The sequence below is a fragment of the Pseudomonas sp. TKO26 genome (genome assembly GCF_003225665.1).
GTDB classification, from domain to species: domain Bacteria; phylum Pseudomonadota; class Gammaproteobacteria; order Pseudomonadales; family Pseudomonadaceae; genus Aquipseudomonas; species Aquipseudomonas saponiphila.
In genome coordinates this window covers 1-112,254 of the sequence record NZ_QKLN01000017.1, presented here as the reverse complement: position 1 = coordinate 112,254, position 112,254 = coordinate 1, and the positions used below count along the sequence as shown (strand labels likewise).

Genomic DNA, 112,254 nt, shown 5'->3' with positions numbered 1-112,254 from the left:
GACCCCGCGGGCCCTGGAAACCGCTGAGATCGCCGACATCGTCGAGGCTTACCGGGTCGGCGCGGAAAACGCCAAGGCCGCCGGTTTCGATGGCGTGGAAATCCACGGCGCCAACGGTTACCTGCTGGATCAGTTCCTGCAAAGCAGCACCAACCAGCGCACCGACCAGTACGGCGGCTCCCTGGAGAACCGTGCCCGCCTGCTGCTGGAAGTCACCGACGCGGCCATCGAGATCTGGGGCGCCGGGCGGGTGGGTGTGCACCTGGCACCTCGCGCCGACTCCCATGACATGGGCGACGCCAACCTGGCGGAAACCTTCACCTACGTCGCCCGCGAACTGGGCAAGCGCGGCATCGCCTTTATCTGCTCGCGCGAGAAAGAAGGCGCCGACAGCCTGGGCCCGCAACTGAAAGAAGCCTTCGGCGGCCCGTACATCGCCAACGAACGCTTCACCAAGGACAGCGCCAACGCCTGGCTGGCCGCCGGCAAGGCTGACGCCGTGGCCTTCGGCGTGCCCTTTATCGCCAACCCGGATCTGCCCGCGCGCTTGAAGGCCGACGCGCCGTTGAACGAGGCGCATCCGGAAACCTTCTATGGCAAAGGTCCGGTGGGCTACATCGACTACCCGACGCTGTAAGCCGTCCCCGGTAAACCAAAAAGCCCCGGCTCTCGCGAGCCGGGGCTTTTTGCCGAACATGCCGCAGTTGCCCGGGCCGATCAGGGCCATCCCCTTGATCGGCTGTTCTGCGCCTTTGGACGGTGAAGGGTTCACACTCATTCACACACCCGCAACAAAATCCCTACAAAATACGTAGCTCGCTATCTATCAAGATGCGGCCAGCCCGTATATAAAAGCACCCCATCGCGATGGCGAGCGCGGGAGTGGGTATCCGTCGCGGTAAGTCTTGACACAATTGGATTCAATTACGCATGTTGTCTTAATGACGCAAGTTCGGGCTCAAGCGCAACATATCCAGCCCGATGTCGATCCAGCGCTCTGCCTCGGTGTGCAGGGCGAAGCTCTCAGGGGCCAGCAGCCATTGGTAAAGGATGCCATCGATAAAGGCACGCATGCTGATAGCCGCCCGTTGCGTATCAAGATCTTCGGGCAATTGCCCGCGATTCACTGCATTGGTCAGCGCCAGCTCAATACGCACGTTGCACTCCAGGCTGGCGGTGCGACGCTGGCGCCGCAGGTCGCACATTTCATCGGTGAATTCGCACTTATGAAACAGAATTTCATTAATGCGTCGGGTTTTCGGGTCCAGGGCCACTTGATGGAACAAATGAATCAGCAACTTGCGCATCCAACCCAACGGATCCAATTCATCTACATTCTCACTGGCGGCAGCCATCTCATCCAAAGGTTCACGCAGGCTGTCGAGCATGGCCTGGACCAGATCGGCCTTATTGTTGAAATGCCAATAGATGGCACCCCGCGTCACCCCCGCCAACGCGGCGATATCGGCCAGGGTAGTACGCGCCACGCCGCGCTCGTAAAAGGCCTTTTCAGCGGCCTCGAGTATCTGGCTGCGAGTTTCTTGAGCTTCCTCTTTGGTACGACGGACCATGGCAGTAAAACCTCGATCAGGATCTTTCAGCGATGCGTGAAGACCTTCTGAATAAATATGGAACGGCCTCTCGGGGGCCGTTTGCCCAGCCTACAATTCAACACCTACAGGGGCTTGTGTAACCGGATGGGTACGCCGCCAGGGTATTTACAAACAGCCGCGAACGTAAGTATATTCCTTAGCAAGCTACTAATCCACTCAGCCAACTCTTTCTTACTTTCCACTTTTCTTGTGCGCATCTTGCGTGCCTGACCCGAGGATCTTCATGCAACTCAAGCCAGCTGTTACCGCTCTGGTCACTGCCGTCGCCCTGGCATCGCTGCTCAGCGGATGTAAAAAGGAAGAGGCGGCGCCAGCCCCTCAAGCTCCTCAGGTCGGCGTCGTCACCCTGCAACCACAAGCCTTTACCCTGACTTCCGAACTACCGGGGCGGACCACAGCGTTCCGTATCGCCGAAGTTCGTCCGCAGGTAAATGGGATCATTCTTAAGCGCCTGTTCAAAGAAGGCGGGGACGTCAAGGAAGGTCAGCAGCTTTATCAGATCGATCCATCGGTCTATGAGGCAACGCTGAAGAGTGCCGAGGCCAATCTGCAATCGACCAAGTCGATTTCCGATCGCTACAAGCAACTGGTCAACGAGCAGGCCGTGAGCCGCCAGGAATACGACACCGCCGTGGCCAACCGCCTGCAGTCGGAAGCCGCCCTGCAAAGCGCTCAGATCAACCTGCGCTTCACCAAAGTGCTGGCGCCGCTGACCGGTCGCATCGGCCGTTCCTCGGTGACCGAAGGCGCCCTGGTCAGCAACGGCCAAGCCAATGCCATGGCGGTGATCCAGCAACTGGACCCGATCTACGTCGACGTCACCCAGTCCTCGGTGGAACTCCTGGAACTGCGCCGCGAGCTGGAAAGCGGGCGCCTGCAGAAAGTCGGCGACAACGCCGCCAAGGTCAAACTGACCCTGGAAGACGGCAGCCAGTACAAGCTCGACGGCAAACTGGAGTTCTCCGAAGTCTCGGTGGACGAAACCACCGGCTCGGTGACCCTGCGCGCCGTGTTCCCCAACCCTCAGCACACCCTGCTGCCGGGCATGTTCGTCCACGCCCAGCTGCAAGCCGGGGTCAACAGTGCGGCGATCCTGGCCCCACAACAAGGCGTGACCCGCGACTTGAAAGGCACCCCGACCGCCCTGGTGGTTGGCCCGGACAACAAGGTCGAGCTGCGCCAGCTCAAGGCCAGCCGCACCGTCGGCAGCCAGTGGCTGGTGGAAGACGGCCTGAAAGCCGGCGACCGGCTGATCACCGAAGGCCTGCAATTCGTCAAGCCGGGCATTGAAGTCAAGGCCAGCGAAGCCACCAACGTAGCCGCGAAAAACCCGGCCCCTGCACAGGCAACCGACAAAGCTGCAGGCGGCAAAGGGGAGTAAACCATGTCGAAATTTTTTATCGACCGTCCGATCTTCGCCTGGGTTATTGCCCTGGTGATCATGTTGGTCGGGGCTCTATCGATCCTCAAATTGCCGATCAACCAGTACCCGAGCATCGCCCCGCCAGCGATCGCCATCTCCGTGACCTACCCGGGCGCTTCCGCACAGACCGTGCAGGACACCGTGGTCCAGGTGATCGAGCAGCAGCTCAACGGTATCGACAACCTGCGCTACGTGTCCTCGGAAAGTAACTCCGACGGCAGCATGACCATCACCGCGACCTTCGAGCAGGGCACCAACTCCGACACCGCGCAGGTCCAGGTGCAGAACAAGCTCAACCTGGCCACCCCGCTGCTGCCGCAAGAAGTGCAGCAACAGGGTATCCGCGTGACCAAGGCGGTGAAGAACTTCCTGCTGGTGATCGGCGTGGTGTCCGAGGACGGCAGCATGTCCAAGGACGACCTGTCGAACTACATCGTGTCGAACATGCAGGACCCGATCTCGCGGACCGCGGGCGTCGGTGACTTCCAGGTGTTCGGTGCCCAGTACGCCATGCGCATCTGGCTCGACCCGGCCAAGCTGAACAACTTCAACCTGACCCCGGTGGACGTGAAGACCGCGGTGGCCGCGCAGAACGTCCAGGTATCGTCCGGCCAGCTCGGCGGCCTGCCCGCCCTGCCCGGCCAGCAACTCAATGCCACGATCATCGGCAAGACCCGCCTGCAGACTGCCGAGCAGTTCAAGGCGATCCTGCTGAAGGTCAACAAGGACGGCTCGCAAGTGCGCCTGGGCGATGTCGCGGACGTGGCCCTGGGTGGCGAGAACTACGCCATCAGCGCCCAGTTCAACGGCAAGCCGGCCTCCGGCCTGGCGGTGAAACTGGCCAACGGCGCCAACGCCCTGGACACCGCCAAGGCGCTGCGCAAGACCATCAGCGACCTGGAACCCTTCTTCCCGCAAGGCATGAAGGTGGTATTCCCCTACGACACCACGCCCGTGGTCACCGAATCCATCAAGGGCGTGGTCGAGACCCTGGTGGAAGCGATCGTCCTGGTGTTCCTGGTGATGTTCCTGTTCCTGCAGAACTTCCGCGCCACGGTGATCACCACCATGACGGTGCCGGTGGTACTGCTGGGAACCTTCGGCATCCTCGCGGCGGCCGGTTTCAGCATCAACACCCTGACCATGTTCGGCATGGTGCTGGCCATCGGCTTGCTGGTGGACGACGCCATCGTCGTGGTGGAAAACGTCGAACGGGTGATGCACGAGGAAGGCCTGTCGCCCAAAGAGGCCACGAAGAAATCCATGGGCCAGATCCAGGGCGCCCTGGTGGGTATTGCCCTGGTGCTGTCCGCGGTACTGCTGCCCATGGCGTTCTTCAGCGGCTCCACCGGGGTGATCTACAAGCAGTTCTCGATCACCGTGGTTTCGGCCATGGCCCTGTCGGTCCTGGTGGCCCTGATCTTCACCCCGGCGCTGTGCGCCACCATGCTCAAGCCTGTCATCCCGGGGCATCACGCGGAGAAACGCGGCTTCTTCGGCTGGTTCAACCGCACCTTCGATCGCAGCGTGAAAAGCTACGAGCGCGGCGTGGGCAACATGCTGCGCCACAAGGCCCCGTACCTGCTGGCCTATGTCTTGATCGTCCTGGGCATGATCTGGCTGTTCACCCGCATTCCGACCGCGTTCCTGCCGGAAGAAGACCAGGGCGTACTGTTCGCCCAGGTACAGACCCCTGCCGGCTCCAGTGCCGAGCGGACCCAGGTGGTGGTCGATGAAATGCGCGCCTACCTGCTGGACAAGGAAAAGGACACCGTGGCTTCGGTGTTCACCGTCAACGGCTTCAACTTCGCCGGTCGCGGCCAGAGCTCGGGCATGGCCTTCATCATGCTCAAACCGTGGGGCGAGCGTTCTGCGGAAAACAGCGTGTTCAACCTGGCGGCCCGCGCCCAGCAGCACTTCTTCAGCTTCCGTGACGCGATGGTGTTCGCCTTCGCCCCTCCGGCGGTACTGGAGTTGGGTAACGCCACCGGTTTCGACGTGTTCCTCCAGGACCGCGCCGGTATCGGCCACGAGAAGCTGATGGCGGCCCGCAACCAGTTCCTCGGCATGGCGGCCCAGAGCAAGGTGCTGTCCCAGGTGCGTCCGAACGGCCTGAACGATGAACCGCAATACCAGTTGAGCATCGATGACGAGCGCGCCAGTGCCCTGGGCGTGACCCTCACCGACATCAACAACACCTTGTCGATTGCCCTGGGCAGTAGCTACGTCAACGACTTCATCGACCGCGGTCGGGTGAAGAAGGTCTACATCCAGGGTCAGGCCGGTGCACGCATGAGCCCCGAAGACCTGAAGAAGTGGTACGTGCGCAACAGTGCCGGGACCATGGTGCCGTTCTCCTCCTTCGCCAAGGGCGAGTGGATCTACGGTTCGCCGAAACTGGCCCGTTACAACGGCGTGGAAGCCATGGAAGTCCTGGGTGCCCCGGCCCCTGGCTACAGTACCGGTGAAGCCATGGCCGAAGTCGAAGCCATTGCCGCCAAGCTGCCGCCGGGCGTGGGCATCTCCTGGACCGGCCTGTCCTACGAGGAGCGCCTGTCGGGCTCCCAGGCACCTGCGCTGTACGCCTTGTCCCTGCTGATGGTGTTCCTGTGTCTGGCGGCGCTGTATGAAAGCTGGTCGATTCCGATCGCGGTCATGCTGGTGGTGCCGTTGGGGATCATCGGTGCGCTGATGGCCACCAGCCTGCGCGGTCTGTCCAACGACGTGTACTTCCAGGTGGGGCTGTTGGTGACCATCGGCCTGGCGGCGAAAAACGCCATTCTGATCGTCGAGTTCGCCAAGGAACTGCACGAGCAGGGCCGCTCCCTGGTGGATGCTGCGGTGGAAGCCTGCCGCATGCGTCTGCGGCCGATCATCATGACCTCCCTGGCCTTCGTCCTCGGGGTGGTGCCGCTGGCCGTTTCCACCGGCGCAGGTTCGGGCAGCCAGCATGCCATCGGCACCGGGGTCATCGGCGGTATGCTCACCGCGACGATCCTGGCGATCTTCTGGGTGCCATTGTTCTTCGTCACCGTATCGTCCATGGGCCGCCGACAAGCGGACCTGTCAGAAACTACTGCAACTCCTAAAGAGGCTGGCCAATGAGCAAGTCGCTCCTCTCCCTGGCAATCACCGCCATCGCGCTAAGTGGTTGCTCGCTGATACCGGATTATCAGCGTCCGGAAGCGCCGGTGGCGGCGCAATTTCCCCAAGGCCCCGCCTACTCGCCCAAGGAGGCCGCCAACGTGGCGGCCGCCGAACAGGGCTGGCGGCAGTTCTTCCACGACCCGGCGCTGCAGCAGCTGATCCAGACCGCTCTGGAAAACAACCGCGACCTCAAGGTCGCGGCGCTGAACATCGACGCCTATGCCGCGCAGTACCAGATCCAGCGCGCCGACCTGTTCCCCGCGGTTTCAGCCAATGCCAGCGGCAGCCGCCAGCGCACGCCGGCACGCATGTCGCAGACCGGTGAAGCCGGCATCTCCAGCCAGTACTCGGCCACCGTGGGCGTCAGCGCCTACGAGCTGGACCTGTTCGGCCGGGTTCGCAGCCTGAGCGAACAAGCCCTGCAAACCTACTTCTCCAGCGAAGAGGCCCGGCGCAGCACGCAGATCAGCCTGGTGGCCAGCGTGGCCAATGCCTACATGACCTGGCAGGCCGACAAGGAGCTGCTCAAGCTGACCCAGGAAACCCTGGCTGCCTACGAGGAAAGCTACCGCCTGACCTCGCGCAGCAATGAAGTGGGCGTGGCCTCGGCCCTGGACCTGAGTCAGGCGCGGACCTCGGTGGAAAACGCCCGGGTGCAACTGGCGCGCTACACCCGCCAGGTGGCCCAGGATGAAAACAGCCTGACCCTGCTGCTGGGCACGGCGATCCCGAGCAACCTGCCCGCGGCCCAACCGCTGTCGGCCAATCTGTTGAGCGAGCTGCCGGCCGGCCTGCCGTCGGAGCTGCTGCAACGGCGTCCGGACATCCTCGAAGCCGAATACAAGCTGAAAGCGGCGAATGCCAATATCGGCGCGGCGCGGGCGGCGTTCTTCCCGAGCATCAGCCTGACAGCCAACGCCGGCACCCTGAGCCCGGACCTCTCGGGCCTGTTCAAGGGCGGCTCGGGCACCTGGCTGTTCCAGCCGCAGATCAACCTGCCGATCTTCAACGCCGGCAGCCTGCGCGCCAGCCTGGATTACTCGAAGATCCAGAAAGACATCACCGTTGCCCAGTACGAGAAATCCATCCAGACCGCCTTCCAGGAAGTCTCCGATGGCCTGGCGGCGCGCCAGACCTACAACCAGCAGTTGCAGGCCCAGCGTGATTTCGTCAACGCCAACCAGGACTACTACCGTCTGGCCGAGCGCCGCTATCGCATCGGGGTCGACAGCAACCTGACCTTCCTCGACGCCCAGCGTTCGCTGTTCAGTGCCCAGCAGGCCCTGATCACCGATCGCCTGGCGCAGCTCACCAGCGAGGTCAACCTGTACAAGGCCCTCGGCGGCGGCTGGAGCGAGCAGACGGCGAAGAACCAGCCACTGGCTGAAAAAGCCCCGGCGCTGCACCTGTTCTGACACAGGATCCGGCTGCAGGAAAAACCCACCTCATGGTGGGTTTTTTTATGCCTGCGCCCCTCAGCCGCCCACCCCGTTGAGCAAGAACACCGGCTCACGCATATAGTCCAGGCCCAGGCGGGTTTCGAAAGTCTCGTCGCGCAGGGCGGCCGTGGTGCAACTCCTGAGCCCCAGGGCCGTCGCCACCAGGGCGAAGCTCTGGCTCAGATGACCGCAGTCCATCAAGGCCACCCGCAAGGCCCGGCTGCCCGGGTACTTCCAGGCCAGGCGCTGCAGGCAGGCGGTGGAGAGGAACAGCACCGACGCCTGCTCGATCCAGCTCTGGTCGCCGCAGGCCGCACCGACCCAGGACCTGGGATCCTCGCGCGACAGCAGTTCAAGCCCGTGTCGCCGCACCGAGTAGTGATACAGGCCGGCCTCCAGGCCCTGCACATTGAGCAGGAGCGGATAGACCTCGATGGCATGCAGGGAGCCCCCGGACGCCGAGGTTTTCTTCAGGAAGAAATCCCCCATGGGGTTGCGCCGCATCTGACTCGCTCCCCAGGTGTAATACAGCAGCGCCGACAGCTGCTGGGCGCTAATGGGGGCCCCGTCGAAAGTCCGGCAGGTCTGGCGACGGGCCAGCACCTCCAGCAGCTGCAGCTGCTCGAACAGCGCGGGCGGTGCCAGCAAGGGATTGTCCAGGGCCTGGAACGGATGGGAAAAGTAGTCCTTGAACGCCGACGGCTGGCGCTGCTGCAGCGCCTTGCCGGCCAGTTGCTCCTCCATCTGCGCCACGCTGAGGTAGGGCGTGGCGGTTTGCGTGCGTGTCCCCAGGTAGAAATCCAGCGCGACCTGCCAGTGACTCCAGATATCGCCGGCCGCCTCGGGCTCGGAGGGCCCCGGGGCCTGCCCGTCCACGGGCTGCAACAGCCCCCGGGCGATCAGGTCCTGAAGCAGCGCCAGGCTGGGGTCTTCCAGCGCGCCGGGGAGCAGCAGCGCGCTGTCCAGGGTTCGCGGACAGAGAAAATGCCGGACCAGCGGCAGCAGCTGTATCGCCAGCTCCAGGTCCAGGGCCCGCCGTCGATCCCACAGGGTAAAGCGGTCCCGGTCGATGCCCAGCCAGGTGCCCGCGCGCAATTGCAGCAGGGTCTGGCCATCCAGCGGGCTGGCCGCCGGTGCCGGAGCTTCGGCCAGGGTGCCGGCCTGCCAGAACAGCGGCTCGGGCCGCAGCGCCTTGATCTCGCGGATCAGCGCCGCCAGCTCTGGATCGCCGGCGCGATCGGCGATGTCCCACTCGATGGTGACCGCCTTGAGCGGCCCATGGCCGAACAACTGCCGCAGGATGTCCCAGTCCCGTCGCGGATCGCCGACATGCACCTCGATCAGGCGCTTGAGCGGCAGTGACCGCAAGTACTCGCGCAGGTCGTAGCCCAGGGCCCGGGCAGTGCAGATGGCGCTGTCCAGGTCCAGAAGAAAGCCGCTGTGGCTGCGCTCCACCACGCTGCAAATGAATCCGCCCTCGGACAATTCCTGGCCAATGTCCATGGCAAACAGCCGTGGCGCGTTCTCCAGCACCAGCGGGGTGCCGGTGAAGGCCTGCAGTTCGATGGCGTTGGCCACCACCGTATCGGCCACTTCCCGAGCCAGGCTTGGCAGGATGAAATGCTGGGTATCACCGCCCTGAAAGCGTGACCAGGAAATGTGCTCCGCCAGCCACGGCGAGGCGGTCCGCTGGCACAGGCGACGGGTCATGTGCAGGAACTCCCGGTCCATCTCGATGCCGACGCTGCCCAGGGACAGGCTCGACGAGTGCAGCAGCACCGGCACCTGCCCGCCCAGCTCGGTCAGCTGTGGCTGCAGGATGCAGTGGGTAGGCTGAAACTCCAGGTAATCGAAGTACGGCAGCCCTTCAGCCTGAATCCGCTCAAGGCTGGGATCGAGCCCGACCGCACCGCTCCCGGCGCCCGGCGGCAAATGGTATTCCAGGCCCACCCCGGCGTCGGGGAAACGCGAAGAGTCGAAGTCTTGCATGTCCGCCTCCCCGGCTCAGGCCGTCATGTGCAAGGTCGCGGCGCCAGCGCTGGCGTCCGCGTCCCGATTCAGCAAACCGGCATGGCGGCGCTCCAGGCGGTGCACCTCCTGCAGCAGATTGCCCAACAGTTCCCGCCCCTGCGCGGTAAAACCCGGGGCGCTGGCAAAATCCGCCTGCGCCTTGCTCAAGCCCCGTAGGATGAACAGCAGGCGTTGCTCGGCCCGGCGCATCTCCTGCGCTGGACGGTCGCGCACCCGTTCCAGGTACTTGACCAGGGCGATATAGACGTAAAAAGCATGGAAATAGCCGTACAAGTCCCGCTGCTGCCCCGACCAGGGCAGGGTGTACTGGGCCTCCCGCGAAGCCTGGGGCTCAACCACCGCGGCGACTTCGACCACGTTGTACAGCAGCTGGTGGGTCGCCTCGTGCACCAGCGATTCCTCCAGATCGAGTATCGAGTGATCCCGGCTCGACAGCAGGATCACCCCGGTATAGCGGGACGCGGAGCAGCTGCGAAACCCGCCGTCGGGCAAGTAGCACACGGCCTTGACCAGCACCTGCCACTGTTCATGACAGGCCGGCCAGGTGTGCTTGATCCGCTGCAAGGCCAGCTGCATGACATCCCGGAAAAACTCTTTGGAATAACCCGTGCGCTCCAACTGACGCCGAGTCCCGTCGTCTGGCGGGTAGTCATAACTGGGGGACGTGACCTGAGTGATCAGCGGATCGACATCGAAGCGATACACCGGCGGGTATTGTTCATCGGGCCGTACCTGCTGCGCAGCTTCAATCCGTTGCAGCACTTGGGGAAATTCCAGCAGCCTGGCTTTGACTTCACCGTCGCCTTGGGTCTTGCCAGTCAACAGATAGTTGACATCACGAAATGTCAGCACGCTCCAGATCTGAAATACCGGATGCGCGATCAATGGATCACGGACACTTTCCGGCGATAGAATAATATCCAACGCCATTTTGAAAAACAGCCGCAACGCAGAATCCGCAACAAACAACTTCGACAGTTCCGCATATAACGCGACAAACATCGTATAGCGATTCTTCGCGACTTTTTCCTGTAACTGGAGAAAGCGTTGCGTTTCGCTGTCCGCAAGAAAAGTAGTGCCCTTAAACAACTCGTCGATGGAAAGTTCCGCTTGTTTGCTGTTAACACTGTCCATGGTTCAACCATCCCTAAAGTTCACGGCAAGGGCTTGCTCATCGTCAGGCTGGCGACTTCATAGCCCAGCAGTTCATAAAGACGACGCGCTTCAAGGTTGCGACCGAAGACATGCAAACGCATTTCATCACAGCCCCACTGGCGCGCCAGCGACTCACCGGCCAGCAGCGTCTGCCTGGCGTAACCCCGGCGACGTTCGATCGGCTCGATATAGAGATCGAGGATGAAGGCAATCCGTCGGGAACCGGCCTGACGTTCGGCGATCCACAACTCGCCCACCGCCCGCCCTGCATACAGCGCCCGCCACAGATGGTTGCGCGGGCTCAGGCGACCCTGCGGAAGCAACTGGCGGAACACCTCCGCCGCCTGGAACGACGCCTGCTCCGGCGGCCATTCACCGGCGGCCACCATGCCGGCGGCATACTCCTCGAGGGCTCGCCGGGCGAAACGCTCGAAGTCGGCTTCCTGCATCGACACCAGGCTGATGGACACGGACCGGCACTCCACTGTGAACTTGAATCCCGATTCCGCTGTGTCGCACTCATGCAGACTTGAATGCGGCACAGCGGACTGCACAGGTCCCACTCAGTCCATTCGCGCCTGTTGCTGTTGAGTGTCAAAGATCGCCGCGACACCAATCTTGTCGCGAATGGCCGACCCGGCACTGGTCAGTTTTGCCGTGTCGATACTTTTCACAGCGCCCACTTCGGTAGCACTCAGGTGCACGCCGATGCCTTTGGCGGCCGCTTCAGGATCCTGATGCAACTGCGCCGCGAAGTCCTTATCCAGAAGTGCACGGCCGACTACTGATGCAAGGCGCTCCTGATTGACTTTCGTACTCATGGTATTTCTCCTTATATATTGAAAGCACGATAACAACCTTTCTCCTGACGAAACTTACAACTTATCCCTATTCGCCCTGAGGAATTTCAATATAGCAAGGAGAGTCTGCATTTCCAGCACAGGCAAAGTTTTCGCTTAAACCTTTTTACGATAATAGATAACACCGAATTTAAAGTTTAACTGGCGATTACCCCTATATCTTTTATACAAGTACGCCACTTGCGGACAATGGCTTACAACCAAAGCAATAAACACTTTTAGTGGATCTGTAACGCGCCAGATATACAGCACAAGGACCACGCCCGATTGAGCAACGCGGACAACCCCTGGATTCAACAGCAATCCCGGGGCTGTCCGAGCCCCTGCAACGGACTCGATAAGTGTTCGTTAATCGCCCAAAACCGCGATTCGCCAATTGATCGCCCCTGGGGCGCGACGCACCATTCCCGGCACCCGAACACACCAATAACAACAGGTTCGATGTCATGCCCCCACGCCCTGCCCGCTCCGGCTGATCCCACCCGCTGCACCTTCCAGGTATTGCACATTGTCCGCAGATTCTTGCCGGCAGTGCGTTGCTGCGCCCCTAACAATTAGAGAGACCGACACATGAAGCCAATCACCCCGCCACAACACCTCGTGCCCTGCCTTCTGGCGGTGGCGTTGACCAGCCTCGCCCTGCCGGCAGTGGCCGAAGAATCAGGCTTTTTCGAAGACGCCCAGGCCAACCTGAACCTGCGCAACTTCTACATCAACCGCAACTTCACCAACCCGACCAAGGCCCAGGGCAAGGCCGAAGAGTGGACCCAGAGCTTCATCCTCGACGCCAAGTCGGGGTTCACCCAGGGCACCGTGGGGTTCGGCATGGATGTGCTGGGCCTGTACTCGCTGAAACTCGACGGTGGCAAGGGCACCGGTGGCACCCAGTTGCTGCCCCTGGACCACGACGGCCGCCCGGCGGACAACTTCGGGCGCCTGGGGGTCGCGTTCAAGGCCCGGTTGTCGCAGACCGAAGTCAAGGTCGGCGAGTGGATGCCGGTGCTGCCGATCCTGCGTTCCGATGACGGTCGCTCGCTGCCGCAGACCTTCCGCGGCGGCCAGATCACCTCCAGGGAAATCGCCGGCCTGACGCTCTATGGCGGCCAGTTCCGCGGCAACAGCCCGCGCGACGACAGCAGCATGAGCGACATGACGATGTTCGGCAAAGCGGCCTTCACTTCCGACCGCTTCAACTTCCAGGGCGCCGAATACGCCTTCAACGACAAGCGCACCCAGGTCGCCCTGTGGAACGCCCAGCTCAAGGACATCTACCGCCAGCAGTTCGTCAACCTGATCCACACCCAGCCGCTGGGCGACTGGACCCTGGGCGCCAACCTGGGCTTCTTCTACGGCAAGGAAGACGGCAGCGCCCGTGCCGGCGATCTGGAAAACCGCACCTGGTCCGGCCTGTTCTCCGCCAAGTACGGCGGCAACACCTTCTACGTCGGCCTGCAGAAACTCACCGGCCCCAGCGCCTGGATGCGGGTCAACGGCACCAGCGGCGGCACCCTGGCCAACGACAGCTTCAACGCCAGCTACGACAACGCCCAGGAAAAATCCTGGCAACTGCGCCATGACTACAACTTCGCCGCCCTCGGCGTGCCAGGCCTGACCCTGATGAACCGCTATATCAGCGGCAGCAACGTGCACACCGCCACGGTCAGCGACGGCAAGGAGTGGGGCCGGGAAAGCGAGCTGGGCTACACGGTGCAGAGCGGCACGCTGAAGAACCTCAATCTGAAATGGCGCAACTCCACCATGCGCCGGGATTTCAGCAACAACGAGTTCGACGAAAACCGCCTGATCGTCAGCTATCCGTTGAGCCTGCTGTAACGACGCAACGACCAACAAAAAAGGCCAGCCCGGTGATCGGGCTGGCCTTTTTGTTGGGCCGTAAAGGGTTACAGGCGCGACTCGGTGCCCAGTTCGTCCCACACCGATTCGGCCAGGTGGAAGGTGGCATTGGCTGCCGGGATGCCGCAGTAGATCGCGCTCTGCATGATCACTTCCTTGATCTCGCCACGGCTCACGCCGTTGTTGGCGGCAGCCCGCAAGTGCAGCTTGAGCTCTTCGTTGCGGTTCATGCCGATCAGCATGGCGATGGTGATCAGGCTGCGGGTGTGCCGCGGCAGGCCCGGACGGGTCCAGATATCACCCCAGGCGTGGCGGGTGATCATTTCCTGGAATTCCGAGTTGAACTCGTTCAAGGCATTCAGGCTGCGGTCGACATGGGCATCGCCCAATACCGCGCGGCGCACCTGCATGCCGGCGTCATAACGTTGTTTCTCGTCCACAAGGGGCTCCTCGAATCAGTGCTCAGGCCAGCAGGAATTCCACGACACGGGCGCTGAACGCGTCGCCGGCCTGGACGTTGGACAGGTGCGCGGCATAGAACTCGGCGTACTCGGCGCCAGCCACATGCTGCTCAATGAAGCGGCCGCCGGAGGGCGGGGTCACCGCGTCGTCGCTGCCGGCAATCACCAGGGTCGGCACCTTGATCGCGCCCAGTTGCTCGCGAAAATCCGCATCGCGCACCGCCGCGCAGTTGGCGGCATAGCCCTGGGGCGAAGTGGCGGCGAGCATGTCGGTGATCAGCTTGGCCTGGTCAGGGTGGGCCTCGGCAAAGTCGGCGGTAAACCAGCGGGCGATGGAGGCATCACGCAGTGCCACCATGGCCGCCGGGCCGTCACGCAGCACCGTCTCGATCCGCGGGTTCCATACCGAGGGATCACCGATCTTGGCGGCGGTGTTGCACACCACCAGTTTGTGCAAACGCTCGCCGGCATTGATCCCCAGCCACTGGCCGATCAGGCCGCCCATGGACAGGCCGCAGAAATGCGCACGCGGGATATCCAGGGCATCGAGCAATGCCAGCACATCCCGGCCCAGTTGCTCGATGCTGTAGGGCCCCTCGCTGACCAGCGAACGGCCATGGCCGCGGGTGTCCATGCGCAACACCCGGAAGTGCCGGGTAAAGGCCGCCATCTGCTTGTCCCACATGTGCAGGTCGGTGCCCAGGGAGTTGGACAGCACCAGTACCGGCGCGCCCTCTGGTCCTTCGAGTTGATAGTGCAGATCGCCCTCGGCGAGTTTCACGAATCCCACAGCAGTCTCCTTCAGGCCTTCAAGGCAAAATGTTCAGCCACGGCGCGCTCGACCCAGGCCTGGGCCTGACCGAGGTAATGCGCCGGGTCCATCAGACGATCCAGCTCTGGCGCCGACAGCTCGGCGCTAACCCGGGCATCGTCCGCCAATACTTCGCGCAGATGGCGTTGTTCGGCCACCGCGCGCTTGCAGCATTGTTCCAACAGGTGATGGGCGGTTTCCCGGCCCAGGCGCTGGGCCAGTTCAATGCTCACCGCTTCCGCCAGGACCAGGCCCTGGGTCAGGTCGAGGTTGCGCGCCATGCGGGCGCTGTCGACCTGCAGCCCTTCGGCCACCAGCAAGGCTTGTTGCAGGGCCCCGGACACCAGGCAGCAGATGTCCGGCAGGGTTTCCCATTCGGCGTGCCACAGGCCGAGGCTGCGCTCGTGCTCCTGGGGCATGGCGGCGAACATCGTCGCCAGGAGGCCCGGAACCCGGGTCGCGGCGCTGATCAATACCGCTGCGCCCACCGGGTTGCGCTTGTGCGGCATGGTGGACGAACCGCCCTTGCCCGGCGCCGAAGGCTCGAAGACTTCCGCCGCCTCGGTCTGCATCAGCAGGCTGATATCGCGCCCCAGCTTGCCCAGGCTGCCGGCCAGCAGGCCCAGCACCGAGGCGAATTCCACCAGACGGTCGCGCTGGGTATGCCAGGGCTGTTCCGGCAAGCCCAACTGCAGCTCCTCGGCCAGGGCCCGGGCAATCGGCAGGGCCTGCTCGCCGAGAGCCGCGAGGGTTCCGGAAGCACCGCCGAACTGCAGCACCAGCAGCCGCGGCTTGAGTTGTTGCAGGCGCTCGCGGCTGCGGGTCACGGCCCCCAGCCAACCGGCGATCTTCATCCCCAGGGTCACCGGCGTCGCGTGCTGCAGCCAGGTGCGGCCGGCCAGGGGCGTGTCGGCATGGCGCTTGGCCTGGGCCGCCAGAAGGTCCCCCAGGCGCAACAGATCCTGCTCCAGCAACTGCACGGCAGCGCGCAATTGCAGCACCAGCCCGCTGTCCATCACGTCCTGGCTGGTGGCGCCCAGGTGCACATAACGTTCGGCCTCGCCATCGCTGCGGGCGATCTGCTTGCCCAGGGCCTTGACCAGGGGAATCGCCGAATTGCCGGCCGTGGCAATCGCCTCACCCAGAGCCTGAAAATCATAGAGTTGAGCCCGGCAGGCCGCCTCGATAGGGGCCACGGCGCGCTGCGGGATCAGCCCGATCCGCGCCTCGGCCCGAGCCAGGGCCGCCTCGAAGTCGAGCATGGCTTGGACCCGCCCCTGGTCGCAGAACACGCCGCGCATTTCCCGGGCAGTGAAGTAGGCATCGAACAACTGGTTGCTCGCAGTCAGGGTCATAAACAGTCCTTAGCAGGCCTGCGCCCGAGTCGGGCGCAGGCACACAGGTCAAAGATCGTGGTGCAGGTAGGCCGCCTGTTTCGGCAGGCGCAGGCTGAACAGGAAGGCGATCGCCATCATCGCCGTGACGTACCAGTAGAAGGTGTTTTCCATGCCCATGTTCTTGAAGTTCAGGGCCACCCATTCCGCCGAGCCACCGAAGATCGCATTGGCCACCGCATACGCCAAGCCCACCCCCAGCGCACGCACTTGTGGCGGGAACATCTCGGCCTTCACCAGGCCGCTGATGGAGGTGTAGAAACTGACGATGGCCAGGGCCAGGGTGATCAGCACAAAGGCCAGGAACGGACTGGTGACGGTCTTCAGGGTCAGCAGGATCGGCACGGTGAACAGCGTACCCAGGGCGCCGAACCAGAGCATGGAATTACGCCGGCCGATCTTGTCCGCCAGCATGCCGAACAGCGGCTGCATGCACATATAGAAGAACAGCGCGCCAGTCATGATGTAGCTGGCGGTCTTGGCGTGCATGCCCGCGGTGTTCACCAGGTACTTCTGCATGTAGGTGGTGAAGGTGTAGAAAATCAGCGAGCCGCCGGCGGTGTAGCCAAGCACCGTGATAAAGGCCGCCGAGTGATGCTTGAACAGCGCGGCAACGCTGCCGGCGTCCTTGTTCTCGCGTATCTCCTTGCTGGTGGTTTCCTTCAGCGAACGGCGCAGCAACAGCGAGATCAGCGCGGCGATGGCACCAATCACGAACGGAATGCGCCAGCCCCAGGCCTTGAGCGCGGCCTCATCGAGAAACTGCTGGAGCACCACCAGCACCGACACCGCCAGCAATTGCCCGCCGATCAGGGTCACGTACTGGAATGAGGCGAAGAACCCGCGCTGGCCCTTGAGCGCCACTTCACTCATGTAGGTAGCGGTGGTGCCATATTCACCGCCCACCGACAGGCCCTGGAACAGGCGCGCCACCAGCAGCAGGAACGGCGCCCAGGCACCGATGCTGGCGTAGGTCGGCAAAAAGGCGATGACCAGGGAACCGGCGCACATCATCAGCACCGAGATCATCATCGAGTTCTTGCGTCCGTGGCGGTCGGCAACCCGGCCGAACAGCCAGCCGCCGATGGGCCGCATCAAAAAGCCGGCGGCGAACACCCCGGCGGTGTTGAGCAACTGCACCGTGGGATCGTCGGAGGGGAAAAACGCCGGGGCGAAGTAGATGGCGCAAAAGGCATAGACGTAGAAGTCGAACCATTCCACCAGGTTGCCGGAAGAGGCACCGACAATGGCAAAGATCCTTTTGCTGCGCTCCTCTGCGGTGTAGTGACTTGTGCTTGTTGTCATGATTTTTCACTCGTGGGGGACAGTGTGAGTCTAGACACACCTGGCAACACTCCCGTTCCCCGTGGAGAGTGCCCTGCTGCGGTGGCGGTCACCGCAGGCCGGGTCAGTAATCGAAGAACACGGTTTCGGCGTCGGTCCCCTGGAGAATCACGTTCCACTGGTAGTGACCGGCGGCATCGGCCTTGGCCAGCAAGGTGTCGCGGCGCCCCTCGGGCACGCAGGCCAGCAACGGATCGGCGGCGTTGGCCGGCTCGCCGTCGAAGTAGATACGGGTCAGCAGGTGCTTGACCAGGCCACGGGCAAACACCAGCACCACCAGGTGCGGAGCCTGGGTCGAGCCCTTGAGGCCCGGCACCGTGCCCGGCTTGATGGTGGTGAAGCGAAAGCGCCCTTCGGCGTCCACCGGCACTCGGCCAAACCCCTGGAAGTGCGGATCCAGGGGCTTGTCCTGCTGATCTTCCGGGTGGCGGTACTTGCCGGCGGCATTGGCCTGCCAGACTTCCAGCATGGCGTCGTTGACGAAGTGGCCGTTGCCATCCACCACCTGGCCGGTGATTGCCACCCGCTCGCCCTGGGTGCCTTCCTCGGTCAGGTCTTCGCGGTTCAGCCAGGTCAGGCCAATGTGGTAGTAGGGGCCGACGGTGTGGGAGGTAGTCGCGGTCAGGCTCATGTCATTTCTCCATCGGCGTGGCATCGCGGCCGCGCAGGACGATGTCCCAACGGTAACCGAGGGCGTAGGAAGGGATGGTTTTCTCCAGGTCGAAACTGGCGATCAGCCGTTCCTTGGCGCGGGTGTCCGGCACGCAGTTGTAGATCGGGTCATATTCCAGCAGCGGGTCGCCGGGGAAATACATCTGGGTCACCAGGCGGGTGAGGATGCTCGGGCCGAACAGCGAGAAATGGATATGCGCCGGACGCCAGGCATTGTGATGGTTACCCCAGGGGTAGGCGCCGGGCTTGATGGTCTGGAACTGATACCAGCCGTCGGCATCGGTCACGGTGCGCCCGGTGCCGGTGAAGTTCGGATCCAGCGGTGCGTCGTGCAGGTCGCGGTCGTGGTTGTAGCGACCGGCGGCGTTGGCCTGCCAGATCTCCACCAGGATGCCCGGCAGCGGCAGGCCGTTTTCGTCCAGCACGCGGCCGTGGATGATGATCCGCTCGCCCTGTGGCTGGCCTGCGTGCTGCGCGGTCAGGTCGTTGTCCCGTTCCCGGATCGATTCGGCACCGATGCTCGGGCCGGTGATTTCCGACAGCGAATGGGGCAGGAACACCAGCGGCTTGGACGGCGAGCGGGTGTTGGTCGACTGGTAGGCCGGGTGCAGATAATCAGGCTGAGTACCCGCTTGCGGGCGCCGGTAACCGGGCTTGTCACTCATGGTGGTTCCTCGTTCTCTTCTTATGTAAGCAGGCGCTCAGACCCGCTCGATGGCCAACGCCAGCCCTTGGCCGACACCCACGCACATGGTGGCCAGGCCTTTTTTACCGCCGCTCTTTTCCAGATGATGCAGGGCTGTCAGCACCAGGCGCGCTCCGCTCATGCCCAAGGGGTGACCCAGGGCAATCGCCCCGCCATTGGGGTTGACCTGCGGCGCATCGTCGGCCAGGCCGAGCTCGCGCAGCACCGCCAGGCCCTGGCTGGCGAAGGCTTCGTTGAGCTCGATCACGTCGAAATCGCTGACCGCCACGCCCAGGCGTTCGATCAACTTGCGCACCGCCGGCACCGGGCCAATGCCCATCACCCGCGGCGCTACACCAGCGCTGGCCATGCCCAGCACCCGCGCACGCGGGGTCAGGCCGTGTTGCTTGACCGCCTCGGCCGACGCCAGGATCAGCGCCGCGGCGCCGTCGTTGACCCCGGAGGCGTTGCCGGCGGTAACGGTCTTGTCCGGGCCGTTGACCGGCTTGAGCTTGCCCAGGGTTTCCAGGGTGGTGTCGGCACGCGGATGTTCGTCCTGCTCAACCACTGTCTCGCCCTTCTTGTGGGCGATGCGCACCGGAACGATTTCCTCGGCGAAGAACCCGGCGGCCTGGGCCGCGGCGGTGCGCTGCTGGCTGCGCAGGGCGAAGGCGTCCTGGTCGGCGCGGGACACCTGATAGTCGTCGGCCACGTTGTCCGCGGTCTGCGGCATGGCGTCCACACCGTACTGGGCCTTCATCAGCGGGTTGATGAAACGCCAGCCGATGGTGGTGTCTTCCAGCTTCATGTTGCGCGAGAAGGCGGCATCGGCCTTGCCCATGACAAAGGGCGCGCGGGACATGGACTCGACACCGCCGGCAATCGCCAGCTCCATCTCGCCGCTGGCGATGGCGCGGAACGCGGTGCCGATGGCGTCCAGGCCCGAGGCGCAGAGACGATTGAGGGTGACACCGGGCACGCTGTCCGGCAGGCCCGCCAGCAGCAGCGCCATGCGCGCAACGTTGCGGTTGTCCTCGCCGGCCTGGTTGGCGCAGCCGAGGAACACCTCGTCCAGCGCGTTCCAGTCCACGCCCGGATTGCGCTCCATCAGCGCCTTGATCGGCACTGCCGCCAGGTCGTCGGCACGGACGGCAGAAAGGCCACCGCCAAAACGGCCGATGGGGGTACGAATGGCATCGCAGATGAATACGTCACGCATCAGGCTTCTCCAGGCGCTTGGCCATGGGCCGCGGCAGTGCGCGCTTCCAGGTCACGCAGGGCGGTCAGTTCGACTTCGGTGGGGGCGGTCGTTTCGGCCACTTGCTCGGCAAAGCGGATCGCCCAGCCGGTGGCAGCCACCACCTGCTCGCGGGTCACGCCCGGATGCAGCGAGGTGACGATGAATTCGTGGGTGCCGGCTTCCGGCTCCATGATGCACAGGTCGGTGATGATCCCCACCGGACCGGCGCCGGGCAGGCCCAGGCGCTTGCGCGAGTCGCCGCCCTCGCCGTGCCCGACGGAGGTGATGAAGTCCAGCTTGTCGACAAAGGAACGGGACGACTGCTTGAGGATGATCAGCACGCTTTTCGCCGAGCCGGCGATTTCCGGAGCACCGCCGGCACCTGGCAGGCGCACCTTGGGTCGGTGGTAATCACCAACCACGGTGGTGTTGATGTTGCCAAAACGGTCGACCTGGGCCGCACCGAGGAAACCCACGTCAATGCGTCCGCCCTGCAGCCAGTAGCGGAAGATCTCGCCGGTAGGCACCACGGTATCGGCGGTTTCCGCCAGCTCGCCGTCGCCAATGGACAGCGGCAGCACGCTGGGCTTGGCGCCGATCGGGCCGGATTCGTAGATCAGTACCACGTCTGGCGACGAGGTCAGGCGCGCCAGGTTGGCGGCCTTGGACGGCAGGCCGATGCCGACGAAGCACACCGAGCCGTTCTGCAGGCGACGGGCCGCGGCCACGGTCATCATTTCATTGGTGGAGTAGTTCATTACTGGGCCTCCGAAGCTGCGGCCAGCTTGGCCTGGAATTCGCTGAAGTCGGCACTGCCGCGGATGTATTCGTTGATCCAGGCGGTGAAGGTTTCACGGTCACGGGCGATCGGATCCCAGGCCTGGTAGAAACGGTTGTCACGCTCGGAGTAGCCGTGGGCGTAGGACGGATGGGCACCACCGGGTACATGGCAGACCGCGCTCAGGGCCCAGGTCGGCAGCACGCAAGCGTTCATCGGGGCGTTCAGGTCGTCGACGATTTCCTCGACGGTGACGATGCAGCGCTTGGCGGCCAGGGCGGCCTCTTTCTGCACCCCGAGGATCCCCCACAGCAGGACGTTGCCCTTGCGGTCGGCTTTCTGCGCGTGGATCACCGTGACATCGGGGCGTACCGAAGGCACCGCGGCCAGCACTTCGCCGGTGAAGGGACAGGTCACGGTCTTGATCAGCGGGTTGACCTTGGGCAGGTCGGAGCCGGCGTAGGCTCGCAACACGGCGAACGGCAGGCCCGAGGCGCCGGCGACATAGGCGTTGGCCAGGTCGGCGTGGCTGTGCTCTTCGATTTCCAGCGGCTGTGGCCACTGTTTTTCCACGGCATCACGCAGGCGATGCAGGGAGCCCACGCCCGGGTTGCCGCCCCAGGAGAAAATCAGCTTGCGAGCGCAACCGGCACCGATCAACTGGTCGTAGATCAGGTCAGGAGTCATGCGCACCAGGGTCAGGTCTTTCTTGCCCTGGCGGATGATTTCATGACCTGCGGCCGTAGGAATCAGGTGGGTGAAGCCTTCGAGCGCGACGGTGTCGCCGTCGTTGACGAATTGCTTCACCGCGTCGTGCAGCGAAAGGATTTCAGCCATGGATGGGGTCCCCCGATTGTTATTCAGCGACTGGAGAAAAAGGCGCTCTGGGCGCGCCGCAGTGACTGAAGATTAAGCGGGAGCCAGACCCCAAACAATCCGATAATCGACTGAGTGTTCGATTATCGAACGGATTGTTGCAGGGCTATCGATTCCCCCTCTGCAACCCAAAAACAGCCTTGGCGGCTCGGTTGCGGCCGTTGCCGCAGGCGGCGATGGGGCTTGAAGAACCTTGCGCAGGGCCTTGGAGCAGCGGGCCCTCAAGGCCCGCGACAGCGACTACGGGCCGAGATGGCGTCAGGTCGCGTCCGCATGGCTGACCATGCCCTTGATCACCACGGCGGTGGTGGCCAAGGCCGCCGGAATCACCAGGGCAGTCAGCACCTGCTCGAAGTTCCAGCCCAGGCCCAGCAGGGTCGCCCCCATCCAGGCGCCGAGGATGGCACCGAAACGACCGATGCCGAGCATCCAGGACACTCCGGTGGCCCGCCCTTGGGTCGGATAGAAACGCGCTGCCAGGGACGGCATCGCCGATTGCGCGCCGTTGACGCACATGCCGGCGATCAGTACCAGGGTGGCAAGCAAGGTGATGTTGCCCAGGCTTTGCCCTACGGCGTAGGCAAAGACCCCGGCCAGCAGGTAGAAACAGCCGATCACCTTGTGCGGATTGAAGCGGTCCATGGCCCAGCCCACGGCTACGGCGCTGAGCACCCCGCCGAACTGGAACAGGGCGCCGATAAAGGCTGCCTGCTCCATGCTCGCCCCGCTGTCGCGCATCAGGGTCGGCAGCCAGCTGGTCAGCAGGTAGACAATCACCAGGCCCATGAAATAGGTCAGCCACAGCAGCAAGGTGCCAACGCTGTAAGTGCCGGAGAAGATCACCGCGAAGACGTTGCGCGCCCTCACCGTCTTCTGCTCGGGCACGCTGAAACTGCCGGCCTCGCCGACGATGGCCGGGGCGATCGGCGCCAGGGTCTTGCGCACCCTGTCGGTGCCGCGATTGCGTACCACCAGGTAACGCGCCGACTCCGGCAGCCAGACCACCAGCACCAGGGCCAGGAGCAACGGCAGGATGCCGCCGATCAGCAGCAGGCTGTGCCAGCCAAAGGCCGGGATCAGCTTGGCGGAAATGAAGCCACCACCGGCCATGCCCAGGTTGAAACCGCAGAACATGCTGGTGACCAGCAACGACTTGTGGCGCTCGGGGGTGTATTCCGACAGCAGCGTGGTGGCGTTGGGCATGCCCGCCCCCAGCCCCAGGCCGGTGAGAAAGCGCAGGACCAGCAACTGATCGACATTGCTGCTATAGGCCGACGCCAGGCTGAAGGCGCCGAACAGCAGCACCGCTCCCACCAGCACCACCTTGCGCCCGAAACGGTCGGCCAGGGGCCCCGAGCCCAGGGCGCCGAAGACCATGCCGATCAGCGCGGCGCTCATCACCGGGCCGAGGCTGGCGCGGTCGATGCCCCAGTCCTGGGACAGCGCCGGGGCAATGAAGCCCATGGCGGCGGTGTCCAGGCCATCGAGGAAGACAATCAGAAAACACAGGATCACCACTCGCCACTGGTAACGGGACAAGGGCTGGGCATTGATGAAGGACTGCACATCAAGGCAGTTCCCTACAGCGGATTGAGGTTGGTTCATTGTTGTTATTTCCACACTAAAACGCAGGCGAGCAACGGCCGCCAGGGGCTGATCAGGTCACGTAGAAAGGGTGGAGTCAGTCAGGCGACTCGGGCGGGACGGCAGGAACGGTCACGGCAACGACGCAGGGAGAGCATGCACATGAGTTGGCCTCTTCATTATTATTGGACGGGTCATCGGCCGCAGACCGGCAATGCCGGCTGGCCGCCGATGACGCTGCCGCGACATTAATGAGCCAGGGGAAACAGCGTCAATTCGCCAGAGGCGGATCTGTGCGTTTATCGAACAGCTTAAGCAAACAGCTGGGCGCTCAGATCGCGGCTGGCGCTCAGCAGGCCGGGCAAGAAGCGCTGTTCCAACTCGGCGCGGCTGACCCGGCCGGCGTGGGTGCTGACGTTCAATGCCGCCAGCACCTGGCCCGAGGCGTCGTACACCGGCACCGCGATGGAGCGCAGCCCCTGCTCCAGCTCCTGGTCGACGATGCACCAGCCTTGCTGACGCACTTGCTGCAGGCATTCCAGCAGGGCTTCCGGTGTATGCAGGGTGCGGCTGGTCTTGGCCTGCAGGTCAGCGTGCTCCAGGTATTCGTGCAGCGAAGAGTCGTCCAGGGCCGCCAGCAGGATGCGCCCCATGGACGTGCAATAGGCCGGCAAGCGCCCGCCGACCGACAGGTCCACGGAAATCAGGCGCTGGGTGGTGGCGGAACGGGCGATGTAGAGAATGTCGTCGCCTTCCAGAGTGGCCATGTTGCAGGCTTCGTGGAGCTGCTCGCTCATGCGGTCCAGATAGGGTTGCGCGGAAACCGCCAGGGGCGTCGACGACAGGTAGGCATGGCCCAGGGTCAGCACCTTGGGCAGCAGCGAATAGGTACGCCCGTCAGTTGTGGCGTAGCCCAGCTTGATCAGGGTGTGCAGGCAACGACGCACCGCGGCCCGGGGAATTTCCGTGCGGTGGCTGATCTGGGCGATGGTCAGGTGGCGCTTGCGCTCCTGGAAGGCCTGCACCACGGCCAGACCGCGGGCCAGAGAAGTCATGAAATCCGGGTCGCCGGTCAACGCCTGAATCCTCTTCGCCGCCGAAGCCACGATCGGTGGCGCCACCGAGGTAAAGGAGTTACGCATCTGATCGTTCATTTCAGGTTCCCCGCGACAAAATTCGGCCGTATTACAAGCCGTATTGGAGAGACAGCACAAGCTACCAGCGGCAACATTGGGCGATTATCGAACCGACGACCGATAATCGCAATCTGCGGCGCCTGAGGACACCTCCCTCCCTCGCACTCTTTTATTGCAAAAACTCATAGTAATAATCGCCAGCCGAAGCTTGCTCTAGGCGATGTTTTTCCATTCGCCACTTGTATAAAGAGCAGCGACGCCCCATCTAGAATTCCATTGGTGGAGTACGAAAACAGGAAGCATCGGGTAGGAAGTGTTTCGAACTTTCGTGTCACCAAATGCTCACAATGAAGTTGGCTATTTTAAACTTGTCGCCCATAGAGTTATTCTTCGTCGCGGCTATACTGCACCAGCGAGGAACACGGAGTGAGTCCCGCTCCCCCTCGCCCAGGTGACACCGGGCTGTAATCGATCACCTGCCGCAAGCGCTTGACCTCAAACCAGTTTCGGCCAATCCGCTTGCAACCAGCACTACTGTTGCTACGACAGTTGTCTTCATCCGGTGACGTGGCCGCATGCAACAAAAGGCACGCTAGAACGGATCAGGAATCAGCAGCCCCAGAGGCTCGATTCGGATTCTTATAGTCGCCCACAGGCAATGCGTTGCACCGGAATGGACCTTTACTCAATTAGGTAACACTGTGACGAAAGACGAACTGCGCGCGGAACTTGAGCGCCAGGAACAACGTTACAAGGAAGTTTACGGCGGCGAGATCACCCGCTATGCCGCCCAGCCTGAACCGGAACGCAAACCCTGGCGCAAACGTGCAACTATTCGCGACCAGGCTTTCATGCAAGAACTGCAAAAGATGGAAAAAGAGCTCAAGGCCGAACAGCCATAATGTTGGCGGCCTGACTTTCATAGGGCTTGCTCGCTGGTCCGCACGATGATCTCGGCGGCCTGGCAGACTATTGATGCTCGCTACCCCGGGCCCTTCGCCATCTTTGTCCCATCCGGACGAGAATTGGCACCCGGCAGGCCCTTTCGCTGAAATTTAATACGATCGTTTTAACCTTTGCTTCACGCCGGTCGAACCCGCGCTCATCGCGCCCAAACCCAATAAACTCAATGGGTTGCCGGGCTCGACGAGAATCGACAAAAACTCTGCTCTGGGTCAGTTTTTTCGTTGAAGAATGTTACCGGTGAGCACCTTGTGCATTGATTACCAGGGTTTTCTGGCATAATCGCGCCCCCTTATGACCGGGTCAGAAAACCTTCATGATCGATTTATTCAGCGGACTGGATGCTTGGGTGCTTGTGAGCCTCTTGCTCGCCCTGGCTTTTGTCCTCGCCTACGAGTTCATCAACGGCTTTCATGACACCGCTAATGCGGTTGCCACTGTTATCTACACCAAAGCCATGCCGCCGCACCTGGCCGTATTCTTTTCCGGTGTATTCAATTTTCTCGGTGTGCTGCTAGGCGGGGTCGGCGTGGCCTATGCCATCGTCCACCTGCTGCCGGTGGAACTGCTGATCAATGTCAACACTGGCCACGGTCTGGCCATGGTCTTCTCGCTGCTGGCGGCGGCCATCGCCTGGAACCTGGGCACCTGGTATTTCGGCATCCCGGCCTCCAGCTCCCACACCCTGATCGGCTCGATCCTCGGTGTCGGCCTGGCCAATGCCCTGCTCAACGACATCCCTCTGGGGGACGGCGTGAACTGGCAGAAAGCGATCGATATCGGCGCTTCCCTGGTGTTCTCGCCGATGGCCGGCTTCCTGATTGCCGCGCTGGTGCTGATCGGCCTGAAATGGTGGCGGCCGATCTCCAAGATGCACAAGACCCCGGAACAGCGGCGCAAGATCGATGACAAGAAGCACCCACCGTTCTGGAACCGTCTGGTCCTGGTGATCTCGGCCATGGCCGTGAGCTTCGTCCACGGTTCCAACGACGGTCAGAAGGGTATTGGCCTGATCATGCTGGTGCTGATCGGTATCGTCCCCGCGCAATTCGTGCTGGACCTCAACAGCACCACCTACCAGATCGAGCGGACCCGCGACGCGACCCTGCACCTGAGCCAGTTCTATGAGCGCAACCACGACTCCCTGGGCGAATTCCTGGCCCTGGGCAAGAGCGTGAAAGACGACCTGCCGGGCAAGTTCCGCTGCAATCCGCAACAAACCGAGCCGACCATCAGCGCCCTGCTGAGCAGCCTCAATGGTGTCGCCGATTACCACTCGCTGTCGCCGGAGAGCCGCATCGAAGTGCGTCGCTACCTGCTGTGCCTGGACGATACGGCGAAGAAGGTGGGCAAACTGCCGGACCTGGCAGCCCGTGAAAAGGCCGACCTGGACAAGCTGCGCAAGGACCTGACCGCCACCACCGAGTACGCGCCGTTCTGGGTGATCCTGGCGGTGGCCCTGGCACTGGGCCTGGGCACCATGATTGGCTGGAAGCGCGTGGTGCTGACCATTGGCGAGAAGATCGGCAAACAGGGCATGACCTACGCTCAGGGCATGTCGGCACAGATCACCGCCGCGGGCCTGATCGGCCTGGCGAATATCTTCAGCCTGCCGGTGTCCACCACCCACGTGCTCTCCTCCGGCGTTGCCGGGACCATGGTCGCCAACAAGAGCGGCCTGCAAGGCGGCACGGTGAAGACCATCCTGCTGGCCTGGGTGCTGACTCTGCCGGCCACGGTGGCCCTGTCGGCCGGCCTGTTCTGGGCGGCGTCGAAGGTCCTGGGCAGCTGATCCACCGGTCCGAGAATAAAAAAGGTGCGTCCCCGGGGACGCACCTTTTTTTATGCCTCACGCTTTTCTGCAGGCAAAAAAAAGGGCAACCGAAGTTGCCCAAAATGCCTTGCGTGCTCGTTGCTCTGGAGAGACTTAAGGTTTTTTACGCTTATTCGCGTCTTTCCAGATGAAGAATCCAAACCCTGCGAAAAACAGAACCATGAGGCCGACAGTCAGCACTCCGGCGATCACCACATTGTCGAAAAACATGACTGGCCTCCTGCTCTTGCCCTGTTGCGATGGGGCTAAGTTAACCAAAGAGGCGGCGGGGAAAATTGACCGGGGTCAATGTCGCCCATGAGTGGGCGCGAGGAAGGGGGAATAACTGACTTGTATCAACAAAAAAGCGCCCTGTTCAGCGCTTTTTCGGTTTGTTTTTCGGTTTTTTCTTGGCTTTGCCCAACGGCATGGCCTGTTCGAATGCCTGGCGCACTTCGTTCAGGCGCTTTTCATTGAGGTCATGCACGCGCTTGGCGCGCTCGGCAGTCAGGTCGATCAGTTTGTCGTCTTGATTCATGGCTTGGCTTGCATCACTCGAAGTCAATATCGTCCGCGCGGTCTGGAACCCGCGGCGGCCCTGGCGAATGTGCCAATAATGCGACGCGGCGCCGCACCTGACCAGTGATCAGACCCACGCGAATGCAAGAAAGTCGCTGCCGGAAGGTTTTTTTATCCGCACAATGGCCGCCCCCACCCACAGGAAAGCGGATGTGCAAACGCCCCAGCACCTGCCCCCCCTACTGGCCCTGCGCGCCTTCGAGGCCGTGGCCCGCCACCTGAGTTTCAGCAACGCGGCCCGAGAGCTGTGTGTCAGCCAGAGCGCGATCAGCCATCAAGTGCACAAGCTCGAACAGCACCTGGGCCAGCCACTGTTTGTGCGGCGTACCCGCGCCATCGACCTGACCGCCGCAGGCGCCAGCTATTACCGGCAGATCCAGCCAGCCCTGGAGCAGATCGCCGCCGCCACCCGGGCACTGCTGCCCGCAGAACCGCCGCGGGTGCTGCGCGTTGGCCTGCTGGCGTCCTTCGCCACCTTGTGGCTTGCCCCGCGCCTGGTGGATTTCAGCCGCCGTTACCCACAGATCCAGCTGGAACTGCAGCCGGCAATCGACCTGGCGGATGTGGCCGGGGCCGAGGTCGACCTGGCCATTCGCTACGGCAAGGGCAACTGGCCCAAGGTCGAGGCCAGGCGCTTTCTCGCCGAACAGCTGTCGCCAGTGTGCAGCCCTGAGTTCAAGGCCCGCGCCCTGGCCAATGGCACCTTGCTGATGGCCCGTTCCCACCGGCCCTTTGAATGGGACGACTGGAGCAGGCAGAACAGGATCGACCTCGGCTCCCACCCCAGCGTCATGCTCCATGACTACAACATCGTGGTGGAAGCGGCAGTGGCCGGCCAAGGCATCGCCATGGGCCGCCGCCAGTTGATCCGGCGCCACCTCGCCCAAGGCAGCCTGGTGGATGCCTTCGACCTGCCCTCCCTGCACAGCCCTCACATCGGCTACTGGCTGGTGACCGCCGAAGGCGCAGCCAATCCGTCGGCCGAGTGTTTTGCGCACTGGTTGTTAGAGCAGGGGTTGTTAGAGCAGGAGTTGATGGAGCAAGGGTTGAGGGAGCAGGGTCACGACACATGAGAAATACAGATACGTCGGATTAGATCTATCCGTTTGTCGCCCCGGGAGCGAACACCGATGCTGCAAGCCTTTCATTCGAGGACTTGCCATGAGCGACTCTCTGCAACAACGAGTGCAACAACTGGGTCTTGAACTGCCGCTTCCTGGCCAGCCGATCGCCAACTACGTCAACCATGTCCGCAGCCAGAACCTGCTGTTCATCTCCGGGCAGACGCCGTCGGCCGAGGAGCATCCGCAGTTGCTTGGCCGGCTCGGTGACCACCTCAGCGTCGAGCAAGGCGCCCAGGCCGCCGAGCTGGCAGCCCTGGCCCTGCTGGCGCAGCTGGCGGCCGCCCTGGGTGACGACCTGTCACGGCTGCAGCGCATCAGTCGGCTGGGGGTGTTCATCGCCGCCAGCGCCGACTTCAAACAGCATGGCCAGGTCGCCAACGGGGCCTCCAACCTGCTGGTCAATGCCTTGGGCGAGAAGGGCCGGCATGCCCGCACCTCAGTCGGCGTCGCCAGCCTGCCCGCCGGTGTCGCGGTGGAGGTCGACGGGATTTTCGAGCTCAAGCCGTGAAGCCCCTGGGCCTGGAGCAGATCTCCCGGTTGCGGGCCGCCACGCCAGGGTGTGCCCGGGTCTGCCATTTCAATCATGCCGGGGCTTCATTGCCCAGCCAGGGCACCCTGGACGCCATGCTGGACCAACTGCAGCGTGAAGCGCACAGCGGACCGATGGAAGCCGCCCGCCATGGCGCGCAGTGGCAGGAACAAGCGCGACAAGCCGCGGCCCGTCTGCTCAATACCAACCCGCAAGCGATTGCCTTTGCCAGCAGTGGCTCGGCGGCCTGGGGCATGGCTTTCCACGCCCTGCCCGCCTGGCAACCGGGAGACCGGATCCTCGTAGGGCGCCAGGAATGGGCCGGCAACCTGGCCTGCATGGCCCCGGCCATAGCGGCTGGCGCGCAGCTGGAGGTGATTCCCTGCGACAGCCAGGGCGCGGTTTCAGTCCAGGCGCTGCAATCCATGCTCGACACCCGGGTGCGGTTGATCGCCCTGACCTGGCTGCCGGCCAACGGCGGGCTGATCAACCCGGCAGCCGCCATCGGCCAGTTGGCGCGCCAATGGCGCATCCCCTATTTCATCGACGCCGCCCAGGCTGTGGGCCAGTTGCCGTGTGACGTGCAGGCGCTGGGCTGCGATGTGCTCAAGGCCGCCGGGCGCAAATATCTGCGCGGCCCTCGGGGCACAGCCTTGCTCTATGTACGGCCGGGCTTCCTTGAACAGCTCAACCCGCTGCCACGGGACGTCTTGTCGGCCCCCTGGGACGGCCAGGACTTCGCCCTGCGCAACGATGCCCGACGCTTTGAAACCAGTGAAGTGTCGATGGTGCTGCTGGCCGGTCTGGCCAATGCCCTGCAGGAGCTGGAGCACATCGGCATTGATGCCATCGCCCAGAGGATCCAGATGCTGAGCGACAGCGTACGCAGTGGGCTGGAGCGTTTGCCCGGCGTGCAACTCCGGGATCTGGGCCGCCCGGGGCAGCAATCGGCCTTGATCGCCTTCACCCTCGAAGGCTGGGACGGACTGTCGCTGAAGGAGGAACTGGCGCGCCGCGACATCAACATTGGCGCCAATGGCATTCACTACACACCGCTGGACATGCAGGCCCGGGGCCTAAGTGACATAGCCCGGATCGCAGTGAGTTATTTCAATACAGAAGAGGAAATCGAGTGCCTGTTGCAGGCCCTCGCGGAACTGGCGCAAGCCCATCGGCCCTAGACTTCGACATCCACCCACAGGCCCTGGCGCGGGGCGTCTTCAATCAGCGGCACCACCGGCACGGTGTTGTCGGCGTTCAACTCGTCCCCGGGCACGGCCAGGTGCTGCTCGGGATCATCATCGGCCTCACGCTTGCGCCGCTGTTTTTCCTGCTGGCGCTGCTGCTCTTCACGCAATAGCAGGGCCGACTGCTCGGCATCGCGCTTTTGCAGGTCGATGGTGCTTTCGTTGGAGCTTTCCTGCACCGGCACCACAGGTGGAATGTCCGGTCGCTGGCGGACCGGATCCTGCTGGGCGGTGATGGGCACGGCACTCAAGGGGAGCATCGGTGGCAACATATTATGGTTCTCCTGTCGGCAGGCTGTCGGCTGCGGCATGGGCGACTTGAGCCATCGGTCGCAAAAGTGTGACCCAGTCGTCAGCCGATAGTGCCCCGCCACCCGACGAATGCACGCCTTACGCTACCTTTTAATCCAGGGGTTTTTGTCAGAGTTCTTTGGACTGGAAGCGTCGTTCCGTTAAGATAGTCGGCTTTTTCAAAGCGGGAGTCAGGCAGCATGGCGCAGCAGTATCAACCGGGGCAACGCTGGATTAGTGACAGCGAAGCCGAGCTGGGTTTAGGCACCGTTCTGGCACAGGACGGTCGCTTGCTGACCGTGCTCTATCCGGCCACTGGCGACACCCGCCAGTATGCGCTACGGAATGCGCCCCTCACCCGTGTGAGGTTCTCTCCGGGTGACAGCATCACCCACTTCGAAGGCTGGAAAATGACCGTTCAGGAAGTCGACGATGTCGATGGCCTGCTGGTCTACCACGGCCTCAACGGGCAGAACGAAGCCGTCACCCTGCCGGAAACCCAGCTCTCGAACTTCATCCAGTTCCGTCTGGCCAGCGACCGTCTGTTCGCCGGGCAGATCGACCCGCTGGCCTGGTTCTCCCTGCGCTACCACACCCTGGAACACACCAGCCGCCAGCTGCAATCCTCGCTCTGGGGCCTGGGTGGCGTGCGCGCCCAACCCATCGCCCACCAGTTGCACATTGCCCGTGAAGTGGCCGACCGCATCGCGCCGCGGGTCCTGCTGGCGGACGAAGTGGGCCTGGGCAAGACCATCGAAGCCGGCCTGGTGATCCATCGCCAGTTGCTCTCGGGCCGTGCCAGCCGGGTGTTGATCCTGGTTCCGGAAAACCTCCAGCACCAGTGGCTGGTGGAAATGCGCCGACGCTTCAACCTGCAAGTGGCGCTGTTCGATGAAGAGCGCTTTATCGAAAGCGATGCCAGCAACCCGTTCGAAGACACCCAGCTGGCCCTGGTGGCCCTGGAGTGGCTGGTGGACGACGAGAAGGCCCAGGACGCGCTGTTCGCCGCTGGCTGGGACCTGATGGTGGTGGACGAGGCCCACCACCTGGTGTGGCACGAAGACCAGGTCAGCCCGGAATACGCCCTGGTGGAACAGTTGGCCGAAACCATCCCCGGCGTGCTGCTGCTGACCGCAACCCCGGAACAACTGGGCCAGGACAGCCACTTCGCCCGTTTACGCCTGCTGGACCCGAACCGCTTCCACGACCTCGCGGCCTTCCGTGCCGAGAGCGAAAACTACCGTCCAGTGGCCGAAGCCGTGCAGGAACTGCTGGACAAGGGCCGCCTGTCCGCCGAAGCGCACCAGACCATCCATGGTTTCCTCGGCAACGAAGGCGAAGCCCTGCTGGCCGCGGTCAACGACGGCGACAGCGAAGCCAGCGCGCGCCTGGTGCGCGAACTGCTGGACCGCCACGGCACCGGCCGCGTGCTATTCCGCAATACCCGCGCCGCGGTGCAGGGGTTCCCGGAGCGCAAGCTGCATGCCTACCCGCTGCCGTGCCCGGACGAATACCTGGAACTGCCCCTGGGCGAACACGCCGAGCTGTACCCGGAAGTCAGCTTCCAGGCGCAGCCCGAGGCCGGCGACGAAGAACAGCGCTGGTGGAAATTCGACCCACGGGTCGAGTGGCTGATCGACCAGCTGAAAATGCTCAAGCGCACCAAGGTCCTGGTGATCTGCGCCCACGCCGAAACCGCCATGGACCTGGAAGACGCCCTGCGCGTGCGTTCCGGCATCCCGGCCACGGTGTTCCATGAGGGCATGAACATCCTCGAACGCGACCGCGCCGCCGCCTACTTCGCTGACGAAGAGTTCGGCGCCCAGGTACTGATCTGCTCGGAAATCGGCAGTGAAGGCCGCAACTTCCAGTTCGCCCACCACCTGGTGCTGTTCGATCTGCCGTCGCACCCGGACCTGCTGGAGCAGCGCATCGGCCGTCTGGACCGGATCGGCCAGAAACACGTGATCGAACTGCACGTGCCGTACCTGGAAACCAGCCCGCAAGAGCGTCTGTTCCAGTGGTACAACGAAGCCCTGAACGCCTTCCTCAATACCTGCCCGACCGGCAACGCCCTGCAGCATCAGTTCGGCCCGCGCCTGCTGCCGCTGCTGGAGAATGCCGATGATGGCGAGTGGCAAGCCCTGATCGACGAAGCCCGCGGCGAACGCGAGCGCCTGGAAGCCGAACTGCACACCGGCCGCGACCGCCTGCTGGAACTCAACTCCGGCGGCGCCGGTGAAGGCGAGGCGCTGGTGGAGGCGATCCTCGAACAAGACGACCAGTTCGCCCTGCCGATCTACATGGAAACCCTGTTCGACGCCTTCGGCATCGACAGCGAAGACCACTCGGAAAACGCCCTGATCCTCAAGCCCAGCGAGAAGATGCTCGACGCCAGCTTCCCCCTGGGCGACGACGAAGGCGTGACCATCACCTACGACCGCAACCAGGCGCTGTCCCGCGAGGACATGCAGTTCATCACCTGGGAACACCCGATGGTGCAAGGCGGCATGGACCTGGTGCTATCCGGCTCCATGGGCAACACCGCCGTGGCGCTGATCAAGAACAAGGCGCTGAAACCCGGCACCGTGCTGCTTGAGCTGCTGTACGTCAGTGAAGTGGTGGCTCCACGCTCGTTGCAACTGGGCCGCTACCTGCCGCCGGCCGCCCTGCGCTGCCTGCTGGATGCCAACGGCAACGACCTGTCGCCACGGGTGGCTTTCGAAACCCTCAACGACCAGCTGGAAAGCGTGCCCAAGGCCAGCGCCAACAAGTTCATCCAGGCCCAGCGCGACCAACTGGCGCCGAAGATCAACGCAGGTGAAGCCAAGGTCGCGCCACGCCACGCCGAGCGTGTGGCTGAAGCGAAACGTCGCCTGGCCGCCGATACCGACGAGGAGCTGGCGCGCCTGACGGCCTTGCAAGCGGTCAACCCGACGGTACGTGACAGCGAGCTGGTCGCCCTGCGCAAGCAACGGGAACAGGGCCTGGCGATGCTGGATAAAGCCGCCCTGCGCCTGGAAGCGATCCGGGTGCTGGTGGCGGGCTGATTGCCTGGCTCCATCCGCTCAACAAAAAGCCCGCATCATGCGGGCTTTTTGTTGCCTACCACCTGTAGGAGCGGGCTTGCCCGCGAAAGCGCCCTCGCAGCAACGCCCCCAACCTCGAACTCTTTCGTCCCCTTCGCCGGCAAGCCGGCTCCTACGGAGGGCGCGGCGCGCAGGCTCAGACCACCAGCGCACGCGCAGCAGGCGCGGCCAGCGCCAAATCGTCCTTCATGCGCTGGGAGTCGCCGACAAAGCAACGGGCGGCCTGAAACAGAAACACCAGGGTCAGGAACAGCGCCACCGGAATCAGGTACATGGCGTCGTGCAGGCCGATGGCCTTGAACTCCTCGGTCATCAGTTGCGCGCCTGCGTCATACATCGCCGAGTGGGCGAAATGGTCCGATAGCGCACCGACCACCACCGGTCCCAGGCCGCCGCCCAGCAAGTACAGGCCGGCGAAGAACAGGGCCATGGCGGTGGCCCGCAAGCGCGGCTCGACCACATCCTGCAGGGCGGTGTAGACGCAGGTGTAGAAGTTGTAGGCAAACAGCCAGCCGACACTGAAGACCGCGACAAACACCCCGATCTCGACGCGCCCGGCATGCAGCGCCCAGGCGGTGGCCAGGGTCGAGATGATCAGGCTGCAGGCGGCGAACAGCAGGCGCCCGTTGGCAACCCGCTGATGGATCTTGTCGGCGCACCAGCCGCCCAGGGTCAGCCCCACCAGCCCGGTGACACCGACGATCAGCCCGGTGGCCATCGCCGCCTCCTGCAGGGGCATGAGGAAGTAACGCTGGAGCATCGGCACCAGGAACGAGTTGCAGGCGTAGGTGGCGAAGTTGAAGGTCAGCCCGGCCAGGGTCAGCCAGAGAAAGGTCGGGATCGCCAGCACCCGGCGGATCGGTCGGTCGATAGGTACTTGCGCCACCTTCACCGTTTCCGCGGCGCCGCGCTTGGGCTCCTTGATGAAGAACATGAACACCGCCAGCACCAGCCCCGGCACCGCGGCAATGAAGAATGGCGCCCGCCAGCTGTCGAAGGCCTTGACCATGGCCCCGATGGTGAAGAACGCCAGCACCAGCCCCAGGGGCAGGCCGAGCATGAAGATCCCCATGGCCCGGGCCCGACGATGGGCCGGAAACAGGTCGCCAATCAGCGAGTTGGCCGCCGGCGCATAGCTGGCTTCGCCGATGCCGACCCCCATGCGCACCAGCAGGAAGCTCCAGAAACTGCCGACCATGCCGTTAACTGCGGTGAGTCCGCTCCACACCGCCAGCCCCCAGCCCATCAGTTTGCTGCGCGAGCCGGTGTCGGCCAGGCGCCCCAGGGGCAGGCCGGCGATGGCGTAGACGAGGGTGAAGGCGGTGCCGATGATCCCCAGCTGAAAGTCGCTCAGGTGCCATTCCATGCGGATCGGCTCGATGATGATGGCGGGGATGGTGCGATCGAAGAAGTTGAACAGGTTTGCCAAAAACAACAGGAACAAAATGCGCCAGGCATTTGCCGCTTGAGTCGAGTTATCCATGGGTCGATCTCTTTATTGTTATTCGGCCAGACGCAAGCGAGCCTGGAAGCTGCAATCTAGTCAGGCCCGCTGCAGCTGTCTGTGATTATTCGCCAGCCTGATATCGACTCATCGCAGCCAGGCGCCCGGGGCGGGCCTCAAGGCACCGATCCGGGCATCGGCCAATCCGCCACAGCCCCCGCCACCCGGGCGCTTGCCAGTCTTTTCAAGGACTTGGCCGAGGTTGAAAAAATACCTCGCGCCCCCCCTTCCCATGGCCGATGGGAAGCCTAGAATAGCCGCCTGCCTACCCCCTTTACCCTCCCCCTTTCCCTTTGAATACGCCTATGTCCGAAGCCAGTCCGTGTCTGAATTGCGGTGCCTGCTGTTCATACTTTCGTGTGTCTTTTTTCTGGGGCGAATGCGCCTCATCCGGTGGTACGGTCCCCGACGATCTGGTGCAGAGCATCAATCCCACTCGGGTGGCCATGCTCGGCACCGACTGCAAGTCGCCGCGCTGCATCGCCCTTGAAGGCGAAGTCGGCGAGCGCGTGAGCTGCACAATTTATCAACAGCGTTCCAGCCCGTGCCGGGAGTTCGAGGCTTCCTGGGCCGACGGCCAGCACAACAGCGATTGCGACGCCGCCCGCGCGGCCTTCGGCCTCGCGCCCCTGGACCCCATCGATCACGAGCCCTGGTTCGAGAAAAGCGCTTAGCGCCATTGGCGATAGCGCTCATAAGCAAATCATTGGCAGCAAAATGCCACCCCCGATTGCAGCCACCGGGTGCCTTCTATACTCCAAGCACTCGTTGGCGCGCGGCTCCGCCGACCTCCTATGACTCAGAGATGGGCATTCTATGGACTGGCTGGGTGTGCATTTCATCAGCGAGCTTCCAGACAGTGGGCAGGTGGTTCTGCACTGCACTCATAACCCGGTTCTGGTGCTGCTGGCCTACCTGGTGGCCTGCGCCGCCAGCTTCGCGACCCTGGACATGGCCGAACGCGTCAGCCACGTCGAGCAACCGACCAGTCAACGCCTGTGGCGCTGGGTCGGCGCCTGCTGCCTGGCCGGCGGTATCTGGACCATGCACTTCATCGGCATGCTGGCGTTCGAAGCGCCTCTGACGATTCACTACGACCTGTCACCGACCCTGCTTTCCCTGCTCATCGCGTTGATTGCCGCCTGGCTGGCGATGAACACCCTGAGCCACCAGCAATTGCCATTGTGGCGCTGCGCCATTGCCGCGATATGGATCGGCCTGGGCATCAGCGGCATGCACTACGTCGGCGTCTCGGCCATGCGCTCCAGCGCCAGCCTGTATTACCAGCCGCTGCTCATGGGCCTGTCGCTGCTGCTGGCGATCGCTTGCAGCCTGGCGGCGCTGCTGCTGTCCCGGCACCTGCGCGAAGGCAGCGGGATGTTCCATCAACTGCTCAAGTACGCCAGCAGCCTGTTGCTGGGCGGCGGCATCGTGCTGATGCACTTCACCGGCATGTGGTCCATGACCCTGGTCCTGCCCGCCGGCAGTCCGGCCGTCCCGGCGATTCCCAACGAGCACCTGCAACTGGGCCTGACCCTCAGCGTGATCATCCTGCTGATCATCGGCAGCGGCATCAGCGCGGCCCTGGCGGACAAGAAACTGCAGCACAAGGAACGCGACCTGCGCCGGGTCAATGCCTTGCTCTCGCAACTGGACCAGGCCCGGATGTCCCTGCAGCAGGTGGCCCACTACGACGCCCTGACCAACCTGATCAACCGCCGCGGCTTCAACCAGCTGTTTGCGGAAAAACTCATGGAGAAGACCCGCTACGGCGGCATGCTGGCGGTGATGTTCCTCGACATCGATCATTTCAAGCGCATCAACGACAGCCTGGGCCACGACGCCGGCGACGAGTTGCTCAAGGTCATCGCCGGGCATATCAAGAGTTCCACCCGCAGCCATGAAGACGTGGTGGCCCGCCTCGGCGGCGACGAGTTCTGCATTCTCCTCACTCTCCACGAGCGCGATGAGGCGCGGCACATGGCCCAACGCATCATGCACAGGATGAAGGAGCCGATCGAGCTTGGCGGCCGGCGCATGGTGATGACCACCAGTATCGGTATCAGCGTCTTCCCCGATGACGGCAAGACGTGCGAGGAACTGCTGAAAAACGCCGACCTGGCGCTGTATGAGTCCAAGGACTCCGGGCGCAATAACCTGCATTTCTTCAACACCAGCCTCAAGACCCGGGCCAGCCTGGAGCTGCAACTGGAGGAGGAGCTGCGCAATGCCCTGCGCGACGATCAAGGGCTGCTGCTGCACTACCAGCCGATCTACGACCTCAAGCACGCCAGGGTTACCAAGCTCGAAGCCCTGATCCGCTGGCAACACCCGCAACACGGTCTGCTGAGCCCGGATCGCTTCATCAACATCGCCGAAGCCAACGGCATGATCGCCGAACTGGACAACTGGGTACTGCGCAAGGCCTGCCAGGACCTGAGCTTCCTCTCGCAACAGGGGCGCGACGAACTGAAGATCGCGGTCAACTGCTCGGCCCTGAACCTGACGCGCGAGGCCTTGGCCACGGAAATCCAAAGCGCCCTGCGCGACGCCCGGGTGGCGCCGCAGCGCCTGGAACTGGAGGTCACGGAAAATGCCCTGATGGGCAACATCGCCAGCACCCTGGCGCTGCTCCAGCAGATCCGCGAGCTGGGGGTGTCGCTGTCGATCGACGACTTCGGCACGGGCTATTCGTCCCTGGCCTACCTCAAGCGCCTGCCGCTGAACACGCTGAAGATCGACCGCTCGTTCATTCAGGACATCCCCCATTCAACCCAGGACATGGAGATCGTTCAGGCGATCATCGTCATGGCCCACACCCTGCACCTGCAGGTGGTCACCGAGGGGGTCGAGACGCTGGAGCAACAGCGCTTCCTGGAACGCTACGGCTGCGACTACCTGCAGGGCTACCTGCTCAGCCGCCCGGTGCCGCTGCAGGACCTGCACCGGGTGCTGGATGAACTGGACCAGCGCCAGGACCGGCTCAATCCAGTGCTGTCGAATCCCGGTACAGGCGGACCAGGGTCGCCGGATCCTGCTCCAGGTGGCCCTGTGCTCCATGCAGGCGCATCAACTGTGCAGCTAATCCGCTGATCGGAGTCGCCGAACCCTGTTCCCGAGACAACTTCACCGCGCCATCCAGGTCCTTGAGCAGGGTCCGCACATGCCACTTCACCGGCTCGAAACGGCTCTCGGCCATTTGCGGAGCGAGAATCTGCAAGGGTTTCGAATCGGCAAAGCCACCGGCCAGGGCCTCGGCGATGCGCTTGGCATCCACCCCCGAACGCTCGGCCAGGGCCACCACTTCGGCAATCACCAAGGCGTTGCAGGCGACGATCATCTGGTTGCAGGCCTTGGTCACCTGACCGGCTCCCACCGCGCCCATGTGCGTGACCCGCTGCCCCAATGCCAGCAACACCGGGCGCACCCGCTCGACATCCGCTGATGCGCCACCAACCATGATCGCCAGACTACCGGCCTCGGCGCCTTGCGTGCCGCCGGAGACCGGCGCATCGACCCAGGCCATGCCTCTGCTGCGGGCCAGTTCGGCGGCCATTTCCCGAGTCGCCGTGGGCTCCAGGCTGGACAGGTCCAGCAGCAGCTGCCCGGCCCGCGCGCCCTGGGCGATACCTTCCGGGCCAAACACCACGTCGCGCACCACCTCGGTGTTGGCCAGGCACAACAGCACCAGGTCCGCCTGTTCGCAGAGCTGCGCCGGTGTGGCTACTTGTCGCGCCCCGGCGGCCACCAGGGGCGCGCACTTTTCCGGGTTGCGGTTCCATACCGCCAGCGGATAGCCCGCCGCCAGCAGCCGACGGCACATCGGCAAGCCCATCAGGCCGATTCCGGCAAACCCGAGCGAAGGTAACGCTGACATCATATTGCCCCCATTTGATTAAAGATCACCGAATACTGGCCGATTCATCATGATTCAGGAAAGGATTCCCCCGAGCGCCGCTCAGTAAATACCCTGACGCCTTGGGCAAAATTCGCGCTCCACACAGCGACGAGGTCCCATTCCGTGATGGTTCGCTGACACCTCGTCCCCGAGCCAACCAGACCAGGCATATGGCGCACAATGACTTCTAAAAACAACCCTGCCAACGCAGTCTCCGAGATGACGCTGACCTCCCCCACATCAAGCCCCTCAGATACGAAGCCATTGTCCAGTTCACGCCCCCTGTCGACCCAGCAGTACCTGTACTTCACCGAAACCAACACCGACCGCATCCTCGACAACCTCGACGGCCTGCGCGATTCCGTGTTCCCGCGCCCAGCGCACCTGGAAGACGAGCAGGAAAACCGCCGCGACCAGGAGTTTCCGTCGGTGTGCCTGATCGGCCTGGGCCGCTGCGGCTCCAACATCGCCCTGGATGTCGCGGAGCTGGTGTACAACGCCCGCAAGTTCTACCTCAACGAATTCAACAACGAAGACAAGACCTACGAAGGCGGCTACAGCCCCGCGCAGTGGATTCGCCAGAACCTGCGCCTGGGCCAGAGCAAGGCCAGCAAGCCGGTGTTCCTGGTGGAACCGCTGGTGATGCTCGGCGACCTGGACAAGGACATCGCCGGGCGCATCCGCTTCTCGCGCAAGGGCGAAAAGAGCGGCTTCATCCGCGACTACAGCAAGATGAAGATCATGGACCTCTCGGAAGTCCACGCCGGTGGCGCCGGTAACGCGCCGATCCTCGGCCAGTACCTGGCCAAGATCATCCTCAACAAGGACACCCAGCGCTTCTCCAGCCCCGACTGGAAAATGATCCACTCGTACCTGATCGACTCCTGCGGGATCAAGGCCAACCAGTCGCGCCTGTACTTCTCGATCTTCAGTGCCGGCGGCGGTACCGGTTCGGGCATGGCCTCGGAGTTCGGCCTGGCCCAGCAGTACTCGTACATGAACAAGACGTTCGACACCAAGCCGATGGACGAGCACGACAGCAAGAGCGGGCACTCCTTCGTCTTCGAGCCGATCTTCACCAGCGGCATCTGCGTGCTACCGAACATTTCGGACCACCGCAGCGAAATGTCCGAGGCGCTGCACATCAACGCCGGCCGCCTGCTGTGCAAATACCTTTCGGAAGAGTGGGACTTCTCCTACAACTTCGACAACGAAGACAGCAGCGAAGCCAGTGTGATGGGGCGGATCCGCCCATGGAACGCGATGATGCTGATCTCCAACGACATCATGCGTTACGCCGAAGAAAGCGATGACGGCAACATCCAGAACATCGACGTCAACGCCATGGAGAAGCACGCCAACCAGTACATCTCCCAGCAGATCTTCAACATCCTCACCGCCCAGGCGGTGACCACCGACTACGACCAGAACTACTTCCGGCGCGCCGGTATCGACATCGGCGAAACCATCCGCCTGGACGCCAACGACCTGTTCATGAGCCTGGCCGGCCCGGTGGCGATCGCCTACGCCGAATCCGTGGTGCCGGAGCAGCCGGTGCCCACCGGCGACAAGTTCAAGGTGTTCGAGAAAGAGCCGCAGCGCCTGAACATCGACGACCTGTTCTTCCGCTCCATCGACCTGCCGCACTTCAACAAGGTGACCCAGGCCATCGAGGGCATCAGCCTGCTGCCGATCGAGTCCAAGCGCTATCGCGCGGCCCTGGAGCAGTACAAGGCTTCGGGTTATGACGCAGCGGCGCTGCACGACCTGCACTTCTTCAAGAACTGCTCGTCGGTGGTGTCGATCGTCTCCCTGCCCAAGGACTACAAGCTCTCGTACATGGACCTGAACCGGCTCAAGACCCACCTCAACAGCCTGTTCCCCAACACCACCCTCAAGCGCTATGCACTGGTGATCGGCGCCTCGGCCAACCTGTCGCTGACCACCCTGATCGCCAAGAGCCCGTGCCTGTCGGACGATTTCCTGACCCTGATCGTGGCCTTTATCAAGCGTTGCTTTGCGCGCAATCCGTACCGCTTCGACGACACCCTGGACAACTCGGTGCTGGATTTCATCGTCAGCGAACAATTCGACGAAGACCGCATCGACGACCTGCTCAACGAATTCGAGAACCCGGCGAAGATCCTCGACACCAACTGGTACGCGATCAAGCCGATGTACGAGAAGAAATACCGCGAGCTGATCAACGACAAGGACAAGTTCGTCTCGATCAACGACATCCGCCTGTCCCGGGATTGCGTGAAGAAGGCCATCAAGTACCTGCGCGAGATCTACCGTCACCGCATCGGCAAGACCCGGGTCATCTCCCTCAACAGCCACACGGGCAAGACGGCGTATTAAGAAGGGCTTCGCCAGCAAGCCGGCTCCTACAGGGCGTAGGAGCCAGCTTGCTGGCAAATGGCTTTTTTGCTTACAGCACGAAACAATTAAGCAGCTCGTCGGACCGACTTGAAACTGTGCCCCTTCCGTGAACGTCACCCTGGCTGAAACCCTTGTGGGGCCTTTCTCTACGGCAAGATGCCATCACCGGATTCACAGTTACTCGGCTACACACTTTTGTCCTACAAAACAGCGCACTTGATCGGTGCACGCCTTCAGCGCGACGCCCTTTCCTGGGTCAGAATCCACGGCGAAACCACTACCGCCCAGAGCTGCGGATCGCGTTCCAACAGATCGGACGCCCGCGTCGCAGACAGCTTTTCAACCTTCCCTTCGGCCAACCAGGCCGCGACTTTTTCTGCCTGATTCTCGGCCACGGCCTGGGCTGCCTCGATCAGATCCAGGTCGGCCTCGACCCACAATAGGGCACCCTTGGCGAAGAACGGCTCCAGTTCCTTCCAGCTGATAGATGCGGTCTCACCAAGCAGCTTGGCATAGAGGGTGCTAGGTTCTTGAGTCATGGGACTGTCCAGAAATGAAATCGGCGCAATCATAACGTCGGTGCTCTGGCAGAAAAACCCAGAAGCAAATGCGTCACCGATCGAGAAGCTCAGAAGCGCCAGGGACTGACGCCAAACCGGGCGCAAGCCACGCCGCAAATCTGTCTTTTTCTTTCAATTAAGCGACACTCCGCGTTTTTGCCCCCAGCCGCCAGCTTTTCAAGCGAACAACCGGCGCTCTACACTGTACCGGTACAGTTGCCAGGGGCATTTCCGACGGGTATTCGCGAAATATCTGATTCGGTTCTGCGACCCAAGGCCGCCGGAACTATAAAAATTACAACAGTAAGAGTGGAGCACTATGAATAAGGCTACTAAGCAGATTTCCAAACTGTTTGCCGCTATGGTCCTGGCCGGTGTTGCCAGCCATTCGTTCGCAGCTGACACCATCAAGATCGGTATCGCCGGCCCCAAGACCGGCCCGGTAGCCCAATACGGCGACATGCAGTTCAGTGGCGCCAAAATGGCCATCGAACAGATCAACGCCAAGGGCGGCGTCAACGGCAAGAAGCTCGAAGCCGTTGAATACGATGACGCCTGCGACCCTAAACAAGCCGTGGCGGTGGCCAACAAAGTGGTCAACGATGGCGTCAAGTTCGTGGTCGGCCACCTCTGCTCCAGCTCCACTCAACCCGCTTCCGACATCTACGAAGATGAAGGCGTGGTGATGATCACCCCCGCCGCCACCAGCCCGGACATCACCGCTCGTGGTTACAAGATGGTGTTCCGCACCATCGGCCTGGACAGCGCCCAGGGCCCGGCCGCCGGCAACTACATCGCCGACCACGTGAAGCCGAAGATCGTCGCCGTGCTCCACGACAAACAGCAATACGGTGAAGGCATCGCCACCGCCGTGAAGCAGACCCTGGAGAAGAAAGGCACCAAGGTTGCCGTGTTCGAAGGCATCAACGCCGGCGACAAGGACTTCTCTTCGCTGATCGCCAAGCTCAAGCAAGCCAACGTCGACTTCGTCTACTACGGCGGCTACCACCCGGAGCTGGGCCTGATCCTGCGTCAATCCCAGGAAAAGGGCCTGAAGGCCAAGTTCATGGGTCCGGAAGGCGTGGGTAACGACTCCATTTCGCAGATCGCCAAGGACGCCTCCGAAGGCCTGCTGGTAACCCTGCCGAAATCCTTCGACCAGGACCCGGCCAACGTCGCCCTGGCTGACGCGTTCAAGGCCAAGAAAGAAGACCCGAGCGGTCCTTTCGTATTCCCTTCCTACTCCGCCGTTGAAGTGATCGCTGGTGCCATTACCAACGCCAAGAGCGAAGACGCGGGCAAGGTGGCTGAAGCCATCCACGCCGGCACCTTCAAGACCCCCACCGGCGACCTGAGCTTCGATGCCAAGGGCGACTTGAAAGACTTCAAATTCGTGGTCTACGAGTGGCACTTCGGCAAACCTAAAACCGAAGTTTCTCCTCAGTAAGGCGCGGCCTGACTGACTGCCAATAAAGCCCACGGCTCGCCGTGGGCTTTGTTTTACGAATGTATGGGCCTGTATTCCGTGATCCGGAATCCCGCCCACCTGAAAATCTCAAAACCGTCATCAGCGGTTCGCTGGCAAAACCCAGCCCGAAGTGGGTGCAGATCCACGGGGCCTGGGCGGGAAAATGACTCCACCAGTGAAATGCGTATCAGGTTTTTAGGAGCGTTGTAATGCCTGACATCTATCACTTTTTCCAACAGCTGGTTAACGGTCTGACCGTTGGCAGCACGTATGCCCTGATCGCCATCGGCTACACGATGGTCTACGGCATCATTGGAATGATCAACTTCGCCCACGGCGAGGTATACATGATCGGCTCCTACGTGGCGTTCATCGCCATCGCCGGGCTGGCCATGATGGGACTCGACAGTGTCCCGCTGTTGATGACCGCAGCCTTCATCGCGAGCATCGTGGTAACCAGTGCCTACGGCTACAGCATCGAACGGATCGCCTACCGCCCATTGCGTGGCAGTAACCGCCTGATCCCGCTGATATCGGCCATCGGCATGTCGATCTTCCTGCAGAACACCGTTCTGCTGGCGCAGGACTCCAAGGACAAATCCATTCCCAACCTGATCCCGGGCAACTTCTCCATCGGGCCAGGTGGCGCACACGAAGTGCTGATTTCCTACATGCAGATCGTGGTATTCGTGGTGACCCTCATCGCCATGCTCGGCCTGACGCTGTTCATCTCCCGCTCTCGCCTGGGACGCGCCTGCCGCGCCTGTGCCGAGGACATCAAGATGGCCAACCTCCTGGGGATCAATACCAACAACATCATCGCCCTGACCTTCGTGATCGGCGCCGCACTGGCGGCCATCGCCGCCGTGCTGCTGAGCATGCAATACGGTGTGATCAACCCCAACGCCGGTTTCCTGGTGGGCCTGAAGGCCTTCACCGCAGCGGTCTTGGGCGGCATCGGCAGTATCCCGGGCGCGATGCTCGGCGGGCTGGTGCTGGGGGTGGCCGAAGCCTTTGGCGCCGACGTGTTCGGCGACCAGTACAAGGACGTCGTGGCGTTCGGCCTGTTGGTTCTGGTGCTGTTGTTCCGTCCGACCGGCATTCTGGGCCGTCCGGAGGTTGAGAAAGTATGACTAGGAATCTTAAATCGGCGCTGTTCAGCGCCCTGTTGGTCTGGGCCGTCGCCTACCCGGTGCTGGGCCTGAAACTGACCATCGTCGGCATCAACCTGGAAGTCCACGACACCAGCCCGGCCATTCTCGCCACCATCGCGCTGTGCTCGGTGCTGATGTTCCTGCGGGTGCTGTTCCACAGCCAGATCAGCGCCGCCTGGAAGTCCTCTCCCAGCATGCCGCTGATCCCGGCCAAGGCCAGCAACTTCCTGACCCTGCCCAGCACTCAGCGCTGGATCATCCTGGCGTTGATCCTTGGCGCCCTGATCTGGCCGTTCTTCGGCTCCCGCGGCGCGGTGGACATTGCCACCCTGATCCTGATCTACGTGATGCTGGGCCTGGGCCTGAACATCGTGGTGGGTCTGGCCGGCCTGCTGGACCTGGGCTACGTGGGCTTCTACGCCGTGGGCGCCTACAGCTACGCGCTGCTGTCGCACTATTTCGGCCTGAGCTTCTGGATCTGCCTGCCGATCGCCGGGATGATGGCGGCCACCTTCGGCTTCCTGCTGGGGTTCCCGGTGCTGCGCCTGCGCGGCGACTACCTGGCCATCGTGACCCTGGGCTTTGGCGAGATCATCCGTCTGCTGCTGCGCAACATGACCGATCTCACCGGCGGCCCGAACGGCATCAGCAACATCGAGAAGCCGACGTTCTTCGGCCTGACCTTCGAGCGCAAGGCGGCGGAAGGCCTGCAGACCTTCCACGAGTTCTTCGGCCTGGAATACAACTCGATCAACAAGGTGATCTTCCTCTACCTGGTGGCCCTGCTGCTGGCGCTGGGAGCGCTGTTCGTCATCAACCGCCTGCTGCGCATGCCGATTGGCCGCGCCTGGGAAGCCCTGCGTGAAGACGAGATCGCCTGCCGCGCCCTGGGCCTGAACCCCACCGTGATCAAGCTCTCGGCCTTTACCCTGGGCGCCGCGTTCGCCGGGTTTGCCGGCAGCTTCTTCGCCGCGCGCCAAGGCCTGGTGACCCCGGAATCCTTCACCTTCATCGAGTCGGCGATCATTCTCGCCATCGTCGTGCTCGGTGGCATGGGCTCGCAGTTGGGGGTGATCCTGGCGGCGATCGTGATGATCCTCTTGCCTGAACTGATGCGTGAATTCAGCGAATACCGGATGTTGATGTTCGGCGCCATGATGGTGCTGATGATGATCTGGCGTCCTCAAGGTCTGCTGCCCATGCAACGTCCTCACATGGAGCTGCGCAAATGAGCCGCGAGATCCTCAAAGTAACCGGCCTGTCGATGCGTTTCGGCGGCCTGCTGGCGGTCAATGGCGTGGCCCTGACCGTCAAGGAAAAACAAGTGGTGGCATTGATCGGCCCGAACGGCGCCGGCAAGACCACGGTGTTCAACTGCCTGACCGGTTTCTACCAGCCCAGCGCCGGCAGCATCCTTCTGGACGGCGAGCCGATCGAGGGCCTGCCGGGCCACAAGATCGCCCGCAAGGGCGTGGTGCGGACCTTCCAGAACGTGCGCCTGTTCAAGGACATGACCGCGGTCGAGAACCTGCTGATCGCCCAGCACCGGCACCTGAACACCAACTTCCTGGCCGGTCTGTTCAAGACCCCGGCGTTCCGCAAGAGCGAGCGCGAGGCCATGGAGTACGCAGGCTACTGGCTGGACAAGGTCAACCTGCGGGAGTTCGCCAACCGCCCCGCCGGGACCCTGGCCTACGGTCAACAACGGCGCCTGGAAATCGCCCGCTGCATGATGACCCGTCCACGGATCCTCATGCTCGACGAACCGGCCGCCGGCCTCAACCCCAAGGAAACCGAGGACCTCAAGGCGCTGATCAGCGTGCTGCGTGAGGAGCACAACGTCACCGTGCTGCTGATCGAGCACGACATGAAGCTGGTCATGAGCATTTCCGACCATATCGTCGTGATCAACCAGGGCACGCCCCTGGCCGACGGTACGCCGGAACAGATCCGCGACAATCCCGAAGTGATCAAAGCCTACCTGGGGGAAGCGTAAATGCTGCAGTTCGAAAACGTTTCCACCTTCTACGGCAAGATCCAGGCGTTGCACAGCGTCAACGTCGAGATCCGCCAGGGCGAAATCGTTACCCTGATCGGCGCCAACGGTGCTGGCAAGTCCACCCTGCTGATGACCCTCTGCGGCTCGCCGCAGGCCCACAGCGGCAGCATCCGTTACCTGGGTGAAGAGCTGGTGGGGCAAAGCTCGGCGCAGATCATGCGCAAGAGCATTGCCGTGGTTCCCGAAGGCCGCCGGGTATTCGCCCGCCTGACCGTGGAGGAAAACCTCGCCATGGGCGGCTTCTTCACCGACAAGGGCGACTACCAGGAACAGATGGACAAGGTCCTGGCGCTGTTCCCACGGCTCAAGGAGCGCTTCACCCAGCGCGGCGGCACCATGTCCGGCGGCGAGCAGCAGATGCTCGCCATCGGCCGGGCGCTGATGAGCAAGCCCAAGCTGTTGCTGCTGGACGAGCCATCCCTGGGCCTGGCGCCAATCATCATCCAGCAGATCTTCGACATCATCGAACAGTTGCGCCGCGACGGCGTGACGGTGTTCCTGGTGGAGCAGAACGCCAACCAGGCGCTGAAGATCGCCGACCGCGCCTACGTGCTGGAAAACGGCCGGGTGGTGATGCAAGGCACCGGCGAGGCGCTGCTGACCGATCCGAAGGTACGCGAAGCGTATCTGGGCGGCTAAGCACGCACCTCAATGAAAACGGCCCTTCGGGGCCGTTTTTTCATTCCGGAATAAAAAACTCCGCCCCGGGCTGTAACAAATCCCCAGGTGCCTTCTCTAGAGGGATAAGCAAGCAAACACGCTTTCTTGAACCCACCCCGATCCGGAGAAACACCATGAGCACCACTCGCACTCTGTCCGCCACCGCCCTGGTCCTGGCCCTGGGCTCCGCCCTGAGCATCGCCGCGGTGTCCACCACTGCCCATGCCGCCGACGACATGGAGAAGTGCTTCGGCGTGGCCATGAAGGGCAAGAACGATTGCGCCGCGGGCGCCGGCACCACCTGCGCCGGAACTTCCAAGGTCAACGATCAGGCCAATGCCTGGAAACTGGTGCCCAAGGGCACTTGCGAAAAAACCGCCAGCAGCACCTCGCCCACCGGCTTCGGCCAGCTCGAAGCCTTCAAAGCCAAGTCCTGATCCCGCATAAGCCTGAGTGTCGATAATGAACAGCGCCCTGATCCACAACACCCGCCACGACATTCAGGCGTGCACCCCGAGCCTGCCGCCCCGCGCAGGCCTGGGGCTCAAGAGCGAACACTTCAAGGACGTCCTCGAACAGCGGCCCGATATCGGCTTTTTCGAGGTGCATGCCGAGAACTACATGGTGGCGGGCGGGCCCTTCCATCATTACCTGGGGTTGATCCGCGCAGACTATTCGCTGTCGCTGCACGGCGTCGGCCTGTCCATCGGTGGCGAAGGCCCCCTGGACAGCGAGCACCTGCGGCGCCTGGCGGTGTTGATCGAGCGCTATCAACCCCAGTCCTTTTCCGAACACCTGGCCTGGTCCAGCCACGGCCCGGTGTTTCTCAACGACCTGCTGCCCCTGGCCTACGACGTGCCGACCCTGCAACGGGTCTGCGAACACATCGATCAACTGCAGAATCACCTGGGGCGCACCATGCTGCTGGAAAACCCCGCCACCTACCTGCAGTTCCAACGCTCGACCCTGGACGAGACGGACTTCATCCGCGAAGTGATCCAGCGCAGCGGCTGCGGCCTGCTGCTGGACGTCAACAACCTCTACGTCTCCTGCATCAACCACCAGCGCGATCCCCTGGCCTACCTGCAGGCACTGCCCCTACACGCGGTGGGCGAGATTCATCTGGCCGGGTTCGCCGAGGACCGGGACAGCCTCGGCGATCGCCTGTTGATCGATGACCACGGCGCCCCGGTGGACCGGGAAGTCTGGGCCCTGTACCAGCAGGCGCTGGAGCGGATCGGCCCCATGGCCACCCTGATCGAACGAGACAATCAGGTGCCGAGCCTGACCACCCTGCTGGAGGAGGCCGCTCAGGCACAGGCGCTGTTGCACCAGGCGCAGGTGCAGCCATGAGCAACCACGCCTGTTTTGCCCAGGCGCTACTGAGCGCCGAACCCACCTGCCCGGCGGGGCTCTGCAGCAGTAACGGCGCCGATCCGGCCAGCCGCTTCGCGGTCTATCGCAACAACGTGCAAGGCTCGCTGATCAATGCCCTCACCGAGGCCTACCCGGTGGTGGCGCAACTGGTGGGACAGACATTCTTCAGCGCCATGGCCCGCCTGTACGTGCAGGATTTCCCCCCACACAGCCCGTTGCTCAACGACTACGGCCAGGACCTGGCGGACTTCATCCAGGGCTTCGCTCCGGCGGCGGCCCTGCCTTATCTGGCCGATATGGCGCGCCTGGAACGGCTGCGGGTCGAGGCTTATCACGCCGCCGACGCCGAGCCCCTGCCACCGGCCCGGTTGCTGGCGGCGATGAACCAGCCCGATCGCCTCGGCCAGCTGTGCCTGCGACTGCATCCATCACTGCGCACCCTGCACTCGGCCTTCGCCGTCGTCAGCCTGTGGGCCGCTCACCAGAGCGATGCCGCCTGGCCGGCGTTCGACCTGCACCAGGGCCAGCACGCCCTGGTGCTGCGCAACGCTTTGGAGGTCGAGGTGATTGCCTTGGACCTCGGCGCCATGACCTTCATCGACGCTCTGCGCAATCACTGGCCGCTGGAAGTCGCGGCGGCCTATGCCCTGGATGCCCAGGCCGACTTCGACCTGGGCCAGTGCCTGGGCCTGCTGCTGGCCCACGGCGCCCTTATCGATCTGCAACCTCACCAGAAGGCGTGACCATGAACACCCAGACACCTGCCCCCGCTAGCGGACTGCTGCACCGGATCATTCAAGGGTTCGAGCGCATTCCCTACAGCCTGATCGCCTTTATCGCGCGGTTTTCCATCGCCGCGGTGTTCTGGAAATCCGGCCAGACCAAGATCGAAGGACTGGCCATCGACCTGTTCTCCGGGACTTTCGAACTGGGCTGGCCGCGCCTGGCCGACTCCACCATTCCCCTGTTCCAGAGCGAATACCACGTGCCCTTGCTGAGCCCGGAAGTGGCGGCGCACCTGGCGGCCTTCGCCGAGCACTTTTTCCCGGTGCTGATCCTGCTGGGACTGGCCACGCGTTTCTCCGCCCTGGCGTTGCTGGGGATGACCCTGACCATCCAACTCTTCGTCTACCCCGACGCCTACCCGACCCACGGCACCTGGGCGGCGATCCTCCTGTTGCTGATGGCCAAGGGCCCTGGAGTGTTGTCCCTCGACCACCTGCTGGCCCGGCACTTCCAGCGCAGCACGCTGTAGCTGTAGCCGCAGGAGCTTCAAGCGCTTCAAACCGGCGGCTGGCGGTGGCACCCCGCCCCAGGAACATGAGGCTACAAGCGATCCAGGGCCTCGCCACTGCGGCGGAACCAGTCCATCAGGTAATCGGCCAGTACCTGGGTGCGCCTGGGCAGGCCGCCCTGATAGGGGTGCACCAGGTACATCGGCATGCTGCGGGTCTGGTAGTCCCGCAACAGCCAGCGCAAGCGCCCATCGGCCAACTCGCTGTGCAGCACATAGGACGGCAGCCGGGCGATTCCGGCTCCCACCAGGGCGGCCTTCTTCAACAGGTTGTAGTGATTGCTGGCAAAGGGCCCGGAAACCCGCACCCGCAGCAGCTCGTGACGCTGGTGATAGAGCCACTCTTCCCGCCCGCTGTAGTGGCTGTTGAGCAGGCAGCGATGCTCGGCCAGCTGCGCGGGGGTCTGCGGCTCACCGTATTGCTCCAGATAGGCCGGGCTGGCGCAGGTCATTTCATGCCAGGCCAGCAATGGCCGGGCCACCAGGCGCTGGTCGCTGGCCACCTCGGAACGCACGGCCAGGTCAAAACCGTCCCGGGTCAGGTCGCGGTAGCTGTTGTTCAGGTCCAGCTCGATCTGCACCTGGGGATAGTGCCGGGAGAACTCCAGCAGCAGGCCGTCGAAAAAGGTTTCGCCCAGGGACACCGGTACGGTCAGGCGCACCGGCCCGGCCATGTCGTCCTTGAGCCGCGCCAGGGCCTGATGCGCCCGTTCGACCTGGGCCACCAGCGCCTGGGCCTGGGGCAGCAACGCCGCGCCGGCGGCGGTCAGGTCCAGGCGCCGGGTGGTGCGTTGCAACAGCACCACCGCGTAGCGCGCCTCCAGGGCGCTGAGGCGCTTGGACAACTGGCCCTTGCTGCACCCCAGGCGTTGGGCCGCCAGGGTAAAGCTGCCCGCCTCCACCAGCACGGCAAACGCCGCCAGATCATCCATCTCGCTCATGGACTGTTTCCATTTGAAAACCAAAGGTTGCCTATTAGCGCGTTAATCCACGAAAAAAAACCACTCTAGACTGCAAGCTCTTCCCCCCTTTCGAGGAACAAACCATGAAGATTCTCTTGATCGGTGCCAACGGCACTATTGGTTCGGCGGTCGCACGCGAGCTGGAGCAACGTCACCAAGTGGTACGCATCGGCCGCACCAGCGGCGAGTTCCAGGTGGATATCAGCGACAGCCAATCGATCCGCGCCCTGTTCGAGAAAACCGGGCGCTTCGATGCGCTGGTCTGCGCCGCCGGCAACGTCACCTTCGCGCCCCTGGCGGAGATGACCGCCGAGCACTTCGAGCTGGGCCTCAGGGACAAGCTGATGGGCCAGGTCAACCTGCTGCTGATCGGTCGCGAGTACGCCAACGACGGTGCGTCCTTCACCTTCACCACTGGCATCTTGAGCCACGACCCGATCCGCAGCGGCGCTTCGGCGGCCCTGGTCAACGGCGCCCTCGACAGCTTCGTGCGCGCCGCCGCCATCGAACTGCCCCGTGGCCTGCGGATCAACTCGATCAGCCCCAACGTGCTGCTGGAAGCCATGGACAGCTACGCCCCGTACTTCCGCGGCTTCAAGCCGGTGCCGGCGGCTGACGTGGCCCTGGCTTACGCCAAGAGCGTGGAAGGCCTGCAGACCGGCCAGACCTACCGCGTCGGCTAAGCCGGCTTATGAGCTGGCTTGTGTAGAAGCTGGCTCGCCAGCGAAGACGCCCTCCCGGACAACACAAGGCCTCAGGGCCTCTTCGCCGGCAAGCCGGCTCCTACGGTTGATGGCGCTGCTGCGGGCAATCCGGGGTTGTGGTGACCGGGCGGGCTGCGTAACGTGTCGGCTCCCGCTTGGAGGCCCGATGATGCGCACTGCCCGTTCACTGCTTTGTTTCGCCCTGCTACCGCTGTTTGCCGGCTGCCAGATGCTGCCGATGTTCAACCCTCAGCCCCAGGTGCCGTCCATGGCCGGGCTGACCCGGATGCAGGGTGAACTCAGTGCGGCGGACGGCAAGTTGCTGTTCAAGCCCTGCACTGAGGATCGCCGTTATGCGGTCAGTGACGGCGGCGGCACCAGCGTGCTGCAAGAGGCCGCCACCCTGGCGGAGAAACAGGGCAAGCTGTTCGCCGACCTGCGCGGCAAGTTCTCTGCCAGTGGCAGCAGCGACGGCCAACTGGACCTGCGCCAGCTGTACCGCGTCGAGCGCTCCGCCGGTGCCTGCGGCGACCCGAACTTCCAGCGCCTGATCCTGCGGGCAGGCAGCAAGAACCCGGCCTGGAACGTCGACGTCAGCGCCAAGGGCATGATGATCGAACGCGCCGGCCAGCCGACCCTGGCCCTGCCCTATCTGGAAGAACAGCTGGGGGACGGCCGTTTCAACCTCACCAGCGAAGCCAATCACCAGCGCGTGGAGCTCTGGGTAGCGCCGCAGCGTTGCGTCGACCCGGTGACCGGCAGCGTCCAGCACCTCAGTGCCGAACTGCGGGTGGACGGTCAGGTGCAGCGCGGTTGCGGCTATTTCGGCGGCTCGCGCAACGACTGATTCGACGAGCAGCGGTTTTAGCCTCACGGCGAGGGAGGATTGCGGCTTATAATCGCCGGTTTGTGCAAAGCAAGCCGGCGCACTGTTGCGCACCGCCTACCCGGACCCTGTCATGTTACGAATCACCGAACTCAAGTTGCCGATCGACCATCCCGATGAAGACCTGCGCGCCGCTATCGTGCAGCGCCTGGGAATCGCCAGCGATGAGCTGCTCGATTTCACCTTGTTCAAACGCAGCTACGACGCCCGCAAGAAGTCATCCGAGCTGTGCTTCATCTACACCATCGACCTCAGCGTGCGCGACGAAGCGCCGCTGCTGCTCAAGTTCGCCGACGACCGTAACGTCAACCCGGCGCCGGATGTCAGCTACAAGGTGGTGGGCCAGGCTCCGGCAGAGCTGAGCGAGCGGCCGATCGTGGTGGGTTTCGGCCCTTGCGGGATCTTCGCCGGCCTGTTGCTGGCACAGATGGGCTTCAAGCCGATCATCCTCGAACGCGGCAAGGAAGTGCGCCAGCGCACCAAGGACACCTGGGGCCTGTGGCGCAAGAGCGTGCTCAACCCCGAGTCCAACGTGCAGTTCGGCGAAGGCGGTGCCGGGACCTTCTCCGACGGCAAGCTCTACAGCCAGATCAAGGACCCGCAACACCACGGCCGCAAGGTGCTCCACGAGTTCGTCAAGGCCGGTGCGCCGGACGAGATCCTCTACGTCAGCAAGCCGCACATCGGCACCTTCCGCCTGACCGGCGTGGTGGAAAACATGCGCCAGCAGATCATCGCCCTGGGCGGTGAAGTGCGCTTCGAGCAGCGGGTGACCGACGTGCTGATCGAAGACGGCCAACTGCAGGGCGTGGAGCTGGCCAGCGGCGAACAGCTGCATTCGCGGCACGTGATCCTGGCCCTGGGCCACAGCGCCCGCGACACCTTCCGCATGCTTCATAGCCGTGGCGTGTACATGGAAGCCAAGCCGTTCTCGGTGGGTTTCCGCATCGAGCACCCGCAATCGCTGATCGACAGCGCGCGCCTGGGCAAGTACGCCGGCCACCCGAAACTCGGCGCCGCCGACTACAAGCTGGTGCACCACGCCAAGAACGGCCGTTCGGTCTACAGCTTCTGCATGTGCCCGGGCGGCACTGTGGTCGCCGCCACCTCCGAACCGAACCGGGTGGTGACCAACGGCATGAGCCAGTACTCGCGCAACGAGCGCAACGCCAACTCCGGCATCGTGGTCGGCATTACTCCGGAAGTGGATTACCCGGGCGGCCCGCTGGCGGGTATCGAGCTGCAGGAGCGTCTGGAATCCCACGCCTTTGTCCTCGGGGGCAGCAACTATCAGGCCCCGGCACAGCTGGTGGGCGACTTCATCGCCGGCAAGCCGACCACCGCCCTGGGCAGCGTCGAGCCCTCCTACAAGCCCGGCGTGAGCCTGGGCGACCTGGCCCTGGCGTTGCCGGACTTCGCCATCGAAGCCATTCGTGAAGCGTTGCCGGCCTTTGAGCGGCAGATCAAGGGCTACTCGCTGCACGACGCGGTGCTGACCGGTATCGAGACCCGCACCTCATCGCCACTGCGCATCACTCGCGATGTCTCGATGCAGAGCCTGAATGTGAAGGGGCTGTACCCGGCCGGTGAGGGCGCCGGTTATGCCGGGGGGATTCTCTCCGCCGGGGTCGACGGGATTCGCATTGCCGAAGCCGTGGCCCGCGACATCCTCGGCATTCAGGCCTGACGCAACGGCCCTTTCGCCGGCAAGCCGGCTCCTACCGCCTACCGTAGGAGCTGGCTTGCCGGCGAAGGTGTCGTCCAGAACCACGCAAGGCTCAAGGGCCTCTTCGCCGGCAAGCCGGCTCCTACGACAGGTTCAGATGCCGGCGCGCAATACGCTGGCCGGAAGTGCCTCGCCACGCTCGACGCTGGCCGCCACCGCATCGATCAACGCCGCCAGTTCATACCCCTGCTCTGCCAGCCACTGCTCATCGTAGTAGGTGGTCGCATAACGCTCGCCACCGTCACAGAGAATCGCCACGATCGAACCCGTCTCGCCGGCCGCGGCCATGTGCTCGGCGGCCATCAGCGCTCCGATCAGGTTGGTGCCGCTGGAGCCGCCCACCCGCCGCCCCAGGCGCTGGGCCAGGTAGTGCATGGCTGCCAGGGACAGGGCATCCGGCACCTTGACCATGGCGTCGATCACCTTGGGCAGGAACGACGCCTCGACCCGCGGCCGGCCGATGCCTTCGATTCGCGAACCGCAATCCAGGCGCAGACTGGCATCGCCGCTCTGGTAGTAGTCGAAGAACACCGAACGCTCAGCGTCGGCACACAGTACCCGGGTGCAGTGCTGGCGATAGCGCACATAGCGCCCCAGGGTCGCGGTGGTGCCGCCTGTGCCCGGGCTGGAGATCAGCCAGCTGGGCTCGGGATAACGCTCGAAGCGCAACTGCTGGAAGATCGATTCGGCGATGTTGTTGTTGGCCCGCCAGTCGGTGGCGCGCTCGGCGTAAGTGAACTGATCCATGAAGTGGCCGCCGCTCTCGCGGGCCAGGCGCTCGGACTCGGCATAGATCTGCGTCGGGTCCTGCACCAGATGGCTCTTGCCACCGTAGAAAGCGATCTGGGCGATCTTCTCCTGGGAGGTGGTCGCGGGCATCACGGCAATGAACGGCAGGCCCAGCAAACGGGCGAAATAGGCCTCGGAAATCGCCGTCGAGCCGCTGGAAGCCTCGATCACCGGCGCGCCGGGCTTGAGCCAGCCGTTACACAGCGCATAGAGAAACAGCGAGCGGGCCAGACGATGCTTGAGACTGCCGGTGGGATGGCTGGATTCATCCTTGAAATACAGCTCGATGCCCGGCTGTCCCGGCAACGGCAATGGAATCAGGTGGGTGTCGGCGCTGCGCTGGAAGTCGGCTTCGATGATGCGGATGGCCTCGCGGGCCCACTGGCGATTGTCGCTCATGTTCTATTCTCGTCAGATCGAACGCCGTACCGGCGCAAGAAGATGAAATGCACCCAATGTTGGATGGTCCGGGGGCGGGGCTCACAGGCCTTTTCTCTGGAAAAATGTCCCGCAACGCCCCGGATCAGACATGTTATGAAATAACTTTCAGGGCTTACAGGTACAGCTGAGAAGCAATTGGAAACACAACTGCAAACGAGCATTTTTAAGCGGGCCCTTTAGCCTCTGCATATAACAAAAAAGAATATAATTTTTGTTTTAACAACTAACTGCACAGGTTAGGGTGTGCCACCTATTTTCAGATTTAGATGGAGAGCGACCTTGCCTCTGCGTAGCACTTTCACTCGTTTCTTTGCCATGGAAGCTGCCAGCGGTCTGTTATTGATCGCCGCTGCCATCCTGGCTCTCATCATCAACAATTCGCCGCTGTCCTGGCTGTACAACGGCCTGCTGGAAACCCCGGTGGTAGCGCAGATAGGCGCCTTGAAGATCGCCAAACCGCTGTTGCTGTGGATCAACGACGGCCTGATGGCGCTGTTCTTCCTGCTGATCGGCCTTGAGGTCAAGCGCGAAGTCCTGGAAGGGCAACTGTCCAAGCCTTCGCAAATCGTCCTGCCGGGCATGGCGGCCATTGGCGGCATGCTGGTCCCGGCGCTGATCTACTGGTTTCTCAACCGGGACAACCCCGCAGCACTCAATGGCTGGGCGATCCCGACCGCCACCGACATCGCTTTCGCCCTGGGCGTCCTGGCGCTGCTGGGCAAGCGCGTACCGACCTCGCTGAAGCTGTTCCTCATGACCCTGGCGATCATCGATGACCTGGGGGCCATCGTGATCATCGCGATCTTCTACTCCGGCGCCCTGTCGACCCTGTCGCTGATGCTGGCGGCCGCCTGTATCGCCGCCCTGGTGGCGATGAACCGCATGGGGGTAGTGAAACTCGGGCCATACATGATCATCGGCCTGATTCTCTGGGTTTGCGTACTCAAGAGTGGCGTCCATGCCACCCTGGCCGGCGTGACCCTGGCGTTCTGTATTCCCCTGCGCACCCGCAATGCCGAGCCCTCGCCCTCGCAAGCCCTGGAACATGCTCTGCATCCCTGGGTGGCGTTCGGCATCCTGCCACTGTTCGCCTTCGCCAACGCCGGCCTGTCCCTGAGCGGCGTAACCCTTGAGAGCTTCACCCACCATGTACCGATGGGCATCGCCATCGGCCTGTTGCTGGGCAAGACCATCGGCGTGTTCGGCCTCAGCTGGCTCGCGGTCAAAGCCGGACTTACGGCCTTGCCGGCCGGCGCCAACTGGGGGCAGATCCTCGGGGTGGCGATTCTCTGCGGTATCGGCTTCACCATGAGCCTGTTCGTCGGCTCCCTGGCCTTTGAGCCCGGCAGCAGCGACTACGCAGGCATGGATCGCATGGGAATTCTCACCGGCTCGCTGCTGGCGGCACTGATCGGTTACGCCGTCACCGCGGCTGCCAGTCGCAAGAACACGGCGCTGAGCTCCTGATCAAACAGGATCCAACCGCCTGAAAACACAAAACCCCGACCAGTTGCCTGGCCGGGGTTTTGTTTTGCAGCAAAGGTATCAGCGAGTAACGCGGCTGGTGCCGTTGACGGTCATGATGCGTACGCGATCGCCAATCCGGAACACTTCGTTTTCCTGCACCTGCTGCACATAGGCACGCATGCTGCCGTCGTCTTCACGCACGGTGATTTCGACGCCCTGGGTGCGGGTCAGGCCTTCCTCAGTGGCCGAGCCCAGCAGACCGCCAGCAACCGCGCCGATCACCGCAGTGACGATGCTGCCACGACCACCGCCGATGGCGCTGCCACCCACGCCGCCGATCACAGCGCCAGCAGCGCCGCCGATCGGGGTCTTGGTGCCTTCGATTTTTACCGGACGCAGGGATTCGATGGTGCCCATACGCACGGTTTGCACGCGACGCGCTTCGTCGCGGGAGTAGGAGTCACCGGTCAGGTTAGAGGCACAACCGCCGAGCAACGTTGCCATCGCGGTGAAAGACGCAACCAGCAAAACAGACTTACGCATAGGATCAACTCCAAAGGACAGATGGTCATTAGACTCCGCAGCTTGACGCCTGTCACGGCGCAGCCCGGATAAAATTGGTTTCATTCAGCCGAAGTACAGACGGTATGAACGCTAAAACTTCTCAATACGGTGATGCCGGTTTCCCGCAGAGCGCCACCGAACAAAGGATTCCCCATGGATTACTTCATCATCATCGTGACCACTGTCGCCGGTCTGTACTTCCACTGGTGGCTGTATGTACGCATCAAGCGCTGGACAGACCGGGACCTGGCGCTGTCCATGGCCGGGAGCGATGAGCAGAAGAAGCAATTCATGCTGCAACAACTAGCCGAGGCCCAACGCCAGAAAGTAAAACGCCGGGACCTGCCGCAATGGCTCGAAGCCGCTGCGGCCGGTTATCCCAGCGAATGACCCGCAGCCCTCAGGGAGCCAGACGTTCGCGGACCCACTGCTCGCCCTGCAGGCGATAGTTCAAGCGATCATGCAGGCGGCTGGGACGCCCCTGCCAGAACTCGATACGCTCCGGCAGCAAGCGATAACCACCCCAGTGTTCCGGGCAATCGGGCTGGCTGTCGCTGAAGCGCGCCTCAGTGGCCTTGAGCAGTTCCTGCAACTCGGCGCGATCGGCGATCACCCGGCTTTGCGGTGAAGCCCAGGCCCCCAGGCGGCTACCCAGAGGACGAACCTGGTAATAGGCATCGGACTCCTGCGGCGTGACCTTGGCCACCCGGCCTTCAATCCGTACCTGACGCTCCAGGGTTGGCCAGAAGAAGGTCATGGCAGCAAAGGGCCGTGCAGCCAGTTGCTGCCCCTTGGCGCTCTCATAGTTGGTGAAGAAGGTAAAACCTTGTTCATCCAACCCCTTGAGCAACAGGATGCGGCAATGGGGGCGACCGTCGGTATCGACGGTCGCCAGGGTCATGGCATTGGCCTCTACCGGGGGCTGCTCGGTTTTCACCGCATCGGCAAACCACTGGTGGAACAGCGCAAAGGGCTCGTCCGGGGCCTGGGCCTCGGACAAACCATCGCGGGTGTAATCGCGGCGCATATCAGCCAGAGACTGCGTCATGCCTGCTTCCTTTTCCTTGAGAATCAGTTGTTAGCTTGCGCGACCTTCTTGGCCGGAGCTGGCGCTTTTTTCGCCGGAGCCTTCTTGGCGGCAGGCTTCTTGGCGGCGCTGGACTTCTTCGCCGGTGCTGCGGCCTTTTTGCCGCTTGCAGCTGGCACAGGCGGCTTGGCGTCCTGCACGGCGACCATTTCAGTCTCGGATGGCGTCGGCTGGTTGTACTTGCTCAGCAGGCCCAACAGGGTGCTGCGCTGGGTCAGCATGATTTCCACACGACGGTTCAGCGAACGGCCCTGCGGGCTGTCGTTGGCGGCGCGCGGCATCACGGCGCCCATGCCACGCAGCATCAGGCGGTCCTGCTTCAAGCCGCTGAGGCTGAAAATGGCCGCAACGGACTGTGCACGATCGCGGCTCAGTTTCTGGTTGGCCAGGGTCGGACCGGTAGCATCGGCATGCCCGAGGATCAGCACGGCCGTCTTGGGATCGCCTTCAACCGCCTTGGCCACGCGGGTGAACGGGCCCAGGGTCACAGGCAGCAGCATGGCCGGACGATCCGGGTTGAAGGAGGCATCGACCAGCGCCGTGACTACCAGCACGTTTTCACGACGTTCCACTTGCAGCTTGCTGTCCTTCACCGCTTCACGCAGGCGTGGCTCGTAGTCGTCCAGCCAGGCCTGGGTGATTTTCGGATCGGGCATCGGCACGTCCGCCACATTCACTTTGCTCAGCGGCTTGGGCTCGCTCTTGGCGAACGGCCACCACCAGTGAGTCTCGGAATCCGCCGCCTTGGCCACTGCCGGAGCAGGAGCCGGCTCGGCCTTCTTGGCTTCGGCGACCGGCTTGTCGGCGGAGTCCTTGGAGGAGAACGGCCACCACCAACTGCTGCTTTCGGCCTTCGCGGCGGGAGCGGCTGGGGCTGGTACTGCGGCCACGGGAGCAGGTGCAGGAGCCGGTTCGGCAGCCGCAGCAACGGCCGGCTTGGCGGCGGCCGGTGCTTTGCCGGCTGGCGCTGCTGGTTTGGCAGAAGCGGTGGCTTTGGCGGCAGGCGCTGGCGCAGCGGCTTTGGCCGCTACCGCCGGTTTGCCCGCGGGAGCGGCAGGCGCCGCTTCGGCTGCGGCCGGTTTCTCGGCCGCTTGCGGGGCTTGATTGCTGCTGCTCTTGTCGGACCCGAACGACCACCAATGGCCGCCATCCGCTTCATTTTGTGGGGTTTGTGCGCAACCGGTGACGGTCAGGCAGATGGCCAAGGCTAGAGACTTGTTTGACGACATGGGATATCCACAAAATGAGATAAAAATTTCGGTCTAAATAACCGCTACAAACAGACGCTTGGAAATTATAAAAGCCACAGGGTTCATGCCTGCAGCTTTTCCAGCATGTTTAAGCAAAAAAGTTCTTAACAGCAACCTTTTTACAGACAATCCGACAAAACCCGCACCAGCTTCTGCGCCCGCGGATCCATCAAGACATAAGGCCCCAGGGTATTTGTCACAAAACCGAAGGCCACGTCATGTTCCGGGTCAGCAAATCCGATGGAACCGCCGGCCCCCGGATGCCCGAATGCCCGAGCGCCCAAGCCGAAAGTGGCATTGGCGACCTGGGGCTGGTCGAGCATGCAACCCAGGCCAAACCGGGTCTGGGTCAGCAAGGTCTTGTCCATGCCCAGGCTGTGCTCACGGGTCAGTTCCTCGAGCATGTCGGCCTCCAGCAAACTGCCATCGAGCAAGCCGCTGTAGAAGCCGGCAAGACTGCGGGCATTGCCATGGCCATTGGCCGCCGGCTGCTGCATGCGCCGCCACTCGGGTTTATTGGTGCTGGTCATGATAGACGGAGGATTGGTAAAGGCCCGAGTGGTCATCGCCGTAGGCTCGCGCATGGTCACTTGCAACAGGCGCTGGGCCGCGGCATCGCCGACATTGCCCTTGCCCCGGGCGATATGCGCGACCCGATGAAACTCCTCGTCAGCCAGGCCCACATGGAAATCCAGCCCCAAAGGCCTGGCCACGCGGGCCACGATAGACTCCCCCGGGCCACGGCCATCGGCCCGCCGGATCAGTTCTCCCACCAGCCAGCCATAGGTGATGGCCGCATAACCATGCCCTTCGCCCGGCGTCCACCAGGGCTGCTCTGCAGCCAGGGCATCGACCATGGTTTGCCAGTCGTACAGGGCTTCGGCAGGCAGCAACTCACGCAGCGCCGGCAGCCCGGCCTGGTGGCAGAGCAACTGACGCAGGGTAATCGCCGCCTTGCCCGAGGCGGCGAATTCCGGCCAGTAATCGGCCACGGGCGCATCCAGCTTGAGCTTGCCTTCGGCCACCAGTTGCAGCGCGGTGACTGCGGTGAAGGTCTTGGTGCAGGAAAACAGGTTGGCGATGGTGTCGCTGTGCCAGGCTTCGGCGCCATCCTTGTCGGCGGTGCCGGCCCAGAGGTCGATGACGTTTCCCCCGCCGATCTGGATGCACAGCGCCGCGCCGCGCTCCTGAGGATCTTCGAACAATGCCGCGAAGGCCTCGCGTACCGCCTCGAATTTAAGTTCGTAATGGCCTTGAATCTGCACCCCTGACTTCCCCCGCAACAATGCTCGACAACGTGGCGCGCATTGTTCCAGCACCGAAGGCATTTGGGAACAGCCGCCAGGGCAGGCAAGGTCTCTCGCTCAAGGAGGCGACCAGGCGCTGCCCGGCGTCTCGCGAAAGCCGCTGATCAGGCCAGCCACTCAATGACCGTTACCCGAGTGGCCACCCGCGTGTCCGCCAAGCCCCTTGCCAGCGTGGGACTTGCCCCCCCCCTCGCCTTCGCGCCCGCCAGCCTCCACCCGCGTCGCCTCGACCCGGGCCTGCTCCGCGACCTTGGCCAGTTGCTCCAGGGCCTGCAGGTTGCTCTTGCGCACCGTCTCGACAAAGCCCTGGAACGGCACATCGGTAATGCCCACCAGGCCAAAATGTCCGTTTTCACCGTCCAGCAAGCGCCCGGTCACGGGCTGGTCCAGATACTGGAACCAATGCACACCAACAATCGACGGCTCGCTCAGCGCCTGCTTGAGGAAGTTGGCGTAGGCCGGGCCACGCTCCTCTTCCCGGGCCAGTTCGGTCACACCGCCCCAGAACGGACCGCGATCCCGGGAGCCGAAGTTGAACTCGGTCACCAGCACCGGCTTGTCCAGGCTGCGCAAATAGGCGAAGTCCTGACCGTCCTGCGGCTTGAGGGTGTAGAGATTGAAACTCAATACATCGCAGTACTGGGCGCAGGCGGCCACCGCTTCGGGGTTGCTGACGGCAAAACGACCGCCCAGCAGCAGGTGATTGGGGGCATGCCACTTCAAAGAGTCGGCGATGGTCTTGAAATAAGTCTCGGCAAAGACTTTCTGGAAATACTTGAAGTCAGCCTCGATTTCCGGGTGCTCGGGACTTGGCAACGGCGGTACGAAGCCCGGGTCCTCCATCAGCTCCCAGGCCGGCAGGTCGATGCCCCAGGCTTTCGACAGGCCCGCCTGATTGCGGTACTTGTCCCGCAGTTGCTTGAGGAAGGCGCGCTTGGCCGGGACGTCGGTGGTCAGGCGCAAGGTGCCGTAGGCCAGGGCATAGCGGGCTTTCGGATCATCTCCGGGACCGGCCCAGGCCAGTTCGTTGTCGGCAAAGTAGCCAATCAGCCAGGGATCGTCGCGGTGATCGCGGGCGGCAATCGCCACCGCGCGCTCGGTGGCCATGGCAAAGCGCGGGTCGAAGGGATCGGGCATGCCGCCCCACCAATCGCTGCCGGTGCTGATGCTGGCGTAGTCGCCGACGATGGACAGCGGCACGGTGTAGGGCACACGGTCGGCCAGCCCCAGGGCCGGCGCGCTCCAGTTGCCGATGGTGTTGAACCCCCAGGCCTGCAGACGATCCAGGGTGTGCTCGACCCAGCGCTTCTCGTCAAACGCCGGCGGCGCGCACGGAACGGCCGCCTCCGCCGCCGCAGGCTGGGCCTGGTTGGCGGACGCCCCGTCCGCCGCCGAGTCGTCATGGACGCAAGGCTTGCCATAGGTGCGCTGCAGGTTGGCCCGGTAGAAGTCGTACCAACGGCCGGCGTTATAGCCACGCCCCTGGTCGGCACCATTGCCACCGCGGTTGTCGCCTTCGCCGTAATAGGCGGCCAGGGGCTCGTCGTCCTTGGGCAAGGCGCTGAACATCCACTCGCGCCCGGCGACATAGGTCTGACTGTTGTCCGGGGCCACGGTGTTGACTCCCAGCGAGTAGAACGGATGCCCTTGCGGGGTCACCAGGAACCAGCGGCCATCGCGTTTTTCCGTGCGGAAGAAGCCGCTGGCCTTGAAGTCCGGGCCCTGGCTTGAGCCGCCGAACTTGTCCAGCGGCGCCTTCTCGCGCTCGCCGAGCCAGCCCTTGAGCTGTTGCTGCTCCCTGGCATCGGCTGCCTTGAGCTGATCATCGCTGCTGACCTTTTCCGGCCAGCGGGCCCGGGTCGACTGACCGTAGCCATCCACCAGCGAAGCGTAGACCGCCTTGATCACGCCCTCATCATCCAGCACGCCGAAGCGCTCAAGGAGGATGCTCTGGGTTGCCTTGGGGTTATCCAGGGACAGGGTGACCGATACCACCTGACTGCGGTCCAGTTGCCCTTCACTACTGGCCAGCAGAATGCGCTGGCCATCCACGGTCATCGGCATTGGCGGCGCAGCCTTCATGCCCTGGCTCAGGGGACCGCTGGCCACCAGGGGCACCAGCAAGGTCTGCGCCGGGCCGGCCGGCAGGTCGACGCGGCTGACCAGGGTCTTGCCGTCGTTGCTCTGAATGCTCACGTACAGGGTCAGGGCCCAGTTCATCGCACTCTGGATGCGCAGGCTCATCATCCCCGACTGCGACCAGTCCCAGGCGCCGCTCTGCGGCGTCAGGCTCAGGCTCGGCTTGGCGGTGGGGTTGAAGGTGATCCGCCGCAGCACTTCGCCCTCGGCCGTCTGCTCCGCATTGGACTGCGGCAGGCTGGCATCTTGTGTCGCCACCTGCACCACGGCGGCAGGTCGGACAAAGTTGAACAGCGTCTGTTGTCCGGCTGGGGCCGCCAGTACCGGCGCGGCAAACAACAGGGCAAATACAGTGGGCAACGAACGGCGAATCATATGAACCTGGCTCTCCCTAAAGGCCGATGAACGGCCGGTGCTGAAGCGGTGACGTGAAATAGACAGCACGGCGCGCAAAGGTGCGCGCCGTGCTCAAGATATTTCTCGGCGAAATGGCGGCAAGGCATTGAGGATAGCCTTGCCATAGCGCTGGGTGACCAGGCGGCGGTCCAGCAGGGTGATGGTGCCGCGGTCCTGTTCGGTGCGCAGCAGGCGACCGCAGGCCTGGACCAGCTTGAGGGAGGCGTCCGGCACCGAGATTTCCATGAACGGATTGCCGCCCCGGGCCTCGATCCACTCTGCCAGCGCCGCTTCCACCGGATCGTCCGGCACCGAGAACGGGATCTTGGCAATCACCACGTGCTCACAGTAGGCACCGGGCAGGTCCACCCCTTCGGCAAAACTCGCCAGACCGAACAGCACGCTGGAATCGCCGCCGTCGACCCGGGCCTTGTGCTTGTTCAGGGTTTCCTGCTTGGACAGGTTGCCCTGGATGAACACCTGCTTGCGCCAGTCGCGATCCAGGCCGTCGAACACGTCCTGCATCTGTTTGCGCGAGGAGAACAGCACCAGGGTGCCGCGCGAGCCCTCCACCAGCTCCGGCAGGTCGCGGATGATCGCCGCGGTATGCGCCGGCGCATCCCGCGGGTCGGCCCGCAGGTCGGGCACCCGCAGCACCCCGGCATCGGCGTGATGGAAGGGGCTGGGCACCACGGCGGTGACGGCTTTCTTCGGCAGGCCGGCGCGCATGCGGAAACGGTCGAAGGTGCCCAGGGCGGTCAGGGTCGCGGAGGTCACCAAGGCGCCGTAGGCCACGTTCCACAGATTGCGCCGGAGCATCTCCGCGGCGAGGATCGGGCTGGCGTTGACCTCAATGTCGAACAGCGAGCCGCTCTCGGCCAGGGTCAGCCAGCGGGCCATGGGCGGGTTGTCTTCCGGGTCTTCGACGGTGAATGCGGTCCACAACTCCCAGTTGCCCGAGGCCCGCGCCAGCAGGCTGCCGAACAGCGGGTACCACTCTTCGGCCTGGTTGCTGGCGATGCCGATATTGACCTCGCCATCCATGCCTTCCTTGAGCAGCTCGGTGAGGCGGGTGAACAGGTCGGTAAGACGGGAGAAGCCCTTCTTCAGCTCGATGCCCATCTCGCGCATGTGCTCGGGGATCAGCCCGCCGACGAAACGATGGCGCGGCCGTTCGCGGCCCTCCATGTCTTCGCCGGTCTTGAAGTCGGCGATCTGCTCGCAGGCGCTGAACATGAACTGCTGCTGGGTCTTGATCTCCCGCGCCAGCTCCGGCACCTGCTCGATCAGGCGCCCCAGGTCCCCGGGCAGCGGGTGCTGGGCCAGCAGCTTGGTGAGGTTCTTGGCGGTCTGCTCCAGCCAGTCGGCGGTGGAACGCAGCCGGGTGTAATGGGCAAAGTGGCCGATGGCCTTGTCCGGCAGGTGGTGGCCTTCGTCGAACACATAGAGGGTGTCGCGCGGGTCCGGCAGCACGGCGCCGCCACCCAGGGCCAGGTCGGCCAGGACCATGTCGTGGTTGGTGACGATCACGTCCACCTTGCCCATGCCTTCGCGGGCCTTGTAGAAGGCGCACTGGCCGAAATTAGGGCAATGGCGGTTGGTGCACTGGCTGTGGTCGGTGGTCAGGCGCGCCCAGTCGGCGTCTTCCAGGGCCGTGGGCCAGCTGTCGCGGTCGCCGTCCCATTTATTCCCGGCGAGCTTCTCAATCATGCTGGTGAACAGCTTCTGGCTGGCTTCATCCACTTCGATCTTGAAGCCTTCCTCCTCGAACAACTGGGCCGTGGCGGTCTGCGCGTGACCTTCCTGGAGCAGCATGTCGAGCTTGGACAGGCACATGTAGCGCCCCCGACCCTTGGCCAGGGAGAAGCTGAAGTTCAGCCCGCTGTTGCGCATCAGGTCCGGCAGGTCCTTGTAGACGATCTGTTCCTGCAGGGCGACGGTGGCGGTGGCGATCACCAGGCGCTTGCCGGCGGCCTTGGCCGTGGGAATCGCCGCCAGGCTGTAGGCCACGGTCTTGCCGGTACCGGTGCCGGCTTCCACGGCGACTACCGCCGGGTCGCCACTGCGCCGGCCTTCGTCGTCGGTGTCGATATCACCCAGGACCTTGGCCACTTCGGCGATCATCAGGCGCTGGCCGTAACGCGGCTTGAGGCTCTTGGCTTCGAGAAAACGCGAGTAGGCGCCCTGGATCGTGGTTTTGAGTTCGTTGCTGATCATGGTTTTTCGGGCGCACAAAACGCTGGATAAATTTTCAGTGGTTCGAATCGGCCGCTATCATACCCCGCTAATTCATCCCGCGCAGAACGGAGTACCCCAATGACCGCTTTCGCCCTTGCCTACACCCTGCACGTGCTGGCCGCCCTGGTCTGGGTCGGCGGCATGTTTTTCGCCTGGATGGTCCTGCGCCCCGCGGCCGTGGCAGCCCTTGAGGGACCGGCAAGACTGCAGCTGTGGACGCAAGTGTTTCCGCGTTTTTTCGTCTGGGTCTGGGTCGCCGTGGTGCTGTTGCCGATCAGTGGTATCGGCCTGCTGCATTTGCGCTTCAGCGGCTTTGAAACCGCGCCCAAGTATGTGCAGATCATGATGGGCCTGTATCTGGTGATGACCGCCCTGTTCATCCGCATCCAGTCCCTGCAACTGCCGGAGCTGCGCAAGGCCGTCGCGGCGCAGGACTGGCCGGCCGGCGCCGCGGCGCTGGGCAAGATCCGCCGGCTGGTGGGCAGCAACCTGATCATCGGCCTGCTGCTGGTGGCGCTGGCCGCGGCCCGGCCGACCTTCTGAATGCAAGCGCCCGCTACAAAAGCGGGCGCCTGGGGAACCGCGGCCTCAAGCCGCCTGTTACAAACGCTGGACCGTCAGCGAACCCGCTTCTCCCGCAGGTCCTGCCTGGCCTTGGGCGCCAGGGCGACCGCTCTTGCCGCCGTCGGTGCGATACACCAGGCAGCCCTTGGACTTGCCCCCGGCACCCGGCTTACCTCCAGCACCGGCCAGGCCACCGGCACCACCATCGACCAGCACCTTGATCTGCTCGCTGGGGAAGTCACGGGGCAACTCGAGGCGGACCTGGGCGCCCGCCGCCCCTGGTCGTCCATTGCCACCGTTGTCCCCATCGGCGCCGCGCCCGGCCTGGCCCCAGGTGCACCCCGGCTCCTCACCGTTGGCGCCGTCGAGGCCGACATAACCAGGAATACCGGCACCGCCTCGAGCGTCCACGGACAAGGTCTCGGCCTTCAGGGATTCAAACCGCAGGTTCAGGTTGCGCCCCGGCTTGGGCGCCTTTTCAAAAGTGCCCGGCGCACCGCGGGAGCTGATCTGGCTGCCGCTGTCCAACTGCGCACGCTGGACCCGCAACTCCAGGCTTTGCCCGGTCGGCACGATGGCGATCCGCGCCTCGCGCCCCAGGTGCAGCTCGTCGACCTTGAGCTCGGTGACATTGGCCGGAATCAGCAAGGTGCCGTAGTCCGCCACGTCGAGGCGCTCCAGCTGCAAGGTGCTAGTGGTATTGGGCAGGCGCATGAAGGAGTTGCTTTCGACCTGCACCACCTGGGCCACGGCCAGGGGACTGCAGAACAGGGCCAGCAGGCAGAGCTTACGCATGATCGGTCTCGACAGCAGGAACAACAGCGGGAAGGGTTTGCAGGTGAAAGATCCCCACCAGCAGGATTTGCAGACGATCACGCCAGGGATGCGCACGGTCCTTGAGGCTGCCATTGAACAGCAGCAGTTCCAGCAAATGGGTCAACAGCAACAGACTGCCCGCCAGATTGACCAGCAGATGCAATGGATTGACCAATGGCTTGGCCAGATTGATCAGCACCACCAGCCAAAAAACCAACGTCAGAAATTTACCCATCCCCCACAACAACTTCATACGCTCCCCTCGTGAATTATTCTTTGCGCGCACAGTAACGATTTATCCCGGGGGGACGCCAGAGGAGGATGAAAATTCTTGCCCAAGCCTCTGTTTAGCGGCTGGATCGACGAGGATCACCCGCCACGGCCGACCTCGGCGGGCGAATTAGCACCTAGGGGAAAACCAGCGCCGGCCTGGACAGCAATACCCCGAGCCGGGAGCCAAAAAGATCCTGCGCGGCAGTGGCGCCGCGCAGGTCATGGGGCTCAGCGGTTGATCTGGATTTCCGTGCGACGGTTCATCGCCCGACCCTCGGCGGTCTTGTTGTCCGCCACCGGCTTGCTTTCACCAGCGCCAGTCACCGAGACGAAGCTGTTGCGTGGAATGCCGTTGCTGATCAGGTACTCCACCACCGAGTGGGCACGCTTGTCCGAGAGCTTCTGGTTGTAGGCGTCGCTGCCGACGCTGTCGGTGTGGCCGGTCACTCGCAGTTGCGCGCTCGGCGCCTCCTGTTTCAGGCGGGTGACGATGGTATTGAGCTTGGACTTGTCGGCATCGGTCAGCTTGGCCGAGTCGAAATGGAAGTACACGTCGCGAATGACGATGGTTTCTTCCTTGACCACTACCACCTCTTCCACCACGGGTGGCGGTGGTGGGCAGCCATTGGCATCGACCTTCACGCCCCTTGGGGTATGCGGGCACTTGTCACGGCTGTCCGGCACGCCATCGCCGTCCTCGTCGCCGTCACCTTTTACCCAGCAATAGGCGCCGGCCAGGCCACCGACCAGCAACGCGCCACCGCCCGCCCACGAGGAGCTTTCGGTGGCGCCCAGCGCCGCGCCCGTGACACCGCCCACCGCGGCACAGATCGGCCAGTCGGTTTTCTGCAAACCTGCACAACCAGTCAACACACTGGTTAACAGAACCAAGGGTACTGCCGTCCGAATGATGCTCATCTGATTTCTCCTGAGGGATCGGCTCAAGGCCGATTCACGGAGTAAAGACCCCGGCATTGATCTGCGCCAGCAGTGGGCCATCGCCGGTTTAGCCCCGTAAACACGGGAGCGTCGCGCAATAAGTGGTGAACCGCTCTAGGCCCGAAGGTGGCGGCGCGCTAGTCTTGGGCGTTCTGATCGAGGAGCTAAGATGAGCGCCGGCATTTCTACTCGTACACCCCAGCAAGCCCTGGCGGCCCTGCTGGATCGCTATGCACCGCAACAGCTGCTGCTGATCGGCGCCAGCGACTTCCCGGCCCTGGCGGCCTTCAAGGCAGCCCACCCCGGCACTCAGGTCGCTCAAGCAGCGCCGGGCCCCCTGCCCGCGGAACTGGCGGCCCGGCGTTTCGACCTGGCCCTGGCGGTGGACTGCCTGGAGCACCTGCCCAAGCGCGACGGCCTGAACCTGCTGGGGGGCATCCGCAACCTCAATGCCAGTCGGATTGCGGTACTGGCCGACCTGTCCGCCTGCGGCTGGCAGGAAACCGACTTTTTCTCCCTGGCCCTGCAGGCCAGCGAACGCTTCCAGCGGGAACAGCAGGTGCTGACCCTGTTTACCTATGATCTGCTTGAATACAAACAGGTGCCCGACTGGCTCAATTCACGCTTCTGGGCGAACCCGGAAAACTTTGGAAAGTATTGGTGGTAAGACGATGAGCGCCTCGATTTGTCCCTGCGGCAGCGGCAACCTGCTGGATGCCTGCTGCGGCCATTACCATGCCGGCCATCCCGCGCCCTGCGCCGAGGCCCTGATGCGTTCGCGCTACAGCGCCTACGTGCTGGGCCAGGTGGATTACCTGCTGGCCACGACCCTGCCGGTGCAGCAGGCCGGGCTGGATCGCCAATCCATCAGCGAATGGAGCGCGCAAAGCACCTGGCTGGGGCTGCAAGTGGAGAGTTCGGAGGTCTTCGGTGGCCAGCCGGAGCACGCCTTCGTCACCTTCACCGCCCGCTGGCACGACAACCAGGGCGAGCATAGCCACCGTGAACGCTCGTCCTTCGTACAGAACCAGGGACGCTGGTATTTCATCGATCCTACGGTGCCTCTGAACGCCGGGCGCAACGATGCCTGCCCTTGTGGCAGCGGGCAAAAATTCAAGAAGTGCTGCGCCAGCTACTTCACCCGCTGAACCAAAAATGCCCCAGGTCGAGGATGGCCCCGGGGAATTCAAAGGGAGTCTTGCCATGATCGGTGAACTGCGCGTCCTGCGGACCCTCTGCCTGCTCGGACTGTTGAGCCTGTCGGGGTGCGTGTCCTGGTTCACCGAGGAGGAACTGGACCCAGCGGTGCACCTGGTGAAAGTCGAGGTGGTCAAGGCCAATCTGCTGGAACAGCGCTTCACCCTGCACCTGCGAGTGGACAACCCCAACGACAGTGACCTGACCGTGCGCCGCCTGACCTACCGGGTCTACCTGCAGCGCTTCCTGCTCAGCGAGGGCGAGCACGAACACTGGTTCACCGTCACGCCCCACAGCAGCCGCTTCTTCAAGGTGCCGGTGCGCACCAACCTCTGGCCGCAGATCCGCGACGTGGTGAAACTGCTGCGCAAGCCTGAACAGCCCATTCCCTATCGCCTGGAAGGCGAACTGGAAATCGGATTATTCATCGGCAAGGACGTGCACCTGAAGCGCAATGGCGTGATAATTCCCGGCGATTTTATTCCGGAGTAACCCGCAATGACCCAGCAACCTCATGTCCATGGCCCTGACTGCAACCACGATCATGACCATCACGATCACGACCATGGCCATGTTCACGGCCCGCACTGCAACCACGCGCACCAGGAGCCGGTACGCAACGCACTGAAAGACGTTGGCCGCAACGATCCTTGCCCTTGCGGCAGCAGCAAGAAGTTCAAGAAGTGCCACGGCGCTTGATCTGAACGCCGGGCGCTAACGCAGCCCAGTCTCTGCGGCCAGGAGCTGCTCCTGGCACAGGACCGTGGCGTACTCGCCGTGCAGATTGGCCAGCGACATGGCATGCACCTCCTCGGCAGTACGGGCCCGACCGGCAAAGTCGGGCTTGTCGAAGGTGTAGCAGGCATCGGCCACCACCCATACCGCAAAACCCAGGTTGCCTGCGGTGCGCGCCGTCGACTCCACCGAGTTGTTGGTGGCCACACCGACCACCACCAGCCCCGTAATCCCTTCCCGACACAAGTCCGCTTCCAGTGGGTTGGCGCAGAACGCGTCCGGCACCTGCTTCTGAATCAGCCACTCGCCATCCCTGGGACGAAAACGCGGCTGAAATTCCACTCCAGATTGCCCGGGCCAGAACACCGAGTCCTTGGAGCGCGACAAGTGCTGCACATGGATCACCGGCCAACCGCGGGCACGCCAATGTGCCAGCAACTCAAGCATCCGCGCCTCTGCCTCGGGGTTGTTGCGCGGCCCGAGCCGGGGTTCGAGGATGCCTTGCTGCTGGTCGATGAGCATCAGTGCGGTGCTGGCCGAAAGGGGCATATGTTCTTCGCTGCGTTTATTGAACTTGATGCACTTGAGCATCACTTTGCCGCTCAGGCAAGCCATCGATCGCTGGTTCAATAGCATCCTGGCCCGACCGGTCACGGAACGTGGCCTATGCCCTGGTCGAGCAGGTCAATCCCGCTGTCTGAGCATTACCTTGTAGCTGGCTTGCCAACGAAGGCGGTGCAAGCCGATAAAACCTGTTCGCCGGCAAGCCGGCTCCTACGCGCTCTGACCGCCGCCGGCGTGCCGGTGATGGCTATTTGCAGCGCCATCAAGAAATACCTCCTGCCCCCGCTTGCGCGGCACTCGCCCGCTCACTAACGTAGCGCCTTTATCGACGTTACCCCCCGCAGGAGCTTGACCATGGCCTCGCCAGCCCTTTCACATTTTCTTCCCCGGCTCGGCGTTGCCGCGGCTGTGGCCGGTGCCCTGAGCCTGGCCGGTTGCCAATCCTGGAACTCGCAGAACAGCCTGCCCCCGACCTCTGGCGTGCAGCCCCTCAAGGGCCTGGCGCAGAACGTCTCCGTGCGCCGCAACGCGGTGGGCGTGCCGCTGATCGAAAGCAGCAGTTTCCACGATGCACTGTTCACCCTGGGCTACGTGCACGCCAGCGACCGCATCGGCGAAATGGTCACCCTGCGCCTGCTGGCCCAAGGCCGCCTGGCCGAGATGTCCGGCGCCGAGGTGCTGGATGTCGACCGCCTGATGCGCGCGGTGAACCTGAAGAAAAGCGCCGACGAGCTGTACAAGGCCTCGTCGCCACGGATCAAGCGCTTCTTCGAGGTCTACGCCCGGGGGGTCAACGCCTACCTGTTCCGCTATCGCGACAAGCTGCCGCCGGATCTGGCGTCGACCGGCTATACCCCCGAATACTGGAAGGCCGAGGACTCGGCCCTGATCTTCTGCCTGCTGAATTTCGGCCAGTCCGCCAACCTGCTGGAAGAGATCAACGCTCTGGTCCTGGCGCAAAAGGTCGGCAGCGACAAACTGCCGTGGCTGACGCCGAGCTATCCCGACGAACCCCTGCCGCTGGCCGAGGCCGACAAGCTCAAGGGGCTGAACCTCTCTATCCCTGGGCTGAACGAAGTCAGCCGCGCCGCCAACCGCATGGCCCAACTCAACAGCCTGGGGGTGCGCGGCGGCAGCAACCTGGCCATCGCCCCACAGCGCAGCCGCACCGGCCGCAGCCTGCTGGCAACCGACAGTCACCTGCAAGCCTGGTACTACGCGCAGATCCGCGCACCGAAATACCAGGCCGCCGGAGCCTCCATTGCCGGTTTGCCAGCGATTCTCCAGGGCTTCAACGGCAAGGTGGCCTGGAGCCTGAGCTCGGTCATGGGCGACAACCAGGACCTGTTCCTAGAGAAGCTCAAGCGCCAGGGCAACGCCCTGTACTACCAGAACAACGGCAAATGGCAGCCGGTGGCCGTGCGCAACGAAACCTATTTCGTCAAAGGCCAGCGGCCGATTCGCGAAGCGGTGTACGAAACCCGCCACGGCCCGTTGCTCAACAGCGCCCTGGGCGCGGCTTCGGGCAGCGGTTTCGGCCTGGCCCTGCAAACGCCGGAGCTCAAGGACGACAAGACCCTGGACGCCTTCTTCGACCTGTCCCGGGCGCAGAACGTCGAGAAAGCCTCGGACGCCAGCCGGGAAATCCGCGCCATCGCCCTGAACATGGTGTTCGCCGATGCCAGCAACATCGGCTGGCAGGTCACCGGGCGCTTCCCCAATCGTCGCGAAGGCGAAGGCCTGCTGCCGTCCCCGGGCTGGGACGGCCGCTACGACTGGGACGGCTACGCCGACCCGATGCTCCACCCCTATGACCAGGACCCGCCCCAGGGCTGGATCGCCACCGCCAACCAGCGGGTGATCTCCCGCGGCTACGGCATGCAGTTGTCCAACTCCTGGCAGGCCCCGGAACGGGCCGAGCGCATGGCCGAACTGGCCTCCAGCGGCAAGCAGGACAACCGCAGCCTGATCGCCCTGCAATACGACCAGAGCACCCTGTTCGCCGCCAAGCTGAAGAAGATGTTCGAAGCCCCGGGCATGGCTCAACCGCTGAAGAAAGCCATCGAGGCGCTGCCCGATGCCGACCGCGCCAAGGCCCGGGAAGCCTACAGCCGCCTGCTGGCGTTCGACGGCAAGGTCACTGCCGGCTCGGCCGACGCAGCGCTGTACGAGTTGTTCCTGCAGGAAAGCGCCAAGCAGATCTTCCTCGACAAACTGGGCCCCGAGTCCGGCAGCGCCTGGCAGGCCTTCGTCGCCAACGGCAACCTGTCCTACTCGGCCCAGGCCGACCACCTGCTGGGGCAGGAGGACAGCCCGTTCTGGGACGACTCGCGCAGCGCGCAGAAGGAAGACAAACCGGCGATCCTCGCCCGCAGCCTGGTGGCAGCCATCAATGCCGGCGAGCAACTGCTGGGGGCCGACCGCAAGGCCTGGCAATGGGGCAAGCTGCACAGCTACTCATGGACCAGCAGCAGCGGCCGGCAGATCCGCGCCCCGATGCAGGCCGGAGGCGACCACGACACCCTCAACAGCGCCGCCTACCACTGGGGGCAGGACTTCGTCATCAGCGATACCCCGGCCCTGCGCTTTATCGTGGATTTCGGTCTCAGCGAACCCTTGATGAGCCTCAACAGCAGCGGCCAGTCCGGCAACCCGGCAAGCCCGAATTATGCCAATGGCATCGATGGCTGGCTCAAGGCCCAATACCTGAGCCTGCCGATGCAACCGCAGAACTTCGAGCGCAGCTACGGCAAGACCCGCCTGACCCTGGTTCCGGGCAAGTAAGCGCCCTGCGCTCTGCCGCCCGCTTGCCCATCCGGTGCAAGCGGGCCTGCCCCAAAACGAACAGCCTGCCCCCGCCACCGGCCTGACGCACCTGCGTGATGCCCAAGCCAGCGCCTCCCGCGATCAACTGCGCACCACGCACCCTATTGGCGCCCGCCGCAAAACACGCCCCACTTCAGTGCGCGCCGACTCTGACGCCGGCTCCCCAAGGGTTTTAAAACACTTGTTCGGGACTCTGGTTCGGAAATTGCTACTTTCAATATGTCTTATGCGTTCCAGTAACAGTACTCATGCGCCACAAGCGCTCATATTGGTTCTTAGGGATTGAATAATGAAAAAAGCATTGCTGACCCTTTCTGCATTGGCTCTGTGCATGGCCGCCGGCTCCGCGCTGGCCAAGGAATACAAGGAACTGCGCTTTGGCGTCGACCCGTCCTATGCTCCCTTCGAATCCAAGGCCGCCGACGGTAGCCTGGTGGGCTTCGACATCGACCTGGGCAACGCCATCTGCGCCGAGCTGAAGGTCAAGTGCAAATGGGTCGAAAGTGATTTCGACGGCATGATTCCAGGCCTGAAAGCCAACAAGTTCGACGGTGTGATCTCTTCCATGACCGTCACCCCGGCTCGCGAAAAAGTCATCGATTTCTCCAGCGAGCTGTTCTCCGGTCCCACCTCGTTCGTGTTCAAGAAAGGCTCGGGCCTGAGCGCGGACACCGCCACGCTCAAGGGCAAGACCGTCGGCTACGAGCAGGGCACCATTCAGGAAGCCTATGCCAAGGCCGTGCTGGACAAGGCTGGGGTCAAGACCCAGGCCTATCAGAACCAGGACCAGGTCTACGCCGACCTGACCTCCGGGCGTCTGGATGCCTCGATCCAGGACATGCTGCAAGCTGAGCTTGGCTTCCTCAAATCGCCACAGGGCGCGGACTACGAAGTCAGCAAGCCGGTGGAAGATCCCCTGCTGCCGGCCAAGACCGCGGTCGGTATCTCGAAAGGTAACAAAGAGCTGAAAGCGCTCCTGGATAAAGGTATCAAAGCGTTACACGATGATGGCACCTACGCCACCATCCAGAAAAAACACTTCGGTGACCTGAACCTCTACAGCGGTAAATAACCAGTCGGCGCCCATCCTCGATGGGCGCCTTTTTTATCGCTACGGGTCACTGATCGATGCTCGAAGAACTTCTAAAAAACCTGGGGCTTTCCGCATTCAGCCTGAAGGGTTTCGGCCCCCTGCTGCTGGAAGGCACCTGGATGACCATCAAATTGTCGGTGTTGTCGCTTCTGGTCAGCGTCCTGCTCGGCCTGATCGGCGCCAGCGCCAAACTCTCCAGCCTGGCCTTGCTTCGGGTTCCGGCCCAGCTCTACACCACGCTGATCCGCGGCGTGCCGGACCTGGTGCTGATGCTGCTGATTTTCTACAGCCTGCAGACCTGGCTGACGTCCTTTACCGACTTCATGGAGTGGGAATACATCGAGATCAACCCCTTCAGCGCCGGGGTGATCACCCTGGGCTTCATCTATGGCGCCTACTTCACCGAAACCTTTCGCGGGGCGATCCTTGCCGTCCCACGTGGCCAGGTGGAAGCCGCCACCGCCTATGGCCTGAAACGCGGCCAGCGCTTTCGCTTCGTGGTTTTCCCGCAGATGATGCGCTTCGCCCTGCCGGGCATCGGCAACAACTGGATGGTGATGCTCAAGGCCACGGCCCTGGTGTCGATCATTGGCCTGGCCGACCTGGTCAAGGCCGCCCAGGACGCCGGCAAGAGCACCTATCAGCTGTTTTACTTTCTGGTCCTGGCGGCACTGATCTATCTGTTGATCACCAGCGCTTCCAACTTTGTCCTGCGCAAGCTTGAACGGCGTTACGCCGCCGGCGCCCGGGAGGCCGTGCGATGATCGAACTCCTGCAGGAATACTGGCGTCCCTTCCTTTATAGCGACGGTTACCACATGACCGGGCTGGCCATGACCATGTGGCTGCTCACGGCGTCGATCTGCATCGGCTTTTTGGTGTCGATCCCGCTGTCCATCGCTCGGGTTTCGCCCAAGCGCTACATCCGCTGGCCAGTGCAGTTCTACACTTACCTGTTTCGCGGCACACCGCTCTATATCCAGCTGCTGATCTGCTACACCGGGATCTACAGCATCGCCGCGATCCGCGCGCAACCGCTGCTGGACGCGTTCTTTCGTGACGCGATGAACTGCACCATCCTCGCCTTTGCCCTGAATACCTGCGCCTACACCACGGAGATTTTCGCCGGGGCGATTCGCAGCATGGCCCACGGCGAAGTCGAAGCGGCCAAGGCCTACGGCCTGAGCGGCTGGAAGCTGTATGCCTACGTGATCATGCCCTCGGCCCTGCGCCGCTCGCTGCCTTACTACAGCAACGAAGTGATCCTGATGCTGCACTCCACCACGGTGGCTTTCACCGCGACCATTCCCGACATCCTGAAAATCGCCCGGGACGCCAACTCGGCGACCTTCCTGACCTTTCAGTCGTTCGGCATCGCCGCCGTCATCTACCTGTGCGTGACCTTCACCCTGGTGGGCCTGTTCCGTCTCGCCGAGCGCCGCTGGCTGGCCTTCCTCGGACCGACCCACTAGGACTTGCAGCAGGAATAACCGTCAATGCGCCACGAGATCCACGACCTGCTCGCTCCCCTGCCGGGCACTGCGCGCCAGGTCCACAGCTTTCATTTCGGCCCCGCCCAGGCCACGGGCAAGATCTACATCCAGTCGTCCCTGCATGCCGATGAACTGCCCGGCATGCTGGTGGCCTGGCACCTCAAGCAGCGCCTGACGGAGCTGGAAGCCGAAGGTCGCCTGCGGCATGAAATCGTTCTGGTGCCGGTGGCCAATCCAGTTGGCCTGGAACAGATACTGATGGACGTACCCCTGGGTCGCTATCAGATGGAGAGCGGGCAGAACTTCAATCGCGGTTTCGTCGATCTCAGCGAAGAGGTGGGCAACGCCGTCGAAGGCCTGCTCAATCACGACCCCCGGCACAACCTCGATCTGGTACGCCGGCACCTGGCCGACGCCCTGGCCCGGCAACGCCCGGAGACGCAACTGCAATCCCTGCGCCTGACCCTGCAACGGCTGGCCTGCGACGCCGACATGGTGCTGGACCTGCATTGCGACTTCGAAGCCGTAGCGCACCTGTACACCACCCCCGAAGCCTGGCCGCAGGTCGAGCCCCTGGCCCGCTACATTGGTGCCGAAGCCTGCCTGCTGGCCACCGACTCGGCGGCCTGGTCGTTCGATGAGTGCTTCAGTCTGCTGTGGTGGCAACTGCAACAGCGCTTCGGCGAAGGCTTTGCCATCCCCACGGGCAGCTTTGCGGTCACCGTCGAACTGCGCGGCCAAGGCGACGTCAATCATGGCCTGGCCCGCCTCGACTGCCAGGCCATTTTGGATTACCTGACCCATTTCGGTGCCATCGCCGCCGAGGCGCCGCCCCTGCCTGAACTGCCCTTCCCGGCCACGCCACTGGCGGGAGTGGAACCGATAGCAACGCCGGTGGGCGGGCTGCTGGTGTTCACCGCCCTGCCGGGGGAATACCTGCAAGCCGGACAGCAGGTGGCGGAAATCATTGACCCGATCCACGACCGGGTCACCCCTATCCATTGCAACAACGCCGGGCTCCTGTACGCCCGCTCGCTGCGACGCATGGCTACCGCTGGCATGGTGATCGCCCATGTCGCCGGCCGCGAAGCCTATCGCAGCGGCTACCTACTTTCGCCTTGAGGATGCAAGCCACCATGTACAAATTGACCGTTGAAGGCCTGCATAAATGCTATGGCGACAATGAAGTGCTCAAGGGTGTTTCCCTCAAGGCCAGGACCGGCGACGTGATCAGCCTGATCGGCGCCAGTGGCTCGGGCAAGAGCACTTTCCTGCGCTGCATCAACTTTCTCGAAACCCCGGAAGACGGCGCCATGAGCCTGGATGGCCAGCAGATCCGCATGGTCAGCGATCGTCACGGCATGCACGTGGCCGACCCGGCCGAGTTGCAGCGGATCCGCACGCGCCTGGCGATGGTGTTCCAGCATTTCAACCTGTGGAGCCACATGACCGTGCTGGAAAACATCACCATGGCTCCACGCCGGGTGCTGGGGGTCAGCACCAAGGACGCCGAAGAGCGGGCCCGGCGCTACCTGGACAAGGTCGGCCTGCCAGCCCGCGTCGCCGGCCAGTACCCGGCGTTCCTGTCCGGCGGCCAGCAGCAGCGGGTGGCCATCGCCCGGGCATTGGCCATGGAGCCGGAAGTCATGCTGTTCGACGAACCGACCTCGGCCCTGGACCCGGAGCTGGTGGGCGAGGTGCTCAAGGTGATCCAGGGCCTGGCCGAAGAAGGCCGGACCATGATCATGGTCACCCACGAAATGAGCTTTGCACGCAAGGTGTCGAGCCAGGTGCTGTTCTTGCACAAGGGCCTGGTGGAAGAGGAAGGCGCCCCGGAGGAGGTGCTGGGCCACCCGAAAAGCGAGCGCCTGCAGCAGTTTCTCAGTGGCAATCTGAAGTAGCGACCCACTACAACGCTCCCGTCCGCACAGGTTTGCCGCGGGCGGGGCGTCGCGCGGCGACGGGCCGGTTCAAGCCACGGGCGCGGGTGGCGGCTCGTCGGGCAAGGTGGGCTCGCCTGGTTCCTGGGGTTCAAGGGGTTGCGGGGTATCCGGGTCGGGCTGACCGGGAATGCCGCCCGCCATGTCGACGGGCGGATGGGCCAGCAGGGTCCAGGCCAAGAGCCCGACCTGATTGGGTTCCAGCTGGGCCAAGGTGGCGCTGATTCGCGGATCTATCTTCATGGGGCACTCCAGAGCGGGGCCCGGCATGCCTCGCGCATACCGGAAATACTCCCAATAGAGTGTGGGTCCGCTCAGGAATTCCCGCTGTCTGTCAGACAGACGTACTCAGGTGCGCGGCAGGGTGACGCCACGCTGGCCCTGGTATTTGCCGCCCCGGTCCTTGTAGGACACTTCGCACTCTTCATCGGATTCCAGGAACAGCATCTGCGCCACGCCTTCGTTGGCGTAGATCTTCGCCGGCAAGGTGGTGGTGTTGGAGAATTCCAGGGTCACGTGGCCTTCCCACTCGGGTTCCAGCGGGGTCACGTTGACGATGATGCCGCAACGGGCATAGGTGCTCTTGCCCAGGCAGATGGTCAGCACGTTGCGCGGAATGCGGAAGTACTCGACGGTACGCGCCAGAGCAAAGGAGTTCGGCGGGATGATGCAGACGTCGCTCTTGATGTCGACGAAGCTCTTTTCATCGAAGTTCTTCGGATCGACGGTGGCCGAATTGATGTTGGTGAACACCTTGAATTCATCGGCGCAACGCACGTCGTAGCCGTAGCTCGACACCCCGAAGGAGATCAGCCGATCCGGGCCTTCGCCACGCATCTGGCGCTCTACGAAGGGCTCGATCATGCCGTGCTCTTGCGCCATGCGGCGAATCCACTTGTCCGATTTGATGCTCATGGCGGGTGTCCTGAAATAGCGAGGTGAAAAAAAACGGTCAGGCATCTTACCGGGGCGCGGGGTCGGGTTCAAAGTCCGGGGCGTTTTTCTCGCCCGCACCCGCGTTTTTCAAGGGCTCGGCGACGAACGACGGGCCGTCAGTCACGAAAACCGAGAAACCTTGGCCCTAGCCATTGGCACGTTCAGGAAAAAGGGTTAAGGTGGCGCCACTGTGCTGCTTGTGTCACTGAGAATCTCTACACGATGTTGAATTTCGATCCAACCATCTCCAAGAATTTTTCCTGCTCTTTGCACTCAGTCTCGGCCAGGGCTTTTCCTGAGTCGCAGTTAACTTTGTCCAAGGAGATACACCATGTCTAATCGCCAAACCGGTACCGTTAAGTGGTTCAACGATGAAAAAGGCTTCGGCTTCATCACTCCACAATCCGGTGACGACCTGTTCGTACACTTCAAAGCTATCCAATCCGACGGCTTCAAAAGCCTGAAAGAAGGCCAACAGGTTTCTTTCATCGCTACCCGCGGTCAGAAAGGCATGCAAGCTGAAGAAGTTCAAGTTATCTAACTTGTACTGATCCAGTAAAAAGCCCCGCCCTCAACAGCGGGGCTTTTTTGTGCCCGGTGTCTTTATCGCCGCCTTTACGGAACAGACGCACGGGCCGCATGCAGCTACCAAGTCACGCCAAAGCCCACGGTGTAGCGAGTCTTGTCCAGATCGCTGTTTTCGGTGCCGCGAATCAGGTCCTTTTCCGCCTTCAGGTTCAACGACGCCCAGTCGGTGACCTTGTAACGCAACCCCATCTCGGCATCCAACGCATAGTCGGCCACCCCGGAAAGCGGTCGCCCGACTTCACCATTGGTGAAGAACTCCACCCGCTTGCCGATCAGATAGCGGTTGTAGTCCCACTTCATCGCCAGGGAATAGAAGTTGTCCTTGCCGCCTTCGGCGTACTCGTAATCTGTACGGTTTAGCAGCGAGCCCAGGGAGAACGCCCCCAACTCATCATCCCAGAACTGGTAGCCAGGGCCGGTACCCACCACCCGCTGTCGCGCCAGTTCCTCGATCTTGTCACGCTTGTAGGTCAGTCGCCCTTCCCAGAACCATTTTTCAGTGATGAAACGGTCCAGGGCATATTCGGCACTCCAGTTGTCCGTGGTCACCTGATGATCCTGGAACTCACGGTTGTACTCACCCTGAGCATTGTGGCGCCAAGCCCCATGGCGCGCCGACGTCTTGAAGTCGATGTCGTAATCATCGGTATTCTTCTCAGCGCGCTTGTAATCCATCGCCACATCGACATTGCCCTTCCAGACCATGTCCTCCACCAGCGGCCTGGGCTTCATGATCTGCTGGATACTCGCCAACTCCACCGTCTTGGGCGCTTCGCCGTTGGCGAGAATGACCTCGCCCTCCCCCGCCGCCTGCAACGACTTGGCCTTCTCCCCGATGTAGGCATCCTGCTTGACCAGCAGCTCCTGGTCGCTTTGCAGGGTCTTGACCTGTTTCCAGTCGATGGAGATGGCGCCGCCGTAGTCGGTCTGGAGCAATAGTTTGCCGCCGTCGAAAACCTTGATCTTGCCGCTCAGGCGGTCACCGTTCTTCAACCAGACGGTATCGGCCAGGACGGGCATGGAGGCGCTGAGCACCGCGAAACACAACAACGTTCTAGGCAACATAAGTAATACAGGGCTCGATCTTGCGAAAAAAAACGGCATTATTCCTGCTGAACACGCCTGAGTCAGGACTGACCCGGGCATTGAGAGTGAGTTCAATATGCATCCGCATCTCAGCCCCTGAACCGACCAACGCCTCTTCATAGATCTGGAACCGCGAATGTGACCGAACACGGCGAAGCTCCACAGGACCCGGCGCAAATCCGACGCACGGCGCTGTACCTGACCCTGGCCCAGGTTCCCGCAGGCCGGGTGGTGAGCTACGGCCAACTGGCAGAAATGGCCGGCCTGGGCCGCGCCGCGCGCTGGGTTGGGCGCACCCTCAGCCAGTTGCCGGCCGACACCCGCCTGCCTTGGCACCGGGTATTGGGCGCCGGCGGTCGCATCAGCCTGCCGGCCGGCAGTCCATCAGGCGACGAGCAGCGCGCCAGACTGCGCGGCGAAGGCATCACGATCCGGAATAATCGCGTGGATATTCAGCGCCATGGCTGGCGCCCGGTAGAGCACAGCGGTTAGAGTGCGCGCTTTGTTTCCGTAACCTGAGGCAGACTTCAGCCCATGCCCCGTAAAACCTGGCGAGCCGCACTTGCCGCCTATGCCAGCCCCTCGACGCTCGTGCTGTTGCTGCTTGGTTTCGCTGCCGGCATGCCTTACATGCTGGTGTTCTCGACTCTTTCGGTATGGTTGCGCGAGGCCGGTGTCGCCCGTGAAACCATCGGTTACGCCAGCCTGATCGGTTTGGCCTATGCCTTTAAATGGGTATGGTCGCCGCTGCTTGACCAATGGCGCCTGCCCATACTGGGCAGGCTCGGCCGACGCCGATCCTGGCTGGTACTGGCCCAGACCCTGGTGATTCTCGGCCTGATCGGCATGGGCTTCTGTGACCCGCAAAAGCATCTGTCCTGGCTGATCGCCATCGCCGTGATCGTGGCCTTTGCCTCGGCGACCCAGGACATCGCCATCGACGCCTACCGCCTGGAAATCGCCGACGACAGCCGCCAGGCCGCCCTGGCAGCCAGCTACATGTCCGGCTATCGGGTAGCGGTGCTGCTGGCGACCGCCGGCGCGCTGTTCTTTGCCGAGGGCTTCGGCTCCACCGGTTTCAGCTACAAGCATTCAGCCTGGACCGGCACCTACGTGCTGTTCGGCGTGCTGATGATTCCCGCATTGATCACCACCCTGCTGATGCGCGAGCCCGCAGTGCCACTGCGCACCCAACTCTCCGCGGGACGCTACAGCTTCGCTCACCAGTTGATCTCGGTATTCGTTCTGATCGTGCTGCTGGTATCGGTGCCCGCCACCTTCACCCAGCTCTACAACACCGACTTCGCCAGCGTGATCTTCGATGGCGTGAGCCTTTTGGACCTGCTGCTGGAAGACCGGGCCTTCCTGCGGGCGATCCTCTACATCACCCTCACCGCCCTGTGCCTGTCGGCCATGGGCCGCCGGGGCCTGGCGCCGGTGCTGACACCGGTCAACGACTTCATCCTGCGCTATCGCTGGCAAGCCTTCCTGCTATTGGGGCTGATTGCCACCTATCGCATGTCGGACACGGTCATGGGCGTCATGGCCAACGTGTTCTACATCGACCAAGGTTTCACCAAGGACCAGATTGCCGGGGTCAGCAAGATTTTCGGCCTGATCATGACCCTGCTTGGCGCCGGCATGGGCGGCCTGCTGATCGTGCGCTTCGGCATCCTGCCGATCCTGTTCATCGGCGGTGCCGCCTCCGCCGCCACCAACCTGCTATTCCTCATGCTGGCCGGCATGGGCCCGAACCTGGAAATGCTGGTTGTCACCATCTCCCTGGACAACTTCAGTTCGGGCATGGCCACTTCGGCTTTCGTCGCCTACCTGTCGAGCCTGACCAACCTCAAGTTCTCCGCCACCCAATACGCCCTGCTCAGCTCGATCATGCTATTGCTGCCGCGCCTGATCGGCGGCTATTCCGGGGTCATGGTGGAGAAGTTCGGCTACCACGACTTCTTCCTTATCACCGCGATACTCGGGGTACCGACGCTGATCCTGATCGCCATTCACTGGTTCCAGGAGAGCCGCCGCGCCGGGCCCAAACCCGAGCCGGAGTCCCCCGCCAGCGGCACCGCCGTCGGCGAAGAATCCTAGGAAATCCCGGGAGTTACGGCTCGTTCCCCGTGACTCCCGGCCCTTCCAAGCGCAATCCTGTACGCCAGCGGAACTCGCCCGTACAATGCTCCGTCACTTCCAGTCTTCAGCAACCGACAACGGCCTACCATGCGTACCAGTCAATATTTGCTCGCCACACAGAAAGAAACGCCTTCCGACGCGGTCGTGATCAGCCATCAGCTGATGCTGCGCGCCGGCATGATCCGTAAACTGGCTTCCGGCCTGTACACCTGGCTGCCGATGGGCTTGCGGGTGATGCGCAAGGTTGAAGCCATCGTTCGCGAAGAAATGAACGCCGCGGGCGCGCTTGAAGTGTTGATGCCGAGCACTCAGCCGGCTGAGCTGTGGCAGGAATCCGGTCGCTGGGAAGAGTACGGCCCTGAGCTGCTGCGCTTGAAAGACCGTCACGGTCGCGATTTCTGCGCCGGCCCGACCCACGAAGAAGTGATCACCGACCTGGCGCGCAACGAGCTGAGCAGCTACAAGCAGCTGCCGCTGAACCTGTACCAGATCCAGACCAAATTCCGCGATGAAATCCGCCCACGCTTCGGCTTGATGCGCGGCCGCGAGTTCATCATGAAGGACGCCTACTCCTTCCACGCCGACCAGGCATCCTTGCAGGTCACCTATGACCGCATGCACCAGGCTTATTGCAACGTCTTCACCCGTCTGGGCCTGAAGTTCCGCCCGGTTGAAGCGGACAATGGCTCCATCGGCGGTGCCGGCTCCCACGAGTTCCACGTACTGGCCGAGTCCGGCGAAGACGATATCGTCTTCAGCAACGGTTCCGACTACGCAGCGAACATCGAGAAGGCCGAAGCCGTGCCTCGCGAAACCTCGCGCCCGGCGCCGACCGAAGAGATGCGCCTGGTCGATACCCCAGACGCAAAAACCATCGCCCAGCTGGTGGAAGGCTACAACCTGCCGATCGAGAAGACCGTCAAGACCCTGGTGGTGCACGCAGAGGAAGCCGGCAAGCTGATCGCCCTGATCATCCGTGGCGACCACGAGCTGAACGAAATCAAGGCCGCCAACCAGCCTGGCGTCGCCAGCCCGCTGGTGATGGCTTCCGAAGCCGAACTGCGTGCCGCCATTGGCGCCGGCGCCGGTTCCCTGGGCCCGGTGAACCTGCCACTGCCGATCATCATCGACCGCTCGGTGGAGCTGATGAGCGACTTCGGCGTCGGTGCCAACATCGACGACAAACACTACTTCGGCGTCAACTGGGAGCGTGATCTGCCGGTTCCGACCGTAGCCGACCTGCGTAACGTGGTGGCCGGCGACCCGAGCCCCGACGGCAAGGGCACCCTGGAAATCAAGCGCGGCATCGAAGTCGGGCACATCTTCCAGCTGGGCAACAAGTACAGCAAGGCGATGAAGTGCGAAGTGCTGGGCGAGAACGGCAAGCCGGTGACCCTGGAAATGGGCTGCTACGGCATCGGCGTGTCCCGCGTGGTGGCGGCCGCCATCGAACAGAACAACGACGAAAACGGCATCATCTGGAGCGACACCCTGGCGCCGTTCCAGATCGCCCTGGTACCGCTGCGCTACGAGACTGAGCAGGTTCGCGAAGCCACCGACAAACTCTACGCAGAACTGACTGCCGCCGGTTTTGAAGTACTGCTGGACGATCGCGACAAGAAAACCAGCCCGGGCATCAAATTCGCGGACATGGAGCTGATCGGCATTCCTCACCGCATCGTGGTCAGCGACCGCGGCCTCGCCGAAGGCAACCTGGAATACAAGAGCCGTACCGAAGCCGAGGCGCAAGCGCTGCCCGTGGCCGACGTACTGTCCTTCCTCCAAGCCCGTATCCGTCGCTGAAACCAGATAGAGAAGTCATGTTCAAGCGAAACACCTTAAGCCTCGGGGGCGCCGCCTTGTGCGGCGCCCTGCTGGTCAGCGGCTGCGCCAACCAGATGTCGCAACGCAGCGAACACGAGGAACGCGTCGAGCGCAAACTGCTCGATCACAGCCTGCAGATCGATGTCGGTGAGCCTAAGGTGCTTGAGCTACCGCAACGCCGGGTACGCATCCACGAGCAGAAGACCTTCGAAGTCACCGAGTTCGAGGTCACTCGCCGCTACGATCGCTACACGCCCTACCAACCCTGGCGGGAAATCTACGAAATCCCGCTGGGCGCGGTAGCGCTGGTGGCCGGCGTCGGAGCCAACGTGGTCAATGTGTTCGCCCTGGGCAATCTGCCGGACAGCGTCACCAAGGATTGGGTCAGCTATGGTGTATCGGGGCTCAACCCGTTCATGAACATGCCGTCCCACGGTCGCGCCCAGCAGAACCTGGCAGCCATCGATGAAGTCCAGCGTGACAAGCGCCTGGAGTATTCGAGCCTGCCCTGGAGCGAGCGTCCGGTGCAGGTCAAGGCCGGCAAGCAGACCTACGACATGAGCACCGATCGCAATGGCGTGCTGCGCTTGAACCTGCTGGACGCGCCGTTCTCCGAACAGGACCTGAACCACATCGGCAAGTTGCAGATCAGCGTCGAAGACGCCCAGGACGAAGTGCACTCCGACTCATCCCTGAGCCTGAGCAGCAGCCTGCGCGGCAAGCTGGTGGAAGCTCACGCGCTGATCTACGACGACCTGGAAGATGACGAAGTGAGCCAATGGGTGCACCGAGTCAAGCGCCTGTCGGAACTGGGCCTGGAAGAAGAAGCCAGCGAACTGGAGCAGAGCCTGATCGAGCTGACCCGTAACGATCCGGAACTGCAGAGCGAGTTTCTCAAGTCCCTGACCAAGAACGCCGGCCGCCTGGTCGCCGACCCCGGCAACAACTGACCCACCCTGTAGGAGCTGGCTTGCCGGCGAAAAAGCGCTAACGCGGCTGAATAACGGCCCGGTTCGCTGGCAAGCCAACTCCTATAGACCGTCCTGGAACAGCTCCAGCTGTTCATGAGCGCCGCGCAGATCCTGCAACCGCACACCAATGCCCAGCAAACGCCCCGGCTTGCCCCCCCGCTTGAAGGCCTGGGTCAGCAGCTGCCGATAACTCTCCAGGTCCCGCCCCGCCCCCGCCTGCTCCAGGGTGGTCTGAGTAAAATCATGGAACTTCACTTTGACGAACGGCTTGCCCGGCCGGTAGCTGGCGTCGATCCGGGTCACGCGTCCGGCCAGCGTCTGCATCAGTTCCGGTAGCTTCTGCAGGCAACTGTCCAGATCCGGCAGGTCCACGTCATAGGTGTTTTCCACGCTGATGGACTGGCGCCGACTGTCATTCTGCACCGGCCGCTCGTCGATCCCCCTGGCCAGACTCCACAAGCGCTCGCCGAAACTGCCGAACTCGCGCACCAGCGCCAGCTTGCTCCAGTCGCGCAATTGCAGGCAGTCGACAATCCCCAGGCGACCCAGTTTGTCCGCCGTGACCTTGCCCACCCCATGCAACTTGCTCACCGGCAATTCGGAGACAAAATCCTCCACCTGATCCGGAGTGATGACAAACAGGCCGTTGGGCTTTTTCCAGTCACTGGCAATCTTGGCCAGGAACTTGTTGGGCGCGACCCCGGCCGAGACGGTGATATGCAACTGATTGGAAACCCGCCGACGAATATCCTGGGCGATGCGCGTCGCGCTGCCGGCGAAGTTTGGGCTGTCGGAAACGTCCAGGTAGGCCTCGTCCAGGGACAAGGGCTCGATCAGATCGGTGTAATCACGAAAGATCGTATGAATCTCTTTCGACGCCTCGCGATAGGCATCCATGCGCGGCTTGACGATCACCAGGTCCGGGCACAGGGTCAACGCGTGCCTTGAGGACATGGCCGAACGCACGCCGTAAGCCCGCGCCTCATAGTTGCAGGTGGCAATCACTCCCCGTCGATCCGCGGAGCCCCCCACTGCCAGCGGTTTGCTGGCCAGCTGCGGGTCATCGCGCATTTCGATGGCCGCATAGAAGCAATCACAGTCAATGTGGATGATTTTGCGCTGCATCATATAAAGGCAGAGATCATGGAAGGCGGACATCGCAACGAAAGCAGGACGCAAGTATCTACCGACACCTGTATATAGCACCAGTGCCTTGTATCTTCGCATCCCTCCTCACAGCCCCCGATTGAATTTATTTACGCAACGGCAGCCCAACCGCCAACAGAGCTGCAAGCCCCGTTCTACCTAGGCCGAAGCCTCCTTCAAAGGCGGCTCAAGGACGCTAAGCGATTGAACCGGAAGCAATTTTCAAAATTTAATGATTGACAGAATCTGACCAGCCTGTAGAATTCGGCCCTATCAGACGCGGGATGGAGCAGCCTGGTAGCTCGTCGGGCTCATAACCCGAAGGTCGTCGGTTCAAATCCGGCTCCCGCAACCAAACATCGAAAAAGGCCACTTGAAAAAGTGGCCTTTTTTGTGCGCGCGAGTTTTACCCTGCCCGCCGCTCCTTGCAAAACTCCTTGCCTGTCCATGACTTAAGCTGATCGGCTGGTGTTTCGACGTTAATTTGACCCATTGAGCCATTAACGGTTGACACTCAGTCGTTCGCCTGTAGAATGCCGCCACACAGACGCGGGATGGAGCAGTCTGGTAGCTCGTCGGGCTCATAACCCGAAGGTCGTCGGTTCAAATCCGGCTCCCGCAACCAAACATCAAAAAAGGCTGCTCGAAAGAGTGGCCTTTTTTGTATCTGTTGAAAAAGTCCTTTCGCAACAATGGCCTGAGAAAATGTTGCGAACCGTAAGCGGTGCTTCGACCCTTCAAGATGCGAGCTATGCTCTGTCTCGAGCAACCACCCGGCGGCAAGCGCCCAGGGTCGCCGGGTCACGGTGAGACGCGTTAATATCTGAAACTATTTTTTCTACAGGGATTGGTAACTTGGCTGGATACCCCCATCCTGTCGCGCACAATCCACGAGGTGATTGATGCGCGCCAACATGTCTGATTCACAAGACAGCGATACCACAGCTACCGCCACTCAACCCGTGACAGCCACTCGCTTGCGCTGGCTGGACCTGTTGAGCAAATACCGCCAGCCCCTGGGCCTGGCCGTCACTCTGTTGCTGTTCGCCATTGCCCTGATCGCTTGCCGTCACTTGCTCAGCGAGCTGGACTTCTACGCACTGCACGACTCGATCCTTGAAGTGCCCAAGCCAGCCCTGCTCGGCGCCCTGGGCGCGACCATCGTCGGCTTCATCATCCTCTTGGGCTACGAGTGGTCCGCCAGCCGCTATGCCGGGGTCAACCTGCCCGGTCGCACCCTGGCCCTGGGTGGCTTTACCGCCTTCGCCATCGGCAACGCCATCGGCCTGTCGCTGCTGTCCGGCGGCTCGGTGCGTTATCGCCTGTACGCGCGCCACGGGCTGGGGGCCTCAGACGTCGCCCACATGACCCTCTTCGCCAGCCTCTCCCTGGGCTGCGCCCTGCCACCGCTGGCGGCCCTGGCCACCCTGAGCAACCTGCCGGCAGCTTCGGCGGCCCTGCGCCTGCCGGAGAGCCTGTTGGCCGGCATCGCCCTGGCCATCCTGTTGCTGGGCGCGGTACTGGCCGTCGGCATCTATCGTCGACGCCTGCCGGAGCAGCCCCTGCGCGACAACCTGCTGGTCCGGGTCGGACGCCGTACCCTGCGCCTGCCCGGGCGCCGCCTGACCTTCCTGCAACTGATCATCACCGCCCTGGACGTCGCCGCAGCCGCCACAGTGCTCTACCTGCTGCTGCCAGAAGCACCGCCCTTCGGCGCCTTCCTGCTGGTCTACCTGCTGGCCCTGGCGGCCGGCGTACTCAGCCACGTGCCGGGTGGTGTCGGGGTGTTCGAAGCCATCCTGCTGGCAGCCTTCGCCAACAAGCTCGGCGCCGCGCCCCTGGCCGCCGCACTGCTGCTGTACCGCCTGATCTACGTGGTGCTACCGATGTTGGTGGCCTGCGTCCTGCTGCTGATCAACGAAGCCCAGCGCCTGTTCCAGACCCGCCAATCGCTGCGGGTAGCTTCCGGCCTGGCAGCACCGATCCTCGCGGTGCTGGTGTTCCTTTCCGGCGTGGTCCTGCTGTTCTCCGGCGCCACCCCGGAAATCGACACCCGCCTGCAACACATCGGCTTTCTCATTCCCCATCGCCTGGTGGACGCCTCGCACTTCGGCGCCAGCCTGATCGGTGTGCTCTGCCTGCTACTGGCCCAGGGCCTGCGGCGGCGCCTGTCGGCAGCCTGGATGCTCACCACCATTCTGTTGCTGGTGGGCGCCCTGCTCTCGCTGCTCAAAGGCTTCGACTGGGAAGAAGCCTGCTTGATGACCCTCACCGCCAGCCTGCTGGCAGTGTTCCGACGCTCGTTCTACCGTCCCAGCCGCCTGACCGAACTGCCCTTCTCGCCGCTGTACCTGGTGGCCAGCGTTTGCGTGCTCGGTGCCTCCATCTGGCTGCTGCTGTTCGCCTATCAGGACGTACCCTACAGCCATCAGCTGTGGTGGCAGTTCACCCTCGACGCCGATGCTCCCCGGGGCCTGCGCTCGCTGCTGGGCGCCGCGGTGCTGTTGCTGGTGGTGTCCCTGACCTGGCTGCTGCGCACTGCGCGCCCGGTGATCCACCTGCCCACCCGTGACGAGCTGGACAAGGCGGCGCAGATCCTCATGGCCTCGTCCCAGCCCGATGGCGGCCTGGCCCTGACCGGCGACAAGGCACTGCTGTTCCACCCCAACGACGATGCCTTCCTCATGTACGCTCGCCGTGGCCGCAGCCTGGTGGCGCTATATGACCCCATCGGCCCGCCCCAGCAACGCGCGGAAATGATCTGGCAGTTCCGCGACCTGTGCGACGTGCATCACGCACGCCCGGTGTTCTACCAGGTCCGGGCGGAAAGCCTGCCCTACTACATGGACATCGGCCTGACCGCGATCAAGCTCGGCGAAGAAGCCCGGGTCGATCTCAAGCGCTTTGATCTCGAAGCCAAGGGCAAGGAGATGAAGGACCTGCGCTACACCTGGAACCGCGGCACCCGCGACGGCCTGTCGCTGGAGATCCACGAGCCCGGGCAAGCGCCGATGGACGAGCTGAAGGTGATTTCCGACGCCTGGCTGACCGGCAAGAACGTTCGCGAAAAGGGCTTCTCCCTGGGCCGCTTCAGCGATGACTACCTCAAGCACTTCCGCATCGCCATCATCCGTTTCGAAGGACGCCCGGTGGCCTTTGCCAACCTGCTCGAGACTTATAGCCATGACCTGGCCAGCCTCGACCTGATGCGGTCGCACCCGGATGCGCCGAAGCTGACCATGGAATTCATGATGGTTGGCCTGATCCAGCACTATAAAAATCATGGATACGCCCGCTTCAGCCTGGGCATGGTGCCGCTGTCCGGCCTGCAGCCCCGGCGTGGCGCGCCGCTGACCCAGCGTCTGGGCTCGATGGTGTTCCGCCGTGGCGAGCAACTGTATAACTTCCAAGGTTTGCGCCGCTTCAAAGACAAGTTCCAGCCCGACTGGGAACCCCGTTACATGGCTGTGCCAGCCGGGCTTGACCCGCTGGTGGCACTGGCCGACACCGCCGCCCTGATCGCAGGCGGCCTGACTGGATTGGTGAAACGCTGATGATTCAACGCTCTTGGCGGTATCTGCTGGCCACACTGGTGGTGCTGGCTGTGATTGCGGGTGGCGGCTACTGGTGGTGGAACCGCCCCGCCCCTGAACCGACCCTGGAACAACTGACCCAGGCCGACGGCTCGACCCTGACCCGCGTGACCCCGGGCACCAAGGCCAAGGCCCGGGTGGTGGTGGCCGCGCTGCCTGACGCCACCCTGACCGACAAGCAGCTGCTGGCCCTGAGCCGCAGCGGCGCGGCGCAGATCGTCCAGGTGGTCCTGCCCAAGGACGACTGCAAACTGCAGGAACAAGCCCTGCAAGGCGCCCTGCCCCAGCTCAGTGGGCCGGCCACCCTGGTCAGCGGCATCGGCCCGGGCGCGGCGCTGGCCTGGCGCTGGATCGCCACCCAGAGCGACGACAAGGCCCAGGCCGTGTCGGTTGGCTTCACCATCAACCCGGCGCCCGGCTGCACCGATCCGCTGCCCAAGACCCTGGCCCACGGCCACTGGCTGGTAGCCTGGAACGACAACCCGGACGACGAAAGCGCCGGCTTCGTGCGTGACACCCCCAACGCCACCACCAGCATCAGCGATTACGACATCCACCTGCCCCAGGTGCTGAACAACGAGCTGCGCAAGCTGCTGGTGGGTTCGGAGAACGGCGGCCTCAGCATCCCCGTGGTCGAAGTCCCGGCCGGCCAGGCCAAGGACACCGTGACCCTGTTCCTCTCCGGTGACGGCGGCTGGCGCGACCTGGACCGCGACGTGGCCGGCGAGATGGCCAAGATCGGCTATCCGGTGGTGGGCATCGACACCCTGCGCTACTACTGGCAGCACAAGACCCCGGAACAGAGCGCCATCGACCTCACCGAGCTGATGCAGCACTACCGGCAGAAGTGGGGCACCAAGCGCTTCGTGCTGACCGGCTACTCCTTCGGTGCAGACGTGCTGCCGGCGATCTACAACCGCCTGCCGGAAGCCGAGCAACAGCGCATCGACGCCATTATCCTGCTGGCTTTCGCCCGCACCGGCAGCTTCGAGATCGAAGTCGAAGGCTGGCTGGGCAACGCCGGCAAGGAAGCGGCCACCGGCCCGGAAATGGCCAAGCTGCCTGCGGCCAAGGTGGTGTGCATCTATGGCGTGGAAGAAGTCGATGAAAGCGGTTGCACCGACAAGACTGCCGTCGGTGAAGCCATGAAGCTGCCAGGGGGCCATCACTTCGACGAAAACTACCCAGCACTGGCCAAGCGCCTGGTGGATGCCATCGAGAAGCGTCAGGTCAAGGATCAGGCTACTGCTCAAGAGTGAGCTGAGCCTCGCTCCATAAAAGCCCCCGCAGCCTTGAAGCTGTGGGGGCTTTTTTACATCAGCTGCCCCGTTGAAGACGGCTTGATTGCGGATGACTCCCGCGCAGCTTGTAGGCAAACTCCGAGAGTTGCGTAAGGGGTGCGTTTTGGGCACTTTGCTGCCTTGTTGGCCTTGGCTTCGACGGGCTAGGCTCCGGGAGTCGCTGAGCATTTAGTGACCGGGCTTGGAAACCCGAAGAGTTAAGAGCAACAGCACCCCATCACAACTGCAGCGGCTTAGCGCTGCAGTCCTGTGTTATGGCGGCTGTGCGTGGGACGCTTTTGGGCGTGCCGGTTCTTAACTCCCGGTTTTCCAACCTGCGCATAGCTGCCACCCATTCGCTTGGAAACGAACGTGGCAACTTCTTTGAGTTAAGGAGTATGACCATGAGCCAAACAAGTACGCCTGCACCTCATGAACTGAAAACCGTCGGCCTCACCCCTTTCATCTACCGTTCCGACCTACCGCTGTTCCAGGTCTGCCCCGGCCTCCCCATTGGCGCCGCCCTGGCCCAAGCCTCCGACCTGCTGTCTCTGGCCAAGGCCTTCGCCGAAGACGCCGCCTACAGCAAGGACAGCGACCGACACGCCTGGGCGGCGCACTACCTGACCGCCATGGGCAAGGCGGTGGTGGACGATGTGGTGCAGGCGCTCGCTGCGTAACGCGCGAGGGGTGATCTCGCGAAAGCGTTCTGTTATCGGTATTGATGTTGGCTGTCGGGCCGTTATCGCGAGCAAGCTCGCTCCTACAGGGGCCGTGAAATGAAAAAGCCCCCGCTGCCGCAAGGCAACGGGGGCTTTTATGGGCTCAGGCTTATATCTCGACCTGGGTGCCCAGTTCGATCACCCGGTTCACCGGCAGCTTGAAGAAGCGCAGGTTGCCGTTGGCGTTCTTCAACATGAAAGCAAACAAGGCTTCGCGCCAGCGGGCCATACCTTCGAGCTTGGAGGCGATCACCGTCTCGCGGCTGAGGAAGTAGGTGGTGCGCATCGGGCTGAAGTCCAGCTCGTCCAGGTGGCACAGCTTCAGGGCTTCCGGCACGTCAGGCTCGTCGGTGAAGCCAAAATGCAGGATCACCCGGAAGAAACCTTCGCCGTAGGCATCCACCTCGAAGCGCCGCTGGGCGGGCACCCGGGGAATGTCTTCGTAGACCACGGTCAACAGCACCACTTGCTCATGCAGCACCTGGTTGTGCAGCAGGTTGTGCAACAGCGCGTGGGGCACGGCGTCCGGGCGGGCGGTGAGGAACACCGCGGTGCCCTGGACCCGATGCGGCGGCTGCACGCGGATGCTGCCAATGAAGATCGGCAGCGGCAGGCCGCCTTCGTCCAGGCGATCCACCAGCAGTTCCTTGCCGCGTTTCCAGGTGGTCATGAGGATGAACAGTACGATCCCCGCCAGCACCGGGAAGGCACCGCCCTGAACAATCTTCGGCACGTTGGCAGCGAAGAACAGCCCGTCCACCAGCAGGAAGCCCACCAGCACCGGCACCGCCAGCACCGGTGGCCATTTCCATAGCAGCAGCATCACCGCCGACACCAGGATGCTGGTGATCAGCATGGTCCCGGTCACCGCCACGCCGTAGGCCGAGGCCAGGGCGCCGGAGGACTCAAAGCCCAGCACCAGCAGGATCACGCCCACCATCAGCGACCAGTTCACCGCGCCGATGTAGATCTGCCCTTGCTCGGCACTGGAGGTGTGCTGGATGTACATGCGCGGGATGTAGCCCAGCTGGATCGCCTGACGGGTCAGGGAGAAGGCACCGGAAATCACCGCCTGGGAGGCGATCACCGTGGCCAGGGTCGCCAGCACCACCAGCGGGATAAGGGCCCAGCCCGGCGCCAGCAGGTAGAACGGGTTGCGCGCGGCGTCGGGGTTCTCCAGCAGCAGCGCGCCCTGGCCGAAGTAGTTCAGCACCAGGGCCGGCAGCACCAGGGCGAACCAGGCCCGGGCAATCGGCTTGCGACCGAAGTGGCCCATGTCGGCATACAGGGCCTCGGCGCCGGTCAGCGCCAGCACCACGGCGCCGAGAATGGCCACGCCCATGCCTGGATGGACGATGAAGAAGCGCACGCCCCACACCGGGTTCAGTGCCTGCAACACTTCAGGATGCTTGAGGATGCCATTGACCCCCAGGCCACCCAGCACCAGGAACCAGGTCACCATGACCGGGCCGAACAGCTTGCCGATGCGATCGGTGCCGTGTTTCTGGATCAGGAACAGCGCCACCAGCACCACCAGCGCCATGGGCACCACCCAGTGCTCCAGGCCGCTGAACGCCAGCTCCAGCCCTTCCACCGCCGACAATACCGAGATCGCCGGGGTGATCATGCTGTCGCCATAGAACAAGGCAGCGCCGATCAAGCCGAGGATCACCAGCACCGAACGCAAACGCGGATAAGCGCCGGACGCACGTCGAGCCAAAGCGGTCAGGGCCATGATGCCGCCCTCGCCCTGGTTATCGGCCCGCAGGATGAACAGCACGTACTTGATCGAAACGACCCAGACCAGCGACCAGAAAATCAGCGCCAGGATGCCGAACACCCCATCGTGGTTGACCTGAACGCCATAACTGCCGGAAAACACTTCTTTAAGGGTATAGAGCGGGCTGGTGCCGATATCGCCATACACCACCCCGACCGCCGCCACCAGCATCCCCAGAGGCTTGACCCCGGAGTGCTCGCCACTCGCCGCCTGACTACTTGCCTGACCCATCAATGACTCCTACTACCAAGACCGGGGCTTCTTATATAGAAAGCGCAAGGTTATACAAGGGCTATTCTCTAAACTTGTGCAGTTTCCCATGTAACTTGCAGGTTTTTATTACCACTGGGTGCCTAACTAACGGCGCATGAAAACCACCGGGCATAACGCGAAGAAGCATAGTCCAGCGCTCGTCGTATTTCCCCTGCATAAAGCTGGTCAAGCGCCTCGACCATCGCTAGAATTGCGCACTTTTTGATCAGAGGCGCAGCCAGCGCCCAAGCGTCGCACTTGCCCCCCAAGTGATTCGACACCAATACCGAGGTTAGACATGTCCACCCCCTCCGCGCCGGCCAACCCGAAAGTCGGCTTCGTATCCCTGGGTTGCCCAAAAGCTCTGGTCGACTCCGAGCGCATCCTCACTCAACTGCGCATGGAAGGCTATGACGTGGTGTCGACTTACCAGGACGCCGATGTCGTGGTGGTCAACACCTGCGGTTTCATCGACTCGGCCAAGGCCGAATCCCTGGAAGTGATCGGCGAAGCCATCAAGGAAAACGGCAAGGTCATCGTCACCGGCTGCATGGGCGTCGAAGAAGGCAATATCCGTGACGTGCACCCAAGCGTGCTGGCCGTGACCGGCCCGCAACAGTACGAGCAGGTGGTCAACGCCGTGCACGAAGTGGTGCCGCCAAAACAGGACCACAACCCGCTGATCGACCTGGTGCCGCCACAAGGCATCAAGCTGACCCCGCGGCACTACGCCTACCTGAAGATTTCCGAAGGCTGCAACCACAGCTGCAGCTTCTGCATCATCCCGTCGATGCGCGGCAAACTGGTCAGCCGCCCGGTGGGTGATGTGCTCGACGAGGCCCAGCGCCTGGTCAAGTCCGGGGTCAAGGAACTGCTGGTGATCTCCCAGGACACCAGCGCCTACGGCGTCGACGTCAAGTACCGCACCGGCTTCTGGAACGGCGCGCCGGTGAAGACCCGCATGACCGAGCTCTGCGAGGCCCTGAGCACCCTGGGTGTGTGGGTGCGCCTGCACTACGTGTACCCGTACCCGCATGTGGACGAACTGATTCCGCTGATGGCCGCCGGCAAGATCCTGCCGTACCTGGACATCCCGTTCCAGCACGCCAGCCCGAAAGTGCTCAAGGCCATGAAACGCCCGGCTTTCGAAGACAAGACCCTGGCGCGGATCAAGGCCTGGCGCGAGATCTGCCCGGAGCTGATCATCCGCTCGACCTTCATCGTCGGCTTCCCCGGCGAAACCGAAGAAGACTTCCAGTACCTGCTCAACTGGCTGACCGAAGCCCAGCTGGACCGAGTCGGCTGCTTCCAGTACTCGCCGGTGGAAGGCGCGCCGGCCAACGACCTGGACCTGGAAGTGGTCCCGGACGAGGTCAAGCAGGACCGTTGGGAGCGCTTCATGGCGCACCAGCAGGAAATCAGCTCGGCGCGCCTGCAACAGCGCATCGGCAAGGAGATCGAAGTGCTGATCGACGAAGTCGACGAGAATGGCGCGGTAGGCCGCTGCTTCTTCGATGCCCCGGAAATCGACGGCAACGTGTTCATCGATGGCGCCGGCGACCTGAAGCCGGGTGACAAGGTCTGGTGCCGGGTCACCGACGCCGACGAATACGACCTCTGGGCCGAAACCCTGTAAGGCGTAAAAAAACTGCCAAGCCCCGCTCTCGTCACGAGATGCGGGGCTTTTTTCGGTCTATCGTTAGCCCTTGCCAATCACCTCAGGGGCACACCGCATGCGCCACCACCCGGTCATCCACACTCCCAAACTCAGCGACTACCCGGAACTGGTGCGCGTCTGGGAAGCCTCGGTGCGCGCCACTCACGACTTTCTACCGGACAGCTATGTAGCGCTGCTGCGCAACCTGGTACTGACCCGCTACCTGGACGCGGTGATGCTGATCTGCACCCGCGACCCACGCCAGCGCATCACCGGATTTGCCGGGGTGGCGGCGGGCAAGATCGAGATGCTGTTCATCGACCCGGCCCATCGAGGCCAGGGCCTGGGCCGACAATTGCTGCGCTACGCGGTGGAGCACTTGAACGCCTATCAGCTGGACGTCAACGAACAGAATCCCCAGGCCCTGGGCTTCTACTTCAAGCAGGGGTTCGAAGTGGTCGGCCGCTCGGAGCAGGACGGCATGGGCCAGCCCTACCCACTGCTGCACATGCGCCTGAAGCAGCCACAGCTGCAAGCCCTGCGCGGCTAAAAGCCACAGCGGGCAAATGGACCCGCGATTAACCGGCGCCAGGCAGGTACAATGGCCGCCCTCTTTTGTTACGGCCCCTGACATGACTGACCCGATTCGTCTCTCCAAACGCCTCATCGAACTGGTCGGCTGCTCTCGCCGCGAGGCTGAGCTGTTCATCGAGGGCGGCTGGGTCACCGTAGACGGCGAAGTCATCGACGAGCCGCAGTTCAAGGTCGGCGCGCAAACGGTCGTACTCGACCCCGAGGCCAAGGCCACCGCTCCAGAGCCGGTGACCCTCCTGCTCAACGTGCCCGCCGGCCAGGATCTGGACAGCGCCATGCAGTCCATCAGCGCCGACAGCCTGTCCGAGGAGCACCGCTACGGCAAACGTCCGCTGCGTGGGCATTTCCTGCGCCTAAGCGCCAGTGACGACCTGCAACCCAATGCCAGTGGCCTGCTGGTGTTCACCCAGGACTGGAAGGTGCTGCGCAAGCTGACCGCGGACGCGGCCAAGATCGAGCAGGAATACGTGGTCGAGGTCGCAGGCGAGATGATCGACCACGGCCTCAACCGCCTGAGCCACGGCATGACCTACAAGGGCCGCGAACTGCCGCCGGTCAAGGCCAGCTGGCAGAACGAAAACCGCCTGCGCTTCGCCATGAAGAACCCGCAGCCGGGCGTGATCGCCCTGTTTTGCCAGGCCGTCGGCCTCAAGGTCGTCGCCATCCGCCGCATCCGTGTCGGCGGCGTATCCATCGGCAAGGTGCCGCTGGGCCAGTGGCGCTACCTGTCGGCCAAAGAGAAGTTCTAAAGCCGCCCCCATTCAGACGCCGTGCCCTGGCACGGCGCTCAACACGCATCGATCAGGACAGTAACCATGATTCATAACGATGTACTGCGCAGCGTGCGCTACATGCTCGACATCAGCGACAAGAAGGTCGTGGACATCATCAAGCTGACCGGCTTCAAGGTCAGCCTGGACGAGGTTGTCAGCTACCTGAAGAAGGACGAGGAAGAAGGCTTCGTGCACTGCCCGGACGAAGTCATGGCGCACTTCCTCGATGGCCTGGTGATCTTCAAGCGCGGCAAGGACGAAAGTCGTCCGCCACTGCCGATCGAACTGCCGGTGACCAATAACATCATTCTGAAGAAGCTGCGGGTGGCCTTCGAGCTCAAGGAAGAGGACATGCACGCGGTGCTCAAGGCCGCCGACTTTCCAGTGTCCAAACCAGAACTCAGCGCACTGTTCCGCAAGTTCGGCCATACCAACTACCGCCCCTGTGGCGACCAGTTGCTGCGCAACTTCCTCAAGGGCCTGACCCTGCGTGTTAGAGCTTAAAACAGCTGCAAGCTTCAAGCTGCAAGTTCAAAGCTTGCGGCTTGTAGCTCAAGGCTTGAGGCTTGCCAAATGACCTACAGCGTTTCCCCCATCGGCTTCGTGCGCTCCTGTTTCAAGGAGAAGTTCGCCATCCCGCGCCAGCCGCAACTGGCGCCGGCCGCTCGCGGCGTACTGGAACTGGTGGCGCCCTTTGATCAGGGTGATGCGGTGCAAGGGCTGGAGCAGGTCAGCCATGTCTGGCTGCTGTTCCTGTTTCACCAGGCCCTGGAGGACAAGCCGCGGCTCAAGGTGCGCCCGCCGCGTCTGGGGGGCAACAAGTCCATGGGGGTCTTTGCCACCCGCGCCACCCACAGGCCCAACGGTATCGGCCAGTCGGTGGTCAAGCTGGACAAGGTCGAGGCCAACCGCCTGTGGATCTCCGGCATTGACCTGCTGGACGGCACGCCGATCCTCGATATCAAGCCCTATGTGCCTTACGCCGATATCATTTCTACGGCGAGCAATGACATCGCCAGCGCCGCGCCACAGATTATTCCGGTGCAGTGGCAGGATAACGCCCTGCAACAGGCTCAGATCCACGCTCAGCGCCTCCAGGAGCCTCTGGTGGAGTTGATCGAGCAATGCCTGGCCCAGGATCCGCGTCCGGCCTATCAGGTGCCCACTGCCGAGCGGGAATACGGCGCGCAGTTCTGGGACCTGGACGTGCGCTGGCATTACCCCGAGCCGGGGCTGATCCGGGTGCTGGAAGTGGTCCCGGCGAGCTGAACCCCGGAAACGAAAAAGCCCGCGTTGCCTGGGAAGGCAACGCGGGCTTTTCTGTGTCTGGGAGCAGGTGCCCAGTCAGCATGAACAGGCTGACTGGACAGGCTTCGCGAGCAAGCTCGCTGCTACTTTTCGACGAAGGCGCGTTCGATCAGGTAGTCGCCCGGTTCGCGCATGCGCGGCGAAACGGTCAGGCCGAAGCTGTTGAGCACTTCGCTGGTTTCTTCCAGCATGCTCGGGCTGCCGCACAGCATGGCGCGGTCGTCCTGCGGGTTGATCGGTGGCAGGCCGATGTCGCGGAACAGCTTGCCGCTGCGCATCAGGTCGGTGAGACGGCCTTCGTTCTCGAACGGCTCGCGGGTCACGGTGGGGTAGTAGATCAACTTCTCACGCAGCGCTTCACCGAAGAACTCGTTCTGCGGCAGGTGCTCGGTGATGAACTCGCGGTAGGCGACTTCGTTGACGTAGCGTACGCCGTGGCACAGGATCACTTTTTCGAAACGCTCGTAGGTTTCCGGATCCTGGATCACGCTCATGAACGGCGCCAGGCCGGTGCCGGTGCTGAGCAGGTACAGGTGCTTGCCCGGCTTCAAGTCATCCAGCACCAGGGTGCCGGTGGGCTTCTTGCTGATGATGATCTCGTCGCCTTCCTTCAGGTGCTGCAGCTGGGAAGTCAGCGGACCGTCCGGAACCTTGATGCTGAAGAATTCGAGATGTTCTTCCCAGTTCGGGCTGGCAATGGAGTAGGCACGCATAAGCGGACGGCCATTGGGCTGTTGCAGGCCGATCATCACGAACTGACCGTTCTCGAAGCGCAGACCCGGGTCGCGGGTGCACTTGAAGCTGAACAGAGTGTCATTCCAGTGATGAACACTGAGGACACGCTCGTGGTTCATGTTGCTCATGTATGGGGGCTCCTAGAAATTGCCTGCGCTGACCATGAGCGCAATTGCACAGCATTCTAATGGCGGCGACAATATCTGTTAACTGGATTATTAAGATAAGGGTTATCGGTTATATCGATATGCGATTTACTCTCCGTCAACTGCAAGTCTTCGTCGCCGTCGCCCAGCAAGAGAGTGTTTCTCGTGCTGCGGGGCTGCTCTCCCTATCGCAATCGGCCGCCAGTACCTCGATCACCGAGCTTGAGCGCCAATCCAGTTGCCAGCTGTTCGACCGTGCCGGCAAGCGCCTGAGCCTCAACGCCCTGGGCAAACAGCTTTTGCCACAAGCGGTGGCGCTGCTGGACCAGGCCAAGGAAATCGAGGACCTGCTCAACGGCAAGTCCGGCTTCGGCTCGCTGTCGGTGGGCGCGACCCTGACCATTGGCAACTACCTGGCCACCCTGCTGATCGGCAGCTTCATGCAGGTACACCCGGAGAGCCAGGTGAAGCTCCATGTGCAGAACACTGCGCATATCGTGCAACAGGTGGCTCACTACGAAATTGATCTGGGTCTAATCGAAGGCGACTGCAGCCACCCGGATATCGAGGTGCAGACTTGGGTCGAGGATGAGCTGGTAGTGTTCTGCGCGCCCCAGCATCCACTGGCCAAACGCGGTCACGCCAGCATGGAGGAGTTGACCCACGAAGCCTGGATTCTCCGCGAACAGGGCTCAGGAACCCGCCTGACCTTCGACCAGGCCATGCGTCACCACCGCAGCGCGCTGAATATCCGCCTGGAACTGGAGCACACCGAAGCCATCAAGCGTGCGGTGGAGTCGGGATTGGGAATTGGCTGCATCTCCCGCCTGGCGCTGCGCGATGCCTTTCGCCGCGGCAGCCTGGTGCCGGTGGAAACGCCGGGCCTGGATCTGGCCCGGCAGTTCTACTTCATCTGGCACAAGCAGAAGTACCAGACCTCGGCCATGCGCGAATTTCTCGAACTGTGCCGTGCCTTTACCGCCGGGGTACAGCGCAGCGACGAGATCGTCCTGCCGAGCATTCCTTAGATCAGGATCACTGCCCAGACGATAGTGATCATGCTCAGGGCGACAAACTGTGCCGCGCTGCCCATGTCCTTGGCGTTCTTGGACAGTGGGTGGCGATCCAGAGAGATTCGATCGATCGCCGCTTCCACCGCCGAATTGAGCAACTCGACGATCAGCGCCAGCAGGCACACGGCAATCAGCAGCGCGCGCTCGACCCGGCTGACATGGAGCAGGAAGCTCAAGGGAATCAGGATCACGTTGAGCAGCACCAGTTGACGAAAGGCTGCCTCGCCGGTGAAGGCGGCGCGCAAGCCATCGAACGAATAGCCGGCGGCGTTAAGGATGCGTTTAAGACCGGTTTGACCTTTGAAAGGCGACATAAGCAGGGCAACTGAAGAAAAAGGAGTGGGGAAGCTAGTTCAACCAAAGTCAAAAAAGCGTGAACCAGCCGCCGGTTAATGGCTGGAAATTGACTCAAGTTGTTGCAAAAGCAAGGCCGCCTGGGTGCGGGTACGAACCCCGAGCTTGCGGAAGATCGCCGTCACGTGGGCCTTGATCGTGGCTTCCGAGACACCCAGTTCGTAGGCGATCTGTTTGTTCAGCAAACCTTCGCAGACCATGGTCAAGACCCGGAACTGCTGGGGCGTCAGACTGGCCAGGCCTTCGCTGGCGGCCTTGGCTTCTGCCGAGACACTGACTTCTTCAAACGCCTGGGGCGGCCACCAGACATCACCGTCCAGCACACTGCGCACCGCCTGTTGAATGACTTCCAGGGAACTGGACTTGGGAATGAAACCGCTGGCCCCGAACTCGCGGGAACGGACCATGACGGAGGCTTCTTCCTGGGCCGACACCATCACCACCGGAATCTGCGGGTATTGCCCGCGCAGCAGCACCAGGCCGGAAAAGCCGTAGGCGCCGGGCATGTTCAGATCCAGCAGGACCAGGTCCCAGTCGGCTTTTTCGGTCAGGCGGGTTTCCAGTTCGGCGATGCTCGCCACTTCCACCAGACGCACATCAGGCCCCAGGCCCAGGGTGACGGCTTGATGCAGCGCACTGCGAAACAGCGGGTGGTCATCGGCAATCAGGATTTCGTATGTGGCCATTTTTCAAATGATCCTGTTTTTCATGGCAGGACTGATGCATTCAGCCCTCATCCAGGCAACACGAGTGCTCGCCAGAGTGCGACACCCAAAGAGCACGAACACCGCGAAAAGCCTGAGCAAAACGGTGGTTCAAACAGCGCTGGCGCCCTAATCGGCGCCAAGCATGCCCAGCGCAGCCGGGGTGGTCAAGCGTGAAGCTTTGCGGCATCTTTGCCGGCTAACTAATAAGAGAGCCATCATGCGAAGCCAAGCCTTGCGTGCCGATGTCCTGATGCTGATCACCGCTGTCATCTGGGGATCGGCGTTCGTTGCCCAAACCTCCGGCATGAATCATATCGGTCCCTTCCTTTATTCCGGACTGCGCTTCGCCCTGGGTTCACTCTGCCTGCTACCGCTGGTCCTGCGCAGGGCGGCGGCCGATCGCCCTGCCGAACCGCTGCTCAATCGCGGCCTGCTGATGGGCGGCATGCTCATGGGACTGGCCCTTGCCCTGGGGATCAATCTGCAGCAGGTCGGGCTGTTATTTACCAGTGTCACCAATGCTGGGTTCATCACCGGGCTTTACGTCATTGTAGTGCCGCTGCTGGGATTGCTGATTGGCCACAAGACCGGCCTTGGCACCTGGATCGGCGCGGTGCTGGCCGTGGTAGGGATGTTCCTGCTGAGCGTCAGCGACGGCTTTCAGGTGGCCTCTGGCGACTGGCTGCAACTGATCGGCGCCTTTGTCTGGGGCGGGCATGTGATTCTGGTGGGGGTATTCGCCAGCCGCCATGACCCGATTCGCCTGGCCTTTCTGCAATTTGCCACCTGCTCGGTGGTGAGCCTGATCCTGGCGCTATGTCTGGAGCCGATTCGCTGGAGCGCAATCGTCGAAGCCGGTCCAGCCATTGTTTATGGCGGGGTGATTGCCGTCGGTGTCGGCTACACCTTGCAGGTGATCGCTCAAAAGGATGCGATAGCCTCCCACGCCGCGATCATCCTCTCCCTCGAAGCCGTGTTCGCCGCCATCGCCGGAGCCTGGCTGCTGGATGAATCGCTGCAGATGCGCGGCTATTTCGGCTGCGCCCTGATGCTCGGCGGCATGCTGGTAGCCCAGCTATGGCCACAGAAACCCCAGGCAAGCGCTGCCGCTACACAAAAGGCTTGAGCCGGGAGTGCACTTCATCCTCGGGATCGATGGCCTTCTGGAACTTCGCCGACAGGTAATGGGTGCTGAACACATCAAGGTAAGCATCAAGCACCTGGCTGACCTGCTCGTCCCCCGCCAGCTCCAGGCATAACGCGGCCACCTCGGCGGTACAGAAGTGGTCGTCGCGCTTGGAGCGGCGCAGTTTGTAGCGCGAAAGCTTCTCGGACGACAGGCTCAGGACCGGCAAGTGCTCAAGATACGGGCTCTTGCGGAACATCTTGCGTGCTTCGCTCCAGGTGGCGTCCAGCAGAATGAACAGCGGGCGCTTACCTGCTTGCAACCGGACCTCACTGACCACCCGCTCGGGGGCCACGAACTCTCCAGGGAACACGATGTAGGGCTGCCACTGCGGATCAGCCAGCAAGGCCAGCAACTGTGGATCGACCTCGGTACGGGACCAGTGGAACGCCCAGGTGTCGGCAATCACATCGGCGATCAACCACCCGGTATTGCTCGGCTTGAGCGGCTCCACATCGTGCATCACCAGGCACATGGCCGACTCGGCGCTGACCTTTGGCCGCCAGGCGCACAGGCAATGACTGGGAATCACCCGGCAGCGCGGGCAACGCTCGGCTCGCGAGCCTCGGGCAAAAAAGGGTTTGACCACACGAGCCATACGCAGATCACGTAGGCGGGATACCGCGTGGCTCATCGCAGGCCACGCCGGCAAAGGGCAGGAATCAACACGTAAAAAACTCAAGGCAGGAAAAAGTCGGACAAGTTTATCAGAGCTATCTGTTCAAACCTGTACCGCCTTCCTGGCTCTCCCCCTATAATTCGTCGCCACTGAACGCACAGTCGAGTGACTGGTCGAAGCTTCAGTCATTGCACCAGGAGAGTTTCATGTTGCGCTTTACCATCCCTACCGTCGCCCTTCTGCTCGCCTTGCCTCTGGGCGTTCAGGCTGCGTCTTTGCAAGAGTTCGAACTGAGCAAAATGCTGGAGAAGGTCGCTGCGGAAAGCAACGTCGGCACTCCCCGGGAAATCAACGAAAACATCCTCGATCAGGGGTATACCGTTGAAGGCAAAGAGCTGATCAACCACCTCAGCGTCCAGTCCGGCCACGCCACCCAGATGCGCGCCAATCCCAAGGCGGTCTACCTACAACTGGGTGCCAGCGTCTGCCGCAACCCCAACTACCGCAAGCTGATGGCCAAAGGCGCAATCATGCGCTACGAATTTACCGAGAACCGCACCAATCGCCCGGTAGCCTCGGCACGCTTCCAGGAATCGGACTGCCCCTCGCAGAACCCCCCCAAGAAGAAGTAATCAAGAGCGGGCCGCGCGTCTCTGCAGATCCTCGGCGCGCAACTCCGCCACCAGGGCTTGCAGATATCGCGAGTGCGGCTCCTCCCCTGCCAGGCGCCGCCGGCACTCTTCCTCAAGGCTCAAATCATGGGCCGCCGCAGCGGCTTGCAACAGCTGGTACAACTGCGGATCGATTTCCAGCACAACAGTGGTCATCCCTTGCCTCCTTGCCCATGGCTGGCACGAATGAACGCCTGCGGTCCCTTCCCGGACCCAGCGCTGTAACTTAGTAAATCAGGGCTACAGCCCCCTGCCGCCGCGCCCGACCAATGGTGTAGAAGCCGCTCAGTTCATCAAGAAGCGATTGCCAGCCAAGACTTTATGGGCACATGATCAGGTCATGTCCGAAGGTTCCCATCAACGGTTTGAGGACGGTTCAGGAGACCGCCCTGGTGCGTCTTGCAGTGCAATTGTTTTCTCAATAAAGGAAAGCAGAACCTCTGTGGATACCTCGATTGCCGCCCAGCGACGGTCAGCGCAATCGGCTCAGGAGAATTGCTCGCACGCTGGGCTGAGCAAGCAGCGACACAGGCAGTGTCGTGGCACATTCGAATACCTCGAACGTGCACAAGGTTCTGTGCAGAAGGAGAAGCTGAATGCCTTACCAATCGAATGACCTGTTAACCCGTCATTTTCAGAGCAAGGGCGCCGACCTCACGAGCCAGGTCGAAGCGCAACTCAACCAGATTGCCCCCAACAGCCCGAATATCCCTCTTTATCACGATATGGTTCTCACTGTCCTGCGCATGGCCGAGGACGACCTCAATCGCTGGAACGCCAAGATCACTCTGCAAGCCCTGCGTGAACTGGAACATGCCTTCAGAGTCCTGGAACAGTTCAAGGGCCGACGCAAGGTGACAGTGTTCGGCTCGGCGCGAACCCCCAGCGAGCACCCGCTGTATGCCATGGCCAAGGAGCTGGGCGCAGCCCTGGCACGCTCGGACCTGATGGTCATCACCGGTGCCGGAGGCGGCATCATGGCTGCGGCCCATGACGGCGCGGGCCTGGAGCACAGCCTGGGATTCAACATCACCCTGCCCTTCGAACAACATGCCAACCCGACTGTCGGCGGCACGGAGAACCTGCTGTCATTCCACTTCTTCTTCACTCGCAAGCTGTTCTTCGTCAAGGAAGCGGATGCCCTGGTGCTCTGCCCCGGTGGATTCGGCACCCTGGATGAAGCACTGGAAGTCCTGACCCTGATCCAGACCGGCAAAAGCCCCCTGGTGCCAGTGGTGCTATTGGACGTACCTGGCGGGCAATTCTGGCAGGGCGCCCTGGACTTCATCCGCAACCAGCTGGAAGCCAATCGCTACATCCTGCCCAGTGACCTGAAGCTGGTGCGTCTGGTGCATAGCACCGAAGACGCCGTCAAAGAAATCCAGCATTTCTACGCCAACTTCCACTCCAGCCGCTGGCTGAAGCAAGAGTTCGTCATTCGCATGCACCACTATCTCGATGAACAGGCGCTGGCACAGATGCAGGCGGAGTTCTCCGACCTGTGCCTCAGTGGCCGGTTTCAGCAACATGCCTACCGTGGAGAGGAGCACGATGAAGCGCAATTCAGCCATTTGATACGACTGTCGTTCACTTTCAACGCTCGCGACAATGGCCGCCTGCGGGAACTGATCGACTTCATCAACCTGCCGCAGAACTGGGCCAGACAGCCCCCCAAGGCTCACCAAAGCGTGAGAGAAACCAGCAACGCCAACTGATCCGCTGGCATCACGCAGCGGGTACCGCCTCAGTCATCCAGCCCTCGGCCGCTCAACAGGCGGCCGATCATGTCCATGGAGTAGCCGCGATAACTCAGAAAGCGCCCTTGCTTAGCCCGCTCCCGGGCATCCGCAGGAAACTGCCCGGCAAACTTGCGCTGCCAGACCTCTCGCAACTGCTCTTGCCAGTCGATACCGCACTCACGCAGTGCAAGATCGATATCACCTCGCTGCAAGCCGCGCTGGCTGAGTTCTTCGCGAATACGCATTGGCCCGTAACCTGAGCGGGCACGGTAGGAAACAAAGCTTTCGAGATAACGGGATTCGGACAGCAATCCCTCTTCCGTCAAACGATCCAGGGCTGCTTCGATCATTTCAGGAGGGGCGCCGCGCTGACGCAGTTTACGCGTCAGCTCGACTCGACCGTGCTCGCGTCGCGCGAGCAGGTCCATTGCAGTTCGCCGCACCGCGACGAGGGTATCGAGTACGGCGATCATTGGATCAATCAGATATCAGCGTCGGCCATATCATCTTCGGTCTCTTTGACCGGATTGGCTTTGACGTCTGGCGAACCGGTCAGCAACTTATCGCGGATTTGTTTTTCCAGCGCGTTGCCGATTTCCGGGTTGTCCTGCAGGAACTTGGCCGAGTTGGCCTTGCCCTGACCGATCTTGTTGCCCTGGTAGCTGTACCAGGCGCCAGATTTTTCCAGGAAACCGTGCAGTACGCCCAGGTCGATGATCTCGCCGTTGAGGTAGATGCCCTTGCCGTAAAGAATCTGGAACTCGGCCTGACGGAACGGCGGAGCCACCTTGTTCTTGACGATCTTGACTCGGGTTTCGCTACCGACCACCTCGTCGCCTTCCTTCACCGCGCCGGTACGACGGATGTCCAGGCGAACCGAAGCGTAGAACTTCAGGGCGTTACCACCGGTGGTGGTTTCCGGACTGCCGAACATCACGCCAATCTTCATGCGGATCTGGTTGATGAAGATCACCAGGCAGTTGGCGTTCTTGATGTTACCGGTGATTTTACGCAGCGCCTGGGACATCAGGCGGGCTTGCAGGCCCACGTGCATGTCGCCCATTTCGCCTTCGATTTCAGCCTTGGGCACCAGGGCCGCTACGGAGTCGACGATGATCACGTCAACCGCGTTGGAGCGCACCAGCATGTCGGTGATTTCCAGGGCCTGCTCGCCGGTATCCGGCTGGGAAACCAGCAGATCGTCGACATTCACACCCAGCTTGCCAGCGTATTCCGGATCCAGCGCGTGCTCGGCGTCGACGAAGGCACAAGTGGCACCGGCTTTCTGCGCCTGGGCGATGACCGACAGGGTCAAGGTGGTTTTACCGGACGATTCAGGACCGTAGATTTCAACGATACGGCCTTTTGGCAGACCGCCAATGCCCAGAGCGATGTCCAGGCCCAGAGAGCCGGTGGAAATGGCCGGGATCGCCTGACGGTCATGATCGCCCATACGCATTACGGCACCCTTGCCGAATTGACGTTCGATCTGACCCAGGGCCGCAGCCAAGGCTTTCTTCTTGTTGTCGTCCATTAAAGTCCTCACGTAATCAATAAGGCCTGACGGCCAACACCTGTATAAGTAGCCAGTATTATTCCACAGCGCTCAAGGATCGCCTACCCCTGATTTGCGATTTCTGCTGCGGCGTGTTGCAGCAGCCCCTCTAGCGCGGCCTTCACCGTTTGTCGGCGGACCTCATCGCGATTCCCGGGGAAGTGCCGGCACTCGGCAGTCAGTGTCTCTCCCGCGCCCCAGGCCAGCCACACGGTACCCACCGGCTTTTGCGCGGAACCGCCATCCGGCCCGGCGATACCACTGACCGCCACGGCGAAACGCGCATGACTCTTGGCCTGCGCCCCGCGGACCATGGCTTCGACAACCTCGCGACTGACCGCACCGACCGAATTGAACAAATCGGCCGGCACATTCAATTGCAGGGTTTTCTGACGATTGGAATAGGTGACATAACCGGCCTCGAACCAGGCCGAGCTGCCCGGGATCCGCGTGATTGCCTCGGCAATCCCACCACCGGTGCAGGACTCCGCCGTGGTGACATGAGCATTCAGAACCTGCAGACGCCGGCCGAGTTCAGCGGCAAGCTGGGTAATTTCTTTCACAATCCTCTCCTGATGGGGCTGGCGTGTGCTTACCGTACACCAGCAAAGACGGCTTGCAAGTGACAAGCCGTCAGGAAAACCAACGGCTCTGGAACACGGCTTCAGACCAGGAAGCCCCAAACAACAGGAAAGCGCTCGCGCAAGATCGCGAAGCTGGATACACAGCTCAGGCCAGCAAATCCCAAGTCAACGCGATTGCACCACCCGGAGTGGATGCATATGCCCACAATGCCTGGCCTGCGGGAATACGGATCGGGTAAGGCATGACAATCTCGGAGTCACTGCCGGAGATACTAGAGCCGTTACCCGAGAAGATGATGGCCGCATTGGCGATGGAAGACCCGGTCGGTCCCACATACAGATCGACGACACCGGTGGAGGTCTTGATCAACCCCGTCTGGATGATCAGGCCACCGGTGTTTTGGGCCGCCGAAACGATCTCCACAACGCCTTTTGGGAATACGGTAATGAAATGTTTGCCCATGGTTACTGCGTTCATATTTTTCACCTTTGCATGGAAGTAGCGGTCACGGAAAGTGCCGTTTTCATGTCGCTCAAAGGCGATTGCCCAAGGCTCGAGGCCTTCACGTGATTCAAGGTTCCGCAGCGGGAACATTTGATCTGCAGCTCGGTAAACTCACCCACCCGGGCGAGAAGTCGTTTGCAATGACCGCATCTGCATTCTTTTAACATCGACAAGTCCATTTGATTTCAACTGCCCCACACCGCCGCAGCGATCCGTTTCATAAATGTCTCAACGCCGTCAGTGCATCGCCGGAGCACCTTGCATCAGCGCCTGAGACTCCCGTACCCACTGCTGCAACGCCCTCAATTGCTCGGCGTTGGCATGGCATTGGCTGTAGTTGTCGACGACGCTGACGGCGACGGTAGAGAGTGCAAGGCCCGAGGCGGCGTCATCAGCGACGCCGGGGCCTGCGGCCACGGGCAGGTTGGCGGCGCCGGCGTCGTGCACCCGGACAAAACCACCAGGCACAACACAGGCGTTATCAGCTGCTTTCGAAACATGGATCGGAACCTCCTTGGTGATAGTGGCGCCCGCCTGATAGACCTTGACGACGCGATCGACGTACTCGACCACCACCTTCTCCTTGACCCGACCCAACGCCTGGCCCTGCTCGAAGGATTGTTGCAGTCGAGCCTCGTCCAGGCGCTGCTGCTTACTGCGTTCGCTACCGGCACCGCTGACGAAGCCAAGTGCATAGAGCAACCCAGCCACGACCGCGATGGCCAGCCAACTGCGGATATTCATCACGCCCTCCCTTGACCGATATGAAATGCATCAAGCGACCTGCAAAAATCCCTGTAGCCGCTGCCGCAGGCTGCGAAAAGGTCCGCAGGACCTTCCCTCCAGGTCCAATCGCAGCCGACGGCAGCGGCTAAAAAAGCTGCCCGCCTCTGCATGAACTCAGACCACGGGCAGGCACAACACCGCCCGCGCCCTGGCCCAGAGTTGCAGACGATCCTGCAGCCCGTTCAAACCGCCATTGATGCGGCGGGTGATGCTGTTGAACTCATCGCGATCGGCCAGGGCATTGAGCCCGCCGCGCTCCCAGAACCAGGCCGCCGACTCAGCGGCCCATTGCGGCTGCTCCAGCAGCTCCGGCAGCTCCAGCAGGCGCTCATCGCCAAACAGCCCGAGGCTGCACTGGCGATAGTTGCTGCGCCCGGTGATCTGGATCAGCCCGCGCCCGCGATACCGCTGGCCGTCGCCATCGACTTCTGGGGTATTGCCCAGGCGTGCCGCGAGCGTGCCGGTGTCGTACTTGCTCAGGTATTGATCACTGCCCAGCTCGCGCACGTATTGCAGTTGCCCGGATTCGTGACCGATCTGGGCCAGAAAGGCCGCCTGACGCTTCGGCGTATCGATCTGCCGATGAGCCATGGCGGTGTTGAGTGGAGAAACAAAAACGCCCGCTTGGCGGCGGGCGTTAGGCATGATTTGTTGCAGTTGTAGTTCGGTGATTGGCATACACAATCTTCAATCAGAAAAGAAACCATCCCAGTGAAAAGGGGTGTCTATTGGGTTTGTTCAGTGATCCGCAGCGGTGCAACCGGGCGATATTGACTATCGGGAAAGTTGGGAGACTGCGGCCAGTCGCGCAGCAATTGGATATAGCTAATCAACTCCTTAAATTCATCATTATTGAGAGTTGCAACCACACCGTTTTCGACTTGGTCGCGATGCCGCTCACGAAGCCACATGACTGCAGATAGCTGAGCATCACGCCAACTCCGTTCTTGTGAAGGGAGGTCAATGCTTGGCTCAGGAGCATCTACCAAATAAGGCAACCCGCTATCGTCATGAACTCGAATTTTTCCAGGTTCTGGATTACCGATCACCGACAGATACAAATCTTCCGACACTTCAACTACATCTGCTGGTAGTACCGAGTGCATTCCAACCAAATAAGTTGTCCCGGTACTTGGACTATAAAAACGTTTCACTTACACCCCCTATCAGAAACCGATCGCAATATAGTTCGCAGGCTGATTCGCCGATACGCCATTAAAAACCTTACAGAATGCTGTAAAGGAGGATTGAGTTTTTGCGGTAACCGTCAACCCATACTCATTCATCGCAATGGCAGAGGCGACATTAGAGATGACAACAAAACATGCATTGGGAAATGCAAGCGGATAAGAAGTTGTTTGCGCTGCAGCACTCAAGGGAAGAGTATTGCCCCATTGGATAATTACACCTCCTAACCAAGAAGGAAGAGCCACATAGCCATTTGCAGCAAGGCTAATAGAGAAACCAAGACGTAGTTGTCTCGGCGTCACGATTTTCGAGGCACTGCTTCCAACGTTTATGTCAGTTTGACTGGCTATCAATGCTGTACCTCGATTGGTTTCAGTGGCTTGAGCAGCCAAAGGAACCAGTGCAGCAACATCGATATTTCCCTGATTGGTCGGCGCGTTCCAGGCCTTGATGCACCACATAACCGCCAGGTTGCGAGGGCGGGTCTCATCAGCTGTACGAGCTACTCGAGAAGCATCAAATGTAAAGCGGGGCCGTGTTGATGCGTAGGCAACGCTTTCACCCTGCCCCCCGCCGTCCTCTAAAGTAAACGCCCCTGTTGCTGAGTTTAAAGGCCCAAACGCCGTATACACCGTCATGGTACCGGTGATGTTCTGCAACGCATCCATCTGGCCACTGCCAAGCGTTCGCCCCGTATCCACCCCCCCCCCCAGATCCCCACCCCCCCAAAAACCCCCCCCCCCCCCCCGCCAACAGAAAGTGCCCCCCCCCCCCCCCCCCGCGGGGGTGGGCGCTCCCCCCGCAACCCCCCCAACACGGCGCGGCGCTCTGCGCGTCCCAGCTGCCACCCCCTCCATGAATACCC

The 112,254-nt window shown here is 62.5% G+C and carries 109 protein-coding genes and 2 tRNA genes (1 of these 111 only partly in view); 58 read left to right on the top strand and 53 right to left on the bottom strand.

Annotated elements, in window-relative coordinates; translation table 11 throughout:
* Positions 1–637: the 3' portion of an alkene reductase gene (locus tag DNK59_RS21835; RefSeq protein ID WP_060837892.1), read on the top strand. It extends 413 nt beyond the left edge of the window; the window shows 637 of its 1,050 coding nt (coding positions 414–1,050); the start codon falls outside the window, past its left edge; its stop codon occupies positions 635–637.
* A 301-nt stretch (positions 638–938) separates the two neighbouring features.
* On the opposite strand, the gene emhR is transcribed toward DNK59_RS21835, so the two are convergent.
* Positions 939–1,571 (bottom strand): efflux system transcriptional repressor EmhR, encoded by a 633-nt coding sequence (gene emhR, locus DNK59_RS21830; RefSeq protein WP_092320251.1) that lies wholly within the window; start codon positions 1,569–1,571, stop codon positions 939–941.
* A 265-nt stretch (positions 1,572–1,836) separates the two neighbouring features.
* Between emhR and emhA the strand changes: the two genes are divergently transcribed.
* From emhA to adeC, 3 genes are read left to right on the top strand one after another with little or no spacing between them, the layout of a single operon-like run.
* Entirely contained in the window at positions 1,837–2,994 is a 1,158-nt protein-coding gene (gene emhA / locus DNK59_RS21825; protein WP_092320250.1) for an efflux RND transporter periplasmic adaptor subunit EmhA, read from the top strand.
* A 3-nt stretch (positions 2,995–2,997) separates the two neighbouring features.
* Complete coding sequence (locus DNK59_RS21820) at positions 2,998–6,141, top strand: efflux RND transporter permease subunit (RefSeq protein WP_110724563.1); 3,144 nt, start codon at positions 2,998–3,000, stop codon at positions 6,139–6,141.
* Positions 6,138–7,598: an AdeC/AdeK/OprM family multidrug efflux complex outer membrane factor gene (gene adeC, locus DNK59_RS21815; protein ID WP_110724562.1), complete on the top strand. Its 1,461-nt coding sequence runs from the start codon at positions 6,138–6,140 to the stop codon at positions 7,596–7,598. Before DNK59_RS21820 ends, adeC begins: the two co-directional genes overlap by 4 nt.
* 60 nt (positions 7,599–7,658) lie before the next feature.
* Here the strand turns inward: adeC and DNK59_RS21810 are convergent, their stop codons facing one another.
* From DNK59_RS21810 to DNK59_RS21795, 4 genes are all read right to left on the bottom strand, one after another.
* Positions 7,659–9,611, bottom strand: a complete 1,953-nt coding sequence (locus DNK59_RS21810) for a DUF692 family multinuclear iron-containing protein (RefSeq protein ID WP_110724561.1) — start codon at positions 9,609–9,611, stop codon at positions 7,659–7,661.
* Between the two features lie 15 nt (positions 9,612–9,626).
* Positions 9,627–10,787 (bottom strand): HEXXH motif-containing putative peptide modification protein, encoded by a 1,161-nt coding sequence (locus DNK59_RS21805; protein WP_110724560.1) that lies wholly within the window; start codon positions 10,785–10,787, stop codon positions 9,627–9,629.
* Between the two features lie 20 nt (positions 10,788–10,807).
* Positions 10,808–11,278 carry a GNAT family N-acetyltransferase gene (locus DNK59_RS21800; protein ID WP_244168972.1) on the bottom strand — a complete coding sequence of 157 codons (471 nt, stop codon included), beginning with the start codon at positions 11,276–11,278 and terminating at the stop codon, positions 10,808–10,810.
* 93 nt (positions 11,279–11,371) lie between these two features.
* Entirely contained in the window at positions 11,372–11,629 is a 258-nt protein-coding gene (locus DNK59_RS21795; RefSeq protein ID WP_016965124.1) for an Os1348 family RiPP precursor, read from the bottom strand.
* 609 nt (positions 11,630–12,238) lie between these two features.
* Here DNK59_RS21795 and DNK59_RS21790 point away from each other — a divergent pair.
* On the top strand, positions 12,239–13,501 hold the full coding sequence (locus DNK59_RS21790; protein ID WP_110724559.1) for an OprD family porin: 1,263 nt from the start codon (positions 12,239–12,241) through the stop codon (positions 13,499–13,501).
* Between the two features lie 68 nt (positions 13,502–13,569).
* On the opposite strand, the gene pcaC is transcribed toward DNK59_RS21790, so the two are convergent.
* From pcaC to pcaR, 11 genes are all read right to left on the bottom strand, one after another.
* On the bottom strand, positions 13,570–13,962 hold the full coding sequence (pcaC, locus tag DNK59_RS21785; protein ID WP_060837883.1) for a 4-carboxymuconolactone decarboxylase: 393 nt from the start codon (positions 13,960–13,962) through the stop codon (positions 13,570–13,572).
* Between the two features lie 22 nt (positions 13,963–13,984).
* Entirely contained in the window at positions 13,985–14,773 is a 789-nt protein-coding gene (gene pcaD / locus DNK59_RS21780) for a 3-oxoadipate enol-lactonase (protein WP_110724558.1), read from the bottom strand.
* 11 nt (positions 14,774–14,784) lie between these two features.
* Entirely contained in the window at positions 14,785–16,149 is a 1,365-nt protein-coding gene (locus tag DNK59_RS21775; RefSeq protein WP_110724557.1) for a 3-carboxy-cis,cis-muconate cycloisomerase, read from the bottom strand.
* A 48-nt stretch (positions 16,150–16,197) separates the two neighbouring features.
* Entirely contained in the window at positions 16,198–17,493 is a 1,296-nt protein-coding gene (locus tag DNK59_RS21770) for an MFS family transporter (RefSeq protein ID WP_110724556.1), read from the bottom strand.
* Positions 17,494–17,596: 103 nt separating this feature from the next.
* On the bottom strand, positions 17,597–18,163 hold the full coding sequence (gene pcaG / locus DNK59_RS21765) for a protocatechuate 3,4-dioxygenase subunit alpha (protein WP_092320241.1): 567 nt from the start codon (positions 18,161–18,163) through the stop codon (positions 17,597–17,599).
* A 1-nt stretch (position 18,164) separates the two neighbouring features.
* Positions 18,165–18,869, bottom strand: a complete 705-nt coding sequence (gene pcaH, locus DNK59_RS21760; RefSeq protein ID WP_110724555.1) for a protocatechuate 3,4-dioxygenase subunit beta — start codon at positions 18,867–18,869, stop codon at positions 18,165–18,167.
* 36 nt (positions 18,870–18,905) lie between these two features.
* The gene (pcaF, locus tag DNK59_RS21755; RefSeq protein WP_177431285.1) at positions 18,906–20,111 is read right to left on the bottom strand and encodes a 3-oxoadipyl-CoA thiolase; all 1,206 of its coding nucleotides are present in this window, start codon (positions 20,109–20,111) and stop codon (positions 18,906–18,908) included.
* Entirely contained in the window at positions 20,108–20,887 is a 780-nt protein-coding gene (locus DNK59_RS21750; RefSeq protein WP_092320238.1) for a CoA-transferase subunit beta, read from the bottom strand. Before DNK59_RS21750 ends, pcaF begins: the two co-directional genes overlap by 4 nt.
* Positions 20,887–21,744, bottom strand: a complete 858-nt coding sequence (locus DNK59_RS21745) for a CoA transferase subunit A (protein ID WP_047284229.1) — start codon at positions 21,742–21,744, stop codon at positions 20,887–20,889. Before DNK59_RS21745 ends, DNK59_RS21750 begins: the two co-directional genes overlap by 1 nt.
* Positions 21,745–22,041: 297 nt before the next feature.
* Positions 22,042–23,388, bottom strand: a complete 1,347-nt coding sequence (locus DNK59_RS21740; RefSeq protein WP_110724553.1) for an MFS transporter — start codon at positions 23,386–23,388, stop codon at positions 22,042–22,044.
* Between the two features lie 290 nt (positions 23,389–23,678).
* A complete protein-coding gene (gene pcaR, locus DNK59_RS21735) occupies positions 23,679–24,521 on the bottom strand; it encodes a pca regulon transcriptional regulator PcaR (protein WP_016962563.1) in 843 nt (280 codons plus the stop codon).
* Positions 24,522–25,204: 683 nt separating this feature from the next.
* Here pcaR and DNK59_RS21730 point away from each other — a divergent pair.
* Both DNK59_RS21730 and DNK59_RS21725 read left to right on the top strand, forming a co-directional pair.
* Positions 25,205–25,405: a hypothetical protein gene (locus tag DNK59_RS21730; RefSeq protein ID WP_092320235.1), complete on the top strand. Its 201-nt coding sequence runs from the start codon at positions 25,205–25,207 to the stop codon at positions 25,403–25,405.
* Positions 25,406–25,782: 377 nt separating this feature from the next.
* Positions 25,783–27,258 carry an inorganic phosphate transporter gene (locus DNK59_RS21725; protein WP_110724552.1) on the top strand — a complete coding sequence of 492 codons (1,476 nt, stop codon included), beginning with the start codon at positions 25,783–25,785 and terminating at the stop codon, positions 27,256–27,258.
* Positions 27,259–27,393: 135 nt separating this feature from the next.
* On the opposite strand, the gene ccoM is transcribed toward DNK59_RS21725, so the two are convergent.
* Positions 27,394–27,510, bottom strand: a complete 117-nt coding sequence (ccoM, locus tag DNK59_RS32280; RefSeq protein WP_015634423.1) for a cytochrome c oxidase subunit CcoM — start codon at positions 27,508–27,510, stop codon at positions 27,394–27,396.
* A 145-nt stretch (positions 27,511–27,655) separates the two neighbouring features.
* Positions 27,656–27,817 (bottom strand): hypothetical protein, encoded by a 162-nt coding sequence (locus DNK59_RS31950; protein WP_092320233.1) that lies wholly within the window; start codon positions 27,815–27,817, stop codon positions 27,656–27,658.
* Between the two features lie 193 nt (positions 27,818–28,010).
* Between DNK59_RS31950 and DNK59_RS21720 the strand changes: the two genes are divergently transcribed.
* The 3 genes from DNK59_RS21720 (at position 28,011) to DNK59_RS21710 (ending at position 30,692) form a co-directional block, all read left to right on the top strand.
* Positions 28,011–28,931: a LysR substrate-binding domain-containing protein gene (locus tag DNK59_RS21720; protein ID WP_256596539.1), complete on the top strand. Its 921-nt coding sequence runs from the start codon at positions 28,011–28,013 to the stop codon at positions 28,929–28,931.
* A gap of 88 nt (positions 28,932–29,019) precedes the next feature.
* Positions 29,020–29,490: a RidA family protein gene (locus DNK59_RS21715; RefSeq protein WP_110724550.1), complete on the top strand. Its 471-nt coding sequence runs from the start codon at positions 29,020–29,022 to the stop codon at positions 29,488–29,490.
* Positions 29,487–30,692, top strand: coding sequence for an aminotransferase class V-fold PLP-dependent enzyme (locus DNK59_RS21710; protein ID WP_371920312.1), 1,206 nt, complete (start codon positions 29,487–29,489; stop codon positions 30,690–30,692). Before DNK59_RS21715 ends, DNK59_RS21710 begins: the two co-directional genes overlap by 4 nt.
* Here DNK59_RS21710 and DNK59_RS21705 read toward each other — a convergent pair.
* Entirely contained in the window at positions 30,689–31,030 is a 342-nt protein-coding gene (locus DNK59_RS21705; protein WP_092320230.1) for an aspartate-semialdehyde dehydrogenase, read from the bottom strand. The genes DNK59_RS21710 and DNK59_RS21705 overlap by 4 nt on opposite strands.
* A 219-nt stretch (positions 31,031–31,249) precedes the next feature.
* Here DNK59_RS21705 and rapA point away from each other — a divergent pair, with 219 nt between their 5' ends.
* Entirely contained in the window at positions 31,250–34,099 is a 2,850-nt protein-coding gene (rapA, locus tag DNK59_RS21700) for an RNA polymerase-associated protein RapA (protein ID WP_110724549.1), read from the top strand.
* Between the two features lie 175 nt (positions 34,100–34,274).
* On the opposite strand, the gene DNK59_RS21695 is transcribed toward rapA, so the two are convergent.
* Entirely contained in the window at positions 34,275–35,621 is a 1,347-nt protein-coding gene (locus DNK59_RS21695; RefSeq protein ID WP_110724548.1) for an MFS transporter, read from the bottom strand.
* A gap of 326 nt (positions 35,622–35,947) precedes the next feature.
* Between DNK59_RS21695 and DNK59_RS21690 the strand changes: the two genes are divergently transcribed.
* The gene (locus DNK59_RS21690; protein WP_092320227.1) at positions 35,948–36,316 is read left to right on the top strand and encodes a YkgJ family cysteine cluster protein; all 369 of its coding nucleotides are present in this window, start codon (positions 35,948–35,950) and stop codon (positions 36,314–36,316) included.
* Positions 36,317–36,458: 142 nt separating this feature from the next.
* Entirely contained in the window at positions 36,459–38,735 is a 2,277-nt protein-coding gene (locus DNK59_RS21685; RefSeq protein WP_110724547.1) for a bifunctional diguanylate cyclase/phosphodiesterase, read from the top strand.
* On the opposite strand, the gene DNK59_RS21680 is transcribed toward DNK59_RS21685, so the two are convergent.
* Positions 38,626–39,522 (bottom strand): NAD(P)-dependent oxidoreductase, encoded by an 897-nt coding sequence (locus tag DNK59_RS21680; protein ID WP_110724546.1) that lies wholly within the window; start codon positions 39,520–39,522, stop codon positions 38,626–38,628. The two genes, DNK59_RS21685 and DNK59_RS21680, sit on opposite strands and share 110 nt — an antisense overlap.
* Positions 39,523–39,720: 198 nt before the next feature.
* Between DNK59_RS21680 and DNK59_RS21675 the strand changes: the two genes are divergently transcribed.
* Complete coding sequence (locus DNK59_RS21675; protein WP_092320224.1) at positions 39,721–41,901, top strand: hypothetical protein; 2,181 nt, start codon at positions 39,721–39,723, stop codon at positions 41,899–41,901.
* 254 nt (positions 41,902–42,155) lie between these two features.
* Here DNK59_RS21675 and DNK59_RS21670 read toward each other — a convergent pair whose 3' ends face one another.
* A complete protein-coding gene (locus DNK59_RS21670) occupies positions 42,156–42,461 on the bottom strand; it encodes a DUF2288 domain-containing protein (protein WP_110724579.1) in 306 nt (101 codons plus the stop codon).
* Between the two features lie 340 nt (positions 42,462–42,801).
* On the opposite strand from DNK59_RS21670, the gene DNK59_RS21665 reads away from it, so the two are divergent.
* From DNK59_RS21665 to DNK59_RS21625, 9 genes are all read left to right on the top strand, one after another.
* Entirely contained in the window at positions 42,802–43,929 is a 1,128-nt protein-coding gene (locus tag DNK59_RS21665) for a branched-chain amino acid ABC transporter substrate-binding protein (protein WP_110724545.1), read from the top strand.
* Between the two features lie 230 nt (positions 43,930–44,159).
* Complete coding sequence (gene livH, locus DNK59_RS21660; RefSeq protein WP_011059641.1) at positions 44,160–45,083, top strand: high-affinity branched-chain amino acid ABC transporter permease LivH; 924 nt, start codon at positions 44,160–44,162, stop codon at positions 45,081–45,083.
* A complete protein-coding gene (locus tag DNK59_RS21655; protein WP_110724544.1) occupies positions 45,080–46,336 on the top strand; it encodes a high-affinity branched-chain amino acid ABC transporter permease LivM in 1,257 nt (418 codons plus the stop codon). The genes livH and DNK59_RS21655 overlap by 4 nt, the downstream gene beginning before the upstream one ends.
* The gene (gene livG / locus DNK59_RS21650; RefSeq protein ID WP_060837861.1) at positions 46,333–47,100 is read left to right on the top strand and encodes a high-affinity branched-chain amino acid ABC transporter ATP-binding protein LivG; all 768 of its coding nucleotides are present in this window, start codon (positions 46,333–46,335) and stop codon (positions 47,098–47,100) included. Before DNK59_RS21655 ends, livG begins: the two co-directional genes overlap by 4 nt.
* Complete coding sequence (locus DNK59_RS21645; protein ID WP_092320220.1) at positions 47,101–47,802, top strand: ABC transporter ATP-binding protein; 702 nt, start codon at positions 47,101–47,103, stop codon at positions 47,800–47,802.
* 155 nt (positions 47,803–47,957) lie between these two features.
* Complete coding sequence (locus DNK59_RS21640; protein WP_016967590.1) at positions 47,958–48,260, top strand: DUF2282 domain-containing protein; 303 nt, start codon at positions 47,958–47,960, stop codon at positions 48,258–48,260.
* Between the two features lie 25 nt (positions 48,261–48,285).
* On the top strand, positions 48,286–49,176 hold the full coding sequence (locus DNK59_RS21635) for a DUF692 domain-containing protein (protein ID WP_110724543.1): 891 nt from the start codon (positions 48,286–48,288) through the stop codon (positions 49,174–49,176).
* A complete protein-coding gene (locus tag DNK59_RS21630) occupies positions 49,173–49,943 on the top strand; it encodes a DNA-binding domain-containing protein (protein ID WP_110724542.1) in 771 nt (256 codons plus the stop codon). Before DNK59_RS21635 ends, DNK59_RS21630 begins: the two co-directional genes overlap by 4 nt.
* A 2-nt stretch (positions 49,944–49,945) precedes the next feature.
* A complete protein-coding gene (locus DNK59_RS21625) occupies positions 49,946–50,455 on the top strand; it encodes a DoxX family protein (protein WP_110724541.1) in 510 nt (169 codons plus the stop codon).
* Between the two features lie 71 nt (positions 50,456–50,526).
* Here DNK59_RS21625 and DNK59_RS21620 read toward each other — a convergent pair whose 3' ends face one another.
* Positions 50,527–51,435, bottom strand: coding sequence for a LysR family transcriptional regulator (locus DNK59_RS21620; RefSeq protein WP_110724540.1), 909 nt, complete (start codon positions 51,433–51,435; stop codon positions 50,527–50,529).
* 104 nt (positions 51,436–51,539) lie between these two features.
* Between DNK59_RS21620 and DNK59_RS21615 the strand changes: the two genes are divergently transcribed.
* From DNK59_RS21615 to DNK59_RS21605, 3 genes are all read left to right on the top strand, one after another.
* Complete coding sequence (locus tag DNK59_RS21615) at positions 51,540–52,139, top strand: short chain dehydrogenase (protein ID WP_092320215.1); 600 nt, start codon at positions 51,540–51,542, stop codon at positions 52,137–52,139.
* Positions 52,140–52,329: 190 nt separating this feature from the next.
* On the top strand, positions 52,330–53,007 hold the full coding sequence (locus tag DNK59_RS21610) for a COG3650 family protein (protein WP_177431283.1): 678 nt from the start codon (positions 52,330–52,332) through the stop codon (positions 53,005–53,007).
* Positions 53,008–53,119: 112 nt separating this feature from the next.
* On the top strand, positions 53,120–54,733 hold the full coding sequence (locus DNK59_RS21605; RefSeq protein WP_110724538.1) for an NAD(P)/FAD-dependent oxidoreductase: 1,614 nt from the start codon (positions 53,120–53,122) through the stop codon (positions 54,731–54,733).
* Positions 54,734–54,865: 132 nt separating this feature from the next.
* Here DNK59_RS21605 and DNK59_RS21600 read toward each other — a convergent pair whose 3' ends face one another.
* Positions 54,866–55,960, bottom strand: a complete 1,095-nt coding sequence (locus tag DNK59_RS21600; RefSeq protein WP_110724537.1) for a PLP-dependent cysteine synthase family protein — start codon at positions 55,958–55,960, stop codon at positions 54,866–54,868.
* 321 nt (positions 55,961–56,281) lie between these two features.
* On the opposite strand from DNK59_RS21600, the gene nhaA reads away from it, so the two are divergent.
* Entirely contained in the window at positions 56,282–57,469 is a 1,188-nt protein-coding gene (gene nhaA, locus DNK59_RS21595; protein WP_110724536.1) for a Na+/H+ antiporter NhaA, read from the top strand.
* Between the two features lie 78 nt (positions 57,470–57,547).
* Here nhaA and DNK59_RS21590 read toward each other — a convergent pair whose 3' ends face one another.
* Positions 57,548–58,012, bottom strand: a complete 465-nt coding sequence (locus DNK59_RS21590; RefSeq protein ID WP_060837850.1) for a glycine zipper 2TM domain-containing protein — start codon at positions 58,010–58,012, stop codon at positions 57,548–57,550.
* Between the two features lie 174 nt (positions 58,013–58,186).
* On the opposite strand from DNK59_RS21590, the gene DNK59_RS21585 reads away from it, so the two are divergent.
* The gene (locus tag DNK59_RS21585) at positions 58,187–58,423 is read left to right on the top strand and encodes a hypothetical protein (RefSeq protein WP_092320211.1); all 237 of its coding nucleotides are present in this window, start codon (positions 58,187–58,189) and stop codon (positions 58,421–58,423) included.
* 10 nt (positions 58,424–58,433) lie between these two features.
* Here DNK59_RS21585 and pdxH read toward each other — a convergent pair whose 3' ends face one another.
* The 5 genes from pdxH to dinG form a co-directional block, all read right to left on the bottom strand.
* The gene (pdxH, locus tag DNK59_RS21580) at positions 58,434–59,081 is read right to left on the bottom strand and encodes a pyridoxamine 5'-phosphate oxidase (protein WP_092320210.1); all 648 of its coding nucleotides are present in this window, start codon (positions 59,079–59,081) and stop codon (positions 58,434–58,436) included.
* Positions 59,082–59,104: 23 nt separating this feature from the next.
* Positions 59,105–60,349 carry an OmpA family protein gene (locus DNK59_RS21575; RefSeq protein WP_110724535.1) on the bottom strand — a complete coding sequence of 415 codons (1,245 nt, stop codon included), beginning with the start codon at positions 60,347–60,349 and terminating at the stop codon, positions 59,105–59,107.
* Positions 60,350–60,489: 140 nt separating this feature from the next.
* Positions 60,490–61,635 (bottom strand): serine hydrolase domain-containing protein, encoded by a 1,146-nt coding sequence (locus tag DNK59_RS21570; RefSeq protein WP_110724534.1) that lies wholly within the window; start codon positions 61,633–61,635, stop codon positions 60,490–60,492.
* A 159-nt stretch (positions 61,636–61,794) separates the two neighbouring features.
* Positions 61,795–64,191, bottom strand: a complete 2,397-nt coding sequence (locus tag DNK59_RS21565) for a beta-galactosidase (protein ID WP_110724533.1) — start codon at positions 64,189–64,191, stop codon at positions 61,795–61,797.
* 93 nt (positions 64,192–64,284) lie between these two features.
* On the bottom strand, positions 64,285–66,429 hold the full coding sequence (gene dinG / locus DNK59_RS21560; protein WP_016965278.1) for an ATP-dependent DNA helicase DinG: 2,145 nt from the start codon (positions 66,427–66,429) through the stop codon (positions 64,285–64,287).
* Positions 66,430–66,528: 99 nt separating this feature from the next.
* Here dinG and DNK59_RS21555 point away from each other — a divergent pair, with 99 nt between their 5' ends.
* A complete protein-coding gene (locus tag DNK59_RS21555) occupies positions 66,529–66,993 on the top strand; it encodes a CopD family protein (RefSeq protein ID WP_092320206.1) in 465 nt (154 codons plus the stop codon).
* Positions 66,994–67,050: 57 nt separating this feature from the next.
* On the opposite strand, the gene DNK59_RS21550 is transcribed toward DNK59_RS21555, so the two are convergent.
* The 3 genes from DNK59_RS21550 to DNK59_RS21540 form a co-directional block, all read right to left on the bottom strand.
* Complete coding sequence (locus DNK59_RS21550) at positions 67,051–67,809, bottom strand: collagen-like protein (RefSeq protein ID WP_110724532.1); 759 nt, start codon at positions 67,807–67,809, stop codon at positions 67,051–67,053.
* Complete coding sequence (locus DNK59_RS21545; protein ID WP_110724531.1) at positions 67,802–68,083, bottom strand: DUF1145 domain-containing protein; 282 nt, start codon at positions 68,081–68,083, stop codon at positions 67,802–67,804. The genes DNK59_RS21550 and DNK59_RS21545 overlap by 8 nt, the downstream gene beginning before the upstream one ends.
* Before the next feature lie 248 nt (positions 68,084–68,331).
* A complete protein-coding gene (locus tag DNK59_RS21540; protein WP_092320203.1) occupies positions 68,332–69,021 on the bottom strand; it encodes an OmpA family protein in 690 nt (229 codons plus the stop codon).
* 190 nt (positions 69,022–69,211) lie between these two features.
* Here DNK59_RS21540 and DNK59_RS21535 point away from each other — a divergent pair, with 190 nt between their 5' ends.
* Genes DNK59_RS21535 through DNK59_RS21520 form a run of 4 tightly spaced genes read left to right on the top strand, consistent with a single transcriptional unit; the run spans position 69,212 to position 70,938 of the window.
* Positions 69,212–69,709, top strand: a complete 498-nt coding sequence (locus DNK59_RS21535; RefSeq protein ID WP_092320202.1) for a DUF6231 family protein — start codon at positions 69,212–69,214, stop codon at positions 69,707–69,709.
* Positions 69,710–69,713: 4 nt separating this feature from the next.
* On the top strand, positions 69,714–70,190 hold the full coding sequence (locus DNK59_RS21530) for a YchJ family protein (protein WP_092320201.1): 477 nt from the start codon (positions 69,714–69,716) through the stop codon (positions 70,188–70,190).
* 55 nt (positions 70,191–70,245) lie between these two features.
* Entirely contained in the window at positions 70,246–70,731 is a 486-nt protein-coding gene (locus DNK59_RS21525) for an LEA type 2 family protein (RefSeq protein ID WP_092320200.1), read from the top strand.
* A gap of 6 nt (positions 70,732–70,737) precedes the next feature.
* On the top strand, positions 70,738–70,938 hold the full coding sequence (locus DNK59_RS21520; RefSeq protein WP_007923047.1) for an SEC-C metal-binding domain-containing protein: 201 nt from the start codon (positions 70,738–70,740) through the stop codon (positions 70,936–70,938).
* A 15-nt stretch (positions 70,939–70,953) separates the two neighbouring features.
* On the opposite strand, the gene DNK59_RS21515 is transcribed toward DNK59_RS21520, so the two are convergent.
* Positions 70,954–71,523: a cysteine hydrolase family protein gene (locus tag DNK59_RS21515; protein WP_110724578.1), complete on the bottom strand. Its 570-nt coding sequence runs from the start codon at positions 71,521–71,523 to the stop codon at positions 70,954–70,956.
* 369 nt (positions 71,524–71,892) lie between these two features.
* Between DNK59_RS21515 and DNK59_RS21510 the strand changes: the two genes are divergently transcribed.
* From DNK59_RS21510 to DNK59_RS21485, 6 genes are all read left to right on the top strand, one after another.
* The gene (locus DNK59_RS21510; protein WP_110724530.1) at positions 71,893–74,322 is read left to right on the top strand and encodes a penicillin acylase family protein; all 2,430 of its coding nucleotides are present in this window, start codon (positions 71,893–71,895) and stop codon (positions 74,320–74,322) included.
* A gap of 331 nt (positions 74,323–74,653) precedes the next feature.
* Positions 74,654–75,436 carry a transporter substrate-binding domain-containing protein gene (locus tag DNK59_RS21505; protein ID WP_108544542.1) on the top strand — a complete coding sequence of 261 codons (783 nt, stop codon included), beginning with the start codon at positions 74,654–74,656 and terminating at the stop codon, positions 75,434–75,436.
* A gap of 56 nt (positions 75,437–75,492) precedes the next feature.
* Positions 75,493–76,221 (top strand): ABC transporter permease, encoded by a 729-nt coding sequence (locus tag DNK59_RS21500; RefSeq protein ID WP_092320197.1) that lies wholly within the window; start codon positions 75,493–75,495, stop codon positions 76,219–76,221.
* Positions 76,218–76,928 (top strand): ABC transporter permease, encoded by a 711-nt coding sequence (locus tag DNK59_RS21495; RefSeq protein WP_092320196.1) that lies wholly within the window; start codon positions 76,218–76,220, stop codon positions 76,926–76,928. Before DNK59_RS21500 ends, DNK59_RS21495 begins: the two co-directional genes overlap by 4 nt.
* Positions 76,929–76,952: 24 nt before the next feature.
* A complete protein-coding gene (locus tag DNK59_RS21490) occupies positions 76,953–78,071 on the top strand; it encodes a succinylglutamate desuccinylase/aspartoacylase family protein (RefSeq protein ID WP_110724529.1) in 1,119 nt (372 codons plus the stop codon).
* Positions 78,072–78,085: 14 nt separating this feature from the next.
* Positions 78,086–78,850: an ABC transporter ATP-binding protein gene (locus DNK59_RS21485; RefSeq protein WP_110724577.1), complete on the top strand. Its 765-nt coding sequence runs from the start codon at positions 78,086–78,088 to the stop codon at positions 78,848–78,850.
* Positions 78,851–78,919: 69 nt separating this feature from the next.
* Here the strand turns inward: DNK59_RS21485 and DNK59_RS21480 are convergent, their stop codons facing one another.
* Both DNK59_RS21480 and dcd read right to left on the bottom strand, forming a co-directional pair.
* Positions 78,920–79,132 carry a hypothetical protein gene (locus DNK59_RS21480; protein ID WP_092320194.1) on the bottom strand — a complete coding sequence of 71 codons (213 nt, stop codon included), beginning with the start codon at positions 79,130–79,132 and terminating at the stop codon, positions 78,920–78,922.
* Positions 79,133–79,237: 105 nt separating this feature from the next.
* Complete coding sequence (dcd, locus tag DNK59_RS21475; RefSeq protein ID WP_016965530.1) at positions 79,238–79,804, bottom strand: dCTP deaminase; 567 nt, start codon at positions 79,802–79,804, stop codon at positions 79,238–79,240.
* Positions 79,805–80,156: 352 nt separating this feature from the next.
* Between dcd and DNK59_RS21470 the strand changes: the two genes are divergently transcribed.
* Positions 80,157–80,366, top strand: a complete 210-nt coding sequence (locus DNK59_RS21470) for a cold-shock protein (RefSeq protein ID WP_002554837.1) — start codon at positions 80,157–80,159, stop codon at positions 80,364–80,366.
* A 104-nt stretch (positions 80,367–80,470) separates the two neighbouring features.
* Here DNK59_RS21470 and DNK59_RS21465 read toward each other — a convergent pair whose 3' ends face one another.
* Positions 80,471–81,478 carry a DUF481 domain-containing protein gene (locus DNK59_RS21465; RefSeq protein ID WP_110724528.1) on the bottom strand — a complete coding sequence of 336 codons (1,008 nt, stop codon included), beginning with the start codon at positions 81,476–81,478 and terminating at the stop codon, positions 80,471–80,473.
* A gap of 159 nt (positions 81,479–81,637) precedes the next feature.
* Here DNK59_RS21465 and DNK59_RS21460 point away from each other — a divergent pair, with 159 nt between their 5' ends.
* From DNK59_RS21460 to DNK59_RS21445, 4 genes are all read left to right on the top strand, one after another.
* The gene (locus tag DNK59_RS21460) at positions 81,638–81,991 is read left to right on the top strand and encodes an MGMT family protein (RefSeq protein WP_092320191.1); all 354 of its coding nucleotides are present in this window, start codon (positions 81,638–81,640) and stop codon (positions 81,989–81,991) included.
* A 42-nt stretch (positions 81,992–82,033) separates the two neighbouring features.
* Positions 82,034–83,599 (top strand): AmpG family muropeptide MFS transporter, encoded by a 1,566-nt coding sequence (locus tag DNK59_RS21455; protein WP_110724527.1) that lies wholly within the window; start codon positions 82,034–82,036, stop codon positions 83,597–83,599.
* Positions 83,600–83,728: 129 nt separating this feature from the next.
* Entirely contained in the window at positions 83,729–85,444 is a 1,716-nt protein-coding gene (locus tag DNK59_RS21450; protein WP_110724526.1) for a proline--tRNA ligase, read from the top strand.
* Between the two features lie 17 nt (positions 85,445–85,461).
* On the top strand, positions 85,462–86,415 hold the full coding sequence (locus DNK59_RS21445) for a hypothetical protein (RefSeq protein ID WP_047284189.1): 954 nt from the start codon (positions 85,462–85,464) through the stop codon (positions 86,413–86,415).
* 81 nt (positions 86,416–86,496) lie between these two features.
* On the opposite strand, the gene dinB is transcribed toward DNK59_RS21445, so the two are convergent.
* On the bottom strand, positions 86,497–87,564 hold the full coding sequence (gene dinB, locus DNK59_RS21440; protein ID WP_110724525.1) for a DNA polymerase IV: 1,068 nt from the start codon (positions 87,562–87,564) through the stop codon (positions 86,497–86,499).
* Between the two features lie 296 nt (positions 87,565–87,860).
* Between dinB and DNK59_RS21435 the strand changes: the two genes are divergently transcribed.
* From DNK59_RS21435 to DNK59_RS21415, 5 genes are all read left to right on the top strand, one after another.
* Positions 87,861–87,937: transfer RNA gene (locus tag DNK59_RS21435), tRNA-Met, on the top strand.
* Between the two features lie 193 nt (positions 87,938–88,130).
* Positions 88,131–88,207, top strand: a tRNA-Met gene (locus DNK59_RS21430).
* Between the two features lie 277 nt (positions 88,208–88,484).
* Entirely contained in the window at positions 88,485–91,136 is a 2,652-nt protein-coding gene (gene mprF, locus DNK59_RS21425; protein WP_110724524.1) for a bifunctional lysylphosphatidylglycerol flippase/synthetase MprF, read from the top strand.
* A complete protein-coding gene (locus DNK59_RS21420) occupies positions 91,136–92,434 on the top strand; it encodes a virulence factor family protein (protein ID WP_110724523.1) in 1,299 nt (432 codons plus the stop codon). Before mprF ends, DNK59_RS21420 begins: the two co-directional genes overlap by 1 nt.
* A gap of 425 nt (positions 92,435–92,859) precedes the next feature.
* Positions 92,860–93,135 (top strand): DUF3077 domain-containing protein, encoded by a 276-nt coding sequence (locus DNK59_RS21415; protein WP_110724522.1) that lies wholly within the window; start codon positions 92,860–92,862, stop codon positions 93,133–93,135.
* Positions 93,136–93,286: 151 nt separating this feature from the next.
* Here DNK59_RS21415 and DNK59_RS21410 read toward each other — a convergent pair whose 3' ends face one another.
* Positions 93,287–95,128, bottom strand: a complete 1,842-nt coding sequence (locus DNK59_RS21410) for a potassium transporter Kup (protein ID WP_371921013.1) — start codon at positions 95,126–95,128, stop codon at positions 93,287–93,289.
* Positions 95,129–95,507: 379 nt separating this feature from the next.
* Between DNK59_RS21410 and rimO the strand changes: the two genes are divergently transcribed.
* From rimO to tsaA, 5 genes are all read left to right on the top strand, one after another.
* Positions 95,508–96,845, top strand: a complete 1,338-nt coding sequence (gene rimO / locus DNK59_RS21405; RefSeq protein ID WP_047284184.1) for a 30S ribosomal protein S12 methylthiotransferase RimO — start codon at positions 95,508–95,510, stop codon at positions 96,843–96,845.
* Positions 96,846–96,942: 97 nt separating this feature from the next.
* The gene (locus DNK59_RS21400) at positions 96,943–97,416 is read left to right on the top strand and encodes a GNAT family N-acetyltransferase (protein WP_110724520.1); all 474 of its coding nucleotides are present in this window, start codon (positions 96,943–96,945) and stop codon (positions 97,414–97,416) included.
* Positions 97,417–97,498: 82 nt separating this feature from the next.
* Entirely contained in the window at positions 97,499–98,209 is a 711-nt protein-coding gene (locus tag DNK59_RS21395) for an rRNA pseudouridine synthase (RefSeq protein ID WP_092320175.1), read from the top strand.
* Between the two features lie 66 nt (positions 98,210–98,275).
* Positions 98,276–98,737: a DUF1456 family protein gene (locus tag DNK59_RS21390; protein WP_092320173.1), complete on the top strand. Its 462-nt coding sequence runs from the start codon at positions 98,276–98,278 to the stop codon at positions 98,735–98,737.
* A gap of 69 nt (positions 98,738–98,806) precedes the next feature.
* Positions 98,807–99,502: a tRNA (N6-threonylcarbamoyladenosine(37)-N6)-methyltransferase TrmO gene (gene tsaA, locus DNK59_RS21385; protein WP_110724519.1), complete on the top strand. Its 696-nt coding sequence runs from the start codon at positions 98,807–98,809 to the stop codon at positions 99,500–99,502.
* A gap of 122 nt (positions 99,503–99,624) precedes the next feature.
* Here the strand turns inward: tsaA and fpr are convergent, their stop codons facing one another.
* Positions 99,625–100,404, bottom strand: a complete 780-nt coding sequence (gene fpr / locus DNK59_RS21380; RefSeq protein ID WP_016966062.1) for a ferredoxin-NADP reductase — start codon at positions 100,402–100,404, stop codon at positions 99,625–99,627.
* Positions 100,405–100,523: 119 nt separating this feature from the next.
* Between fpr and DNK59_RS21375 the strand changes: the two genes are divergently transcribed.
* Positions 100,524–101,450 carry a LysR family transcriptional regulator gene (locus DNK59_RS21375; RefSeq protein WP_016966063.1) on the top strand — a complete coding sequence of 309 codons (927 nt, stop codon included), beginning with the start codon at positions 100,524–100,526 and terminating at the stop codon, positions 101,448–101,450.
* On the opposite strand, the gene DNK59_RS21370 is transcribed toward DNK59_RS21375, so the two are convergent.
* Together DNK59_RS21370 and erdR are read right to left on the bottom strand one after the other, a co-directional pair.
* Positions 101,447–101,815, bottom strand: a complete 369-nt coding sequence (locus DNK59_RS21370) for a diacylglycerol kinase (RefSeq protein WP_177431284.1) — start codon at positions 101,813–101,815, stop codon at positions 101,447–101,449. The genes DNK59_RS21375 and DNK59_RS21370 overlap by 4 nt on opposite strands.
* Before the next feature lie 69 nt (positions 101,816–101,884).
* Positions 101,885–102,535 carry a response regulator transcription factor ErdR gene (gene erdR, locus DNK59_RS21365; RefSeq protein WP_092320169.1) on the bottom strand — a complete coding sequence of 217 codons (651 nt, stop codon included), beginning with the start codon at positions 102,533–102,535 and terminating at the stop codon, positions 101,885–101,887.
* A 238-nt stretch (positions 102,536–102,773) separates the two neighbouring features.
* On the opposite strand from erdR, the gene DNK59_RS21360 reads away from it, so the two are divergent.
* The gene (locus DNK59_RS21360; protein ID WP_110724518.1) at positions 102,774–103,682 is read left to right on the top strand and encodes a DMT family transporter; all 909 of its coding nucleotides are present in this window, start codon (positions 102,774–102,776) and stop codon (positions 103,680–103,682) included.
* Here DNK59_RS21360 and DNK59_RS21355 read toward each other — a convergent pair.
* Positions 103,666–104,376: a tRNA-uridine aminocarboxypropyltransferase gene (locus tag DNK59_RS21355; RefSeq protein WP_092320165.1), complete on the bottom strand. Its 711-nt coding sequence runs from the start codon at positions 104,374–104,376 to the stop codon at positions 103,666–103,668. The genes DNK59_RS21360 and DNK59_RS21355 overlap by 17 nt on opposite strands.
* A 191-nt stretch (positions 104,377–104,567) precedes the next feature.
* Here DNK59_RS21355 and DNK59_RS21350 point away from each other — a divergent pair, with 191 nt between their 5' ends.
* Entirely contained in the window at positions 104,568–104,993 is a 426-nt protein-coding gene (locus tag DNK59_RS21350; protein ID WP_110724517.1) for a quorum-sensing-regulated virulence factor family protein, read from the top strand.
* Here the strand turns inward: DNK59_RS21350 and DNK59_RS21345 are convergent, their stop codons facing one another.
* On the bottom strand, positions 104,994–105,188 hold the full coding sequence (locus DNK59_RS21345) for a hypothetical protein (RefSeq protein ID WP_060837813.1): 195 nt from the start codon (positions 105,186–105,188) through the stop codon (positions 104,994–104,996).
* A 440-nt stretch (positions 105,189–105,628) separates the two neighbouring features.
* On the opposite strand from DNK59_RS21345, the gene DNK59_RS21340 reads away from it, so the two are divergent.
* Positions 105,629–106,747, top strand: a complete 1,119-nt coding sequence (locus DNK59_RS21340; RefSeq protein ID WP_110724516.1) for a TIGR00730 family Rossman fold protein — start codon at positions 105,629–105,631, stop codon at positions 106,745–106,747.
* 29 nt (positions 106,748–106,776) lie between these two features.
* On the opposite strand, the gene recX is transcribed toward DNK59_RS21340, so the two are convergent.
* From recX to DNK59_RS31700, 9 genes are all read right to left on the bottom strand, one after another.
* The gene (gene recX, locus DNK59_RS21335; protein WP_110724515.1) at positions 106,777–107,244 is read right to left on the bottom strand and encodes a recombination regulator RecX; all 468 of its coding nucleotides are present in this window, start codon (positions 107,242–107,244) and stop codon (positions 106,777–106,779) included.
* A gap of 8 nt (positions 107,245–107,252) precedes the next feature.
* Positions 107,253–108,305: a recombinase RecA gene (recA, locus tag DNK59_RS21330; RefSeq protein ID WP_092320155.1), complete on the bottom strand. Its 1,053-nt coding sequence runs from the start codon at positions 108,303–108,305 to the stop codon at positions 107,253–107,255.
* Positions 108,306–108,388: 83 nt separating this feature from the next.
* Positions 108,389–108,889 carry a CinA family protein gene (locus DNK59_RS21325; protein WP_092320153.1) on the bottom strand — a complete coding sequence of 167 codons (501 nt, stop codon included), beginning with the start codon at positions 108,887–108,889 and terminating at the stop codon, positions 108,389–108,391.
* Positions 108,890–109,055: 166 nt separating this feature from the next.
* Positions 109,056–109,388: a hypothetical protein gene (locus tag DNK59_RS21320; protein WP_110724514.1), complete on the bottom strand. Its 333-nt coding sequence runs from the start codon at positions 109,386–109,388 to the stop codon at positions 109,056–109,058.
* Between the two features lie 5 nt (positions 109,389–109,393).
* Positions 109,394–109,582, bottom strand: coding sequence for a Com family DNA-binding transcriptional regulator (locus DNK59_RS21315; RefSeq protein ID WP_110724576.1), 189 nt, complete (start codon positions 109,580–109,582; stop codon positions 109,394–109,396).
* Between the two features lie 70 nt (positions 109,583–109,652).
* Entirely contained in the window at positions 109,653–110,159 is a 507-nt protein-coding gene (locus DNK59_RS21310) for a hypothetical protein (RefSeq protein WP_110724513.1), read from the bottom strand.
* Positions 110,160–110,315: 156 nt separating this feature from the next.
* On the bottom strand, positions 110,316–110,879 hold the full coding sequence (locus DNK59_RS21305; protein WP_110724512.1) for a glycoside hydrolase family 19 protein: 564 nt from the start codon (positions 110,877–110,879) through the stop codon (positions 110,316–110,318).
* A gap of 47 nt (positions 110,880–110,926) precedes the next feature.
* Entirely contained in the window at positions 110,927–111,355 is a 429-nt protein-coding gene (locus DNK59_RS21300; RefSeq protein ID WP_256596532.1) for a phage tail assembly chaperone, read from the bottom strand.
* 12 nt (positions 111,356–111,367) lie between these two features.
* Positions 111,368–112,057, bottom strand: coding sequence for a hypothetical protein (locus DNK59_RS31700; RefSeq protein WP_158288758.1), 690 nt, complete (start codon positions 112,055–112,057; stop codon positions 111,368–111,370).
* Positions 112,058–112,254 lie beyond the last annotated feature (197 nt).

Bases quoted from the DNA above. Each gene is read 5' to 3' on its own strand.
- DNK59_RS21590 (WP_060837850.1), bottom strand. From the start codon at position 58,012: ATGCGTAAGTCTGTTTTGCTGGTTGCGTCTTTCACCGCGATGGCAACG.
- DNK59_RS21455 (WP_110724527.1), top strand. From the start codon at position 82,034: ATGCCCCGTAAAACCTGGCGAGCCGCACTTGCCGCCTATGCCAGCCCC.
- DNK59_RS21645 (WP_092320220.1), top strand. From the start codon at position 47,101: ATGCTGCAGTTCGAAAACGTTTCCACCTTCTACGGCAAGATCCAGGCG.
- DNK59_RS21775 (WP_110724557.1), bottom strand. From the start codon at position 16,149: ATGACCCTGACTGCGAGCAACCAGTTGTTCGATGCCTACTTCACTGCC.
- DNK59_RS21495 (WP_092320196.1), top strand. From the start codon at position 76,218: ATGATCGAACTCCTGCAGGAATACTGGCGTCCCTTCCTTTATAGCGAC.
- DNK59_RS21790 (WP_110724559.1), top strand. From the start codon at position 12,239: ATGAAGCCAATCACCCCGCCACAACACCTCGTGCCCTGCCTTCTGGCG.
- DNK59_RS21415 (WP_110724522.1), top strand. From the start codon at position 92,860: ATGAGCCAAACAAGTACGCCTGCACCTCATGAACTGAAAACCGTCGGC.
- DNK59_RS21340 (WP_110724516.1), top strand. From the start codon at position 105,629: ATGCCTTACCAATCGAATGACCTGTTAACCCGTCATTTTCAGAGCAAG.
- DNK59_RS21355 (WP_092320165.1), bottom strand. From the start codon at position 104,376: ATGAGCCACGCGGTATCCCGCCTACGTGATCTGCGTATGGCTCGTGTG.
- mprF (WP_110724524.1), top strand. From the start codon at position 88,485: ATGCGCGCCAACATGTCTGATTCACAAGACAGCGATACCACAGCTACC.
- adeC (WP_110724562.1), top strand. From the start codon at position 6,138: ATGAGCAAGTCGCTCCTCTCCCTGGCAATCACCGCCATCGCGCTAAGT.
- pcaR (WP_016962563.1), bottom strand. From the start codon at position 24,521: ATGAACGATCAGATGCGTAACTCCTTTACCTCGGTGGCGCCACCGATC.
- DNK59_RS21395 (WP_092320175.1), top strand. From the start codon at position 97,499: ATGACTGACCCGATTCGTCTCTCCAAACGCCTCATCGAACTGGTCGGC.
- emhA (WP_092320250.1), top strand. From the start codon at position 1,837: ATGCAACTCAAGCCAGCTGTTACCGCTCTGGTCACTGCCGTCGCCCTG.
- DNK59_RS21655 (WP_110724544.1), top strand. From the start codon at position 45,080: ATGACTAGGAATCTTAAATCGGCGCTGTTCAGCGCCCTGTTGGTCTGG.
- DNK59_RS21535 (WP_092320202.1), top strand. From the start codon at position 69,212: ATGAGCGCCGGCATTTCTACTCGTACACCCCAGCAAGCCCTGGCGGCC.
- DNK59_RS21745 (WP_047284229.1), bottom strand. From the start codon at position 21,744: ATGGCTGAAATCCTTTCGCTGCACGACGCGGTGAAGCAATTCGTCAAC.
- DNK59_RS21420 (WP_110724523.1), top strand. From the start codon at position 91,136: ATGATTCAACGCTCTTGGCGGTATCTGCTGGCCACACTGGTGGTGCTG.
- livH (WP_011059641.1), top strand. From the start codon at position 44,160: ATGCCTGACATCTATCACTTTTTCCAACAGCTGGTTAACGGTCTGACC.
- DNK59_RS21410 (WP_371921013.1), bottom strand. From the start codon at position 95,128: ATGCTGGTGGCGGCGGTCGGGGTGGTGTATGGCGATATCGGCACCAGC.
- recX (WP_110724515.1), bottom strand. From the start codon at position 107,244: ATGATCGCCGTACTCGATACCCTCGTCGCGGTGCGGCGAACTGCAATG.
- DNK59_RS21640 (WP_016967590.1), top strand. From the start codon at position 47,958: ATGAGCACCACTCGCACTCTGTCCGCCACCGCCCTGGTCCTGGCCCTG.
- DNK59_RS21315 (WP_110724576.1), bottom strand. From the start codon at position 109,582: ATGTTAAAAGAATGCAGATGCGGTCATTGCAAACGACTTCTCGCCCGG.
- rimO (WP_047284184.1), top strand. From the start codon at position 95,508: ATGTCCACCCCCTCCGCGCCGGCCAACCCGAAAGTCGGCTTCGTATCC.
- DNK59_RS21665 (WP_110724545.1), top strand. From the start codon at position 42,802: ATGAATAAGGCTACTAAGCAGATTTCCAAACTGTTTGCCGCTATGGTC.
- ccoM (WP_015634423.1), bottom strand. From the start codon at position 27,510: ATGTTTTTCGACAATGTGGTGATCGCCGGAGTGCTGACTGTCGGCCTC.
- pdxH (WP_092320210.1), bottom strand. From the start codon at position 59,081: ATGACGCAGTCTCTGGCTGATATGCGCCGCGATTACACCCGCGATGGT.
- DNK59_RS21550 (WP_110724532.1), bottom strand. From the start codon at position 67,809: ATGCGTAAGCTCTGCCTGCTGGCCCTGTTCTGCAGTCCCCTGGCCGTG.
- DNK59_RS21575 (WP_110724535.1), bottom strand. From the start codon at position 60,349: ATGTCGTCAAACAAGTCTCTAGCCTTGGCCATCTGCCTGACCGTCACC.
- DNK59_RS21795 (WP_016965124.1), bottom strand. From the start codon at position 11,629: ATGAGTACGAAAGTCAATCAGGAGCGCCTTGCATCAGTAGTCGGCCGT.
- DNK59_RS21525 (WP_092320200.1), top strand. From the start codon at position 70,246: ATGATCGGTGAACTGCGCGTCCTGCGGACCCTCTGCCTGCTCGGACTG.
- pcaG (WP_092320241.1), bottom strand. From the start codon at position 18,163: ATGAGCCTGACCGCGACTACCTCCCACACCGTCGGCCCCTACTACCAC.
- recA (WP_092320155.1), bottom strand. From the start codon at position 108,305: ATGGACGACAACAAGAAGAAAGCCTTGGCTGCGGCCCTGGGTCAGATC.
- DNK59_RS21345 (WP_060837813.1), bottom strand. From the start codon at position 105,188: ATGACCACTGTTGTGCTGGAAATCGATCCGCAGTTGTACCAGCTGTTG.
- DNK59_RS21770 (WP_110724556.1), bottom strand. From the start codon at position 17,493: ATGACAACAAGCACAAGTCACTACACCGCAGAGGAGCGCAGCAAAAGG.
- DNK59_RS21490 (WP_110724529.1), top strand. From the start codon at position 76,953: ATGCGCCACGAGATCCACGACCTGCTCGCTCCCCTGCCGGGCACTGCG.
- DNK59_RS21540 (WP_092320203.1), bottom strand. From the start codon at position 69,021: ATGAGCATCATTCGGACGGCAGTACCCTTGGTTCTGTTAACCAGTGTG.
- DNK59_RS21600 (WP_110724537.1), bottom strand. From the start codon at position 55,960: ATGAGCGACAATCGCCAGTGGGCCCGCGAGGCCATCCGCATCATCGAA.
- tsaA (WP_110724519.1), top strand. From the start codon at position 98,807: ATGACCTACAGCGTTTCCCCCATCGGCTTCGTGCGCTCCTGTTTCAAG.
- rapA (WP_110724549.1), top strand. From the start codon at position 31,250: ATGGCGCAGCAGTATCAACCGGGGCAACGCTGGATTAGTGACAGCGAA.
- DNK59_RS21630 (WP_110724542.1), top strand. From the start codon at position 49,173: ATGAGCAACCACGCCTGTTTTGCCCAGGCGCTACTGAGCGCCGAACCC.
- DNK59_RS21485 (WP_110724577.1), top strand. From the start codon at position 78,086: ATGTACAAATTGACCGTTGAAGGCCTGCATAAATGCTATGGCGACAAT.
- DNK59_RS21305 (WP_110724512.1), bottom strand. From the start codon at position 110,879: ATGCCAATCACCGAACTACAACTGCAACAAATCATGCCTAACGCCCGC.
- DNK59_RS21605 (WP_110724538.1), top strand. From the start codon at position 53,120: ATGTTACGAATCACCGAACTCAAGTTGCCGATCGACCATCCCGATGAA.
- emhR (WP_092320251.1), bottom strand. From the start codon at position 1,571: ATGGTCCGTCGTACCAAAGAGGAAGCTCAAGAAACTCGCAGCCAGATA.
- dinB (WP_110724525.1), bottom strand. From the start codon at position 87,564: ATGATGCAGCGCAAAATCATCCACATTGACTGTGATTGCTTCTATGCG.
- DNK59_RS21400 (WP_110724520.1), top strand. From the start codon at position 96,943: ATGCGCCACCACCCGGTCATCCACACTCCCAAACTCAGCGACTACCCG.
- fpr (WP_016966062.1), bottom strand. From the start codon at position 100,404: ATGAGCAACATGAACCACGAGCGTGTCCTCAGTGTTCATCACTGGAAT.
- DNK59_RS21675 (WP_092320224.1), top strand. From the start codon at position 39,721: ATGACTTCTAAAAACAACCCTGCCAACGCAGTCTCCGAGATGACGCTG.
- DNK59_RS21620 (WP_110724540.1), bottom strand. From the start codon at position 51,435: ATGAGCGAGATGGATGATCTGGCGGCGTTTGCCGTGCTGGTGGAGGCG.
- DNK59_RS21470 (WP_002554837.1), top strand. From the start codon at position 80,157: ATGTCTAATCGCCAAACCGGTACCGTTAAGTGGTTCAACGATGAAAAA.
- DNK59_RS21555 (WP_092320206.1), top strand. From the start codon at position 66,529: ATGACCGCTTTCGCCCTTGCCTACACCCTGCACGTGCTGGCCGCCCTG.
- DNK59_RS21715 (WP_110724550.1), top strand. From the start codon at position 29,020: ATGAGCGACTCTCTGCAACAACGAGTGCAACAACTGGGTCTTGAACTG.
- DNK59_RS21740 (WP_110724553.1), bottom strand. From the start codon at position 23,388: ATGAACCAACCTCAATCCGCTGTAGGGAACTGCCTTGATGTGCAGTCC.
- DNK59_RS21390 (WP_092320173.1), top strand. From the start codon at position 98,276: ATGATTCATAACGATGTACTGCGCAGCGTGCGCTACATGCTCGACATC.
- DNK59_RS21725 (WP_110724552.1), top strand. From the start codon at position 25,783: ATGATCGATTTATTCAGCGGACTGGATGCTTGGGTGCTTGTGAGCCTC.
- dcd (WP_016965530.1), bottom strand. From the start codon at position 79,804: ATGAGCATCAAATCGGACAAGTGGATTCGCCGCATGGCGCAAGAGCAC.
- DNK59_RS21615 (WP_092320215.1), top strand. From the start codon at position 51,540: ATGAAGATTCTCTTGATCGGTGCCAACGGCACTATTGGTTCGGCGGTC.
- DNK59_RS31950 (WP_092320233.1), bottom strand. From the start codon at position 27,817: ATGAATCAAGACGACAAACTGATCGACCTGACTGCCGAGCGCGCCAAG.
- DNK59_RS21670 (WP_110724579.1), bottom strand. From the start codon at position 42,461: ATGACTCAAGAACCTAGCACCCTCTATGCCAAGCTGCTTGGTGAGACC.
- DNK59_RS21350 (WP_110724517.1), top strand. From the start codon at position 104,568: ATGTTGCGCTTTACCATCCCTACCGTCGCCCTTCTGCTCGCCTTGCCT.
- DNK59_RS21545 (WP_110724531.1), bottom strand. From the start codon at position 68,083: ATGAAGTTGTTGTGGGGGATGGGTAAATTTCTGACGTTGGTTTTTTGG.
- DNK59_RS21505 (WP_108544542.1), top strand. From the start codon at position 74,654: ATGAAAAAAGCATTGCTGACCCTTTCTGCATTGGCTCTGTGCATGGCC.
- DNK59_RS21515 (WP_110724578.1), bottom strand. From the start codon at position 71,523: ATGCCCCTTTCGGCCAGCACCGCACTGATGCTCATCGACCAGCAGCAA.
- dinG (WP_016965278.1), bottom strand. From the start codon at position 66,429: ATGATCAGCAACGAACTCAAAACCACGATCCAGGGCGCCTACTCGCGT.
- DNK59_RS21705 (WP_092320230.1), bottom strand. From the start codon at position 31,030: ATGTTGCCACCGATGCTCCCCTTGAGTGCCGTGCCCATCACCGCCCAG.
- DNK59_RS21750 (WP_092320238.1), bottom strand. From the start codon at position 20,887: ATGAACTACTCCACCAATGAAATGATGACCGTGGCCGCGGCCCGTCGC.
- DNK59_RS21510 (WP_110724530.1), top strand. From the start codon at position 71,893: ATGGCCTCGCCAGCCCTTTCACATTTTCTTCCCCGGCTCGGCGTTGCC.
- DNK59_RS21445 (WP_047284189.1), top strand. From the start codon at position 85,462: ATGTTCAAGCGAAACACCTTAAGCCTCGGGGGCGCCGCCTTGTGCGGC.
- DNK59_RS21610 (WP_177431283.1), top strand. From the start codon at position 52,330: ATGCGCACTGCCCGTTCACTGCTTTGTTTCGCCCTGCTACCGCTGTTT.
- DNK59_RS21465 (WP_110724528.1), bottom strand. From the start codon at position 81,478: ATGTTGCCTAGAACGTTGTTGTGTTTCGCGGTGCTCAGCGCCTCCATG.
- DNK59_RS31700 (WP_158288758.1), bottom strand. From the start codon at position 112,057: ATGGATGCGTTGCAGAACATCACCGGTACCATGACGGTGTATACGGCG.
- DNK59_RS21310 (WP_110724513.1), bottom strand. From the start codon at position 110,159: ATGAATATCCGCAGTTGGCTGGCCATCGCGGTCGTGGCTGGGTTGCTC.
- DNK59_RS21680 (WP_110724546.1), bottom strand. From the start codon at position 39,522: ATGATGTCAGCGTTACCTTCGCTCGGGTTTGCCGGAATCGGCCTGATG.
- DNK59_RS21320 (WP_110724514.1), bottom strand. From the start codon at position 109,388: ATGAACGCAGTAACCATGGGCAAACATTTCATTACCGTATTCCCAAAA.
- DNK59_RS21450 (WP_110724526.1), top strand. From the start codon at position 83,729: ATGCGTACCAGTCAATATTTGCTCGCCACACAGAAAGAAACGCCTTCC.
- DNK59_RS21805 (WP_110724560.1), bottom strand. From the start codon at position 10,787: ATGGACAGTGTTAACAGCAAACAAGCGGAACTTTCCATCGACGAGTTG.
- erdR (WP_092320169.1), bottom strand. From the start codon at position 102,535: ATGGCCACATACGAAATCCTGATTGCCGATGACCACCCGCTGTTTCGC.
- livG (WP_060837861.1), top strand. From the start codon at position 46,333: ATGAGCCGCGAGATCCTCAAAGTAACCGGCCTGTCGATGCGTTTCGGC.
- DNK59_RS21635 (WP_110724543.1), top strand. From the start codon at position 48,286: ATGAACAGCGCCCTGATCCACAACACCCGCCACGACATTCAGGCGTGC.
- DNK59_RS21585 (WP_092320211.1), top strand. From the start codon at position 58,187: ATGGATTACTTCATCATCATCGTGACCACTGTCGCCGGTCTGTACTTC.
- DNK59_RS21810 (WP_110724561.1), bottom strand. From the start codon at position 9,611: ATGCAAGACTTCGACTCTTCGCGTTTCCCCGACGCCGGGGTGGGCCTG.
- DNK59_RS21520 (WP_007923047.1), top strand. From the start codon at position 70,738: ATGACCCAGCAACCTCATGTCCATGGCCCTGACTGCAACCACGATCAT.
- DNK59_RS21565 (WP_110724533.1), bottom strand. From the start codon at position 64,191: ATGATTCGCCGTTCGTTGCCCACTGTATTTGCCCTGTTGTTTGCCGCG.
- DNK59_RS21360 (WP_110724518.1), top strand. From the start codon at position 102,774: ATGCGAAGCCAAGCCTTGCGTGCCGATGTCCTGATGCTGATCACCGCT.
- DNK59_RS21375 (WP_016966063.1), top strand. From the start codon at position 100,524: ATGCGATTTACTCTCCGTCAACTGCAAGTCTTCGTCGCCGTCGCCCAG.
- DNK59_RS21690 (WP_092320227.1), top strand. From the start codon at position 35,948: ATGTCCGAAGCCAGTCCGTGTCTGAATTGCGGTGCCTGCTGTTCATAC.
- DNK59_RS21500 (WP_092320197.1), top strand. From the start codon at position 75,493: ATGCTCGAAGAACTTCTAAAAAACCTGGGGCTTTCCGCATTCAGCCTG.
- DNK59_RS21530 (WP_092320201.1), top strand. From the start codon at position 69,714: ATGAGCGCCTCGATTTGTCCCTGCGGCAGCGGCAACCTGCTGGATGCC.
- DNK59_RS21480 (WP_092320194.1), bottom strand. From the start codon at position 79,132: ATGAAGATAGATCCGCGAATCAGCGCCACCTTGGCCCAGCTGGAACCC.
- DNK59_RS21625 (WP_110724541.1), top strand. From the start codon at position 49,946: ATGAACACCCAGACACCTGCCCCCGCTAGCGGACTGCTGCACCGGATC.
- DNK59_RS21685 (WP_110724547.1), top strand. From the start codon at position 36,459: ATGGACTGGCTGGGTGTGCATTTCATCAGCGAGCTTCCAGACAGTGGG.
- DNK59_RS21820 (WP_110724563.1), top strand. From the start codon at position 2,998: ATGTCGAAATTTTTTATCGACCGTCCGATCTTCGCCTGGGTTATTGCC.
- DNK59_RS21695 (WP_110724548.1), bottom strand. From the start codon at position 35,621: ATGGATAACTCGACTCAAGCGGCAAATGCCTGGCGCATTTTGTTCCTG.
- pcaH (WP_110724555.1), bottom strand. From the start codon at position 18,869: ATGAGTGACAAGCCCGGTTACCGGCGCCCGCAAGCGGGTACTCAGCCT.